The organism is Enterobacter cloacae complex sp. IR53041 (assembly GCF_049238285.1).
GTDB lineage: Bacteria > Pseudomonadota > Gammaproteobacteria > Enterobacterales > Enterobacteriaceae > Enterobacter > Enterobacter roggenkampii.
Genome location: NZ_JBMKHB010000004.1, coordinates 1 through 113,773, shown reverse-complemented (window position 1 = coordinate 113,773; position 113,773 = coordinate 1). Strand labels below are relative to the sequence as shown.

Genomic DNA, 113,773 nt, shown 5'->3' with positions numbered 1-113,773 from the left:
GCTGGAAGAGTTCGTCTTCGCCAATCTCCATCAGCAGCTCCTGCAGCTGGAGGATATCAACATTGACGCGGATCCCCGCCAGCGGAACCGCCTCTGTCGCGAAGGTTTCACATTCGAAGGGTAAAGGTACTGTCAGCAGCAGATATTCATTGGTGTCGTAGCGGAATACGCGCTCGTTGATATAGCCAATTTTATGGCCTGAAAAGAGAAAAACGATGCCCGGCTGGTACATGACCGGCGTGCGCGTTCCGGGCTGCGTGCCGTAGAGCAGGCGAATGTCCGGCAGCAGATCGCTGGCACGGTTTTCATTATCTATCAATCTCTTAATCTGCGCAGTGAGCTGCTGGCAGATAGCCTCACGGTTCATCTTGCGTTACTCCGGGTGCGGTTTTCGACGTTGACAGTGTGCGTTGTTTTCCGCGCTTTCTCCAGCGCTCTGTAGAAATGGGCAAGACATCGGCAGGAATGTGCATTGAGGGCGTAGCCCCGGACAGCCACAATGTGCAGCATCAGGTCGCCCTCTGCGCACCACGGTTTTTCACCCACTAAAGGGAACGAGCAATGAACAACTTTAATCTTCACACCCCAACCCGCATTCTGTTTGGTAAAGACGCTATCGCTGACCTGCGCGCACAGATCCCTGCTGACGCCCGCGTGCTGATCACCTACGGTGGCGGCAGCGTGAAAAAAACCGGCGTGCTGGATCAGGTTTACAGCGCGCTGGACGGTCTGGACGTGCGTGAGTTCGGCGGCATTGAGCCAAACCCGTCCTACGAAACGCTGATGAACGCGGTGAAAATCGCCCGCGAAGAAAACATCACCTTCCTGCTGGCGGTCGGCGGCGGCTCCGTGCTGGACGGCACCAAATTCATCGCGGCGGCAGCGCACTATGCTGACGGCATCGATCCGTGGCACATTCTGGAAACCCGCGGGAGCGACATCAAAAGCGCTATCCCGATGGGCTCCGTGCTGACCCTCCCGGCCACCGGTTCTGAATCCAACAAGGGCGCGGTGATCTCCCGCAAAACCACCGGCGACAAGCAGGCCTTCATGAACGAACACGTTCAGCCTGTCTTCGCCATTCTGGACCCGGTTTACACCTACACCCTGCCTGCGCGTCAGGTCGCGAACGGCGTGGTCGATGCCTTTGTTCATACCGTTGAGCAGTACGTCACGTATCCGGTGAATGCCAAAATCCAGGATCGTTTTGCGGAAGGCATTCTGCTAACGCTGATTGAAGAAGGTCCGAAAGCGCTGAAAGAGCCGGAAAACTATGACGTTCGCGCCAACGTGATGTGGGCCGCCACCCAGGCGCTGAATGGCCTGATCGGTGCTGGCGTGCCGCAGGACTGGGCGACCCACATGCTGGGCCACGAGCTGACGGCGATGCACGGTCTGGATCATGCGCAGACGCTGGCCGTTGTGCTGCCTGCGCTGTGGAATGAAAAACGTGATACCAAACGCGCCAAACTGCTGCAGTACGCTGAGCGCGTGTGGAACATCACCGAGGGTTCTGACGATGCGCGTATTGATGCCGCCATCGAAGCGACCCGCAGTTTCTTTGAAGGTCTGGGCGTGCCAACGCGTCTGTCTGGCTACGGTCTGGACGGCAGCTCTATCCCTGCCCTGCTGGCGAAACTCGAAGAGCATGGCATGACCCATCTGGGCGAGCACGGCGACATCACCCTGGACGTCAGCCGCCGTATTTACGAGGCGGCACGCTAAGCGTTTTTGTCCCCCCGACTTTCGTTTTTTGACATTTCGTCCAGACTTAATGCACACCCCATCGCCGGAGTCTCCCTCCGGCGATGCGCACCTGAAGGAGGAAAAATGGCAAACCAAACCGTAATCAAGCTGCAGGACGGCAACGTGATGCCCCAGCTGGGGCTAGGTGTATGGAAAGCCGGTAACGACGAGGTCGTCTCCGCCATTCATAAAGCCCTGGAAGTCGGCTACCGGTCGATTGACACCGCCGCCGCGTACAAAAACGAGGACGGCGTGGGGACCGCACTGGCCAGCGCCGGTGTCCCCCGCGATGAGTTATTCATCACCACGAAACTGTGGAATGACGATCAAAAACGTCCCCGCGAAGCCCTGCAGGAGAGTCTGGAGAAGCTCCAGCTCGATTTCGTCGACCTGTATCTCATGCACTGGCCGGTTCCGGCCATCGACCATTACGTTGATGCCTGGAAAGGGATGATTGAACTGCAAAAAGAGGGGCTGGTGAAAAGCATCGGCGTCTGTAACTTCCAGGTTCATCACCTGCAGCGGCTGATTGACGAGACGGGCGTCGCGCCTGTGATTAACCAGATCGAACTGCACCCGCTGTTGCAGCAGCGCCAGCTTCACGCCTGGAACGCCACGCATAAGATTCAGACCGAATCCTGGAGCCCGCTGGCTCAGGGTGGTGAAGGGGTATTCGATCAGAAAATTATCCGCGACCTGGCGGATAAATACGGCAAAACCCCGGCGCAGATCGTCATTCGCTGGCATCTGGACAACGGCCTGGTGGTGATCCCGAAATCGGTCACGCCATCGCGCATCGCCGAGAACTTCGACGTCTGGGATTTCCGTCTGGACAAAGATGAGCTGGGGGAAATTGCGAAGCTGGATAAGGGCAAGCGGCTTGGGCCAGACCCGGATCAGTTTGGCGGATAATCGCGTAAAAAAGCCGGGTGGCGGCTTCACCTTACCCGGCCTACGCGCTGACCAGTAGGCCCGGTAAGCGCTAGCGCCACCGGGCTTTGTTACAGGTTTAACCGATCTTACGTTTTACGGTCTTCTTCGTTCCCGCTCCACCGTTCGAACGCTGATGCACAATCGGCGTGTGCTTGGTCAGCGCCGGGCGCGTATTGCGATTCTGGCGACGCGCTTCGCGCATCTCCTCCAGCGTCGGGGCCGGTACCAGACAGTCGCGGCGCGAGCCGATCAGGTGCTTTTTGCCCATCTCTTCCAGCGCCTGGCGGATCAGCGGCCAGTTGGCCGGATCGTGGTAGCGCAGCAGCGCTTTGTGCAGACGACGCTGTTTATCTCCTTTCGGCACCACCACGTCTTCACTCTTATAACCAATCTTACTCAGCGGGTTCTTGCCGGTGTAGTACATGGTCGTCGAGTTGGCGAGCGGTGACGGATAGAAGTTCTGCACCTGATCCAGGCGGAAGCGGCGCTGCTTCAGCCACAGCGCCAGGTTCACCATGTCCTCATCACGCGTGCCCGGGTGGGCGGAGATGAAGTACGGGATCAGATACTGCTCTTTGCCCGCCTGCTTCGAGTAGGTGTCGAACAGCTGTTTAAAACGATCGTAGCTGCCCATGCCCGGCTTCATCATCTTCGACAGCGGGCCTTCTTCGGTGTGCTCCGGCGCAATCTTGAGATAGCCACCCACGTGGTGCGTCGCCAGCTCTTTGATGTAGCGCGGATCTTCCACGGCGATGTCATAACGCACCCCGGACGCGATGAGGATCTTCTTGATGCCTTTCAGATCGCGCGCGCGGCGGTAGAGGTTGATCGTCGGCTCGTGGTTGGTGTCCATGTGCTCACAAATGCTCGGATAGACGCAGGAGAGGCGACGACAGGTCTGCTCCGCGCGCGGTGATTTGCAGCGCAGCATATACATGTTGGCGGTTGGGCCGCCAAGATCGGAAATCACGCCGGTAAAGCCCGGCACGGAATCGCGAATGGCTTCGATCTCATTGATGATCGAATCTTCAGAGCGGCTCTGAATAATGCGCCCTTCGTGCTCGGTAATGGAGCAGAAGGAACAGCCACCGAAGCAGCCGCGCATAATGTTGATCGAGAAGCGGATCATCTCATACGCCGGGATGCGGGCGTTGCCGTACGCCGGGTGCGGCACGCGCTTGTACGGCAGCGCAAAGACGCTGTCCATCTCTTCGGTGGAGAGCGGGATCGCCGGCGGGTTGATCCAGATAAAGCGCTCGCCGTGCTTCTGCATCAGCGCGCGGGCGCAGCCCGGGTTGGTTTCATGGTGCAGAATACGGGACGCGTGCGCGTAGAGCACCTTGTCGGCTTTCACCTTCTCGTAGGACGGTAGCAGTACGTAGGTCTTTTCCCACGGCTTCGGGCGCGGCGGCTGCACGACGATCGCCTTCGCTTCCGCCTTCTTTGGCTCTACCGGTTTGTTATCGGCACACGGCAGATCGTCGCCGTACGGATGTGGGATCGGGTCGATTTTGCCCGGCATATCGATGATGCGGGAATCTACCCCGCGCCAGCCCGGCAGCGCCTCTTTCACCATAATGGCGGTATTGCGCACGTCGCGGATGCTGCTCACCGGCTCGCCCTGCGACAGGCGGTGCGCCACTTCCACCAGCGGACGCTCGCCGTTTCCGTAAATCAGCATGTCGGCCTTGGAATCCACCAGCACCGAGCGGCGCACGGTATCTGACCAGTAGTCGTAGTGTGCGGTACGGCGCAGGCTCGCCTCGATGCCGCCCAGGATCACCGGCACGTCTTTCCAGGCTTCTTTGCAGCGCTGGGTGTAGACGAGGGTTGCGCGGTCCGGACGTTTGCCCGCCACGTTATCCGGCGTGTAGGCGTCGTCATGGCGCAGCTTACGGTCGGCGGTATAGCGGTTGATCATCGAGTCCATGTTGCCTGCGGTCACGCCGAAGAACAGGTTCGGTTTACCCAGACGCATAAAGTCGTCTTTGCTGTTCCAGTCGGGCTGGGAGATGATCCCCACGCGGAAGCCCTGCGCTTCGAGCATACGGCCACAGATGGCCATGCCGAAGCTCGGGTGGTCAACGTAGGCATCGCCCGTGACCAGAATGATATCGCAGCTGTCCCAGCCCAGTTGGTCCATCTCTTCCCGGGACATTGGCAGGAACGGCGCCGGTCCAAAGCAGGCCGCCCAGTACTGGGGCCAGGAGAAGAGGTCACGATCCGGCTGGATCAGGGAAATTGCGCTCATAATGCTTCCGAAGAAAAAATAAACAAAAGGAGCGGGATTATACGCTGTTCATCTGCCAGATTTGAAGAAAAGGATGCAGGAAGCAGGCAGATATTCACGGAAGTCGTTAAAATACGCCGCCCTGATAATTTTGGATCATAATATTCACTCTATTTTCCGGTGATTTGCCCCGGAATGCGTGTTTGTGCGGAGCTCAGTTGTGAAGCCCAACGATTCGTTACATGTCTCCCAGCTGCGGGTTGTCCTGCACCTCTGCGGTTTCCTTGTGCTGCTGTACAGCCTTTCCATGCTGCCGCCGATGGTTATCGCCCTGCTGAACAAAGAGCGGACCTACTTTGCCTTCCTGACCACTTTTTTAACCTTTTTTAGTCTCGGAGGCTTAACCTGGCGGGCAACCCGCCACGCCGGCATCCAGCTGCGCACCCGCGACGGTTTCGTGATTATCGTGCTGTTCTGGCTGCTTTTTTCATTGATTAGCGCCATGCCGCTCTGGATGGATGACGGGCTTCAGCTCTCCTTTGCTGACGCGCTCTTTGAGGGGGTTTCCGGGATCACCACTACCGGAGCGACGGTGATCGGGGACGTCAGCGCCCTGCCTAAGTCGTACCTGTATTACCGCGCTCAGCTGAATTTCATTGGCGGGTTAGGCGTCATCGTGCTGGCCGTCGCGGTCCTGCCGCTGCTGGGCATTGGCGGCATGAAGCTTTATCAGTCAGAGATGCCGGGGCCGTTCAAGGAGGAGCGTCTGACGCCCCGCCTTGCCGATACCGCGCGCACGCTGTGGGTGACCTACTTCGCGCTGGGCGTGGCCTGCACTCTGGCCTACTGGCTGGCGGGAATGTCCTTTTTTGACGCCGTCTGTCACGGGCTTTCGACCGTGTCACTGGGCGGCTTCTCCACCCGCAGCGAGAGCATTGGTTTTTATGACAGCCACGCAATCGAGCTGGTTGCCGGGGCGTTTTCGCTGCTCTCCGCGTTTAACTTCACCCTCTGGTACGTCGCCATTGTCCGACGCACCCTGAAGCCGATTCGTCGCAGCCCGGAGGTTAAATTCTTCCTGAGCGCCGCTGCGGCGATTATCCTCATCACCGCCTGGCAGGTCTGGCATGCAGGCATGTACAGCCCCACGGATAGCCTGGTGCACGCCTTCTTCCTTGCCAGTTCGATGATGACCGATAACGGCCTGTCGACCGCCGACTACGCCCAATGGCCCACGCACACCATCTTCCTGTTGTTGAGCGCCAGCTTTTTTGGCGGCTGCGTAGGCTCGACCTGCGGCGGGATCAAAGCCCTGCGTTTTTTGATTATGTTCAAGCAGAGTATTCAGGAGATGAACCAGCTGGCGCATCCGCGCGCGCTGCTGAGCATTAAGGTGGGCAAAAGCGTGGTGAATGAACGCGTCCTGCGCTCGGTCTGGAGCTTCTTCTTTCTCTACGTGATGATCACGGGCTTTTTTGTCTGGGCGCTTAATCTGATGGGCTACGATCTGTTTACGTCATTCGCGACGGTCGCCGCCTGTATCAACAACATGGGGCTGGGATTTGGCGAGACGGCGTCGACGTTCGGCACGTTAACAGAAGGGGCTAAGCTGTTGATGTGCGCGGCGATGATCTTAGGGCGTCTGGAAATTTACCCGGTGCTGATTCTGTTCTCGCGCTTTTTCTGGCGGGCATAAACCATTCCCGGCGAACCGGGAATGTCAGAGATTATGGCGCGGGGTTGATCAGCATTTGCCCTACGGACCCCCTGTCCATCATCTCCAGCGTCTGGCTGTGGAACAGGAACGGGAAGTGCGGCCACGAAGGCTGGCCGTAGTAGACGAGCAGTTCAACCTGACCGTCCACCCAGACGGTGTCTTTCCAGCCGCGATCTTCCGGGAACGGCATCGCGCCGTTAACGTTGCGGATCAGGAAGCTTACCCCTTCAATATGGAAGGACTGCGGCATATCTGAACGCACCGTCCAGCGCTCCCAGGTGCCCTGCTGCGCGGTAATGTCGATGCGGTTGACGTCCCACAGCGCACCGTTGATGCCCGGATCGTCGCCAAGGCTGATATCACGGCTGCGCACCGGCGAGCCGCTCATGATCTCCTGCGGCAGCAGGCGCATGGGCAGGCTATCGGTCACCAGCGGCAGCAGGCCGGTTGGACGCAGGGTCAGCACCAGGGTCGAGACAAGAATGCTCGACGGTTCAAAGAACCCGCGAATACGGTCAACAATGCTTGCCGCTTCGCCGCAGGTCACAGAGACTTCATCCCCGTTGGTCATATCAATAAGAATTTCCCGACGCTCACCCGGCGCGAGCGCCAGCTGTTTGACGGACACCGGTGCCGGTAAAAAACCCTGATCGCCGGAGATCACGTGCAGCGGACGGCCATCGCTCATTTGCAGCTGATAGCGGCGCGAGTTAGACGCGTTGAGCAGGCGCAGGCGCACCCAGCCACGGGACACTTCGACATACGGGCTCTGCGCGCCGTTCACCAGCAGCGTATCGCCAACGAAGCCACCGCTCCCCGGTTCGCTGTATTCCGGCGTACCGAAATTATCCAGACGTTTGTCCTGGATGATAATCGGGAAGTCATCCACGCCGTAATGGTTCGGGATCGGCAGGGATTTGCTGACTTCATCTTCCACCAGCCACATGCCGGCCAGGCCGTTATAGACCTGCTGCGCCGTGCGGTTAGGGGTGTTGGCGTGATACCACAGGGTTGCCGCGCTCTGGCGAATCGGCAGAACGGGCGCCCAGTCGGCGCTGGGCGACATCATGCGCGCCGCGCCGCCAATCAGCGGGCCAGGCACCTGCAGGCCGCTGATGGTCATGGCGACATTTTCAGGGGTACGGTTACTGTAGATGAGCTTTACGTCATCGCCATTCCACACGCGTATGGTCGGCCCAAGGTAACGTCCGTTAATGCCCCAGACCGGCGCACGCGTCCCCTGGGTAAAGGACCAGTGGCTGCGCTGCAGCGTCAGGAAAAGCGGCTGGCCGCGACGGGATTCAATGAGTGGCGGAATAGGCAGCGGCTGTTGCTGCCCGGCGGCGCTGGCTGTCAGCGGCATCGCACCCGCACAAAGGGCGATCCCCGAAGCCTGAATAAACTGACGCCGACTGAGTGACATATAAGCTCCATCTGAAACGACTAACAACGCGGGAATTCGTTTTCCCTTCAACGCCGGGTTAGATCTTACCGGCGGCTTCTCTCTCTGCGACTTCTTTGTCGAGCAGCGCAATATGCTCAGCCATCAGATCACGGCAGTGCGCTGCCAGCTCGCGCACCTGATCTTTACCGTATTTGCTGGTATCGACGGGTGGCAGCATTTCGACAATCACCAGCCCGTTATTCAGGCGGTTAAGATTAATCTTATTCGAAGTATTGGAAACGCACACAGGAATAATTGGAACACCTGCCGCAATTGCGGCATGAAACGCACCGGTTTTAAACGGCAGCAGGCCGCGGCCGCGGCTGCGCGTCCCTTCCGGGAACATCCAGATTGAGATCCTGCGCTTTTTAAAATGATTCACCACTTCTGCAATGGTGCCGTGCGCTTTTGCACGGTTATTACGGTCAATCAGCAGGTTACCGGTAAGCCAGTACAGCTGACCAAAAAACGGGATCCACAGCAGGCTTTTTTTGCCCACCGTCACGGTCGGTGGAAGCACGATATTGGAGGCCGTCACCATATCGTAGTTGTTCTGATGGTTGGCGATATAGATGGCGTTACCGAAATTCTCCGCTCCTTCCGGCAGGCGTTTTTCAACTTTCAGACCAAACAGCGGCGCAAGACGCCCGAACATATGGCCAAAGGTGGCGACATGCTTCGGATTACGCGGGCTGAACAGGCAATAAATAGAGCCGAAAATACAGACCAGAATACAGTAGATAACGGTAAGAATAAGACGAACAATATATAGCATAGCGACCTCTGAAGCCCTGACAGCTGACAATTATACTTCACCTGTGGCCAGGTAAGGACTTTATTACGAGCGCGTATTGTTAATCGCAACGCACGAATTAACAACGATTTTACGGGAAATTTTATTGAAATTCCCCCTCCGGACAGAGGGGGATATCACGACATTACTCTTCGCTGTCACCCGCCGCGCTGCGTGCAGGAGAGTCAATCTCCACGCGGTCGATACGCTGCAGGCCGCGCATCAGCGAGCCGCGGCGACCGCGCTCGCCCACCACCTTCTGCAGCTCTTCCGGACGAAGCTTGATTTTGCGCTTGCCGACGTGAATGGTCAGCGTGCTCTGCGGCGGCAGCAGGAAGAGGTGCGCCAGGCCATCTTCGCCTTTCGCGGCCTCCGCCGACGGAATGTTGATGATCTTGTTGCCCTTGCCTTTTGACAGCTCCGGCAGATCGCTGACCGGGAACATCAGCATACGCCCGGCGGTGGTGATCGCCAGCAGCATGTCGCTTTCGTTCTCGATCACCAGCGGTGCCATTACGTGAGCGTTGTCCGGCAGGCTGATCAGCGCCTTACCGGCACGGTTGCGGGAAACCAGATCGTTGAAGGTACAGATAAAACCGTAGCCCGCGTCAGACGCCAGCAGCAGCTTCTGGTCATCGGCTTCCATCAGCATATGGTCAACCGTCGCGCCCGGCGGCAGCGTCAGCTTGCCGGTCAGCGGTTCACCCTGCCCGCGCGCGGAAGGCAGCGTGATAGGGTCAATGGCATAGCTGCGACCGGTGGAGTCGATAAACGCCACCGGCTGGTTGCTCTTGCCTTTCACCGCCGCTTTAAAGCTGTCGCCCGCTTTGTAGCTGAGCCCCGGCGCGTCGATATCGTGGCCTTTGGCGCTGCGCACCCAGCCGCTCTGCGACAGAACAATGGTCACCGGCTCGGACGGCTGCATGTCGTGCTCGTTCATCGCCTTCGCTTCTTCGCGCTCGTGCAGCGGAGAACGACGGTCGTCACCAAACGCGTCGGCATCAGCCTGCAGCTCTTTCTTCAGCAGGGTGTTCATCTTGCGTTCGGACGCGAGGATCGCCTGCAGCTGATCGCGCTCTTTTTCCAGCTCGTTCTGCTCGCCGCGGATCTTCATCTCTTCCAGTCTGGCGAGATGGCGCAGCTTCAGCTCGAGGATCGCTTCGGCCTGGGTTTCGCTGATGCCAAAGCGCGACATCAGGGCGGGCTTCGGCTCGTCCTCGGTACGGATGATCTCAATCACCTCGTCGATATTGAGGAACGCCACCAGCAAACCTTCGAGGATATGCAGGCGCTTAAGCACTTTCTCCAGACGATGGTTCAGACGACGGCGTACCGTATCGCGGCGGAACGTCAGCCATTCGGTGAGGATCTCCAGCAGGTTTTTCACCGCCGGGCGTCCGTCGAGGCCGATCATGTTCAGGTTAATGCGGTAGCTTTTTTCCAGATCCGTGGTGGCGAACAGGTGGTTCATCACCTGCTCCATGTCCACGCGGTTAGAACGCGGCACGATCACCAGACGGGTCGGGTTCTCGTGGTCAGATTCGTCACGCAGGTCGTCCACCATCGGCAGCTTTTTATTGCGCATCTGGGAGGCGATCTGCTCCAGCACTTTGGCACCGGAAACCTGATGCGGCAGCGCGGTGATCACCACGGCGCCGTCTTCTTTATTCCACACCGCGCGCATGCGCACGGAGCCGCGACCGTTCTGGTAGATTTTGCGGATTTCCGCACGCGAGGTAATGATTTCGGCTTCGGTCGGGAAGTCCGGGCCCTGCACGATATCCAGCAGATCGTCGAGCGAGGTTTTCGGCTGCTCAATCAGGGTGATGGCGGCTTTCGCCACTTCACGCAGGTTGTGCGGCGGAATGTCCGTCGCCATACCGACCGCAATCCCGGTGGTGCCGTTCAGCAGGATGTTCGGCAGACGCGCGGGCAGCATCTTCGGCTCCTGCAGCGTACCGTCGAAGTTCGGTACCCAGTCAACGGTCCCCTGCCCCAGCTCGCCCAGCAGCACTTCGGCATATTTAGAGAGGCGGGATTCGGTATAACGCATCGCCGCGAAGGATTTCGGATCGTCCGGCGCCCCCCAGTTCCCCTGACCATCCACCAGCGGGTAGCGGTAAGAGAACGGCTGCGCCATCAGCACCATTGCTTCATAGCAGGCGCTGTCGCCGTGCGGATGGTATTTACCCAGTACGTCACCGACGGTACGGGCGGATTTCTTGAACTTGGCGGTGGCATTCAGCCCCAGTTCGGACATCGCATACACGATGCGGCGCTGAACGGGCTTCAGGCCATCCCCGATAAACGGCAACGCCCTGTCCATGATGACGTACATGGAGTAGTTCAGATAGGCGTTTTCCGTGAATTCATGTAGCGCGAGGCGCTCTGCCATATCGCTCATTACGTGTGATTCCTCAACTCAGAAACCGAAGGGTTTCAGGCAATATTGCCGCAGATACTACCCTATCTGACGAGTTGAGTCACAAAGAAAAAGGGCCGCTTATGCGGCCCTTTTCGGGTTATTTGTTCAGCTTGATGACCTGCTTCACGTCGATTTCAAAATCGTTCCACTCTTTATCGACCTTGCCCTGGATTTCCACTTTATCCTGCGGGGTGACGGTCACGCCGTTCCAGCGCTTGTGGTCAATTTCCACGTTCACCGTGCCGGTCTCATCGCGGAAGGTGTAGCGGTCATCGGACAGGCGCTGGGTGATGTTCCCGCGCAGCTTCACCCAGCTGTCGTCCTTCATCTCTTTCACCTTCACCGCGGTGGTGAGGTTGGCGTCGTTATCGACAAAACCGCCTGCCTGCGTCTGGGTCTGGGTTTGCGTGGCGGACGGGCCGTTAAATCCGCCCTGCGCGGCAAAAACGGGGGCAGTGGTCATCATCATGATGGCGGCAATGGCAGCGAATTTTTTCATATTAACTCTCCCTTTAATCTGGTTTCGCAGTCCATTAAACAGGGTAATCCTTAACAACTTCTTAAGGGAAAAATTTATTTATTATTGCTGTACAGCAGGCGCTTACAGAGGGTTTACTGACGGCATCAAGGAGGGAACATGCGCATTTTACTGGTAGAAGACGACACGTTAATCGGCGACGGTATCAGGGCGGGTTTAAGCAAAATGGGCTTTAGCGTGGACTGGTTTACCGACGGCAAAACAGGTCAGGCCGCGCTCGCTTCTGCGCCCTATGATGCCGTGGTGCTGGATCTGACGCTGCCGGAAATCGACGGTCTGGACATCCTGCGCGCGTGGCGCGAAAGCGGACGCAGCGAGCCGGTATTGATCCTGACCGCGCGGGATGCGCTTAACCAGCGCGTGGAAGGGCTGCGTCTTGGCGCGGATGATTATCTCTGCAAGCCGTTCGCGCTGATTGAAGTGGGTGCCCGCCTCGAGGCGCTGGTCCGCCGCAGCCACGGCCAGACGCATAGCGAGCTACGCCACGGCAAGGTCACGCTCGATCCGACCCGTCTCGTCGCCACGCAGGACGGTGAACCGCTGACGCTGAAGCCGAAAGAGTTCGCGCTGCTGGAACTGCTGATGCGCAATGCAGGCCGCGTGCTCCCTCGCAAAACGATTGAGGAAAAACTGTATACCTGGGACGACGACGTCTCCAGCAACGCGGTAGAAGTCCACGTTCATCATCTGCGCCGCAAGCTTGGCAGCGAGTTTATCCGCACCGTGCACGGCATCGGCTACACCCTGGGTGACGCATGAAGCTGACGCAACGCCTGAGCCTGAAGCTGCGCCTGACGCTCCTCTTTTTAGCGCTCTCCCTGACGGCATGGTTTGCCGCCAGCCTGGTGGCCTGGCAGCAGACCACCCACAAGCTGGATAAGCTCTTCGACACGCAGCAGATGCTGTTTGCCAAACGGCTGCTGACGATGGATCTGGACGAGATCCGCGCCCCCGAGCGGATGCGCGAGATCCCAAAAAAAGTGAAGCATGGCCGTCTCGATGACGACGCGCTGGCTTTCGCCATTTACAGCGTCGACGGCAAAATGCTGCTGAACGACGGCGAGAACGGGCGCGATATTCCGTACCACTATCGCCGCGACGGGTTTGCTAACGGGCAGCTCCAGGACGACAACGACGAATGGCGTTTCCTGTGGCTGACCTCACCCGACGGGAAGTACCGCGTGGTGGTCGGTCAGGAGTGGGAGTACCGCCAGGATATGGCGCTGGACGTGGTCAGCTCGCAGCTCACGCCCTGGCTGGTGGCGCTGCCGGTGATGCTGCTTTTGCTGGTTCTCCTCCTGAGCCGGGAGCTGAGGCCGCTCAAAAAGCTGGCGCAGACCCTGCACTCCCGCTCGCCGGATGCGACCGATGCGCTTGTGCTTCAGGGTGTGCCCACGGAAGTGCGCCCCCTGCTCGACGCGCTGAATCACCTCTTCGCACGTACCCAGGAGATGATGACCCGCGAGCGCCGCTTTACGTCCGATGCCGCCCACGAGCTGCGCAGCCCGCTGGCGGCCCTGAAGGTGCAAACTGACGTGGCGCAGCTCTCGCAGGACGATCCGCAGGCGCGGGAAAAAGCGCTGGCACAGCTGCATGCGGGAATCGACCGCGCTTCGCGGCTGGTGGATCAGCTCCTCACCCTGTCGCGTCTGGACTCGCTGGATAACCTTGACGATGTCGAACCGATAACGCTTGCCGATTTACTGCAGTCGGCGGTGCTGGATATCTGGCATCCGGCGCAGCAGGCAGGGATTGATATTCGCCTCATCAACCATGCCCCGCAGGTCAAACGTCAAGGGCAGCCCCTGCTGCTCAGCCTGCTGGTGCGCAATCTGCTGGACAACGCCATCCGCTACAGTCCGCGCGGCAGCGTGGTGGACGTGACGCTGGACGCGCGTAGCTTTAGCGTGCGCGACAACGGTCCCGGCGTTGACCCCGAGGTGCTGGCGCGCATCGGCGAGCGTTTTTATCGTCCACCGGGCCAGAACGCCACGGGCAGCGGGCTGGGGCTCTCTATCGTCAGGCGCATTGCCGCGCTGCACGGGATGCGCGTCTCGCTGAGCAATGCGGCGGAAGGCGGCTTTGAGGTGAAGGTCAGCTGGTAGCGGATTATTGCATCTCCAGCAAAAGACTTTGCACATTTTGCTCATTTTTCCGCTCCGTCCTCGCGCGTAGAATACCCGGCATACTCTCATCGTCGAGGACAAATAATGAGCAACATCCTGATTATCAACGGTGCAAAAGAATTTGCGCACTCTAAAGGCCAGCTGAATGACACCCTGACCGAGGTCGCGGACGGTTTCCTGCGCGACGCCGGGCATGATGTTAAGGTCGTGCGTGCAGACAGCCACTACGACGTGAAAGCCGAAGTGCAGAACTTCCTGTGGGCTGACGTGGTGATCTGGCAGATGCCAGGCTGGTGGATGGGCGCGCCGTGGACCGTGAAAAAATACATGGACGACGTGTTCACCGAAGGTCATGGATCGCTGTATGCCAACGATGGCCGCACCCGCTCTGACGCGTCCAAAAAATACGGTTCAGGCGGCCTGATTCAGGGCAAAAAATATATGCTATCACTGACCTGGAACGCCCCGCTGGAAGCCTTCACCGAGAAAGATCAGTTCTTCGAGGGCGTGGGCGTGGACGGCGCGTACCTGCCGTTCCACAAGGCGAATCAGTTCCTGGGCATGGATCCGCTGCCGACCTTTATCGTCAACGACGTGATTAAAATGCCTGATGTCCCGCGCTATATCGCAGAATATCGCAAGCATCTCGCGGAAATTTTTGCTTAACTGGTAGCCTGGAATTAAAGGAGTAGTAAACATGCTTACCGTTATCGCAGAAATCCGTACTCGCCCAGGTCAACATCACCGCCAGGCGGTGCTGGATCAGTTCGCGAAAATCATCCCGACCGTACTGAAAGAAGAAGGCTGCCACGGCTACGCGCCGATGGTGGATGCCGCCACTGATGCCAGCTTCCAGGCGACCGCGCCGGACTCGATCATCATGGTTGAGCAGTGGGAAACCGTTGCGCATCTTGAAGCGCATCTGCAGACCGCGCACATGAAAGCGTGGAGCGACGCGGTGAAGGGCGACGTGCTGGAAACCCACATCCGCATCCTGGAGCAAGGGGTTTAAGTTCGTGGAATTTGCCGGGTGACACTGCGTTTACCCGGCCTACAAAACCTGAACCGTAGGCCCGGTAAGCGCTAGCGCCACCGGGCTTTGTTGTTTTTAGCTGCTCTTCTTCCCCGGCTTTAACCCGCGATGGAGCTCGTTGATGCGCTTCATCGACTTGATGGCGCGCTGCGGTTCGGTGGCGGCGACGGACAAAATGATCATCTCCAGACAGAGCAGCACCGTGCCGTGGAGCGGGATTTTACCCTTTTCACCGCCGCGCGGAACGTGGATCACCACGCTCGCCTCCTTACTGAAACGCGAATCGAGGGCGTTGGTCAGCAGGATGGTGGGAATGCTCAGACGTTTTGCTTCACGCAGGGTGGTTTGCCCCTCCCGGTGCGCGGATTTCTGCGCCATCATCACCAGCACGTCACCGCGCTGAAGCGCAATCAACTGCTCGGCAAGCCCTATCCCGGTACGGTTGAGCGGCGTGGCGGGTAACCCCATACGGCTGAACAGCCTGGCGGTGTACTCGGCCAGAATACCGGAGGCGCCAATGCCAAATATGGCGACCTGCCTTGCCTGCGCCAGCAGTGAGACCGCCTGCGCCATCGCGTAGCGGTTGTGGGGCTCGGATAACACCTCGCAGGTGTGCTGATGTCCCTCCAGCACGAAATCAATGCTCGCGTTGACGTCGCTGGCGAGCGTGTTCACCGTGGTGGACATCTTTTCGCTGGAGGTGACCACCGGGCCAAACCACTGCTCCAGCGTCTGCTTGAGATCGCGCAGCCCGGCGAACCCCAGCGCCTGTATGGCGCGGACCACCGTGGCATCCGAGGTTTTCAGTACGGCGGCAATCTCCATGGCGGTCTGCTCCATCACCGCCTCGCGGTTGTCATGGATATAGCGTGCGACCTGCAGCAGACGCGGCGTCAGCTGATGCGCCCGCGCGCGAAAGCGGTCGCCATAGACATCCACGCGCCCCTTCTCTTTGCGGATCACCGTGAGGCCTCCGGCAGCGGACGCCCGGCAATCTGCGACTGCACCTGCGCGGCCATCAGCCCTAAAGACGCGAACGAATTCGAGATCGCCTCTTCACGCGAGATCAGCACGTAATGCCCGCTCCGGCAGGCAGTCAGGAACTGACACCAGCCCGGCATCACCGCCTCCATCGCCGCCAGCTCGTCCTGCGGTTTACCGCCCGTATCCCCGCGCCAGGTAGCAAAGACGAAATCGGCATCCAGCTCCGGCAGGCGCTCGGCGCTGACGTCGATGCGCCCCCCTTCCGGGATGGACTCAATCAGCGGCGGGAATTTGAATCCGGCGTCGCGCAGAACGCGGCCCAGCGAGTGGTAGCTGTGCATGGCGTTGATTTTCCCCTGATTGGCCTGAATCACCGATACGGTGATTTTGCGCGTGTCGATGGTCGCCTTCAGCGCCTTGATTTGCTCCTGATATCGCCGCTCCAGAACCTTAAGCCGCGCCTGCGTTCCTGTCAGCTGAGCCAGCTTGCGGTAGATTTCCGGCGCGCCGCCGTCGAGATGATCGATGCTCACCGTCGGGGCAATTTTCGCTAATTGTTCCACCGGCGTGTTGCGGGTCGGCTCGGTAACGATCAGGTCAGGTTTGGCGGCGGCGATGGCTTCAATGTCGATATCGGCCGTGCCGATAAATTTGATATCGGAATTATCGAAGTCGACGCCGGTCAACATGCCGCTGGATCGCAGAAAATGGCTGCCGTCCGGCCGCGTGCGGCCATGGCTCGCCACCGGCGGCACGCCAAGCTCAATCAGCGGAATGGTGATGTCCAGATCGTGTAAGGAGACAATCCGTTTCGGGTGCACCGGCACCACCACCTTTCGGTTCAGATCGTCAGTAAAGGTCTGCGTCGGCTCCGCCGCGCTCACCGCGAACCCCACCAGCAACAGCATCGAAAACAGTACGCGCATCATAATCCCCTAAAATCTGTCCCGACGCTGCCAGAGCAGCAGCAGGAAAAACGGTCCGCCAATCAATGAAATGACAATTCCCGCCGGCAGCTGCAGCGGGAGGAATGCCAGACGTCCGACGTTATCCGCCAGCAGCACCAGCAGCGCGCCCAGCACGGCGCTTCCCGTCAGGAGCGCGGTCTGACCACCGCGCAGCAGCAGGCGCGCCATATGCGGGGCAATCAGCCCCACAAAGCCAATGCTGCCCACGCAGGAGACGCAGGCCGCCGTCAGCACTACCGGGGCGAGAACCCGCAGCAGCGCCAGCCGGGTTGTGCGCACGCCAAGGCCCGCGGCGGCCTGATTGCCGAGCAGCGCCACGTCCGCTGCCCGCGCGGTAAAGAGCAGCAGCGCAAACGCGGGGGCAGCCCAGAGCGCGGCCAGCCCTACCAGCGTCCAGTTTGCCGCGTGCAGGCTGCCCGCCAGCCACAGCATCGCCGTCTGCACGTCGCGCACGTCGGCGGTGGTCGTAAAGACGCCCATTGCCGCGGCAAACGCCCACGACACGCCGATGCCGATCAAAATAAACCGCGGGCGCGAGATATCGCGCGCCAGAGCTATCACCAGCAGCGCGGTGAGCAGCCCGCCGGTCATGCCAATCAGCGGACGCCAGGCCAGGCTCAGCGCCGGGAACTGAAAAATCAGCAGCAGTACCGCCGCGCTACAGCCCTCCTTCACGCCGATAAGCCCCGGGTCAGCCAGACCGTTGCGGGTGATGGACTGCATCGCCGCCCCCGCCATGCCGAGCATCGCGCCGCACAGCACCGCCATCAGCAGGCGCGGCAGGCGGATATCCATCACGACGTAGCGCGTCTCCGCCGTCAGACTTTCAGGCGAAAACAGCGCGCGCCCGATGGCAGAGGCGGGGATGGGCAGAGAACCGTGCGTCAGGCCAAAGCCCAGCAGGCCTAGCGCCATCAACGCGAAAAGCGACAGGCACGCCAGCGCCTTCGGGCGAACCAGCGCCGACAGGCGACCAACACGGATCGCGCGGAGTCCGGCCCGGTTCATTTGAACATCCTCGACGCCATAAGGATGAACACGGGCGCGCCGACAAGGGCCGTCATGATGCCGGTTGCCAGCTCCCAGGGGGTAAACAGCGTGCGGGCAGCGATATCCGCCAGCAGCAACACCAGCGCACCGCAGAGGGCCGACAGCGGCACCATCACGCGCAAATCGACCGACACCAGACGGCGAATGAGCTGCGGTACCACAAGGCCGATAAAGCCAATCGGTCCGGCGAGGGAGACGGCCGCGCCGCAGAGCAATGCAATGGCCAGCAGGGCAAGGAGGCGGGTTTTCAGCAGCGACACGCCTAGCCCCTGCGCCATTCTGTCGCCCAGCGCCAGCATGTTGAGCGAGGGCGACAACCCGATAGCAAGAATAAAACCGGCTGCTGCAGCCCACAGGGCACTCTGGAGCATCTGCGCGTTGACTCCGGCGATATCACCTGCAAGCCAGGTGCGCAGAGAGAGCAGCGTCTGTTCATCCAGGATTAACACCGCGGCGGTAATCGACGAGGCAAACGCCGACATCGCCACGCCACACAGGGTGACCTTCATCGGCGTGAGACCGATGCGACCGGTCGAGGAGAACATCAGCACCAGCAGAAACAGCGCGGCGGCACCGACGGCGGCAATCAGCGGGCGACCAAACGGCAGCGAAAGCCCAAGCGCGCTGGCGATCACCACCGCCAGCGCTGCCCCGGCGTTGAGCCCCAGAATATGCGGCTCGCCGAGCGGGTTGCGGATCACGGACTGCAGCAGCACGCCCGCCACGCCGAGCGCGGCGCCTGTCACCATTGCGGCGCAGAGGCGCAGCAGCCGTAGTCTGATGATGATGTTATGGTCGAAATTGCGCGGATCGAAGTGAACGAATGCCTCGACTACCGTTCGGGGAGAGATAAACCGCGCCCCGATGCCAAGATGCACAATCGCGCCCAGCGCCAGCAGTAATGTAAAAATCAGGAAGGCGAGAGAAGCGCGCATCATGGCTGTTCAAGACTCTGGCGAAACGGCATAAAGAACGGTTTGCCGGTCAAGGGGTTGATGGACATATGCACGTCCACATCAAACACCGCTTTGATCAACTCCGGCGTGCAGGCGTCGCCTTCATGTAACACCCCCTCGACTTTTCCCTGGCGTAAAAAGACCAGTGAATCACCGTAGTTCACGGCAAAGTTGAGATCGTGCAGCACCACCACCACGGTACGCCCGTGCTCACGCGTCAGCGTATGCAGGAGCTCGAGGATCTCCACCTGATAGCGAAGATCGAGGTACGTCGTCGGCTCGTCAAGCAGGATATACGGCGTTTGCTGCGCCAGCGCCATGGCGATCCAGCAGCGCTGACGCTGGCCGCCGGATAAGCTTTCCACTGGCATATGGGCAAACTCTGCCGTGCCGGTCAGTCGAAGGGCCTCTTCCACCGCCCGCTCGTCCTCGTCGCTCCACTGACGCATAACGTTTTGCCAGGGAAAACGCCCGCGCGAGACCAGTTCAAAAACGGTTAACCCTTCCGGCAGCAGCGGCGACTGCGGGAGAATGCCAAGCTGACGGGCGACCGCTTTGGTGGGCTGCTCATGAATGGCTTTACCGTCCAGCAGCGCGGTTCCCCCAAGCGGCTGCAGCAGCCGCGCGATAGTGCTCAACAGCGTGGATTTTCCACAGCCGTTCGCCCCGACCAGCACCGTCATTTTCTGCTGAGGGATCGCAAGGGAGATATCATCAACGATGATTTTTTTCTGATAGCCCGCAGAGAGGTTCTCCAGAACCAGACCCGGTTTGTGTGTGTTGTGAGCCACGTGAACGCCAACGTAATGAAAAACCAACAAATAAAAATAAAACTCATTCTCTTTTGAGAGTTTGACTCCGCGCCATGTAGTAGTCAAGCGAAGAAACACCCTGAAAAAACCAGGGGTAAACCAGAGAAAAAATGAGTCCATCAAGGCTTTTAAAAACATTTATTTCAATGAGTTAAATATCAAACCGCTGCGTTTACGTACGCGGTTAACTGCTGTAGTCGATTTTTTCTTTTTTCCATTTACTACTACATTCCCGCATGATTGAATGATTCTCAATTACATGTCCGATGCCACTTCCGGCTAACGGACAGACCGTAAAGGGCAATGACTCACACAGTTTGCCGCGAACGCATTCGCGGGATATTTCGGGATAACAGATGTAATGGCTACGTTCACACCTTCACTCTCAGGGATAAAAGGGCGCGCGCTCTTTTCACTGCTGTTTATGGCGCCGCTGGCGCAGGCAACAGACACCACCGCAGCTAAAGACGGCGAAACGCTTACCGTCACCGCCGATCCAAATACTTCGGCGGAAGCCACCAACGGCTACCAGCCGCTGAACACCTCCACCGCAACGCTGACCAACATGCCGATGCTGGATATCCCGCAGGTGGTCAATACCGTCAGCGATAACGTGCTGGAGGATCAGCACGCCACCACGCTGGATGAGGCGCTCTATAACGTCAGCAACGTAGTGCAGACCAATACCCTGGGCGGTACGCAGGATGCCTTTGTGCGCCGCGGGTTTGGCGCGAACCGCGACGGGTCAATCATGACCAACGGCCTGCGCACCGTCCTGCCGCGCAGCTTTAACGCCGCCACCGAGCGCGTGGAGGTGCTGAAAGGCCCGGCCTCCACGCTGTACGGCATTCTCGATCCGGGTGGCCTGATTAACGTCGTCACCAAACGCCCGGAGAAGACCTTCGGTGGTTCAATTTCTGCCACCTCTTCCAGCTTTGGCGGCGGCACCGGACAGGTCGATGTGACCGGCCCAATTGACGGCACGCGCCTGGCGTATCGCCTCACGGGTGAGTATCAGGACGAAGATTACTGGCGTAATTTTGGCAACGAACGCAGCACCTTTATCGCCCCGTCGCTCACCTGGTTCGGCGACGATGCCACCGTGACCGTGCTCTATTCGCATCGTGACTATAAAACGCCGTTCGATCGCGGTACGATCTTCGATCTCAACACTAAAAAAGCCGTTGATGTCGATCGCAAAACCCGCTTTGACGAGCCGTTTAACGTGACCGATGGTCAGTCCGATCTGGCGCAGCTGAACGCGGAATACCGTCTCAACAGCCAGTGGACTGCGAAGTTCGACTACAGCTACAGCCAGGACAAATACAGCGATAACCAGGCCCGCGTGATGGCCTACGATGCAAAAACCGGCAACCTGACCCGCCGCGTGGATGCGACCCAGGGCTCGACCCAGCGCATGCACAGCACCCGCGCGGATCTGCAGGGGAATGTCGATATTGCAGGCTTTTACAATGAGATCCTGACCGGCGTGTCGTATGAGAATTACGATTTGCTGCGTACGGACATGATGCGCTGTAAGAACGTCAAAGGTTTCAACATCTACCATCCGGTTTACGGCAAACTCAACAAGTGTACAACCGTCTCCACCGCAGACAGCGACCAGACGCTTAAGCAGGAGAGTTATTCGGCCTACGCGCAGGATGCCCTGTACCTGACGGATAAGTGGATCGCCGTCGCCGGGATGCGCTACCAGTATTACACCCAGTACGCGGGTAAAGGTCGTCCGTTCAACGTCAACACCGACAGCCGCGATGAACAGTGGACGCCAAAGCTGGGGCTGGTTTACAAGCTCACGCCATCCGTCTCGCTGTTTGCCAACTACTCGCAGACGTTTATGCCGCAGTCGTCCATTGCAAGTGACATTGGCGACCTGCCGCCGGAAACCTCAAACGCCTACGAAGTGGGCGCGAAGTTCGACCTGTTCGACGGCGTTACCGCCAATATCGCGCTGTTTGATATCCACAAACGCAACGTGCTGTACAACGAAAGCGTGGGAGGTGAAACCATTGCCAAAACGGCGGGCCGCGTGCGATCCCAGGGCGTGGAGGTGGATCTTGCCGGATCGCTGACCGAGAACACCAATATTATCGCCAGCTACGGCTACACCGACGCGAAGGTGCTGGAAGACCCGGACTACGCGGGCAAACCGCTGCCGAACGTGCCGCGCCACACCGGCTCCCTGTTCCTGACGTACGATATTCACAATGCGTTTGCCGGGAATACCCTGACGCTGGGCGGTGGCGGACACGGCGTGAGCCGTCGTTCAGCGACCAACGGCGCGGATTATTATCTGCCGGGCTATTTTGTGGCGGATGCCTTTGCGGCCTATAAGATGAAGCTGCAGTATCCGGTGACGCTGCAGGTGAACGTGAAGAACCTGTTTGATAAGACCTACTACACCTCGTCCATTGCGACCAACAACCTGGGCAACCAGATTGGCGACCCTCGCGAAGTGCAGTTTACGGTGAAGATGGAGTTTTGATGTAAAAAAGCCCGGTGGCGCTAATGCTTACCGGGCCTGCGATCCATTCCCTCTCCCTGCGGGAGAGGGTTAGGGTGAGGGCATCAAGCCTCAATATCCGCCATATCGCCTTTCTCCTGCAGCCAGTTACGACGGTCTTCCGAACGTTTCTTGGCAAGGAGCATATCCATCATGGCGTTGGTCTGCTGTTCGTCTTCATCGCTGATCGTCAGCTGCACCAGACGGCGCGTGTTCGGATCCAGCGTCGTTTCGCGCAGCTGCATCGGGTTCATCTCGCCCAGCCCTTTAAAGCGCTGCACGTTCGGTTTGCCCTTCTTGCGCTTCAGCTGTTCCAGCACGCCCGCTTTCTCTTCTTCCGTCAGTGCGTAGTAAACCTCTTTGCCGAGGTCGATACGGTACAGCGGCGGCAGCGCCACATAGACGTGACCGTTTTTCACCAGCGTGCGGAAGTGCTTCACAAACAGCGCGCACAGCAGCGTGGCGATGTGCAGACCATCGGAGTCCGCATCCGCGAGGATACAGATCTTGCCGTAGCGCAGCTGGCTCAGATCGTCGCTGTCCGGATCGATACCGATCGCAACCGAGATATCGTGGACTTCCTGCGAGGCCAGCACTTCGTCTGAAGACACTTCCCAGGTGTTCAGGATCTTACCCTTGAGCGGCATGATCGCCTGATATTCACGATCGCGCGCCTGCTTGGCCGACCCGCCCGCCGAGTCCCCTTCCACGAGGAACAGTTCGGTACGGTTGAGATCCTGCGCGGTACAGTCTGCCAGCTTGCCCGGCAGCGCAGGGCCGCTGGTCAACTTTTTACGCACCACTTTTTTCGCCGCACGCAGACGACGCTGGGCGCTGGAGATCGCCATTTCGGCCAGCATCTCCGCCGCCTGAACGTTCTGGTTCAGCCACAGGGTAAAGGCATCTTTCACCACGCCGGAAACGAACGCCGCGCACTGGCGTGACGACAGGCGTTCTTTAGTCTGACCGGCAAACTGCGGATCCTGCATCTTCACGGAGAGCACATAGGCGCAGCGGTCCCAGATATCTTCCGCCGACAGCTTCACGCCTCGCGGCAGGATATTACGGTATTCGCAGAATTCGCGCATCGCGTCCAGCAGCCCCTGACGCAGGCCGTTGACGTGGGTCCCGCCGAGCATAGTGGGGATCAGGTTAACGTAGCTTTCGGTCAGCAGCTCGCCGCCTTCCGGCAGCCACAGCAGCGCCCAGTCCACCGCTTCGGTGTCGCCGGTAAAATTGCCGACGAACGGTTTTTCCGGCAGCGTCGGCAGGCCGTTTACCGCTTCGCACAGATAGTCATTAAGGCCATCTTCGTAGCGCCAGGTCTGCTCGGTGTTGTTGACGTTATCTTTAAAGGTAATTTCTACGCCCGGGCACAGCACCGCTTTGGCTTTCAGCAGGTGCGTCAGGCGGGAAACGGAAAAGCGCGGGCTGTCGAAGAAACTTTCGTCAGGCCAGAAGTGGACGCTGGTGCCGGTGTTGCGTTTGCCGCACGTGCCGACAACCTGCAGATCCTGCACCTTCTCGCCGTTTTCAAACGCGATGTTGTAGACCTGACCATCGCGACGGACGTTCACTTCCACGCGTTTGGACAGGGCGTTGACGACGGAAATCCCCACGCCGTGCAGGCCACCGGAGAACTGGTAGTTTTTGTTGGAGAACTTACCGCCCGCATGCAGACGACAGAGGATCAGCTCAACGGCCGGGACGCCCTCTTCCGGGTGGATATCCACCGGCATGCCGCGCCCGTCGTCAATAACTTCCAGCGACTGATCGGCATGCAGGATGACGTCAACGCGTTTGGCATGGCCCGCCAGCGCTTCGTCCACACTGTTATCAATAACTTCCTGGCCCAGATGGTTTGGGCGCGTCGTATCGGTGTACATCCCCGGGCGGCGGCGAACCGGCTCTAGCCCGGTGAGGACCTCAATGGCATCAGCGTTATAGGTTTGCGTCATGATTTAAACTAGCAATTCGCATTGATTGTCAGTGGCTGTGCAGTCCAAGAAAATCGACAATCTGGGTGAAATGATTCTCAAAGCCCGTGAAAGCATGGTTTCCGCCCTCTTCTATAGTCTGGCGGCAGGAGGCGTAATACGCCACTGCCTGGCGGTAATCCAGCACTTCATCACCCGTCTGCTGCAGCAGCCAGATGAGATCCGGCGCCTCGAGCGGGTCGACCTGCATAACTTTGAGATCGTAAATATGGCGTGACTCTAGCACATATTGCTGGCCGGTGTAGGGGTTCTCGTTTTCGCCAAGAAAGTCCCGCAGCAGCTCAAATGGCCGTACCGCCGGATTAACCACCACGGCGGGCAGCATAAAGCATTGCGAGAGCCAGGTGGCGTAATATCCCCCCAGCGATGAACCGACCACACCAAAGGTTTCGCCGCCGTGCGCAAGCACGATGGATTCCAGCATTTCCGCGGCTTCTGCCGGGTAAGGCGGCAGCTGTGGGATAATCATCTCAACGTCAGGGTGATGCTCGCTCAGCCACTGGCGAAACTGTGTCGCTTTTGCGGAGCGCGGCGAACTGTTGAATCCGTGCAGATAAAGGAGCGTAGACATCAATAGCCTTCTGAAGCGGTGTCCGGGCGGAACTGTGCGCCGGTCAAACGGCAGACTTCCGTGGTCAGCGTGCCATCGGGATGCAGTTCCAGCCAGCGCCAGCCTGGCGCGATGGTATCCAGCGTAAAGTTGGCGCAGTGCGGCTTAAACTGAACGCAGGTCGACGGCGTCGCCAGCATGCGGCGTCCGTTCCAGTCGAGATCCTGTTCCTGGTGAATATGCCCACACAGCAGATTTTTCACCCGCGGGAACTTCGCCAGCACGCGATCCAGCGCCGCGGAGTTGCGCAGGCTGTGCTGATCGAGCCAGCTGCAGCCCGCTGGCAGAGGATGATGATGAAGCAACAGCAGCGTATGACGTTCAGGTTCAGCCGCCAGTTTGGTCTCCAGCCAGTCGAGCTGAAACTCACTGAGTTCACCGTGCGGGACGCCGAACACCTGGCTGTCCAGCAGGAGGATCTGCCACTGTTCACCCGCAAAAACACATTTCGCCGGAGAAATCCCCGCATCCTGGAGAGAACTGTACATGGCGGGCTGAAAATCGTGGTTACCCGGCAGCCAGACGCAGGGCGCGCTAAAGCTCGCGATGCCTTCAGCAAAATGCTGGTAGGCCGCGGAAGATTGGTCCTGCGCCAGATCGCCCGTTGCGACAATCAGATCGCATGCACGGTTTTCAGCGTGAATGGCGCTCAGTACCGCCTGATAACTCTCCCAGGTATTCACTCCCAGCAGCGTTTCATGCTTTTCGGCAAAAAGGTGGGTATCGGTGATTTGTAATATCCTGACTGGCGCCCCACCAGCAACAGTCAGGTTCAACAGGCTTTCCAAATGGTGTCCTTAGGTAGGTTTATGACGCTAACAAACCGGAATCGCCATTGCTCCATGTGCTAAACAATACCTTAGCCAGTCGGCTAAAAACTGGTTAATTTGATGCTTTTCGTCGCGTTGATGCAACTTTTTATTCGGGTAATCATACCGCGCCTTGAAGCGAAAGATCTGCTGGCTTGAACACACTTCAGCGACCATCGCGTCGTGATAGAGGCGTACCGTCATCGACGGCAGGCTCCAGTAGCTAATGCTGGGTGCCGTTTGCTCAATCTCCACCAGCGTAGTGTAGCGCGTTGATTCTGTTATCGTTAATCGATACTGCGCGTTGCTCACCTGATAGCTTACCGTTTCGCCGGGTGCGTCGTTTCTCGGCAGCAGGCGGCGCAATTGTGCAAAATTGGTTTCGCACAGGCGCATCATTTCTGGGAAGTCAGGCGTATAGCGCTTCATTTTTTCCACTCGTTTCGTAATGTCTGATAATGCAGCTGCAGCCATTGCAGGGCGATGACAGACGCTGCGTTGTCGATTTTCCCCTCTTCTACCCACTGATAAGCCTGTTCCCGGCTCACCACATGAACCCGAATATCTTCGTTTTCATCAGCCAGACCGTGAATGCCTTCTGCGGTCGTGGCGTCCACTTCGCCCACCATAATGGATAAGCGTTCGCTGGTGCCACCCGGACTCGCCAGATAGCTCAACACCGGTTTGGTGCGGCCCACCACCAGCCCCGCCTCTTCCAGCGCCTCGCGCCGGGCGACGTCTTCAACCGTCTCGCCTTCTTCGATCATCCCGGCCACCATCTCCAGCAGCCACGGGCTCTCACTGACGTCATAAGCGGCGATGCGGATCTGCTCCACCAGCACGACTTCGTCACGCACTGGGTCAAAGGGTAGCAAGACTGCCGCATGCCCGCGCTCAAAAATTTCGCGTCTGATTTCGCCGCTCATTTCACCGTTAAACAGGCGATGCCTGAAACGGTAAAGATCCATTGAAAAAAAACCGCTATAAAGCGTTTCTCGTGCAATAATTTCTACATCGTTTTTGGCGAATGTCACGGGCAACTTTTCTGGTTTTTGCATGAGTCGAGTCCTGGTAGCAATGGTGATGAAATTGTGAATTTCAAGGCTGTTTGGCTGCCGTTTGTAAGGCTATATGATAGATTGGTGCAAATTACCGCCAGATGGCACGTAACGCCAACCTTTTGGTGTGGATGATTCTGTTAGAATCGGCAATTATTTTTTAATTAGATCAGCGCTAATACTGCTTCACAACAAGGAATGCAAATGAAGAAATTGCTCCCCATCCTTATCGGCCTGAGCCTGACGGGCTTCAGTGCAATGAGCCAGGCGGAAAACCTGTTACAGGTCTACCAGCAGGCACGTCTGGGCAACCCTGATTTACGTAAATCAGCGGCCGATCGTGATGCTGCGTTTGAAAAGATTAACGAAGCGCGTAGCCCCTTGCTGCCACAGTTAGGGTTAGGTGCAGATTATACCTACAGCAACGGTTTCCGCGACGCTAACGGCGTAAACTCCAATGCTACCAGTGCCTCACTGCAATTAACACAGACGCTGTTTGATATGTCCAAATGGCGTGCCCTGACCCTGCAGGAAAAGAGCGCGGGCATCCAGGATGTGACTTATCAGACCGACCAGCAGACGCTGATCCTGAACACAGCTACGGCGTACTTCAACGTGCTGAGCGCCATTGACGCGCTCTCCTACACCGAAGCGCAGAAACAGGCCATTTACCGTCAGTTAGATCAAACCACCCAGCGCTTCAACGTGGGTCTGGTGGCGATCACCGACGTGCAGAACGCCCGTTCACAGTACGACACCGTGCTGGCCAACGAAGTGACCGCGCGTAACAACCTCGACAACGCGCTGGAATCCCTGCGCCAGGTGACCGGGAACTACTATCCTGAGCTGGCCTCCCTGAACGTCGAGAGCTTCAAAACGGATAAGCCGCAGGCCGTTAACGCCCTGCTGAAAGAGGCGGAAAACCGCAACCTGACGTTGCTGCAGGCGCGTCTGAACCAGGACCTGGCCCGCGAGCAAATTCGTCAGGCGCAGGACGGCCATCTGCCAACCCTGAGCCTGAGCGCCTCTACCGGCGTTTCTGACACCACCTACAGTGGCTCTAAAACCAATTCTGCCCAGTATGACGACAGCAATATGGGTCAGAACAAAGTGGGCCTGAGCTTCTCCCTGCCGCTGTATCAGGGCGGTCAGGTTAACTCCCAGGTGAAACAGGCGCAGTACAACTTTGTTGGCGCGAGCGAGCAGCTGGAAAGCGCCCATCGTAACGTGGTGCAGACCGTACGTTCATCCTTCAACAACGTGAACGCCTCAATCAGCAGCATCAACGCCTATAAACAGGCCGTTGTGTCTGCACAGAGCTCCCTGGACGCGATGGAAGCGGGTTACTCGGTCGGTACACGTACTATCGTTGACGTGCTCGACGCGACCACCACGCTGTACAACGCGAAGCAGCAGCTCTCCAGCGCGCGTTATCAGTACCTGATTAACCAGCTGAACATTAAGCAGGCTCTGGGTACGCTGAACGAGCAAGACCTGCAGATGCTGAACAGCGCACTGGGCAAGCCGGTCTCCACCTCTCCGGACAGCGTTGCGCCGGAGAACCCGGAGCAGGTTGCCGCGGTTGATAACTTCAACGCTAACGGCACTACCCCTGCTGCACAGCCTGCTGCCGCGCGCACCACAGCGCCTGCCAGCAAGGGCAACAATCCGTTCCGTAACTAAGCATTGCCCGATGGCGCTTCGCTTATCGGGCCTACTGAATCGTAGGCCGGGTAAGCGCAGCGCCACCCGGCGTAAAATCCCCCTCGAACGTAAGCCAACGTAAAGATCCCCCTGATTCCGCCCCTCTTCGCTTCATTTTCAACCACTCATCCTCTATCCTGAGCGTTATTACCACTGGGTCCTGGAAGACAAATATGAAACGGACAAAAACGATCAATCATGCGTCGTTCCGCAAGAGCTGGAACGCACGTCACCTCACCCCTGTTGCGCTGGCGGTTACCGCTGTCTTTATGCTGGCAGGCTGTGAGAAAAACGATGAAACGGTTTCGCTGTATCAAAACGCAGACGACTGCTCTGCCGCCACCGGTAAAGCGGCCGAATGTAAAACGGCCTACACCAACGCGCTGAAAGAAGCGGAACGCACCGCGCCGAAATATGCCTCACGCGAAGACTGCGTAGCGGAATTTGGTGAAGGTCAGTGCCAGCAGGCACCGGCTCAGGCAGGCACGGCACCTGAAAATCAGGCACAGGCGCAGTCCAGCGGCAGCTTCTGGATGCCGCTGATGGCAGGCTACATGATGGGCCGTCTGATGGGCGGCGGTGCAGGCTACCAGCAGCAGCCGCTATTTAGCTCGAAAAACCCGGCCAGCCCGGCTTACGGTCAATATACCGATGCCAGCGGTAAAGGCTACGGTGCAGCGACTCCGGGCCGCACCGTAACCGTACCGAAAACCGCGATGGCGCCGAAGCCTGCGACCACCAGCACCATCACCCGCGGCGGGTTCGGTGAGTCTGTGGCGAAACAGACCAGCATGCAGCGCAGTGCATCAGGCACCTCTACTCGCTCAATGGGCGGCTGATCATGGAACGAGTCAGTATTACCGAGCGCCCGGACTGGCGCGAAAAAGCCACCGAGTACGGCTTTAACTTCCACACCATGTACGGCGAGCCGTACTGGTGTGAAGACGCTTACTACAAGCTCACCCTGGCCCAGGTTGAGAAGCTGGAAGAGGTCACGGCTGAGCTGCACCAGATGTGCCTCAAGGTGGTGGAAAAAGTCATCGACAGCGACGAGCTGATGGCCAAGTTCCGCATTCCAAAGCACACCTGGAGCTTTGTCCGCCAGTCGTGGAAAACGAATCAGCCTTCGCTTTACTCTCGCCTGGATCTGGCGTGGGACGGCGTGGGTGAACCGAAGCTTTTAGAAAACAACGCCGATACGCCAACCTCCCTCTATGAAGCGGCATTCTTCCAGTGGATCTGGCTGGAAGATCAAATGAACGCCGGAAACCTGCCGGAAGGCAGCGACCAGTTCAACAGCCTGCAGGAGAAGCTGATTGAGCGCTTTGCCGAGCTGCGCGAGCAGTTTGGCTTCAACCTGCTGCATCTCGCCTGCTGCCGCGACACGGAAGAAGATCGTGGCACGGTTCAGTATCTGCAGGATTGCGCCGCCGAAGCGGAAGTGGCGACCGAGTTCCTCTATATCGAGGATATCGGCCTGGGTGAAAAAGGTCAGTTTACGGACATGCAGGATCAGGTCATCAGCAACCTGTTCAAGCTCTACCCGTGGGAGTACATGCTGCGCGAGATGTTCTCCACCAAGCTGGAAGATGCGGGCGTGCGCTGGCTGGAACCGGCCTGGAAGAGCATTATCTCCAACAAGGCCCTGCTGCCGATGCTGTGGGAGATGTTCCCGAATCACCCTAACCTACTGCCAGCGTACTTTGCGGAAGATGATTACCCGCAGATGGAGAAATACGTCGTTAAGCCGATCTTCTCCCGCGAAGGCGCGAACGTGTCGATCATCGAAAACGGTAAAACGCTGGAAGCGGTTGAAGGGCCTTACGGCGAGGAAGGGATGATCGTCCAGGCGTTCTATCAACTGCCGAAATTTGGCGACAGCTATACGCTAATTGGCAGCTGGCTCATTAACGATCAACCTGCCGGAATTGGCATTCGCGAAGATCGCGCGCTGATCACGCAGGATCTGTCGCGGTTCTACCCGCATATTTTTGTGGAGTAAGACTTGCCCGGTGGCGCTACGCTTACCGGGCCTACGCTCGACCTGTAGGCCGGGTAAGGCGAAGCCGCCACCCGGCATGTTTTCACCCTACCTGCACCGACAGCATACTCAGACTTCCCATCTCTAATCCATCGACCGGGATCGTAACCGGCTCCTCACCGTCCCACGCGCCAAGCACGTACAGCAGCGGCAGGAAATGCTCCGGCGTCGGGTTAGAGAGCGAACCGCCCTCGTGCTCCAGATAGTTCACCAGCGGATGCGCCTCAGCCGGGCCTTGCCAGGTCAGGTTCGCTTTAACGTAGTCGTTAAAAGCGGTCGCCCACGGATATGGCGTGTTTTCGCCATGCCAGCGCGCCGTACGCAGGTTGTGCACCACGTTGCCGCTTGCCACCAGCATGATGCCTTCATCACGAAGCGTCGCCAGCTTGCGCCCCATCTCCAGATGCCAGGCAGCCGGTTTGGTGCTGTCGATGCTCAGCTGCACCATCGGGATATCCGCATCAGGATACATTTTGATCAGCACGCCCCATGAGCCATGGTCAAAGCCCCAGGCTTCTTTATCCAGCGCAACCGGAACAGGCGCCAGCAGTTCCACCAGCCTTTGTGCCAGCTCAGGCGAGCCGGGGGCCGGATAATGCGTGTCATACAGCGCCTGCGGGAAGCCGCCAAAATCGTGAATGGTCTTTGGCGCTTCCATGGCGGTCACGCCCGTGCCGCGGGTGAACCAGTGCGCAGATACCACCACAATCGCTTTTGGACGCGGCAGCGTCTCGCCCAGATGACGCCATGCGCGGGTATAGACGTTATCTTCCAGAACGTTCATTGGGCTGCCGTGGCCTAAAAACAGAGCTGGCATACGGGAAGAAGTCATGATGATATCCTTACAGAAGGTGTCAATTTAATGGTGCTACATTACGCGCAATCGGACAAAGATGAACGCTGATAAGCGTGAAGATCATCATCAGGAATTTTGAATGTAAGGAATGTGTAAAACCGGGGGTCGCCCCTCGCTTTGCCAGAAATGAATCATTTATATTAATGATAATCATTATCATAAGGAGCAATCCATGTCAGTCCCTCTGATCCTGACCATACTGGCGGGCGCCGCGACCTTTATCGGCGCAATCCTCGGCGTGCTTGGTCAGAAGCCGTCAAACCGCGCGCTGGCCTTCTCGCTGGGCTTTGCTGCCGGGATCATGCTGCTTATCTCCCTGATGGAGATGCTCCCTGCTGCGCTGGGCACCGACGGGATGTCTCCCCTGCTGGGCTACGGCATGTTTGTCGTTGGCCTGCTGGGTTACTTTGCCCTCGACCGGATGCTACCCCACGCGCATCCCCAGGATTTAATGCAGAAAAACGTAACGCCTGTGCCGCGGAATATTAAGCGAACGGCGGTTCTGCTCACGCTGGGGATTAGCCTGCATAACTTCCCGGAAGGGGTCGCGACCTACGTGACGGCCAGCAGCAATCTGGAAATGGGCTTTGGCATCGCGCTGGCGGTGGCCTTACACAATATTCCTGAAGGACTGGCGGTCGCCGGACCGGTGTATGCCGCCACGGGCTCGAAACGTACCGCGGTATTCTGGGCAGGAATTTCCGGGATGGCTGAAATCCTCGGCGGTGTCCTGGCCTGGTTGATTCTTGGAAGCCTGGTCTCCCCTGTCGTGATGGCCGCCATTATGGCCGCTGTTGCCGGGATTATGGTGGCGCTTTCCGTCGATGAATTAATGCCGCTGGCGAAAGAGATCGATCCCAATAACAACCCCAGCTATGGCGTGCTGTGCGGAATGTCGGTCATGGGCTTAAGCCTGGTGTTATTGCAATCTGCAGGTATCGGTTAGGATTAGTCTGCCTCCGTATAATACGGAGGCAGACTTTCGAAACGTTAAGATATAGATAGAAATGATACGTTATTTTGTTACCTACAAAGCCCTTGCAAAATATATATCTCATAGAAATAGAATGATGAAACTTTATCAGTCCATTATCTGTGTTACTGCATATATTATGAATGTTAGCCGATACTTACAATCAACATTAATTATATATTAACATAATCTTAAAATAGCTTTAAGATGCAGTAATCGCATCTCCCCTTCGTCCTCCCATATACTCCATTTGCGTTTTGAAACTTATATTCAGAGTATGAATTCGTTTGAAAAAGGATATTTTCATGTATATGGGTAAAAAAATTCTATTAGCTGTAACTATCGCTGCCGCAGTATCGGGTTCCGCCTTTGCTGCCGAGCAGGGGTCGGGAAAAATCAAATTCAAAGGCGTTGTTATTGATGCGCCTTGCAGCATTGCACCAGACAGCGTTGATAAAGAAGTCGATCTCGGTGAAGTGACCACAGCCGTGATCAATGCCAACAAGAAGTCTTCCGCAGTTCCGGTTGATATCAATCTGGAAAACTGCCAGCTTGACGATCCGGCCGACGAGACTGACACACCAGTGACCAAAGTCGATGTCACGTTTACCAGCTCAGCGACAGACGCGACCGACACCAGTCTGATGACCAATACCTATGCAAGTGGTGCACAGAACGTGGGCGTTCGTCTTCTGAATAACGCCGAAGCCAACATCACGCTGGGTGCTGCTAATGAGGTTGCTCTGCTGGCAGGCTCAACGACTCAAACGCTGCACTTCAAAGCATTAATGGAAGTGGTAACGGGTAAAACGGCGACTGCTGGCCAGGTGGAAGCTACAGCCAACTATATTCTGGCGTATAAATAACTACGCCATGTTTCAAATTAAACCGGCTGGCATTTAATGTCAGCCGGCGTTGAATGTATTTATTTGAGTAACAGGGCGATGACATATAAATTACAATGCATAATTATTATGACGTCCCTGTTTATGGTGGAACTTGCCTCCGCCACCGAATTTAACATCAATGCCATCGATAAAGATCAGCGTGGCAGCGTTGATTTATCTCTTTTTAAAGATCAAATATCGATCACACCAGGCGACTATTTTGTTACCGTTTCAATTAATGATATCCCGCTGGCAAATGGCTGGCAGCTCCGCTGGCAGGAGATAGACAAGAGCGTACAAGTCTGTATTCCACCTGAACTGGCCGATACATTTGCTCTGCAGGACAATATCCGTAGCGCATTGGCGGAAAAAGACGGGTGCGTCGACTTTGCATCAAAACCGGATATTAAATTTAATTTTGAGCAATCCAGCCAGACGCTGAAGGTCACGATACCTCAGGCCTGGTTACAGTACCGTGCCGCAGACTGGATGCCCCCTTCAACCTGGGACAACGGCGTGCCGGGCGTACTACTGGATTACAATCTTTTTGCCAGTCATTACCAGCCGAACGATGGCAGCAGCACGGATAACGTCAACACTTATGGCACTGCCGGCGCGAATATGGGCGCGTGGCGACTGCGCGGTGATTATCAGTATACACAAACCCATACCGACGCAGGTTCAGAGAATGACGGGCGCTTTTCACGCCTCTATATGTTCCGTCCTCTCCCCTCGCTCGGAGCCAAACTCACACTGGGTGAAACGGATTTCCAGTCCGCTATTTTTGATGCCTTCACCTATACCGGTGCCTCCCTGATTAGCGATGAGCGCATGCTGCCATGGTCGCTGCGCGGCTACGCGCCACAAATTACCGGCCTCGCGCAAACTAACGCCACGGTAACGGTTAGCCTGGCTGACCGTGTCATTTACCAAAGCAACGTTCCGCCAGGGCCGTTTGTTATTCAGGATCTAAACCAGTCTGTACAGGGTACGCTGGACGTCAAAGTGACAGAAGAAGATGGGCGCGTAAGCACCTTCCAGGTTTCTGCGGAATCGATGCCTTTTTTAACCCGCAAAGGTCAGGTTCGCTATAAGCTGGCGGCAGGAAAAGCGCGCAAAGACGCCTCGCATGACGTTGAAGATAACGCGTTTATGAGCGGCGAATTCTCCTGGGGGATGCTGTCACAAACCTCCCTCTATGGCGGTACGCTCGCCGATGGCGATCGCTACCGGTCCGTTGCCGCCGGAATAGGTCAAAACATGGAGTACCTGGGCGCGCTCTCTTTTGACGTGACGCAGGCAACCAGCCAGTTGCCCAATCAGAATAGCCAGACAGGTTACAGCTACCGTTTCAACTACAGTAAGCGTTTCGATACCACCGGCAGCCAGCTTACGCTCGCCAGTTATCGCTATTCCGACCCGCAGTTTCTCAGCTACGCCCGTTTTCTGGATGATGACAATAACGATCGGCAGTCAGAAAAACAGACGCTCAGCGTGACGGCAAGCCAGTACATTTCGGCGCTATCGCTCAACCTCTATGTGAACATGCTGCGTCAAACCTGGTGGAACGATTCCTCCTCCACGACGGGCAGCGTGACCGCAGGCTATAACTTTGATATCGGTCGCTGGAAAAATCTGGGCGTCACCGTGTCGTGGAGTAAAACCCACTATGAAGACGAAGACGACGATACGCAGTTCTATCTCTCACTGAGCGTACCGCTCGATCCCGATCATCGTCTGAATTACGACCTGCGCAACAGCGACAGTCTGAGCCAGAACGTATCGTGGTATGACACATCAGACCGCAACAACACCTGGGGCGTTTCGGCAGGTACCGAAAGCGAGAAGTCAGATGCCGGCGCGCAGGTGAGCGGCAACTATCAACATTATTCTCCTTATGGCGACCTGAATCTCTCCGGGAGCGTTAAGGCTAACGAATACAATTCCCTGAGTGCCAGTTGGACCGGTTCATTCACCTCGACGGCTAAAGGCGCTGCGCTGCACCGCCGCAGCTACGGTAACGAGCCGCGCGTGATGGTCAGTACCGATGGCGTCGGCAACATCCCGCTGAACATGTCGCGGGATGAAACCAATCGCTTCGGGATTGGCGTTTTACCGTCCATCTCCAGCTATTCGCCTTCCAGCGTGCAGGTCAATATGAACAACCTGCCCGATGGCGTAGACGTTGACACCCGCGTCGTCACCTCAACCTGGACGGAAGGTGCCATCGGGTACCGTCAGATCGCGACGCGTGCAGGCAATGATATCGCAGGCATCTTACGAACTGCCTCTGGCACGCCGCCGCTGGGCGCCATTGTTCGCCAGCTTGAAGACGATCGGCAGATTGCCATGGTCGCCGATGACGGCCACGTCTGGCTCGGCGCCGTAGAGCCACAACAACAGTTTCGCGTGACGTGGGGAGACAATCAGCAGTGTCGCTTCACGTTACCTTCACACCTTGAAAACAGTATGCAGTTGATACTGCCATGTCAGTAAGAAATCATGATGAAATTAACCTTACTCAAAAGCCTGTGCCTGATGCTGGTCGGCACAGCATTCACCACTCACGCGGCCGTAAACCTGGACCGCACGCGCATTGTCTTTCCGGAAAGCGACAAGGCCAGCAGCCTGAAGATTGAAAACCAGAGTAAAGCGCTGCCCTATCTGGCGCTCTCCTGGATTGAAGATGAGAAAGGCCGTAAAGAAGACAGGCATTTCATGGCGCTGCCTCCGATTCAACGCATTGAAGCGGGTTCCGCATCGCAGGTCAGGATCGTTAAGCAAGCGGCCACCAGTCAGTTACCGAAAGACAGAGAATCCCTGTTTTATTTCAACCTGCGCGAAGTGCCCCCGAAAAGCACCAGCGCCAGCGATGAACGCAGCGTCATGCAGGTGGCGATGCAGAGCAGGATCAAGCTGTTCTGGCGCCCTAAAGCGATTACCAAAAAACCCGGCGAGCAGGCTGAAATGCGGATGGAAATTTCAGCTACTGCGAAAGGGCTGACCATACATAACCCGACGCCGTACTACATCACGCTGGCGTGGCTCAGTAAGAATGCCAGAACCATGCTTCCGGGCTTCGACAGCCTGATGCTTGCGCCTTTCGCGACAGCAACAACCTCTACCGGTGACTACCACGGTAACTATTACAGCATCGGTTATATCGACGATTACGGCGCGCTGAAAAAGGTCGACGTACAGTGCGCGGGAACGGCGCAGTGCTCGCTCACCGAACGGAAGATCGAAAAAGATGCGCAATCTCGCTAACGTATTGTTCATAGTGCTGCTCTCAGTGCTGCCTTTAAGAGAAGCGCTGGCGCTCGACTGCTACCTGGGCGGTTCGGGCGGCCCCGTAGAAGAAACTAAAACGATCTCGCCGTTTGCTATCCCCAGTAATGCACAGGCAGGTGAGAAAATTTGGGAATCGGATGACATCAAAATCCCGGTGACATGCAACCACAATGTCACAAGCAGCTTTCAACCGGAGGATATTTTTGGCTGGGTGAATCCTTATCCTTCAACCTCCGATCCCTATTATGAACTGGGCGTAACCTATGAAGGGATAGACTACGATGCAAAAGGCCAGCCTAACGGCGTCGATACCCGACAGTGTCTGGACAACCAAAACATCACGATTTATACCCCCGAGCAGATCCGACAAATGGGATGGGAAAATCGTATCTGTTCCGGTAACCCGGATGATATCCACACTTCACGAACCTTCATTGCTCGTCTGCGCTTATACGTAAAAATTAAAGCCATGCCGCCTCACGGCTACGTCAGCTCGCTGAGCGATTACATCGTTGTCCAGTTTGACGGAAAAGGCGGCGTGAACCAGATGTCGGATGCGAAAAACCTCAAATATCACATCAACGGGCTGCAAAATATTACCGTTCTGGACTGCGGGGCAACGTTCAGTATTTACCCTGAGAACCAGGAGATTGATTTCGGCACCTTTAGCGCACGCGATATTGTGAATCAACAGACGCGTAAACGGACCTTTTCGGTGAAGACGACGAAAGTGCAGGATGCCCAATGTTCAGATGGCTTCAAAATGGACTCGTCGTTCTATACAAATGAAGCGCTTACCGCCAACGATACCGCACTGCTGATAGGCAATGGCCTGAAGCTGAGGATCCTTAACGGAACCGAGCCCTACACCTTTAACCACTACAACGAATACGTGGATTTTACGGGCAGCACGCTTGAGCATGAGCAGCAATACACCGCAGAGCTGTCGCCGGTCGAAGGAAAAGCGATCCAGTCCGGGCCGTTCGAAACGGTGGTGCTGTTCAAAATTAACTACCACTAGAGACAAAAAAGCCGGGTTTCCCCGGCTTTTTCACATCAGCCATTTCAGCTGGCTTTGCGCTCGTGCGCCTGGCGATACTCAATCAGATCTTCAATCGTTACCACCGGCATGTTGTGCAGACGCGCGAAGGTGATGCACTCTGGTGCACGCGCCATGGTGCCGTCGTCGTTGGTCAGTTCACACAGCACGCCCGCAGGTTTGAAGCCTGCCAGCGTCACCAGGTCGATCGTCGCTTCGGTGTGACCGCCGCGGGTCAGCACGCCACCCGCCTGCGCGCGCAGTGGGAAGACGTGGCCTGGACGATGCAGATCGGATGGCTTCGCATCATCAGCAATCGCGGCACGTACGGTGGTCAGACGGTCAGCCGCAGACACACCGGTGGTCACGCCATGCGCCGCTTCAATGGTCACGGTAAATCCGGTACCAAAGGCGCTGGTGTTGTTTTCGACCATCATCGGCAGCTCGAGCTGCTTACGACGATCTTCGGTAATACACAGGCATACGATGCCGCTGCCGTGACGGATGGTCAGCGCCATCTGTTCAACGGTCATGTTTTCGGCGGCGAAAATCATGTCGCCTTCGTTTTCACGGTTTTCATCGTCAAGCACCATCACACCGCGGCCTTCGCGCAGTGCATCCAGTGCATGTTCAACACGTTGAGTTGAAGTGCCAAAAGAGGAAAGTAGCGTCTGATTCATGGTAAAAAAACCTCATTAACATTATGGTTACCAGAATCAGGGCAGTCTTAGGAGCGCCGTATAAGCGGCAAAAAGATAACGTGAGCGGGCCCATGCCCGACTGGATCGTTACTCTCTCCCATCCGGACTCTAACCGTCGGCCCCGGAATTACACCGGATCTGCTGACCTTTGAGAATTCACCCAAAGCGCTCGCGGGCTTTCAGCGTTAAGCTGATTTACCGCCGGTGGGGAATTTCGCCCCGCCCTGAGAATAAGCGAGATAACTATAACGCTATTGATTATCCTGGGCAATGCATAAGCATCAAACAATTTTGTTTACCCCGGGCATGACGCGCTACAATGGACACTAACACCTTTTCATCAAGGGAAACGACAATGATTGACCCGAAGAAAATTGAGCAAATTGCGCGTCAGGTTCACGAGTCTATGCCAAAAGGCATTCGTGAATTTGGTGATGACGTTGAGAAGAAAATCCGCCAGACGCTGCAGGCGCAGTTGGTTCGCCTTGATCTCGTCAGCCGCGAAGAGTTTGACGTGCAGACCCAGGTTCTGCTGCGCACCCGCGAGAAGCTGGCACTGCTGGAACAGCGTCTGACCGAGCTGGAAAACCGCAATGCGCCGGAAGAAGTGAAGCCAGCGCCAGCCATTCCGCCGGTGGATAACCAGGAGTAAGTGCGGCCTGTTGAGCCCGGTGGCGGCTACGCCTTACCGGGCCTGAATGAACGCGTAGGTCGGGTAAGGCGCAGCCGCCACCCGACATAAAAAAACGGGCCAATAGGCCCGTTTTTTACTGACTGTCTTTCTGGATCTTCTTGATGATGTTGGTGGTGGAACACCCATCCTCGAAGTTGAGCACCATCACCTCGCCGCCGTTGGCCCAGACCTCTTCGCTACCCGCGATTTGCTCCGGCTTGTAATCCCCGCCCTTCACCAGCAGGTCCGGCAGAATACCGGCAATCAGGCGCTGCGGCGTGTCTTCTTCAAACGACACCACCCAGTCCACGGCTTCCAGCGCGCCGAGCACGATCATACGCTGCTCAAGCGGGTTCACCGGACGCGTTTCACCCTTCAGGCGCTTCGTGGACGCATCGCTGTTCACCGCCACAATCAGGCGATCGCCCAGCTTACGCGCATTCGCCAGATACGACACGTGGCCCGCGTGCAGGATGTCGAACACGCCGTTAGTCATCACCACTTTTTCACCGCGCTTGCGCGCGGCAGCAACGGCCACTTTCAGCTCCTCTTCGGTCATGACGCCAAAGCCGGTATCCGCACGGCCGCGCACCGCGTTTTCCAGCTCGATTGGGGAAACGGTTGAGGTACCGAGTTTACCGACGACCACACCTGCCGCGGCGTTGGCGAAGTAGCACGCTTCTTCCAGAGAGTTCCCCGCCGCCAGCGTCGCCGCCAGCACGCCGATCACCGTGTCGCCGGCACCGGTCACGTCGTACACTTCCTGCGCCTGGGTTGGCATATGCAGCGGCGCCTTGCCCGGCTGCAGCAGCGTCATCCCCTGCTCGGAGCGGGTCACCAGCAGCGCAGATAATTCGAAGTCAGTAATGATCTTCATGCCGCGCTCAACCAGCTCTTCCTCGGTTTTGCATTTGCCCGCCACCGCTTCAAACTCGGAGAGGTTTGGCGTCAGCAGGGTTGCGCCGCGATAGCGCTCAAAGTCGGTGCCTTTCGGGTCGATCAGCACCGGTACGCTGGCCTTACGCGCCAGCTGGATCATCGTCTGCACGCTGGCCAGCGCGCCTTTCGCGTAGTCGGACAGCACCAGCGCGCCGATATTGCCTAACGCCTGGTTAATGCGCTCGTGCAGCGGCTCGGGATCAACGCCTTCGAACCCTTCTTCAAAGTCAAGGCGGATCAGCTGCTGGTTACGTGACAGCACGCGCAGCTTGGTGATGGTCGGGTGGGTCGGAACAGAAACGAAGTCACACTTCACGTTCACGTCCGCCAGCGACTTGCTCAGCGCGCGCGCCGCATCGTCGATACCGGTCAGGCCAACCAGACGCGAGTGCGCGCCCAGAGAGGCTATGTTCATCGCCACGTTTGCCGCGCCGCCGGGACGCTCTTCAATGGTGTCGACCTTAACCACCGGTACCGGTGCTTCCGGAGAGATGCGGCTGGTCGGCCCATACCAGTAGCGATCCAGCATCACATCCCCAACAACCATTACTCCAGCACGTTCAAACTCTGGCAGTGTTACTTTCATTCCTGACTCCAGAAAGATTCACAATTTGCGCGCGATAATATCACACTTGATTTGTTACGCACGGTTCCACCAGCCACTTCTGCCAGCTGGCCGTTACCTGAGCGCGCTCTGCGACAAAACAGTCCAGCGCCACGTGCCCCGGCTGCTCCTGTAGCGCCAGGTGATGCAGCTCGTCGCGCAGCGTGGTGTAGGCGCGGGTTAAGGCCTGCGCCTCCTGCTCGTCCATGATGTCGTTTTGCGCCAGCAGCTCCAGAATGCGCACGTTATCCGACCAGCGGGTCAGCTTCGGCTTGTCGTGCGCGTGGAGCAGCACCAGATACTGAGTAATGAACTCAATATCGGTAATCCCGCCCTCGTCGGCTTTGATATCAAAGCGATCGCGGTGTTTATTACCCAGGTGCGCGCGCATTTTCTCGCGCATCTCGCGCACTTCGGTCTGCAGCGTACTGCCCTCGCGCGGGGTGGTCATCACATCCTTACGGACGGCATCGAACTGCGTTTTGAGCTGCGGATCGCCATACACCACGCGGGCGCGCACCAGCGCCTGATGCTCCCAGGTCCAGGCTTCATTCTTCTGGTAATCGGCGAAGGACTCCGTTGAGGTGACCAGCATACCCGCCGCGCCGGACGGACGCAGGCGCGCATCGACTTCATACAAAATGCCCGACGAAGTGCGGGTGCTGAACAGGTGCATGATGCGCTGGGCCAGGCGCAGATAGAACTGACGCCCGTCAATCTCACGCTCGCCGTCGGTCATCACGTCAACCGGGCAGTCGTGCAGGAAAATTAAATCCAGATCGGAGCTGTATCCCAGCTCCCAGCCGCCGAGCTTGCCGTAACCGACCACGGCAAAGCCTCGCCCCTCCCGGTCAGCAAGGTGCTTCGGCTGGCCGTAGCGGGCCACCATCTGCACCCACGCCTGCTGCACGACCGCGTCGATGATCGCTTCCGCGAGCCAGGTTAAGTGATCGCTCACTTTCATTACCGGCAGCGTTCCGGCGATATCCGCCGCCGCCACGCGCAGCATCTGGGCCTGCTTAAACTGTCGCAGCGCCTCCAGCTGCTGCTCTTCGTCCTCTTCCGGCACGCGCAGCAGATACTGACGCAGCTCGTCACGGTAGGCATCCGTCGCCGTGGGTTGATACAGGGTGTTCGGGTCGAGCAGCTCATCCAGCAGCAGCGGATAACGCGCCAGCTTGTTGGCCACCATCGGGGAGGCGGCGCAGAGCGTAATCAGGTGCTTGAGTGCCCCCGGAAACTCGCTCAAAAGTTCAAGGTACGTGGTACGCGTGATGATCCCGCTCAGCAGCGGCATCATGCGCGACAGCGGCACCGGCGCATCTGCCCGCGAGCAGACCTCGCTCAGCAGATGCGGCATCAGGTGATCCAGCACCTGACGGCCGCGCGGGCCAATGGCGCGCTTGTTCAGCTCAAGACGGAAATCGGCAATCAGCGCCACCACGCGATGGCGCGCGTCGTCGGTTAAATGCGTCAGCACCGGCGTGGTGTCATCTTCCTGGAGCGCGTCCTGCCACAGCTCGCGCCAGTGCTCGGAAAGGGCATCGTCCTGCGATTCGCTTTCGTCATCACCGATCAGCTCGTTGAAGATGCGGCGCACGCCTGCCATATGGGCATCGAGCCGTTCGGTCAGCGTTGACCAGTCATCCACGCGCATCCCCCAGGCCAGACGCGCCCGGTTAAGGTCATCCCCCGGCAGGGTCTGGGTCTGTTCGTCGTTGATGCTTTGCAGCAGGTTTTCCAGACGGCGCAGGAAAAGATAGGCCTCGCGCAGGGTTTGCGCGTCGCCGTCCGGCAGCAGGTGAAGCTGCTCAATGGCGCTCAGCGTCGGCAGCAGCGAGCGGGACTGTAGCGACGGCTCGCGCCCACCGCGAATCAGCTGGAAGACCTGGACGATAAATTCGATTTCGCGAATGCCGCCCGCGCCGAGCTTGATGTTGTCCTTCAGCCCGCGACGGCGAACCTCACGGGCGATCATCCCTTTCATATTGCGCAGGGACTGGATGACGCTGAAGTCGATATAGCGACGGAACACGAACGGGCGCAGCATGGCGCGCAGCTCGTTGGCGTAGGCGTCGTCGCTGTCGCCCATGATCCGTGCCTTGACCATCGCGTAACGCTCCCAGTCGCGCCCCTGCTCCTGGTAGTAATCCTCCAGCGCGGCAAAGCTCAGCACCAGCGGCCCGCTGTCGCCAAACGGACGCAGGCGCATGTCCACGCGGTAGACAAAGCCGTCCTGCGTCGGCTGATCCAGCGCCTTAATCAGACGCTGGCCGAGGCGGGTAAAGAACTGGGCGTTGTCCAGCTCGCGACGGCCGCCGCGCGTGGAGCCGTTCTCAGGCCAGGCGAAAATCAGGTCGATATCGGAGGAAAAGTTCAGCTCGCAGCCGCCCAGCTTGCCCATCCCCAGAATCAACAGCGGCTGAGGAACCCCTTCCTCGCTGCACGGCGTGCCCCACTCTTTACAGCAGGCGGCGTAGAGCCAGTCGCGCGCGGCGACAATCAGCGTCTGCGCCAGCTCGCTTAACTGCTGCAACGTACTCTCTTCACTCACCAGTTCCAGCGCCTGCACCCAGGCAATGCGCACCATCACACGACGGCGGAACTGACGCAGGACGCGCATCAGCGTCGCCTCATCCGCGACGTCTTCAAGCGCGGCCTGCAGCCAGGCGGCATAGTGCCGCCACTCGTCCGCCTGCGGCGGTGCGTTCTCAAGCTCCGTCAGCCAGTCCGGGTAGACGGCAATGCTTTCCTGCACAAAATCACTGAAGACGAGCACGCTTTTCGCCTGCTCGCTTAACGATGACGCCGGTAATGACTCAGGCAGACGTTCGCAAACGGTCTGCCACTGCTGCTGTAACGGTGAAGAAAGCGGCATTCTAAGGGTTCCTTGCCAGAGTTAACGTTTTCCGCTGTGCAGCCAGTACGGCTCCTGCGAAATGGCCTCGTTACGGAAATGCTCTATCTCAATATGCTGACGGGTTTCGATGGCATGCTTCAGCCCCTGCCAGTTTTCCAGCCACGCCTGCGCCTGTGGCCCGTCGTAGGCACCGGAAAGGAGCAGCATGCTGTCGATGTTGCGCGAAAGACGGGGAAGCTGATCGCCATACTTATCGCCGAGCGGATACGCAAAGGTGCTCTTCAGTTCGGCCGCATGACGGGAAAGATGAATATCTGCGAAACGCTTAAAGTTTTCCGCGATTTTGGCCTCGGCTTTCGCATCCAGGAAGGCGCGCCAGCCGCGCGTCACCAGAAACTCGGTCAGCGCCAGTTTTGCCGAAGCGGCTTGCGGACTGTAGATCGCCGTTTGCGCAGATACATCCGAGAGCATCAGCGTTTCGGTTTGCGTCAGCAGATCACGTAAGTGAGCGCTCGCTTTGCGAGGAACAATACCGCCGAAGAGCGTCAGGGTATGGCGCACCAGGGCAATGGCCGCCAGCACGTGGGATTTGGCGTTTTTCACATTTCGTACCCACAGCTCTTCATGGTACTGCCACTGAGAAAGCGCCAGCTCCAGCGCGGCTTCCAGCCCCTGCTCAACGCTGGCTTTCGGCGCAACGCGCAAAATGGTCGTCACTTTCAGCACGCGCGGCGCATTTCCGGCGGCCAGATGGTAACCCCGCGCGGCTTTGCTCAGGCTCCCCTGGCGCAATCCGGACTGGTTCACCAGCCTGCGCGCCAGCTTCAGCACGTCATTTGCATCCCCTTCCAGCAGCTCAAGCTCCAGTTCGCAGATCGGCTCCTGGTACTCACCCGCCTTCACCTCACCCAGATCGAGGGCGATTTCGATGCGGCTTTTACCTTCCGTCACCAGCCATTTCTCGCGCCAGAAATCGGTGCTGAACAGCGGCTGCACCTGCTCCGCCAGCGTGGCAGGCAGCTCGCCTTCCGGCCAGACTTCCGCCGGAAAACGTTCCAGCTCAAGTTCTGGCTGACTGATGTCGATATTGTATTCCGGACGCTGATGTAACCCGCCGACCACGCGGCCGGCAATTTTCATCGTCATCTCGTAGCGCCCACTCGCGCCACGGATGCGCAGCCCCATATCGTGGCGGCGTAGCCAGTTATCCGGCGTTTCGTAATAAATATTAAGCAGTTGTACCGGTGCATGGTGTTCGCCGGAGAGCGTATGCAGATGCTGGCGGAGTGCGTCAACGCTGTCTTTTTCGACGATAAATTTTAATTCGATTTCCTGAGCCATAGCCTTGTACTTTTGCGGGCGTCACAGACGCGTCAATGAGGGCGAACTTCCTCGCCATTTGTTTGTCAGTACATAGTATTTTGCGCCAAATTGCCATGCAATGAGCAATTTGACGGGCGTAAATGTGTAGAGTCGTGACACAGATGATTCTGATTGCTGATGAATGCTTTGCGTAGAGACACTGTTGCCACTACTATCGTTCCACTATTTATGAAAATAACGACTAATGATGCTTAAATTACGCCTGATTGGACTTACTTTACTCGCTTTTAGCGCCGCAACCGCAGTGCACGCTGAAGAGAAGCGTTACGTTTCTGACGAACTGAACACCTGGGTACGCAGTGGCCCCGGAGATAATTATCGCCTCGTGGGTACGGTAAATGCCGGCGAGGAAGTCACCCTGTTACAGACCAACGCGGACACCAACTACGGTCAGGTTCGCGACAGTTCTGGCCGCACGTCCTGGATCCCACTGAAAGAGCTGAGCACCGTGCCAAGCCTGCGCACCCGCGTACCGGATCTGGAAAATCAGGTGAAAACCCTGACCGACAAGCTGAACAATATCGACGGAACCTGGAACCAGCGTACCGCCGAGATGCAGCAGAAAGTGGCGCAGAGCGACGGGGTGATTAACGGCCTGAAAGAAGAGAACCAGAAGCTGAAAAACGAGCTGATTGTCGCGCAGAAGAAAGTGAATGCCGCCAACCTGCAGCTCGATGACAAACAGCGCACCATCATCATGCAGTGGTTTATGTATGGCGGCGGCGTGCTGGGCGTAGGTCTGGTGCTGGGTCTGGTTCTGCCGCACCTGATCCCAAGCCGTAAACGTAAAGATCGCTGGATGAACTAATTCGTCTTCTCTGCCAGACTTACGTATCATTCTGGAAAAGAGAAAACGGGAGTGTCAGGCGTGAAGAGTTATCTGGTCGGTGGTGCGGTACGTGATGCGTTGTTAGGTCTGCCGGTCAAAGATAAAGACTGGGTGGTGGTTGGCGCCACCCCGGAAGAGATGCTCGACGCGGGCTACCAGCAGGTAGGCCGCGATTTTCCCGTCTTTTTACACCCGAAAAGCCGCGAAGAGTACGCCCTGGCGCGTACCGAGCGGAAATCAGGTTCGGGCTATACGGGCTTTACCTGCTACGCCGCGCCGGACGTCACGCTGGAGGACGATCTCCTGCGTCGCGATCTGACCATTAACGCGCTGGCGCAGGACGAGCACGGCCAGATTATTGACGCTTATGGCGGCCAGGACGATCTGCGCAACCGTCTCTTACGTCACGTCTCCCCTGCGTTTTCTGAAGATCCGCTCCGCGTGCTGCGCGTGGCGCGTTTTGCCGCGCGTTACGCCCATCTCAGCTTCCGCATTGCCGATGAGACCATGGCGCTGATGACCGCCATGACCGAGGCGGGCGAGCTTGAACACCTGACGCCAGAGCGCGTCTGGAAAGAGACCGAGAATGCGCTCACCACGCGTAACCCGCAGGTCTTTTTCCAGGTGCTGCGCGACTGCGGCGCCCTGAAGGTGCTGTTCCCGGAAATAGACGCGCTGTTTGGCGTACCGGCTCCGGCGAAATGGCATCCGGAGATTGACACCGGCGTGCACACGCTGATGACCCTGAGCATGGCGGCCATGCTCAGCCCTGACGTGGACGTGCGCTTTTCCACCCTGTGCCACGATCTCGGCAAAGGCTTAACGCCAAAAGAGCTCTGGCCTCGGCACCACGGGCACGGTCCGGCAGGGGTGAAGCTGGTCGAAGGGCTGTGCCAGCGCCTGCGCGTGCCGAACGAAATCCGCGATCTGGCGAAACTGGTGGCCGAATTCCACGACCTGATCCACACCTTCCCGATCCTGAAACCGGCCACCATCGTTAAGCTGTTCGATAACATCGACGCCTGGCGCAAACCCCAGCGCGTGGAGCAGATCGCGCTCACCAGCGAGGCTGACGTGCGCGGGCGTACCGGGTTTGAAGCCTGTGACTACCCGCAGGGACGTTTACTGCGTAAAGCCTGGGAGGTAGCCAAAGCGGTGCCGACGAAGGACGTTGTCGAGGCGGGATTCAAAGGCCCGGACATTCGCGAAGAACTGACGAAACGGCGGATTCAGGCGGTATCAGAGTGGAAGGAAAAGCATTGCCCTCAGCCAAAAGACTGAGGGCAGTCGGTCAGAAGAAGACCACGTACACCGCAGCGGCAACGATAAAGCGGTAGATCGCGAACGGAATGAACGAGATACGCTTAATCAGCTGCAGGAAGGTTTTGATGGCAATCAGCGCCACGATAAACGCGGTGATGAAGCCGACGGCGAACATCGGAATGTCGCCGGTGGTCAGGAAACCGATGCTTTTATAGAGGTCAAGCGCGGTGGCGCCCATCATCATCGGCACCGCCAGCAGGAACGAGAACTCTGACGCGGCGTAACGGCTTACGCCCATCAGCATCCCACCGGAAATGGTGGCACCTGAACGCGAGAAGCCCGGCCACAGCGCCAGACACTGGAAGCAGCCAATGATAAACGCCTGACGATACGTCATATCGTCCAGCCCTTCCGCGCGCGGCGTTTTTGGCTTCAGCACTTCCGCGGCGATCAGCAGGAAGCCGCCCACCACCAGCGCGTACATCACGTTAATCGGGTTAAACAGCGATTTGATGGCGTCGTGGAAAACCAGGCCCAGCACCACCGCCGGGATCATCCCGAGCAGAATATGGATCAGCGACAGGCGGCCTTTACTCATCCCTTCGTGCTGCGGCGGGCGGCCAAAATGGATACCGATCAGGCCAAACAGACGGCGCCAGAACATCACCACCACCGCAAGAATAGACCCCAGTTGGATCACCACTTCAAACGTTTTTGCAGTATCGCCTTCAAAGCCCAGCAGATGGCCAACAATAATCATATGGCCGGTACTGGAAACCGGTAAAAACTCCGTCAATCCTTCGACCACACCCAGTATTGCCGCCACCAGCAGCGAGTGCATATCGCTCATCTATAAACCCCTAAAAAGATATAAAAAAACGGTGTCCCGTACGGACAGCCGATAAAGATACAGTCTTGAGACCGGTATAACCTAAAATGGTTTAGCTATTATGACGTTAAATCTTCCCTTTCAGATTTGTGCCACGCTCGATAATGACGCCCACGTTGGCCGCGCGCGCCACCGCGCCCGGTTTGCTCAGCTTGATGCGCACCCACGGTGAGTTGAATTTTTTCAGCAGCAATTCTGCGACTTCTTCCGCCACCCGTTCGACCAGCGCAAAACGTTGCCCTTCCACGTGGCCGATGACCGTTTCACTGATGTCGGCATAGCTAAGACAGTCGTTCACGTCATCGCTTTTTGCCGACTTGCGGTTATCCCAGCCCATTTCGATATCGAACACCAGCTTCTGCTCGATGGTCTGTTCCCAGTCGTAAACACCAATAGTGGTGATTACCGAAAGTTGCTCTATAAATACAATATCCATCACGACCTGCCTGCTTTTTGGCTAAACCGGATACCACTTCCGGCGAATTATGCGTATTATCCACAGATGCTGAGAATACAGATACATTTTCAAAACGGAACAGCGTTATGAGTGCAATCGCGCCTGGAATGATCCTCCTCGCCTATCTTTGCGGCTCAATCTCCAGCGCCATTCTGGTCTGCCGCATCGCCGGGTTACCTGACCCGCGTGAAAGTGGTTCCGGGAATCCGGGAGCGACCAACGTACTACGAATTGGCGGCAAGGGAGCAGCCGTAGCGGTTTTGATTTTTGATGTTCTGAAAGGGATGCTACCCGTCTGGGGCGCGTATGCGCTGGGCGTCACGCCGTTCTGGCTGGGGCTCATTGCGATTGCTGCCTGTGTCGGCCACATCTGGCCCGTATTCTTCGGTTTTAAAGGTGGTAAAGGTGTGGCAACCGCTTTTGGTGCCATTGCGCCTATCGGCTGGGATTTAACCGGCGTGATGGCTGGCACCTGGCTGCTCACCATTCTGCTGAGCGGCTATTCGTCGCTGGGCGCGATCGTCAGCGCGCTGATTGCCCCGTTCTACGTCTGGTGGTTCAAACCTCAGTTCACCTTCCCGGTATCGATGCTCTCCTGCCTTATCCTGCTGCGTCATCACGACAATATTCAGCGCCTGTGGCGTCGTCAGGAGACCAAAATCTGGACGAAGCTCAAGAGGAAGAAAAAAGACGCTCCGTAAGGTTAGTTATGCCTTATAGCCAAATGTGATTTTGGTCACCTTCTGCCTGTGGTAACTGTTAATGACACAATACAACCACATAAGAAGAAAATGGCAGAAATCACAGAAACAACTCCCCTTTCAACGGCAGGAAAACGTTCCGATGGCGACATCCAGTGGGTGCGCAGCGCATCGGATGTTTCACGCCTCGTTAATGATGGTTCTCAGGGCCGGGCCAATGCTCGCATCGTGATCGGTATCGCGCTGGGCGGGATTTTCCTCGATGCCTACGATCTGGGCGCGCTGGCCTTCGGCATAAAAGATATCACCCGCGAATTTAACCTGACGCCCGCCGGTACCGGCATGGTGGCGTCCGCCATTACGTTTGGCGCGATTGTCGGGGCGCTGCTCGGCGGTTATCTCACGGATAAAATCGGGCGCTATCGCGTCTTTATGGCCGACATGCTCTTCTTCGTGGTGGCCGCCATCGCCTGTGCGCTGGCCCCGAACGAATATGTGCTGGCCGGTGCCCGCTTTGTCATGGGGCTTGGCGTCGGGATCGACCTTCCCGTGGCGATGGCATTTTTAAGCGAGTTCGCCAGGCTAAAAGGCCCCGGCAATAAGGCCTCCAGCGTCGCCATGTGGTGCCCCACCTGGTATGCCGCCATCAGTATCTCCTACCTGCTGGTGCTGTTCTTCTACGCCGTGCTGCCGGAAAGCCACAGCGACTGGCTGTGGCGCCTGATCCTTGGCTTCGGCGCGGTACCCGCGCTGGTGATTATCGCCATCCGCAGCCGCTACATGAGCGAATCGCCGGTCTGGGCGGCAAATCAGGGCAACCTGAAGGAGGCGGCGTCTATTTTGCGTCAGTCGTATAACATCAATGCCCACGTGCCGCAGGATGCGCTCAGCCAGCCAGCTCCCGTCGTGAATAAAGCGAAATGGTCCAACTATCTGAACTTGTTCCGCGGCGTCTACTTACGCCGCACAACGCTCGCCACGCTGCTGTCAGTCGTCTCTTCGTTCGCCTATAACGCGGTGGCGTTTGGTCTGCCGGTGATCATCTCCAGCTTCTTCGTCCAGTCGATGCTGACCACCATCCTGATTTCTCTGGTGCTTAACCTGCTGTTTGCCTTCGTTGGCGGACTGCTGGCGGTACGCTACGTGCCGCGCTTCGGCGCCTGGCGGATGTCGCTGGCGGGTTACGCCTGCCAGCTGGTCGCGCTGCTGGGCCTGGGGCTAATTGGTCGTCCGGAAGGCGCCACCGAAGGCGTGCTTGCCGTGGCGATGCTGGCGCTCTTCCTGTTCGGCCAGGGCTTCGGCCCGGGCGCGCATACCATGACGTTTGCCTCACTGAGCTACCCGACCTCGCTGCGCGGCGTCGGCGTTGGCCTTAACCAGACGCTGATGCGCAGCAGCTCGACGCTGTCGCTGTTCCTGTTCCCGCTGCTGGTCGCCTCGCTGGATACCGCCGTGTTCTGGGTGATTGCGCTGGCGCCATTTATCGGCCTGGCCTCGCTGCTGGCGATCCGCTGGGAGCCGTCGGGGTATGATGTGGATGCGGAGGATTACCGCTAGCCTTTCCTGCCGGGTGGCGCTGCGCTTACCCAGCCTACATTGCGCATTCTCTTGTAGGCCCGTGCAAGCGTAGCGCCGCCGGGCGATTATAAAAGTTAGAAACCGGCTCATATGAGCCGTTTTTTATCCATAAGCGACTCATATGACAGCCTTCAATTCTGCCAGGGCATACTGAAACGACCCCGATGATGAGCAGATGGATGCAGCATGTTAGCAGCTCAGGTCACTGATAATTCGTACAAAGGCTGGCAGGCGTCGCTTGCCCTGCAGTTTTGTCACACCCCTGAGAAAACCCTCCTGCACTCCGCTCATCACGTCGGGCCGCTTACCGTTCAGCGTCCATTTTATCCCGAAGGCGAAACCTGCCACCTTTACCTGCTGCACCCGCCGGGCGGGGTTGTGGGCGGCGATACGCTGGACATTTCCGTTCGGCTGGACGCCAAAAGCCACACGCTTATCACCATGCCCGGCGCCAGCAAGTTTTATCGCAGCAGCGGCCCGCAGGCGCGTCTGAGCCAGCATTTTTATCTCGATGAGGGATCAACGCTGGAGTGGCTGCCGCAGGACACCATTATCTTCCCCGGGGCGAATGCCGCGCTGCGCTCCGTCTTCCACCTGAAGGCCTCCAGCACGCTGCTGGCGTGGGAGCTGTACTGTCTGGGACGACCGGTAATCAATGAGACCTTCAGCCACGGCACGCTGGAGAGCCGCCTTGAAGTCTGGGTTGAGGACGAACCGCGCCTGATTGAGCGTCAGCACCTCGGCGACGGCGATCTCACGCCCGTTGCCGGACACCCGTGGATCGGCACACTGCTGTTCTATCCGGCCAATGAAGAACATCTCGACACGGTGCGCGCGCTGCTCGCGCCTCTGGGCCATTTTGCGGGGGCAACGCTCACCGACGAGCTGCTGTCGGTGCGTTTTCTCTCCCACGACAACCTGATTTGCCAGCGGGTGATGCGCGATATCTGGCAGTCGCTTCGCCCGCTTCTCACCACCAAAACCGCCTGTTCGCCGCGTATCTGGCAGACATAAGAGAAACGTTATGGAACTGACCCCCAGAGAAAAAGACAAGCTGTTGCTGTTTACCGCCGCGCTGGTTGCCGAACGCCGCCTTGCGCGCGGGGTAAAGCTCAATTACCCGGAATCGGTCGCGCTGATCAGCGCCTTCATCATGGAAGGCGCGCGCGATGGCGAAACCGTCGCCTCGCTGATGGAGGCGGGCCGCCACGTCCTGACGCGCGACCAGGTGATGGAGGGCGTGCCGGAGATGATCCCGGACATTCAGGTGGAAGCCACCTTCCCGGACGGATCCAAGCTCGTCACCGTCCACAACCCGATCGTCTAAGGAGCGCGTGATGATCCCAGGCGAATACCAGATCCAGCCCGGCACGATTGCGATCAACGTCGGGCGCGAAACCCAAACCGTGATTGTCGAAAATCACGGCGACAGGCCGATCCAGGTCGGATCGCACTATCACTTTTACGAGGTCAACCCGGCGCTGAAGTTTGACCGTGAGGCGACCCGAGGCTACCGGTTAAACATCCCGGCCGGCACCGCCGTGCGCTTTGAGCCCGGCCAGAAGCGGGAAGTGACGCTGGTTCAGGTCTCGGGTGCGCAGCGCATTGTCGGCTTTCGCGGCGAGGTAATGGGCGAGGTGAAACATGGCTGAGATTTCGCGCCAGGCTTACGCCGATATGTTCGGCCCCACCACCGGGGATAAAGTGCGGCTGGCCGACAGCGAGCTGTGGATTGAAGTAGAAGACGATCTCACGATCTACGGCGAAGAGGTCAAGTTCGGCGGCGGGAAGGTGATCCGCGACGGCATGGGTCAGGGGCAGATGACCGCAGACGACTGCGTGGATCTGGTGCTGACCAACGCGCTGATCGTCGATCACTGGGGGATCGTGAAAGCCGATATTGGCGTCAAGAACGGGCGGATCTTTGCTGTCGGTAAAGCCGGGAACCCGGACATCCAGCCCGGCGTGACGATCCCGATTGGCGCGGCGACGGAAGTGATTGCCGCCGAAGGGAAGATCGTCACCGCAGGCGGGATCGACACCCACATCCACTGGATCTGCCCGCAGCAGGCGGAAGAGGCGCTGGTCTCCGGCGTCACCACCATGATCGGCGGCGGCACCGGTCCGGCGGCGGGCACCAACGCCACCACCTGTACGCCGGGGCCGTGGTATATCGCCCGCATGCTGCAGGCTGCCGATACGCTGCCGGTGAATATCGGCCTGCTCGGCAAGGGTAACGGTTCCAACCCGGCGGCCCTGCGCGAGCAGATCGCCGCGGGCGCAATCGGGCTGAAGATCCACGAAGACTGGGGCGCCACGCCTGCGGCGATCAACTGCTCGCTGGAGGTGGCCGAAGAGATGGACATTCAGGTGGCGCTGCACAGCGACACGCTGAACGAGTCCGGGTTTGTCGAAGATACGCTGGCCGCCATTGGCGGGCGCACCATCCACACCTTCCACACCGAAGGGGCGGGCGGTGGCCACGCGCCGGATATCATCACCGCCTGCGCGCACCCGAATATTCTGCCCTCCTCCACCAACCCGACGCTGCCCTACACGGTCAATACCATCGACGAGCATCTCGACATGCTGATGGTTTGTCATCACCTCGACCCGGATATTGCCGAGGACGTGGCGTTTGCCGAATCCCGCATTCGTCGTGAAACCATCGCCGCGGAAGACGTGCTGCACGACATCGGCGCGTTTTCGCTCACGTCGTCAGACTCGCAGGCCATGGGCCGCGTTGGGGAAGTGATTATCCGCACCTGGCAGGTCGCGCACCGCATGAAGGTTCAGCGCGGCGCGCTGCCGGAAGAGACCGGCGATAACGACAACTTCCGCGTGAAGCGCTATGTCGCCAAGTACACCATTAACCCGGCGCTGACCCACGGTATCGCCCACGAAGTGGGCTCGATTGAGGCGGGCAAGCTGGCAGATCTGGTGGTCTGGTCCCCGGCGTTCTTCGGCGTCAAGCCCACCACCATCGTCAAAGGTGGGATGATCGCCTGCGCGCCGATGGGCGACATCAACGCTTCAATCCCCACGCCGCAGCCGGTCCATTACCGCCCGATGTTTGGATCGCTGGGCGCCGCGCGCCACGCCACACGGCTGACGTTTATCTCGCAGGCCGCCAGTGCGAACGGTATCCCCCAGCAGCTCAACCTGCAGAGCGCCACGGCGGTGGTGAAAGGCTGCCGGACGGTGAAAAAGGCCGACATGATCCATAACGCTCTGCAACCGAACATCACCGTCGACTCGCAAACCTACGAGGTGCGCGTCGACGGCGAACTGATTACCAGCGAACCGGCTGACGTTCTGCCGATGGCGCAACGCTATTTCCTGTTTTGAGGAGTGATGATGATTTATCTGACCCAACGCCTGGACCACGCGCACCCGACTACCGCCAGCGTCACGCTGCCGATTGACGTGCGGGTGAAAAGCCGCGCCCGCGTAGCGCTGAACGACGGCCGCGAAGCCGGGCTGATGCTGCCGCGCGGCCTGCTGCTGCGCGGGGGGGACCTGCTGACCACCGACGACGGCAGCGAAGTGATCGAAGTGATCGCCGCCCCGGAGTCGGTCTCCGTGGTGCGCTGTGCCGATCCTTTCCTGCTCGCCCGCGCCTGCTACCACCTGGGCAACCGCCACGTGCCGCTGCAGGTGATGCCCGGCGAGCTGCGCTATCACCACGATCACGTTCTCGACGACATGCTGCGCCAGTTTGGGCTGGAGGTGACCTACGCCAGCCTGCCGTTTGAACCGGAAGCGGGCGCTTACGCCAGCGATGCCCATAGCCATTCTCACGCCCATTCACATTAAGGATCCATCATGCGCAAGTTACTCCCCCTGTTACTGCTGGCTTTTTCCGTTCCCGCGCTCGCGCATCCCGGCCACGGTGCCGACAGCTTTCAGGCTGGTTTTTTCCATCCGCTGACCGGGCTCGATCATCTCCTGATGCTCACCGGTGCAGGCGTGCTCTCGGCACTGAGCGGCCGCAAGCTCCTGCTGCCGTTTGCCACCCTCGGGATGATGCTTGTCGGCGCCATCGCAGGCAGCCTGCTCGGCGGCTTTAGCGGCATGGAGATGCTGATTATTGCCTCGCTGGCGGTCAGCGGCGTGATGATGTTTAAGACTGAAAACCGTCTGCTGCTCGCGGTGCCTGCCCTGGCGATGTTCCACGGCTGGGCGCACGGCGTGGAGATGTCCGGCCATAGCTTCTGGCTGTTCACCAGCGGGTTTATGTTCGCCAGCGCCACGGTGCTGTGCGCCAGCTTTGCCGCTGGGCTGCTGCTGCGCCGTCACGACGGTCTGCGTAAAACCTTCGGCGGCGGGCTGATCGTCTCCGCCCTGCTGGCGCTGATGAGCTGATGGAGCACGCCCGCCAGTGGCTGCGCCTGATGCAGCTCTCCAGCAGCAGCCTGCCGGTCGGGTCGTTTACCTGGTCGCAGGGGCTGGAGTGGGCCGTGGAGGCGGGCTGGGTCACGGACGCCGACGCCTTTAAACGCTGGCAGATCCAGCAGATGGAGCAGAGTTTTTTCTGCGTCGATCTGCCGCTGTTTCACCGTCTCTGCCAGGCCTGCAATCGGAACGACCTGGCGACGGCCAGACGCTGGACGGCATACCTGCTCGCCTGTCGGGAAACGCGCGAGCTGCGCGAAGAAGAACGCAACCGCGGAGCGGCCTTTACGCGTCTCATCAAAAGCTGGGAGCCGGACTGCCCGGCAGAATGGCTGGCGCTGTGCAGGCAAAGCCAGCTCTGCGGCATGGCGTGGCTCGGCGTGCGCTGGGGCATTGACGTGCGCGAGCTGGCGCTGAGCCTCGGTTACAGCTGGATTGAGAGCGCGGTCATGGCAGGCGTCAAGCTGGTGCCGTTTGGGCAGCAGGCCGCGCAGCAGCTGATTATCGAACTGAGCGACCATTTTGCCGCCGGGCTTGAACAGGCCTTTTTACGTCGCGACGACGCGCTGGGAGCAGCTACGCCGCTGTCCGCCATCGCCTCCGCGCGCCACGAAACCCAATATTCACGACTATTCCGTTCCTGAGGAGTCAACATGGCTGATTACAAACATCCCCTGCGCGTGGGCGTGGGTGGCCCGGTAGGGTCGGGCAAAACCGCGCTGCTGGAAGCGCTCTGCAAGGCAATGCGCGACACGTATCACCTGGCGGTGGTGACCAACGATATCTACACCAAAGAGGATCAGCGCATCCTGACCGAGGCGGGCGCGCTGGCACCGGAGCGCATCGTGGGCGTGGAGACCGGCGGCTGCCCGCATACCGCCATCCGCGAAGACGCCTCGATGAACCTGGCGGCGGTGGAAGCGCTCAGCGAGAAGTTCGGCAATCTGGATCTGATCTTCGTGGAAAGCGGCGGGGACAACCTGAGCGCGACCTTCAGCCCGGAGCTGGCGGATCTGACCATCTACGTGATTGACGTGGCCGAAGGGGAAAAAATTCCGCGCAAGGGCGGGCCGGGGATCACCAAGTCCGATTTTCTGGTGATTAACAAAACCGATCTCGCGCCGTACGTCGGCGCCTCGTTGGAGGTGATGGAGCGCGACACCAACCGCATGCGCGGCGAGCGTCCGTGGACCTTTACCAACCTGAAAGCGGGAGACGGTCTGGGGACGATTATTGCGTTTCTGGAAGAGAAAGGGATGCTGCGGGTGTAGTGCGGGTTATTGCCGGGTGGCGGCTTCGCCTGACCCGGCCTACGGTTTTGTAGGCCCGGTAAGCGCAGCGCCACCGGGCAAAAAAACTCACGCCTCAGGCAGTTCCGCCAGCGGCCAGCGCGGACGCACGGACACGCTCAGGTCAGACGTTGCGCCCGCATTCAGGCGCACCATACCGGCGTAGGCAATCATCGCACCGTTATCGGTACAGAATTCGGGACGGGCGTAGAACACTTCCCCACGACGCTTTTGCATCATCTCGGCGAGCTTCGCGCGCAGCGTGCGGTTGGCGCTGACGCCGCCCGCCATCACCAGACGCTTGAAGCCGGTCTGATCCAGCGCGCGCTTGCACTTGATCATCAGCGTATCCACCACCGCATCTTCAAACGCGCGGGCGATATCGGCGCGGGTCTGCTCGCTGTCGTCGTTATTGCGGATCGTGTTGGCCGCGAAGGTTTTCAGCCCGGAGAAGCTGAAGTCCAGCCCCGGACGGTCGGTCATCGGACGCGGGAAGACAAAGCGCCCTTCCGTTCCCTGCGCCGCCATTTTGGACAGCATCGGGCCGCCTGGGTAATCCAGCCCCAGCAGCTTGGCGGTTTTGTCGAACGCTTCACCGGCAGCGTCGTCGATTGACTCGCCCAGCAGCTCGTACTTGCCAATGCCCGTGACGCTAATCAGCTGCGTATGGCCGCCGGAGACCAGCAGCGCCACAAACGGGAATTCAGGCGGATTCTCTTCCAGCATCGGTGCCAGAAGGTGCCCTTCCATATGGTGAACCGGGATGGCCGGCACATCCCACGCGAAGGCCAGCGAACGGCCAACGGTCGCACCGACCAGCAGCGCGCCGACCAGACCCGGACCCGCAGTGTAGGCTACGGCATCAATATCGGTTGAACTTAACCCGGCCTCTTTCAGCGCCGCCTGAATCAGGGGAACCGTTTTACGCACGTGGTCACGAGAGGCCAGTTCAGGCACGACGCCTCCGTAGTCAGCGTGCAATTTCACCTGACTATACAGTTGGTTGGCCAGAAGCCCTTTTTCGTCGTCGTAAATGGCGATGCCGGTTTCATCGCAGGATGTTTCAATACCCAGTACACGCATGACTTGTTTTACCTCGTTTCAATACCGCGCAGTGTAGAGCCTGGGCGGGTTGATGTAAAACTTTGTTCGCCCCAGGAAGAAGGCTCGTGTATACTCCTCACCCTTATTAAAGTCCCTTTCAAAATCGCATCGGTGCTTTACAAAGCAGCAGCATTTGCAGTAAAATTCCGCACCATTTTGAAATAAGCTGGCGTTGATGCCAGCGGCAAACCGAATTTATTAAAGGTGAGAGTTACATGCCGGTAATTAAAGTACGTGAAAACGAGCCGTTCGACGTAGCACTGCGTCGCTTCAAACGTTCATGCGAGAAAGCAGGTGTTCTGGCTGAAGTTCGTCGTCGTGAGTTTTATGAAAAACCAACGACCGAACGTAAGCGCGCTAAAGCTTCCGCTGTGAAACGTCACGCGAAGAAACTGGCTCGCGAAAACGCACGCCGTACTCGTCTGTACTAATTGGTTGAGGGCCTCAGCCCTCAATTGACAGACAGAGTAGTAGTCGTAAGGCCGTGCTTCCGGAAGGAATGCGCGGCTTGTTTTCGTTTATAAGTCGCTTAAATTTTGGGGCATATGGCCGGAAGAATCCCACGCGTTTTCATCAATGACCTGCTCGCCAGAACCGACATCGTCGATCTCATCGACGCGCGGGTAAAGCTGAAGAAGCAGGGCAAGAATTACCATGCGTGCTGTCCGTTCCATAACGAAAAAACCCCCTCCTTCACCGTAAACGGTGAAAAGCAGTTTTACCATTGCTTCGGCTGTGGTGCTCACGGTAATGCCGTCGATTTTTTAATGAACTACGACAAGCTCGAGTTCGTTGAAACCGTCGAAGAGCTGGCGGCAATGCATAACCTTGAAGTGCCGTATGAAGCTGGCAGTGGGCCAAGTCAGATCGAGCGCCATCAACGGCAAACGCTGTATCAACTGATTGATGGCCTGAATTCGTTTTACCAACAGTCTCTTAAGCACTCTGCGGCTGAGCCTGCGCGTCAGTATCTGAACAAGCGCGGACTGAGCGACGATGTTATTGCGCGTTTCGCTATTGGCTACGCCCCGCCCGGCTGGGACAACGTGTTAAAGCGTTTTGGTGGCAATAGCGAAGATCGTAAGTCTCTCATCGATGCAGGCATGCTGGTCACCAACGACCAGGGACGAAGCTACGACCGCTTCCGCGAACGGGTAATGTTCCCAATCCGCGACAAGCGAGGCCGGGTAATTGGTTTTGGTGGTCGCGTGCTGGGTGATGCCCTGCCGAAGTACCTCAACTCCCCGGAAACCGATATTTTCCATAAGGGCCGCCAGCTTTACGGCCTTTATGAGGCGCAGCAGGATAACGCGGAACCACCGCGTCTTCTGGTCGTCGAAGGCTATATGGACGTCGTTGCGCTGGCGCAGTACGACATTAACTACGCGGTTGCGTCGTTAGGAACGTCCACGACGGCGGATCACATCCAGCTGCTGTTCCGCGTGACCAACAACGTGATTTGTTGTTACGACGGAGACCGCGCCGGACGCGATGCCGCCTGGCGCGCGCTGGAAACCGCGCTACCCTATATGACCGACGGGCGTCAGTTGCGCTTTATGTTCCTGCCCGACGGTGAAGACCCGGATACGCTGGTGCGTAAAGAGGGCAAAGCGGCGTTTGAAGCGCGGATGGAGCAGGCACAGCCGCTCTCCACGTTTTTGTTTAACAGCCTGATGCCGCAGGTCGATTTGAGTACTCCTGACGGGCGCGCGCAGCTCAGCACGCTGGCGCTGCCGTTAATCAGTCAGGTGCCCGGCGAAACGCTGCGCATCTACCTGCGTCAGGAGTTAGGCAACAAGCTCGGCATTCTGGATGACAGCCAGCTTGAACGTTTAATGCCTAAACAGGCTGAAAACGGTGCGGTTCGCCCCGCGCCTCAGCTAAAACGCACAACCATGCGTATACTGATAGGGTTACTGGTACAAAACCCCGAGCTGGCGCCACAGGTGCCGTCGCTGGCGGGTTTGAACCACGAAAAATTGCCCGGACTTGGCTTATTTTCAGAACTGGTCAACACCTGTTTGTCTCAGCCAGGTCTGACCACCGGACAACTTTTAGAGCATTATCGCGGCACAAAAGAGGCCGCTACCCTTGAAAAATTGTCGATGTGGGACGATATAGCAGATAAGGACATTGCAGAAAAAACGTTCACCGACTCACTCAACCATATGTTTGATTCGATGCTTGAGCTGCGCCAGGAAGAGTTGATAGCTCGCGAGCGCACACACGGTTTGAGCAGCGAAGAACGCCGGGAGCTCTGGATGATTAACCAGGAACTGGCGAAGAAATAAAGAAATTTAACGGCTTAAGTGCCGAATATCGATCGGGAAGCCCCCGGCAGCCGCACTGAGAGGCAGCGGCAAAAATATAAGTACGCCCTCGCTTTAAAGGTTGGCAGCCCCATCGCCGACACCAATCAAACGAATTAAGTGTGGATACCGTCTTATGGAGCAAAACCCGCAGTCACAGCTGAAACTTCTTGTCCAACGTGGTAAGGAGCAAGGCTATCTGACCTATGCCGAGGTCAATGACCATCTGCCGGAAGATATCGTCGATTCAGATCAAATCGAAGACATCATCCAAATGATCAATGACATGGGCATTCAGGTGATGGAAGAAGCACCGGATGCCGATGATCTGTTGCTGGCTGAAACCTCCAACAACACTGACGAAGATGCGGAAGAAGCTGCTGCACAGGTACTGTCCAGCGTGGAATCTGAAATCGGGCGTACCACTGACCCGGTCCGCATGTACATGCGCGAAATGGGTACCGTTGAACTGTTGACCCGCGAAGGCGAAATTGACATCGCAAAACGCATCGAAGATGGGATCAACCAGGTTCAGTGCTCTGTTGCCGAGTACCCGGAAGCGATCACCTATCTGCTGGAGCAGTACGATCGCGTTGAAGCGGAAGAAGCGCGCCTGTCTGACCTGATCACCGGTTTTGTCGACCCGAACGCTGAAGAAGATATGGCACCTACCGCCACTCACGTCGGTTCTGAACTGTCTCAGGAAGAGATGGATGATGACGAAGACGAAGATGAGGAAGAGAGCGACGACGACAGCGCCGATGATGACAACAGCATCGACCCGGAACTGGCGCGCGAGAAGTTTGCCGAGCTGCGTACTCAGTACGAAGTGACGCGTGACACCATCAAAGCGAAAGGCCGCAGCCACGCAGCCGCTCAGGAAGAGATCCTGAAACTGTCTGAAGTGTTCAAACAGTTCCGCCTGGTGCCAAAACAGTTCGACTACCTGGTGAACAGCATGCGCGTGATGATGGATCGCGTACGTACCCAGGAACGCATCATCATGAAGCTGTGCGTTGAGCAGTGCAAAATGCCGAAGAAGAACTTCATCACCCTCTTCACCGGCAACGAAACCAGCGAAACCTGGTTCAACGCGGCTATTGCGATGAACAAGCCGTGGTCTGAAAAACTACACGACGTGAAAGAAGACGTGTATCGCGGCCTGCAGAAGCTGCAGCAGATTGAAGAAGAGACCGGCCTGACCATCGAGCAGGTTAAAGATATCAACCGTCGCATGTCCATCGGTGAAGCGAAAGCCCGCCGTGCGAAGAAAGAGATGGTTGAAGCGAACTTGCGTCTGGTTATCTCTATCGCCAAGAAATACACCAACCGCGGTCTGCAGTTCCTGGATCTGATTCAGGAAGGCAACATCGGTCTGATGAAAGCGGTAGATAAGTTTGAATACCGTCGTGGTTACAAGTTCTCCACCTACGCAACCTGGTGGATCCGTCAGGCTATCACCCGCTCTATCGCGGATCAGGCGCGCACCATCCGTATTCCGGTGCATATGATTGAGACCATCAACAAGCTCAACCGTATTTCCCGCCAGATGCTGCAGGAGATGGGTCGCGAGCCGACGCCGGAAGAGCTGGCCGAGCGCATGCTGATGCCGGAAGACAAGATCCGTAAAGTGCTGAAGATCGCCAAAGAACCAATCTCCATGGAAACACCAATTGGTGATGATGAAGATTCGCATCTGGGTGATTTCATCGAGGATACCACCCTCGAGCTGCCGCTGGACTCTGCCACCACCGAAAGCCTGCGTGCCGCAACGCACGATGTTCTGGCTGGCCTGACCGCCCGTGAAGCGAAAGTGCTGCGTATGCGTTTCGGTATCGATATGAACACCGACCACACGCTGGAAGAAGTGGGTAAACAGTTCGACGTTACCCGCGAACGTATCCGTCAGATCGAAGCGAAGGCGCTGCGTAAGCTGCGTCACCCAAGCCGCTCTGAAGTGCTGCGTAGCTTCCTGGACGACTAATCTGTTCTGACAGTGAAAAAGCTCCCAATCGGGAGCTTTTTTTGTTTATTCCCTCGACCTGTGGGTGAGGGCATCAGACCGCAAAGGAGCTAAAGCCCCCGCACCATCAGCGCCTCATCCAGCTCCCTGTAGGCCTCCACCAGCTTATCCAGCGTCGCCCTGTTGAGCCCGCTCGGGTTCGGCAACACCCACACCTGCGTAACGCCAATCATGATGCTCTGCTTACCCCACTTAGCCCCACGCTGGCTGAATGCCTGCTCGTAGGCCTGCTTGCCGAGGATCGCCAGCGCGGCCGGCTGGTAGTCTTCAATCTTCTTCACCAGCTCCCGCCCGCCGCTGCGCAGTTCATGCAGGTTGACCTCGCTTGCCTGTACCGTCGGCCGCTCGACCAGCATTGTAATTCCGCAGCGCGTGTCCAGCAGATGCTGCTCCTCTTCGGGCTTGAGTAACCTGTCGGTAAACCCGGCCTGGTAGATCACCTTCCAGAAGCGATTGCCCGGATGGGCAAAGTGAAAACCGGTGTGCGCCGAGGACTTGCCCGGGTTGATTCCGCAGAACACCACCCGCAGGCCAGGGGCCAGAATGTCGTTGATCATCTTTACTCCCGCTGATACATCGTTATGGAAGTATAAAGGATTGATAATGCGTTGTTTATAAAAACAGCAGGCAGGTGTGAATGGCTGGATTGCTGCGGGGAGTTACTTTATAATTCACCGCCACGGCCCCTTAGCTCAGTGGTTAGAGCAGGCGACTCATAATCGCTTGGTCGCTGGTTCAAGTCCAGCAGGGGCCACCAAATTTTAGCTTTAAAATCATATGATTAAGCCACTCGATTGAGTGGCTTTTTTGTTGTCTAACATATGACTGTCGCAAAAGTGTCGCAAGACTTTTCGGTATCATGTCTTTCCAGACCCACTCCATACAAGTACATTGATTTAGCAGAGTTCTTCTTAAAGAAAATTTTGTCGCTGTTCTGTCTTTCTTAGACCGGTTGGCAACAAACGTCGACTAATCCGAGGAAACGCAATATGACTGAAAGTGCTGCATGTACGAGCAGGAACATACCAAGACCTATTCAGAGGGAAGTCCGGCAACGCTGTGGGTTTGGATGTGTAATTTGTGGGACCCCCCTATATGAATATGAACATATGGAGGAATGGGCGGAAGTGAAAAGACACGTTGCAGAGGAGATCACCCTGCTATGTGATAAACATCATAAAGAAAAAACTAATGGGTGGCTGCCAAAAGAAGATGTACGCAAAGCCAATCTAGACCCTTTCAACCTTCGTGCAGGGGTATCTCCGCCATACACGCTTCATTTTTCAGGCTCCGAGATGAGCGTAAAAATTGGGACTGATGAGTTTTTCACTCCGATCACAGAAGAACAATCCTTTGTTTGGGGCGCTCCAGTGATGGTGGATGGAATTCCACTTATAGGTTTTGTTATTCAAGACAATCATATCTTGCTCAACGTTAACTTATTCGACCGTGAAAATAACCCTTTGCTATCAATCATAAACAACCAGTTGATTTACAACATTAATGCTTGGGACATACAACTTGTCGGCACAAAATTGACTATAAGAGAAAAAGAGAGAGTAATTTTGCTCGAGATTGATTTTAAACCTCCTAATAAAGTTGTGATAACAAGAGGGAGCCTATATTGCAACGGGGTAGAAGTTAAGATAAATGGTGATGAACTAAGAATAAATGAGTCTGGCTTCACTTCAGGAAATAAATTTTGGTGTAATGTCGGTATTGGGATCGGCAGCCGAAGCCACAATCAAGGCACTTGTGGGCTAGCCATGCAAATTAATCGTAGATGAAGAATTCCAATTGAGCCAAATCCCGGACGGTTCGGCTCAACCACTGAGCCAAAAAGTTATATTTCCTTATAAAATTGCTTACAACTCTTGTTATTAAGCTAAATCGCATCGGTGAGCGTCGGTTGCTCTGTTTTGTATGCTACGCCACGCGGCTTAATCCATGACCAGTGCTTTCGATTGTTGCATCCCAAGTTTCCGCAGATTCCCATATGAAGTACAGTTTGCCCACTCGCAAAAAATGATCTAGGTCGTTCAATTTTTTCACTCCAGTCCCATTGTAAATTTCACTGTCAACCCGCCCCCCATTTGACTTCTGCTAATTTTTCAAAGTTATGTTTCTGTATATGACTCGCTCCTCCAGCTTCACATAAAACAATAAATATCCTTATTTATCTGTTGGTTGAGAATTCACAAAATCCTCATCGGATCCATTTCACTGAAAAATACTGAAATTCTTTTCAATCTTTTTCAGTTTCGGTTTTCCACAAAGCCGCCAGCACTGGCGCGGTCTGGCGGTCTGGTTTGAAGAAAAATAAAACTGAAAAATTTTTATGATCCAAAAACCGCAGGCGGGTGCGGTAATGTTTGGGGCGCACTCACGCCGGTTGCAGCTAGTGGAGCAAACTGCATAAACCACAACAATTAAAATGATATTATGTTCTGCGCCCGGCGTGTCCATCATCACATTTTAGAGATTCATGCTGTGAACTGTTATTTGTGACGAGCGCCAGAACCTTAGCAAAACTTAACATTTCAAATTGCGAATTCGTAATTTTGACGGATCCGCGTGTCGGTTTCGTTTTTTAACGGTAATTTTCTGCGAATTCGCAGATCGTATGTGGGGGATTCTGGCTGTAATTTTTGCAGGGAAGTTCTTCCCTGACAATATCAACCGGATCTCCCCCTCGCCCCAGCCATTAACCTGCATGGGTAATACCCGGCGGGCAATCACAATGTACTTTTGATCCATGAACCGCTACGGGTACGCCGTGAAACGTACACGCGGCTCATCGAGTCATTGACACGACCGCAGGGGATTTTTAAATAAATAATTATCTATCGACTAAATTTCCCCTTGCCCCAGCCCTCGCCCTCGCCACGGGCCGTTAAGTCGATTGACGGCGCGGCAGCTATTCCCTCAGCATCATAAAAAAATGCGGACGTTGTAAAGCTGTACACGGTGCCATAAACAGTAAATGAGATATTGTTGCCTATGCCGTCAACTTTCGCACGGGCGGTGTTCGCGGTAAGCGTTGGGGCGATATGTTGTTTTTCGAGAGCCGCCAGCGGATCGCCGTCAATCTTGCTTGCTAAAAAATAACGATATACTTCCCCTGTGGTCATGTTCGAGCCGTCATATTCAGTTATATATAACCACGTACGGGGCGTGAGTTGGCGAACCTCATAAAGTTTGTCACTCACCGTTAAGCGCTGGATATGCTGAAAATAACAGTATCCCGCAATCACGATAGCCATGGTGAATGTAGCCACCCAATGCAACATCTTAAACGCCTTAATAGTGGTGCTGCTTAACATAGTCTATGCCTTGCTTTATCCAAAATTGGTCCATCGGATCATCACCAAACGGCGGGGCCCCCGTAAAATTGCCCCATTCCGGCCTTGATGTGCCGGCCTTCCACTGCGCCGCGCCAGCGGCAATAAGCAAAATCTTTTCAGGGATGCACGCTGCATAACCCACAGCGCCGTAATGAAAATTTCCGAAGTCAGCGTAAGCCCGTTTTTGTTGTTTGTAATCCCACGTCCCACCGTTCCTTACTCGCTCATAAAACCACGTATACGTAAGCGGGGTGGCCATGTCCTGAACTCCGTGACGCGCCCGCGCAAGCCTGATGTGTTCGCGCAATATCTCCAGCCCGCGGGGCGGGTAAATCGGTATACATGCCATCGTTATTCCCTTTTGCCTGGCAAAACCAGCAACATAAGAGCAACAGCACGGCGCGATACTGTTTGAGATCAATCTATTAATTTTATTTGCAACATCAATAAGTAACCCGATTAAATAACACGAATCTATAACAAAATTTGTATCACCTGCGATCGGTTTTTAGCCGTTAATGAGGGTTTATTCTCTTTACATAAAATGGAGTTTTAAAAATGGCTATTCCTGCTTATCTGTGGCTTAGAGACGATGGCGGCAACCCGATTTATGGATCTGTGGATGTTCAAAACCGCGAGGGAAGCATTGAGGTGCTTTCTTTTAGTCACGGCCTGTTAGTTCCTACCGATAACAACACGGGCAAAATCACCGGTACACGCGTACATGCGCCGCTCGTAATAGAAAAGGAGTTTGATAGCTCCAGCCCATATCTTTATAAGGCCGTAGCTACCGGGCAGACGCTGAAAAGCGCGGAAATTAAGTGGTATAAAATCAACGATGCGGGGCAAGAGGTAGAGTATTTCAACATGCTGTTGGAAAACGTCCGGATAGTCAGCATTAACCCAGTTATGCATAACTGCAAAGAGCCAGGTTTACAGATGCATAATCATAATGAGGGCGTACAGCTGCGCTATGAGCGGATCACCTGGAAGTATTGCGATGGGAACGTCCAATATTCAGACGCGTGGAACGAGCGTGTAACAGCGTAAAAAAAAGGGCGGTTAATCCGCCCTATATTGTTTTTAGTGCCAATTCTTTCGCACCTTGGGTTTGCCAGCACGTAGCCTCCCTCGATGGCAATACCTCGCGCGACCACCCGGTGCCGGCTCTCCGCACTTCTTACACGTTTGGGGTATTTTAATCATGCTTAATGCTGTTAAGCATTCTCTGGCAGTTACCGCCTCTGATTTTTGCTGCACCCTATGCAAGCACATACGGAATCAATCACACGTAGTCCGGCCTGCCGCTCACCCTCACAAACCCTAAAAACTAAAGAAATCCCCCATCGCGCCGATCATCATCCGTGTGTATTATTTCCTGTAGCTTTTACAACAACTAACCTTAACTCAAATACTTAAGCGCCAAAGCGAAAGGCATCATGAGCACACCGATCAAACGGCTAGAAATCATTAAAAATGCCATTGAACTGGAAGATGACGACATCATCCAGAGCCAGCTGACACGCCTGAAAAATGAAGCGTTTGACGATGATCTACAGGCAATCGTCGTGGCGCTTGAGGAGAAGAACTACACCGCGGCCATGGCGGCCATAACCGCCTGGCTGCAGGGCCAGCGCGCCGTGACGCCGTGGCGCGATCCGCAGGTGGCGGCCAGCAAGCTGGAGCTGAAGGCGCTGGAAGAGCGTCTGCGCGATCTGATTGACCGCCGCAACGCGCGGGTGCAGCAGCTTGATGAGTTCAACGATCTCTATTTCTCCCGCCTGGGGCCGCTGATGCAGCAGATCCTCGCCCTGCGTAAAACGCTGGCGGAGCTGAACCTGCGTCGTCAGCAGGCGGAAGCGCGTCGGCGCGAGGAAGATTACCGTCGCTGTCAGCACTATATGGCACAGGCGGTAGAGGTGCTGGCGACGCTCACCCAGCGCTGGCGCGATCTCCCGGCCGACTCCGTCCAGGCCGCCGAGGCGCGTAAGCATCTGGAGCAGCAAAGCAATCTGATTGCCAACCTGCTGGCCGAAGCGCTGGAGCTGGAGAGCGGCTTAACGCGCGAAGAGGAGCCTGCGCGTCAGGCGCGCGACGAGGCGAACGAAGAGTACGAGAAGTATCGCGAACAGCATCACGATGCCGAAGTGCGGCTGCGCAAAGGTAAGCATCTTTCACAAGAGGACCAGAACGAGCTCAAGCGTCTCTGGCGGCAGGCGAGCAAGCTCTGCCACCCGGATCTGGTGGCGGACGATTTGAAAGAAGAAGCCAACAGCATGATGGTACAGCTTAACCAGGCGAAGCAGCGCGGCGATGTGAAAGCCATTCGTTCGCTGGTGGCCCGCCTGCAGCAGGGCTTCGAGCCATTGATGGCAAGCGACAGGCTGAACGATCTGGAACGTATCCGCAAAAAAATGGCGCAGGTTCGCGAGCAAATCGACATTTTAGTGAACGAGCTGGCGGAGCTGGAGAAAGAGGAGTCCTGGCTGCTGGTCTCCTCGCTGAGCAATATGGAAGCGTACTTTGCTCAGCAGGAGAAAGCGCTGCACGAGGTCCGCGCCTCGCTCGAACATCAGGTGAACGAAGCGCAGCTGGATTCCGCCGCCTGATTATTTGGCGTGCCAGTATGCGCTGGCACGCACCAGCTGTGGGTCAATCGCGTCGGTTTCAAACTGACGGCTCAAGCGTTTCACCATCTTCCCTTCCCCGGTCAGCCAGATAAAGTAATCGTCCCCCGGAACGGTCAGCGCCGCCAGATGGTCAGCGACTGCCTGCTCACTGTGGCCCACCACCCACGTGATATTGAACGCGCTCAGGTCCGCCAGATAGTCCTGGTACGATTCATCCCCAACCGTCACGACCGCGTGTATGTCCGGGCGAACCGGCAGTTGAGCAATGCTCTCTAAGCGTCGGCGCAGCGCGGGCATGCCGGATTCATCGCACACGTACAGCTGCCAGGCGTAATCCTCCGGCACCACCAGCGAACCGCGCGGGCCGCCAATGGTCAGCTTGTCTCCCGCTTTCGCCTCAACCGCCCAGCTGCTGGCAATGCCGCCGTCATGAATGAAGAAATCGAGCATCAGCTCATGACGGACCTCATCATAGAGCGGCGTATAGTCGCGCGCCTGCGGACGCACGCCGTCACCCCAGTCGATGCCTTCATCGGTGACCACCGGCGGCGTAAACGTTGTCCCGGGTGCCGGGAAAAAAACTTTGGTATGGTCGTCGAAACCGCGGGAGCTAAAGCCCTCCAGCGCCTCGCCGCCTAGCACAATGCGCTGAAAACCCGCGCTGACGCGCTCAACGCGGAGCACCGTCAGCTCGCGAAAACGCAGGTCATTACGAACACGCTGTGGATAACGAGTAGATGCCATTTTTAGACCCTTTTCTGGTGAATACGATATATCTAAATCAATTTTCAAATGATAATGATTACTAATAAGGAAAAATGCAAGATCTTTTAGATTGCATCTGAATATATCTTAGATATAGTTTAGATATATCAAAACAAAGGGAATACTATGCGACACGAACACGAGGGCGGCGGACGTCGGCCGCGCTTTTTCGGCCACGGCGATTTGCGGCTGGTGATTCTGGATATCCTGACCCGCAACGCGAGCCACGGCTATGAGCTGATTAAAGAGATCGAGAACCTGACCCAGGGGAACTACACCCCGAGCCCGGGCGTCATCTATCCAACCCTGGATTATTTGCAGGATCAGGCGTTTATCACCATTACAGAAGAAGAGAACGGGCGTAAGCGCATTGCGATTACCGCTGAAGGACAACGCTGGCTGGACGAAAATCGGGAACAGCTGGAAAAGATCCAGGTGCGTATCAAAGCGCGCAGCGTCGGCTTTCAGCTACGCAAAAACCCGCAGATGAAGCGGGCGCTGGATAACTTCAAGGCGGTATTAGACCTGAAGGTGAATCAGGGAGAGCTCAGCGACGCGCAGCTTAAGCAGATTATCGGCGTAATCGACCGCGCGGCGCTGGAGATCTCCCAGCTGGATTAAGCCGGTGCGTGCTCGCTCACGCGGAAGACGCGTACCAGCTCTTTCAGGTGCATCGCCTGTTCGTTAAGCGATGCCGCCGCCGCGACGGATTCCTCCACCAGCGCGGAGTTTTGCTGGGTAGTGGCATCAATCAGGCCAATCGCGCTGTTGATCTGCGAGATCCCCTCCGTCTGCTCATGGCTGGCCTGACGGATCTCGCGCAGGATCGCATCCATCTCCTCCACGTTGTCAACCATGCCGTTGATCAGCCCACTCGCTTTTTCGACCAGGTTCATCCCGTCCTGGGTCTGGCTGGTGGAGCTCTCAATCAGCTCGCGGATTTCGCTGGCAGACGACGCGCTCTTCTGAGCAAGCTGGCGCACCTCTCCTGCCACCACCGCAAAGCCGCGGCCGTGCTCACCGGCGCGCGCCGCTTCCACCGCCGCGTTCAGCGCCAGAATGTTGGTCTGGAACGCAATAGCGTCGATCAGGTCGATAATGTCGGACATCCGGTTGGAGGTCTCGTTAATCAGGCGCATTTTGCTGGTCACCTGCTTCATCATCTCACCGTTGTTTTTGACCACCGTGGCGGCATCGGCAGAAAGGTTGGTCGCTTCACCGGTATGCGAGGCGGTATTTTTCACCGTCGCGGTGATCTGCTCCATCGAGGCGGCAGTCTGTTCAACGGAGCTGGCCTGCTCTTCCGTGCGTGCGGCCAGATCCTGGTTCCCGGCGACAATCTGCGCGGCAGCGCTGGAGATATTCTCCGAGCCGGTTTGCACCTGCTGCACAATGTCCAGCAGTCGCGTCTTCATCTCCATCAGGGCATGCAGCAGCAGGCCCGTTTCGTCTTTGCCGTGCGGCGTAATGCTGCCCGTCAGATCGCCCTCTGCAATGGCCTTTGCAAAATTCACCGCCTCACCGAGCGGGCGGGTGATGGCGCGCACGATAAACCAGCCAATCAGGCTGCCTGCCCCAACGCTAAAGAGGGTGAGGAGGATCAGCAGCAGTCGGTTAGACCTGAAATCTCCTTCCACCTGCGTGCCCGCACGCTGCATTTCGCTGTTCTGAATGGCGATCAGCTCCTTCACCTTCGCTTTATAAGCCTGCTGTACGGCGAGGGTGGTAGTCATCATCTCCTGTATGGCGCCCGCACGGTTGTTGTTCTGCACCGCCTGCAGAATACGGTAGCGTGAATCCAGGTACTGCTGGCGCACGCTGCGGATATCCGCCAGCACCTGCTGAGACTGTTGATCCTGCAAGGCGTTGTTCAGCTCGCCCAGGATCACCGTGATATGCTCGCTGATCTCTTTCAGGCGCTGCTGAGATTGCCCCGTGTAGGTACCCTGCTCGTCCAGCAGCATCAGCTGTTGAGTGCTAATAAATTCCTGGAAGTTATCAATTAACTGGTTCGCTTTTACCGTGGTCGGATAGTCATGGGTAACAATGGACTGCATCCCATTATTTGCCCGGTTCAGACTCAGCAGAGACAGGCTCGCGCTGATCGCCATCAGGACAATAAAGAACCCAAACGCCAGAAATAATTTCGTGCCGATCTTTACGTCATGAAAGAACATATTTTCTCCATCGATGTGATTATTTCTCAGACGATCGCTGTTATCGGTAACGATTTCGCTAACTTTATGAGTTTGATCGTTTTTTTATTTCATAATCCTCACAATACATAGGTGCAGGCTATTAATATGGCCTCATCGATCGTTACCAGACCGCCAAACGGGGTATTTTCGAAATAGCATTCTGAAGAACTGACTTAGGCAGGAATAAATAACTGAGGCACTTTCTTTAGTTATTTAATATTAAATTAACAACAAACCCCATTAATAGTCACAATCAGAAAAATAAAAAGCCGTTTATTCCCTACGGTATAAACGGCTTTTTTGGAACATGACTGACTCAATGGAGCACGGTCACCGCATCCTTAAGGCGTCCGGCGCGGTGCTTCACCATGGCCGAAATGTGCGCGCTCTCCTCGACCAGATCGGCGTTTTTCTGCGTGATGCTGTCGAGTTCAGCTACCGCACGGGTTAGCTCTGATAAGCCGGTTGCCTGCTCGGAGGTCGCGTGGCTGATCTGGGCGATAAGCTGGGTCACGTTTTTCACCTGCACAACGATATCATCCATCGTACGGCCCGCGGCGTGAACCTGCTCAGAGCCGGACTGCACCTTGCTGGCACTGGCATCAATGAGTTTACGAATATCGTTAGCCGCACTGGCACTGCGGCTGGCGAGATGACGGACTTCGCCCGCGACCACGGCAAACCCTTTGCCCTGCTCCCCTGCCCTTGCCGCTTCAACCGCCGCGTTCAGCGCCAGAATATTGGTCTGGAACGCGATATCGTTAATCAGGGAGGTGATCGAGCCAATGCGCTGCGTGCTGTCGGCAATGTCATCCATCGTTTTAACGACGGTTTGCATCGCGTTGCCCCCTTTCGTCGCCGCGCTGCTGGCGGCCACGGAGAGTTTGTCCACCTCGGCAGCGGTCTCGGAGTTACTCTGAACGGACGCGGCCATCTGGTTCATTGTCGCGACGGTCTGCTGCACGTTCGCGACGGTCTGACGGGTCCGATCGTTCAGATCTTCATTCCCCTGCGCCAGCCTGTCGCTCCCGTCACGGACGCTCACCACCTGGCTCGACACGTCATTGATCAACCAGCGGCACATCAGGCCAAGCTGTCCTACCGCGCGCAGCGTCAGGCCCAGCTCATCGCTGCGGTTAAGATGCTGCACGCTGTTGCGCTCGCCGGTGGCGACCTTCAGCGCCTGTCGCGCCACATTCTCTATCGGGCGGACAATCTGTTGCTCAAACAGCAGCGTTCCCATCAGCATCACCACCGCAGCGGCGGCTAGCGGTAACCAGCCTGCGGAGATGGCGGCCAGCGTGGCGGCGAGTCCGGCAAAGAGCACCGCCATCACGCTGCGCACGCGCCAGCGCAGCGGCATGGCCGGCAGCTTGCCCAGCCAGCCCTTTCCCACCACCAGCCCTTTGTGAATACGTTTTTTACAGCGCCCGTCGTTCAGCGCCCGGTAGAGCGGCTCCACGGCGGCGATCTCTTCCGCTGTGGCTCTGGTGCGAATCGACATATAGCCCGTCACCTGCCCGCGGCGCACCATCGGCACCGCGTTAGCACGCACCCAGTAGTGGTCACCGTTTTTGCGCCGGTTTTTGACAATCCCGCTCCACGGCTCGCCCTGCTGCAGCGTGTACCACATATCGGCAAACGCAGCTTTTGGCATATCGGGATGGCGCACCATATTGTGCGGCTGGCCCGTCAGCTCATCGAGCTGATAGCCGCTCACCTGAACAAAGGTGTCGTTGGCGTGGGTGATGTAGCTGTGGACGTCTGTGGTAGACATTAAGGTGGTGTCATCGTCCAGAGGATATTCATTCTGGGTGACATAGGTTGGAGAGGACATCGTGAGCATCCCTTGCAGGTTATTTGAATGTTAATTTTGTGGGTCAATGTTTTTTCGGCGGTAAACAATTTATCTTTAGTTGTTAAACTTGATGAAGATCGCAGATTTGACTTAAACCATACTTTTTGTACGATATTTTAATTCATTGATTTCAAATACTTTCGCAAAGAAATTACCGACAAAGCATGACCTGTTAATGCCCGCTTAAGTTGCAGCGTATGCACCTCTTTAGTGCAGCGATGCTCTTCCCCCCTTTCTTTATACTTGCTGCCCCGTACCGCTAAATCCCGTTTGGCTTCTATCGGCATGATTAAATATTGTGCAACATTATTTTAACCTGGCGTTTATCCCGATTTTCGTTAAGGCCTCTGAAGTGGCGTAATCCCTGCAATACTTAAACCAGTATCATGTGATACGCGATCCCCGGGAGCACATTTTGAACAGGTTACCTTCCAGCGCCTCGGCTCTTGCCTGTACCGCGCACGCACTGAATCTCATTGAGAAGCGAACGCTTGATCATGAGGAGATGAAACAACTTAACCGTGAGGTCATCGATTACTTTAAAGAGCACGTCAATCCAGGGTTTCTGGAGTATCGCAAATCTGTTACCGCCGGCGGGGATTACGGAGCCGTAGAGTGGCAAGCGGGAAGTCTCAACACGCTTGTCGACACCCAGGGACAGGAGTTTATCGATTGCCTGGGAGGTTTTGGAATTTTCAACGTGGGGCACCGTAATCCAGTTGTGGTTTCCGCCGTACAGAATCAACTTGCGAAACAACCTCTCCATAGCCAGGAACTGCTCGACCCGCTTCGCGCCATGCTCGCGAAAACGCTGGCGGCCTTAACGCCCGGCAAACTGAAATACAGCTTCTTCAGCAACAGCGGCACAGAATCGGTCGAAGCGGCGATTAAGCTCGCCAAAGCGTACCAGTCGCCGCGCGGGAAATTCACCTTTATCGCCACCAGCGGCGCGTTCCACGGTAAATCCCTCGGCGCACTGTCGGCGACCGCGAAATCCACTTTCCGTAAACCGTTTATGCCGCTGCTGCCGGGCTTCCGCCACGTGCCGTTCGGCGACATTAACGCCATGCGCACCGTGCTGAGCGAATGCCGTAAAACCGGCGATGACGTGGCGGCGGTGATCCTGGAGCCCATTCAGGGTGAAGGCGGCGTCATCCTCCCTCCGCAGGGCTATCTGCCTGCCGTGCGTCAGCTGTGCGACGAGTTTGGCGCGCTGCTGATCCTCGACGAAGTCCAGACCGGCATGGGGCGTACCGGCAAGATGTTCGCCTGCGAGCACGAAAACGTGCAGCCGGACATTCTGTGCCTGGCGAAAGCGCTCGGCGGCGGCGTGATGCCGATTGGCGCGACGGTCGCCACCGAAGAAGTCTTCTCGGTGCTGTTCGACAATCCGTTCCTGCATACCACCACCTTTGGCGGTAACCCGCTGGCCTGTGCGGCGGCGTTGGCGACCATCAACGTGCTGCTGGAGCAAAACCTGCCTGCGCAGGCGGAGCAAAAAGGCGACATGCTGCTGGACGGCTTCCGCCAGCTGGGCCGGGAATACCCTGACCTTGTGCAGGAAGCGCGCGGCAAAGGGATGCTGATGGCGATTGAGTTCGTTGATAACGAAATCGGCTACAGCTTCGCGAGCGAGATGTTCAGGCAGCGAGTGCTGGTGGCCGGAACGCTTAATAACGCAAAAACTATTCGTATTGAACCGCCGCTTACGCTGACCATTGAGCAGTGTGAGCAGGTGCTAAAAGCGGCACGTAAAGCGCTGGCAGCACTCAGAGTGCGCGTAGAAGAGATCTGATCAATCCCCCCTCTTAACCGAGGGGGATTTCATTTTTCTGGTATAAATATTACAAATTGAAATAATAGTATTATATTTCAGACAAACATTTATACTTTTAAAATTATAAAGTTCCTTTTCTCTTACATGATTTTTTTTGCAACCAAACCGATATCCATACACCACCTTTATCTATTTGACCGCAAACAGGGTGCCCATTGTTAAAATCCGGTAAAAACACCACCACTCACATCATTCAAAAATATTAATTAATTCTAATATTATACCTAAAAAAAACTAACGGCAGATTATACCACCATACATTGAAATAATATTTCACGACTCCTAGAATACCTGCCGCGGAACATCATAAACATGATGAAAAGAGCTTTTCAATAAGCCCGTCCATTATGCGAAATGCATATTCTAAATAACGGAACTTGTTAAACGTTATTCAAGTTCACGCTGTGAAAGCATATAGCTTTTACTCAATTTCAATTTGACAGAAAGATGTTTATTTAAAAGGATTTGTATGAAAAAGCACGTTTTAGCAATGGTCATTGCAACGGCAATGGTAAGTGGCGTAGCGATGAACGCACAGGCAGACACCGTCACGGTTTCTGGCGGTACGGTTAACTTCGTTGGCCAGGTTGTTAATGCTGCATGTTCGGTCGCAGCTGACTCCGTAGATCAGACTGTAACGCTGAGCCAGGTTCGTACTGTGAAATTGACGACAAAAGGAATGCAGGCGAACCAGAAAGAAGATTTCAAAATCGTTCTGGAAGATTGTGACACCACGGTAAGCCAGAACGCCGCTGTGATTTTCAACGGTCAGCAAGACGCAGCACTGGCAGGTTCACTGGCTAACACAGCGGGAGCTGGCTCAGCAACTAACGTCGCACTGCAACTGTTCGGACCGGATGGTAACGTACTCAATATCGGTGATACCTCCTCCAACGTGAAGCTGATCAATGGCGAGAACACCATCCCGCTGAGCGTTGACTACATCGCTACCGGTGCGGCCACGCCGGGTAACGTATCCTCGACTGCAACATTCCAGATGGTTTACTCCTGATTCGTTAGCTGCAGTAACACCCCCGGAATCTGATTCGGGGGTGTTTTGCCGATCCATCGAAACGGAGTCACTATGCGACAGGTCACCAGGCAATCAGTGCTGTTTTTCAGCGTATTGCTGTGCGTTGCACTGCCCGCCTCGGCAATTGACGACGGAAGCGTGCATTTTCAGGGGCAAGTCGTCAACACCGGCTGTTCCGTCAGTGCAGAAAGTCAGGACCAGATTGTGCGTATGGGCCAAATACACAATAACGAATTTGCCGCAACGGGCGATTGGGCAGCACCAACAGCCTTTCAGATAACGCTAGAAGACTGCGATACCAGCGTCAGTCAACGTGCGGGCGTACTGTTCAGCGGCGAGTCCGATGCAAAAGACCCGCAAATTTTTCGCGCAGGTTATGGCGCAGGCGCAGCGCAGGGGATTGGTGTGGGAATATTTGACGCAACCGGCCATCTACTTATTCCGGATACAGCCCCGCCCTGGTACGCCCCCTTGCAGAACGGCGCCAATGTTCTGCGTTTTATGGCGAAATACCGCTCCACACAACCGCACGTTCAGGCTGGTACGGCCGACGCCCAGGTATGGTTTAACGTCGTCTACCAGTAAAACACTCAGAGGCCCGAGTGCCTCGTCATGAGAATTGAGGGAACAATGCAAATGAACACATCACCTACGTCTTTGTCTCGCCTGATGATGGCTGGTACGTTGCTGCTGACAATGGGTCTGGCAACGAATGCCTCTGCAGGTGGAATTGGTTTAGGGGCTACCCGCGTCATTTATCCGCAAGGGGATAAACAGGTTTCATTACCGGTGATCAATTCGTCGGCAGACAATACGTTCTTAATACAATCATGGGTAGCCAACGTTGAGGGTATCAAGTCACCAGACTTTATCCTTACGCCACCGTTGTTTGTTATCCACCCTAAGAAAGAGAACACGCTGCGTATTATGTATATCGGCCCCGACCTTCCTGCCGATCGCGAAACTGTTTTCTATCTGAACAGCAAGGCTATTCCGTCTGTCGATAAAAATAAGCTTCAGGGCAATACGCTGCAAATAGCAACACAGAGTGTGATTAAGTTATTCATTCGCCCTAAGAAATTAACATCCCTTTCCGTGGATGCGCCCAAAACGCTGACGTGTCGGACAGAAAATGGAAAAGTCATCATAACGAATCCATCACCGTATTACGTATCGTTGGTGCAGTTCTTTGTTGGGGGAACCCGTCTTCCCAATTCAATGGTCGCACCTAAAAACACGTTGACGGTGGATATCCCCGGCGGCGGTTCCGGCAGTGTGAAATTCCAGACAGTGAATGATTTCGGCGCAAATACCCCTACGCAGATTTGTTCCCATTAACAACCTGAAATGAAATAGCAGACCTGCATTTTGTCTTCAAGGAAGGAAGTACTTAGCATTTACTGCAGGGAAAAGAGATGAAACGTAATACTTCACTGATTTTTAGCACATTTTCTTTAACATCCCTTACGCCAGTGGCGATGGCGATAGCAGGATTGCTATCGCCATCAGATGCAAGTGCAGAATATTTTTTCAACCCGGCATTTTTGTCTAGCGATCCCTCTGCCGTTGCTGACCTGTCGCGGTTTTCCACCAATGGCCAGGCACCAGGCGTCTATCGTGTCGATCTCTGGCTTAACGGGGCGTTTGTGGCGACTCGCGATATCACCTTTACGGCAAGAAATACGGCGTCGACGGCACAACCGCAGGCGGATGATACCGGTCTGACCGCTTGTTTATCAGCAAAAGCGCTGGAAAACCTGGGCGTTAACCTTCAGGCGTTTCCTGCGCTGACGGCGGAAAAAACGGACAGCTGTATTGATATTGCGTCAATCATTCCCGCCTCATCAACCACCTTTGATTTTGAGCATCAGCGGCTGGATATCAGTATCCCGCAAGCCGCCCTGAGGAATAGCGCACGCGGATACATTCCGCCTGCACAATGGGATGAAGGCATTAATGCCCTCCTGCTGAATTATAACTTCACCGGCTCTCGTAGCCGCGATCGGGGGGAGAGCAACTCAACCAGTAAAAGCTATTTCCTCGGGCTTAACAGCGGGTTGAACCTTGGCCCGTGGCGGTTAAGGGATTACTCAAGCTGGAATTATCACAACAGCGATGACTCACGCAGCGACAACTGGCAGCACATTAATACCTATGTTGAACGCGCGGTCATTCCGCTGAAAGGAAGACTGACGCTGGGTGACAGCTACACCCCATCAGACGTGTTTGACAGCCTCCCTTTTCGCGGTGCGCAAATCGCCTCTGATGACAATATGCTGCCCGATAGCCTGAAGGGTTTCGCGCCCACGATCCGGGGTATCGCAAAAAGCAATGCTCAGGTAACCATTAAGCAAAATGGCTACACCATTTATCAAAGCTATGTTCCACCGGGTGCATTTGCGATTAGCGACCTGTTTCCCACGTCCTCAAGCGGTGACCTCAGCGTTGAGGTAAAAGAATCTGACGGTAGCATCAACAGCTATTCCGTGCCTTATTCCACCGTTCCCGTACTCCAGCGTGAAGGCCGCGTAAAGTACGCATTAACTGCGGCCGAATACCGCAGCAGCAGCGATCAACAGGACGAGGTTAATTTCGTTCAGGGGTCTCTAATCTGGGGGCTTTCGCATGGCTTCACGCTGTATAGCGGATCGCAGATAACCAACAATTACCACTCGCTGGCATTCGGCACCGGCCTGAATATGGGTGAACTGGGCGCTATCTCTGCGGATGTGACTCACGCGAAGAGCACGCTGGCGGATGACAGCACGCATTCAGGGCAATCGATCCGTTTTCTGTATGCAAAATCCCTTAACGGCCTCGGCACTAACTTTCAGCTGCTGGGCTACCGTTACTCGACATCGGGATTCTATTCCCTGGATGAAACAGCCTATAAGCAAATGCGCGGCTACACAGGTGACCACGAGGACAACGATACCGAACAGCAAAATCCCTGGATGGATTATTACAATCTGTACTACACCAAGCGAGGAAAGGTTCAGTTCAACATCTCTCAGCAGCTTGGTCATGCAGGTTCGCTCTTTGTCACGGGCAGCCAACAGACCTACTGGCATACCGATGAAAAAAATACGCTACTCCAGGTAGGCTTTAGTGGAACCATTAAAGATGTGTCCTACAGCCTGTCCTACAACTACAACAAATCACCGGGCATGTCGAAAAGCGACGAGATTTACGCGCTGAATTTGTCGCTGCCATTGAGCCTGTGGCTGCGTCCACAAAACGATGTCAGCCAGAAGCATAACTATGCTTATGCCACCTACAACATCAGCACCGACAAAAAGGGTGAAACCTCGCAAAATGCCGGGATCAACGGCACATTGCTTGAGGATAACAACCTGAGCTACAGCGTTCAGGAAGGGTTTTCAAGCCAGGGGACAAAATCACAAGGCTCCAGCAGCCTTGAATACGATAGCGCCTATGGCAATGCGAACGTGGGCTATAACTACAGCGGAAACGGCGACTACCAGCAGGTGAACTACGGTTTGAGCGGCGGCGTCATAGCTCACCGGAATGGCATCACCCTTAGCCAGCCACTGGGTGATACCAACGTGCTGATTGCCGCTCCGGGCGCGAGTAACGTCAAGGTCGAGAACGAGCCGGGTATTCATACCGACTGGAGAGGCTATGCCGTGGTTCCCTACGCATCCTCGTATCATCTCAACCGCATGGCACTGGACATCAACTCACTGGCTGACGATATGGATATCGATGATGCCGTAACCAATGTGGTCCCAACCCGTGGCGCGGTTGTGCGTGCAACCTTCAAAGCCCGGCCTGGTACGCGTGCGTTAATGACCTTAACCCATCGGGGCAAACCCGTTCCTTTCGGTGCCATGGTGTCACGTGATGACAATGGCAGCGATACGATTGTGGGTGAAGACGGAGAGGTCTATCTCTCTGGCCTGAGCCCGGCGGGAACGCTGAAAATTCAGTGGGGTGAAGGGCCAGACAAGCAATGTAGCGTGAAGTATCAATTACCTGAAAGTAAACAGCCGCTGCTGCGGTTGAAAACGGAGTGTATATAAATGAAATTATGGATGATTTTATTTTATGTGGTCGGGCTGGCATTCTCACCTGAGGGAATAGCCGATATTTGTAAAAATGCTAACGGTGGCATCTCGATTGTTAACTATGATTTGACCACCACGCTGAACACCAATCAGAACATTAAAGGTGGCTCCACAGAGCTGGAAAAAAATCAGGATGTGCAGGTTAACGCCACCTGTCCACCGGGTGAGTGGGAAAAACGCACCTATCGCTCCTATTTGAGCCCTTTTCCGGTCGTCAAAACGGATGGTGAATGGAAATATCTCCAGCTTGACCCGGATTATATTATTGGCGCCATGAAAATAAATGACGCAACCATTGGTGAGTTTTATCCCCCCATTGAGTACGTTCACATGGGCGGCCACGATGAGGTGGATACCGGCGGCGTTTTCCCGGTCAACGATAATGACCTGATCTTTAAATTACAAATTGTCAGGCCTTTTATCGGCACCGTGGTTATCCCGCCAAAATTGATGTTCAATGTGTACGTCACCACGACGAATAACGATCGCCTGACCAATATTGTCTACCAGATTACCTACAGTGGCGTTATTACCGTGCCGCAAAACTGCGTCATTAATGCCGGGCAAACCGTAACGGTGGATCTGGGTTCTCTTTATCACGGTGATTTTACGCGCGCCGGGCAGATGCCGGACAACGCTCAACCCAAAACCTTCAATGTGCCCATTGAATGTAATGCTGACGTGAACTCGCCGGCACAATTAACCTTGCGCGTTATGGGCACATCGGACCCTCGCTACCCGGAAGCGCTGGCATCGGATAATCCTGATGTTGCCGTCGTGGTTACCAGTGAGCAAGACAACATACTGAAACCGAATGTCTTTTCAAGTAGCGCACCTTTTACGACTGATGAGGCGGGCAAGGCCAACGTGACGCTGAAAGCATATCCTATCAGCACAACGGGCAATTCCCCGGAACTGGGCGTGTTCACCGCTCTGGCCTTGTTACGCGTTGATTTCGCATAAGGATTGGGTGATGAAAAAGCGCAATTTTCTCCTGTTTCTGCTGGCAAATCTGGCGTTGTCCTTACAGACCGCCAGAGCAGATAATGACAGTTTCAATGTTCAGTTTATCGGCACCATCGTGGGGGAGTCCTGCAACGTCGACACAGGCAGCGTTGAGCAGACGGTCGAACTCGGTGACTTTACCGCGGATGATTTCCCGTCGGTTGGCACCACAACGCCGGATACAAAGTTTGATATCACGTTGAAAGGTTGCACCCGCGCCATTACCGGCACCAAAGTTTGGTTTACCGGGAATGTGGATGCGAACAACCCGACATTGCTGGCACTTTCAGATAACGGAAAGGGAACGCCTGGCAGGATGGCAACGGGCCTCGGCGTTGAGCTACTGGATTCCAATCGCACCCCAATACCGATCAATAATACGGAGTCCTCGCTTTATCCGCTGCTGCCGGGGGATAACACGCTCACGTTTTATTTGCACTATAAATCCACGCTGCCCGTTGTGACGTCAGGAAATGCGACTGCCGTTATGTATTTTGACCTGCTTTATCAGTAAGGAATATGAATGAAACCGTTTCTCCGGTTATTTTTCTTCTGCATTATTCTGATGCACCTGGGCAGTGCGAGTACAATGGCGCACGACGGGACCGTTTATATTGTAGGCACCGTAAAAAGCAAAACCTGCATCATATCGCCTGATTCGGAAAATCTTATCGTTCGTATGAGCGACGTCGCCACAGGGCAATTTACGAACCAGAAAAATAATACGCCATGGGAACATTTTGCTATCAATCTTGAAAACTGCGGCGCAGGGTTGAATAACATCAGAACCCATTTTGAAGGCACACCCAATCAGGGCAACGCAGATTTGCTTTCGCTGACAGGCGGTCCGGGTTATGCCAGCGGCGTGGCTATCGGTATTTATAATCCGGACAAAACGCTTATACCGCTGGGCGATGAAAGCCAGCTGTTTACGCTGTCAAATAACCAGCTTACTGCCACCCTTGATTTTTATGCCCGTTATCTTGCTGACGGAGGCGCTGTATCGCCCGGAACAGCCAATGCTGCAGCAACCTTTATTTTGACTTATGCCTGATAACACCGTGATGAAACTGCGCATCCTGATCCCTGTTTTAGCCATCTTAACGTTCATCTCTTTTGCGCATGCAGGCGTCGTGATAGGGGGGACACGCTTCGTCTATCCTGAAAAACAGCACTCCATTACCGTTTCAGTGCGCAATAAATCCACGCTTCCCTGGCTGGTCAGCGCAAAAATTTATGCTGGCGGAAACTGGCCAGGGGCAACCTCTGCCCCCCAGGCGACCTCGGCGCTTGTTGCAACGCCCGCGCTTTTTGCACTACAGGGCGGACGCGAAAATAGCATCAGGATTTTTCGTGCCGATGAGGGTTTGCCTGCTGACCGTGAAACGCTTTTCACCCTCAGCATCTCAACCATTCCAGCCAGTAAGACCAGCAGCGACAACGTGCAAATGGCCGTACGTTCGAGCTTTAAAGTGTTCTATCGCCCTGAGGGATTAAACGGCAATCCAGAAAACGCGTATCGGGAAATCCTCTGGTCATATTCAGCAAACCAGCTCGTGGTGAAGAACCCGACCCCCTACTACGTGACGCTCTTCCAGACGCGTATTAACAACAAATCCATTGATAACGCGGGCATCATTGCCCCTTTTAGCCAGCGAACAATGGACGAGTGCCAGAAGGCGCCTCGCTGCGAAATACGCTGGCAAACCATAAACGACTATGGCCGGGTTATGCCGCCCGTGGTTAACATCCTTAATCTGAAATGAGTACCCATCATGTTTTTCATAAAGCACCCCTTCCTCGTTCTGACCGTTTTCGTCACTCTGACCGCACCGGCGCTGAGCCAGGCCGCTGAGTTTACCGCTGAGCAGAAGACGGAAATCGGCAAAATCGCCGAGGATTACTTTATCGCCCATCCGGAAAAAATGGGTGAAGCGATATCTATCTACCTGGCTAATCATCCTGAGTTTCTGGTTGCCGCGAGCGAAAACCTACGCCAAAGCCAGCAAGCGGCCGCGCAAAAAATGAAAGAGATGCAGGACGCAGCCAAAAAAGCGCAGTAAAGCAAAATCTAAAGCCGGGCGGACTACGCTCATCCGGCCTACAAAACCATTCCACCTTTTCCCCAAAAGCCCGGTAAGCGCAGCGCCACCGGGCAAGACCATTACTCCGGCAATAACCCGACAAAGCTGCGTTTTTTGCGTGGCTCCGACATCAGTTCCTCCAGCTTATCCACGCACGCGAGATAGTGCGGGGTTTGCTTATGCGCCAGCACCGCCTCTTCGTCTTTATAGGCTTCGTAGATAAAGAACCGGGTTTTCACCCTCGGGTCCTGCAATACGTCAAAACGCAGGTTCCCCGGCTCCTGGATTGCGCCCTCGTGGTTGGCGCGAAACACCTCCAGAAACTCGTCCACCCGCTCGGGCTTAATGTTGATCTCTACCAGCGTCACGTTCATTGTGCTTCTCCCTGTTTATCTTCCTGCCAGAACTGGAACGCATCACGGGCATTCCAGTTATCGTGCACCACTTTCTTCACCGCCTTCAGCATGGCGAGCGGCGCGCTGGACTGGAAGATGTTGCGCCCCATGTCCACGCCGGACGCGCCCTGGTCTATCGCGCGCCAGCACATCTCCAGCGCCTCGTGCTCCGGCAGCTTTTTGCCCCCCGCGATAACGATCGGCACCGGGCAGCTGGCGGTCACTTTTTCAAAACCCTGATCCACGTAGTAGGTTTTGACGAACTGCGCCCCCATTTCGGCGGCAATGCGGCTTGCCAGCGAGAAATACCGAGCGTCACGCGCCATCTCTTTCCCCACGCCCGTTACCGCCAGCGTCGGCATGCCGTAGCGCGCCCCTGCATCGACAAGCTTGATGATGTTGTTGATCGACTGATGCTCAAACTCGCTTCCGATGTACACCTGCGCCGCCACCGCGCAGACGTTCAGGCGCAGGGCGTCTTCCATCGCCACCGCCACGCACTCGTTGGAAAGTTCGCCCAGAATCGAGTTACCGCCGGAGGCGCGCAGCACCACCGGTTTGTTCGTCGCGGCGGGCACCTGGCTCCTGAGGATGCCGCGGGTACACATCAGCACGTCGGTTTCACCAAACAGCGGCGCGATAGAGAGGTCGATACGCTCAAGGCCGGTAGTCGGCCCCTGAAAGTAGCCGTGGTCAAAGGCCAGCATCACCGTACGGTTGCTCTGCGGATTGAAGATGCGCGCCAGCCGCGACTGCATGCCCCAGTCCAGCGAGCCGCAGCCCTTCAGGGTGAACGGCACATTTTGCTGCGGCGTGCCGATGCCAAAATCCTTGCCGTCTTTGATGTCGTCTAAATCAGCCATTTGCTCCCCCGTCAGAAATCGTATTTGCTGATGTTCTCTTTGGTGAACACCACGCGTTCCGGCAGCAGCACGATGCCGTTGCCCTTCGCCTCATACTGGTAGCCCTGCACGCTGTTCGGCTCGACCTTCAGCGCCCCGATATCTTTTACGTCCACGCTGTCGCCAACGTTAAGATCGCCTTTTTTCAGCAAACGATCGGCGACATTGACCGCAATTTTGCCCTGTTGCACCACGTCCCACAGGCCGAAGGCCTTCACCGTGCCGCGCTCAACGTACGGGCGCATCACGTTCGGCGTGCTGAACCCGACAATCGCCCCCCCTTCCCGCTTCAGGTTTTCTGCCGCCTGCGCGGCAGCAGGAAGCGCGTTGGCGTCCGGGGCGATGACCGCATCCAGATCCGGATAGGCTTTTAAGATCCCTTCGGCGGTCTGCAACGATTTGGTGGCGTCGTTATAGCCAAACTGGGTGGTGACGATCTGCCACTGGGGATGGTCTTTCTCGATTTTGGCCTTCGCCTCTTTCACCCACTGGTTCTGATCGGTAACGGTCGGGCTGGAGTAGAAGAACGCCACTTTCGCGTTCGGTTTGGTGACCTGCTTGCCCGCCATCTCCACCAGCAGGCCGCCCAGCTGTTCCGGCGTCCCCTGATTGATGTAGATGCTGCGGCACTCCGGTTTGGTGTCGGAATCCCAGGTCAGGACCTTGACGCCGCGCTGCATCGCGCGCTTCAGCGCCGGACACAACCCATCCGGCGACACGGCGGAGACGATAATGGCGTTATAGCCCTGGTTGACGAAGTTATTGATGAGCTGCACCTGGCCGGAGACGCTCGGCTCGGTCGGGCCGTCGTAGGTCACGTCCACGCCAAGATCTTTCCCCGCCTCTTTCGCACCGTTGCCGCCGCTGGTGAAGAAGCCGACGCCCACCAGCTTCGGGATAAAGGCAATGCGGTCCGCCGCCTGCGCCGAAGCGAAGCTGAGGGCCATTGCCAGGACGAGCAGTTTTGTTTTCATCTTACGCTCCGGATAGTTTTCTAAAGAGAGATCGCACCCATTCGCGGTGCAGACTCAGCGAACGCCCCATCACCACCACAACCAGCAGCGCCCCCGACAGCGCGCTCGACACCTGGTTGGGGATGCCGACCATCTGTAAACCCTGTTGCAGGTACCCCACCAGCAGCGCCGCCAGCGCCGTACCGACAACCGAACCTGACCCGCCGTAGATATTGGCTCCGCCGAGCACGGCGGCGGTGAGCGCAGGCATTAATAGATCGCGCCCCAGATCCGAACGCGCGGAGCCGAAATAGGAGACCATCACCAGCGCGGCAATCGCCGAGGCCACGCCCACCAGGCCGTACAGCACGTAGGGCATGCCGTTCACCGGCAGCGCCGCATAGCGCGCCGCGCGCGGGTTCTGCCCAATCAGGAACAGATGACGGCCAAAGCGCCCGCGGTGGGTAATGAGCCAGAAGAAGACGGTGATTACCGCGAACAAGACCAATGGGATCGGCAGACCCAACACCGTGAGGTTAGCGAACGCCGTGAAGCTGTCTGGGAAACCGCCGATGCCCTCGTAGCCCGTCGCGCCCGCCATGCCGGAGAGCAGCAGCGCGCCGCCGCCGTAGAGGTAGAGCGTGCCGAGGGTAATGACCAGCGGGCTGATGCCGGTGTAGTGGATCAGCGCCGCATTCACCAGCCCGCACAGCAGACCCAGCAGCAGCGTCAGCGGAACGGCGACCGCCATCGGCCACCCGGCCTGCATCATCACCCCCAGCGCAATCGCGCACAGGCCGATGGTCGAGCCGAGGGAGATGTCGATCCCGCCGCTGACGATCACCAGCGTCAGCGGCAGCGCCACGATACCGATGCAGATGAAGTCGCTGGTGCTGAACAGCAGCATGTTGACGTCGAGCATGCGCGGGTTGATGGCGCCAAAGAGCAGGATCTCCAGCACCAGCAAAATGAGCAGCGCGCTTTCCCAGTTAAGCCTCATTTACGCCACCTCTTTTTTGCGTTTGGGGAAGGGGGTGACGTGCTTTCCCCCTTTGTTACCCGGCTGGAAGCGACCGTACTTCAGCGCCCGCTGATGGCGCGCCAGCGCCTGACGCAGACGCCCGTCGAGCACCAGCACGCCCAGCAGCACCAGCCCGGCGATAAAGTCGTTCCACCAGGCCGGAAGCCTGAACAGCACCAGCACGGTGTCGATTTGGGTGAGGAAGAACGCACCGAGCAGCGCGCCGATCAGCGTGCCCGTGCCGCCCAGCAGTGAAATGCCCCCCCAGTACGCAGGCGGCGATGGCCTTCATCTCCAGCCCGCTGCCGGTCTGGTTGGGCACGAAGCCAATCTGTGCGGCAAAGACAATCCCGGCGCAGGCCGCCAGCATGCCGTTGAGGGTAAAGGCGATCATGCGGGTGCGATTCACCGCCACGCCCAGCTGGCGCGCGGCGGCGAGGTTATCCCCCACCGCGTAGAAATCACGCCCGAACGCGGTGCGCGACAGCGTCCACGCGCCGGTGACCACGATAATCAACACCACCATGCCAAGGGGCGACACGCCGATGGCCGCAGGCTCAGAGAGGGATTTCAACCCCGGCGGCAGCCCTTCAATCCACTTTCCGCCCGTCCAGAGCAGCATCGCTCCACGGTACAGCCCCAGCGTGCCGAGGGTGGCGACAATCGCCGGGATGCGTAATCCCACCACCAGAAAACCATTGAATGCCCCCGCCAGCGCGCCAACTGACAGCGCGAAGAGAATGGAAACGGGCAGGCTGTAGCCACTGTTCAGCGCCACGCCGACGGCGATGGCGGACAGCCCAACGGTCGACCCCACGGAGACGTCGATATTGCGGGTCAGCATCACCAGCGCCGCGCCGATCGCCAGCAGGATCAGGATCTGCGAGCTGGCGAAGATCATCCCCAGCGTCTGCAAACTCAGGTACGACGGATTGAGCGCCACCAGCACGGCGAACAGCGCCAGAATGGCGAGAAACGCGCTCAGCTCGCGGTTTTTCAGTAAGATCTTCATGATTGCCCTCCAAACGCCAGCGCCATCATGCGATCGAGGCTGACCGCATGGCGCGGCAGTTCGCCGCTGAGTACGCCCTGATGCATCACCAGCACGCGATCGGCAAGGCCCGGAAACTCATCGAGATCGCTTGAGATCATCAGCACCGCCACGTTCTGCGCCGCCACGCTTTTGATAAGCTGGTAGATATCGGCGCGCGCCGAGACGTCCACCCCGCGCGTCGGTTCATCGACGATCAGCAATAACGGGTTGGCTTCCAGACAGCGTGCCAGCAGCACCTTCTGCTGGTTGCCGCCGGAGAGCGTGCGCACGGATTGATCCGCATGGTTGAGCTTGATCCCCAGCGCCCGGTGATAGCGCTCCACCACCGCGGACTCTCTTTTCCGCTGCTGCCAGAGCGACGGCTCGTTCAGCGCCACGGTGTTCCAGCGGATCGGCGCGTCGAGGAACAGGCCGGACACCTGCCTGTCTTCCGGCAGGTAGACCAGGCCTTTGTCCAGACGTGAACTTACCGGTGCGGCGGTGATGTCCTGGTTCTCCAGCCAGACGCGCCCCCCGCGCACAGGCCGCAGGCCATAGAGCGTTTCGGCAAACTCGGTGCGCCCGGAGCCTACCAACCCGGCCAGGCCGACGATCTCCCCGGCGTAGATCTCAAGGCTGAGATCGATAAACCCCTCCCCGGTAAGATCCTCCACCCGCAGCACCGGAAAGTCCTGCGGCTGGGTGCGACGATTGCCCGGCAGCGCCAGCCACAGCTTTTGCGTATCGCTGAGGGATTTCTCGCGGCTTACCGGCGTCATGGCGGCGATCAGGGCGTTATCGTCGAACTGCGCGGTTTCACCGCTGAGCACCACCGCGCCGTCGCGCATCACCGAGACGTGGCTCGACAGCATGCGAATTTCCGGCAGCTTATGCGAGATAAACACGATCCCGACGCCGAGCGCCTGCAGGGCGCGGATCTGACGAAACAGCCGTTCGGTTTCACCCGGCGTGAGGGAGGCCGTGGGCTCGTCGAGGATCAGGATCCGGGCGTTGCGCATTAATCCGCGCAGAATCTCCACCATCTGCTGATCCGCCACTTCCAGGGTGCTGGCGGCGGCGTCGAGGTTCAGCCGGCACTGCAGCTGCTCAAGTTTCTCCGCCAGCCGCTTTTCCCGATCGCGCTCGCGCGGCAGGCGGAACAGGATGTTTTCCCGCACCGTCAGGTTGGGGAACAGCAGCGGCTCCTGCGGCACGAGGTAAATGCCGAGCCTGTGCGCCTGCACGGGCGTCAGCCGCGCATATGACTGCCCCTCGACGGAAAGTTCACCCTCATCCGGCGTCTCGACTCCGGCGATGATCTTCATCAGCGTCGATTTTCCCGCGCCGTTCCCGCCCATCAGCGCGTGCACCTGGCCCGCAAGCAGCGTGAAATCAATGCCTTTTAGAACCGGCACGCCTGAGAACTGCTTGCTGATACTTCGCGCGTCGAGAAGTGGGATCATCATCGCTCCGCTATTGAACAAATGATTTTTAGATTTAATAATGTTCAAAAGCGTAGACGGTGAACTATATTTACAACCGTGCAGGGATCACAGTTTTATCGATTGAGATTCAGATAAACCAGAAACGATCGAAATGATCCGTTTTGTCGCGTGGCTCACAATTTCCCTCCGCGTCATCACGAACATATGATCTAAATTTTTATAAGAGTTCAATTATGAGCGATAAACGCACTGCGGAAGAAGGACGGTTTGCCGGGCTGGCGCTGGCGGAAGAGGAGCTGGTGGCGCGCGTGGCCTGGTGCTACTACCACGACGGGCTGACCCAGAACGATATCGGCGAACGCCTCGGGCTGCCGCGATTAAAAATCTCCCGCCTGCTGGAGAAAGGCCGCCAGTCCGGGGTGATCCGCGTGCAGATTAACTCCCGCTACGAGGGCTGCCTGTCGCTGGAAACCGAGCTACAGCAGCGCTTTGGCCTGAAGCTGGTGCGCGTGATGCCTGCCCTAAATACGCCGCCGATGAACGTGCGGTTAGGCATTGGCGCGGCGCAGTCGCTGATGGGCGTGCTGGAGCCCGGCCAGCTGCTGGCGGTGGGGTTCGGTGAAACCACCATGAGCAGCCTGCAGCACCTGAGCGGCTTTATCAGCTCGCAGCAGATCCGCCTCGTGACGCTCTCCGGCGGCGTCGGGCCGTATATGACCGGTATCGGCCAGCTGGACGCGGCCTGCAGCGTCAGCATGATCCCCGCCCCGCTTCGCGTGTCTTCCGCCGAAGTGGCCGGGATCTTAAAACGCGAGACCAGCGTGCGGGACGTGATCCTCGCCGCCACCGCCGCCGACGTGGCGGTGGTCGGGATCGGTTCGGTAAACCAGCGCCGTGACGCCACGATCCTGCGCTCCGGCTATATCAGCGAAGGTGAACAGCTGATGTACGCCCGCAAAGGGGCGGTCGGCGACATTCTCGGCTATTTCCTCAATGCCGAAGGGGAGTGCGTTGAGGAGCTGGAGATCCACAAAGAATTACTCGGCGTCTCGCTTGATGAGCTGGCGCAGCTGCCCACCATCGTTGGCGTGGCCGGCGGGGAAGAGAAAGCCGATGCGATTTATGCCGCACTGAAGGGTCGCCGTATCAATGGCCTGGTGACGGAAGAGACGACAGCCCGCGCGGTGCTGGCTCTGGCCAAATAAGAGCCCGCCCTGCGCTAACAGCGAGGCAAGCTCATGAGTTACCTTTTAGCGTTAGATGCAGGGACCGGCAGCGTTCGCGCCGTGATTTTCGATTTGCAGGGCAACCAGATTGCCGTCGGCCAGGCCGAGTGGAAGCACCTGAGCGTGGAAAACGTGCCGGGGTCAATGGAGTTTGACCTCGAGACCAACTGGCAGCTGGCCTGCCGGTGCATTCATCAGGCGCTGGAGCGTGCGCACCTGAGCGCGGCAGATATCCAGTCCGTCGCCTGCTGTTCAATGCGCGAAGGGATCGTGCTGTACGACCGTAACGGCGAGGCCATCTGGGCCTGCGCCAACGTCGACGCCCGCGCCAGCCGCGAGGTGGCCGAACTCAAAGAGATCCACGACAACCGTTTTGAATCCGAAGTGTATGACGTCTCCGGCCAGACGCTGGCGCTGAGCGCCATGCCGCGCCTGCTGTGGCTGGCGCACCACCGTCCGGATATTTACCGCAGGGCCGCGACTATCACCATGATCAGCGACTGGCTGGCGGCGAAGCTCTCCGGCGAGCTGGCGGTCGACCCGTCGAACGCGGGCACCACCGGCATGCTGGAGCTCTTCTCCCGCGACTGGCGTCCGGCGCTTCTCGACATGGCCGGGCTGCGCGCCGATATTCTCTCTCCGGTAAAAGAGACCGGCACCGTACTGGGTGCTATAACCCGGGAGGCCGCGCAGCAGAGCGGCCTGCGCGAAGGCACGCCGGTAGTGATGGGCGGCGGCGACGTGCAGCTGGGCTGTCTGGGGCTGGGCGTGGTCCGCGCTGGACAAACGGCGGTGCTGGGCGGCACCTTCTGGCAGCAGGTGGTCAATCTGCCGCAGGTACGCACCGACCCCGACATGAACATCCGCGTGAATCCGCACGTCATCCCCGGCATGGTGCAGGCGGAGTCGATCAGCTTCTTTACCGGGCTGACCATGCGCTGGTTCCGCGACGCCTTCTGCGCGGAGGAAAAGCTGATTGCCGAGCGGATGGGGATGGACACCTATTCCCTGCTGGAAGAGATGGCCAGCCGGGTGCCAGCGGGCTCCCACGGGGTAATGCCAATCTTCTCCGACGCAATGCATTTCAAGCAGTGGTACCACGCCGCGCCGTCGTTTATTAACCTCTCCATCGACCCGGAAAAATGCAATAAAGCGACGCTGTTCCGCGCCCTGGAAGAGAACGCGGCGATTGTTTCGGCCTGCAACCTGGCGCAGATTTCACGCTTTTCCGGCGTGACGTTTGAGAGCCTGGTGTTTGCGGGCGGCGGGTCAAAAGGTGCCCTGTGGAGCCAGATTTTAAGCGACGTCACGGGCCTGCCGGTGCGCGTGCCGGAAGTGAAAGAAGCCACGGCGCTGGGCTGCGCGATTGCCGCGGGTACGGGCGCGGGGCTGTTTGCGGATATGGCCTCGACGGGCGAGCGGCTGGTGAAATGGAGCCGCGAGTTCACGCCAAACCCGGCGCACCGCGAGCTGTACGACGGCATGATGCAGAAATGGCAGGCGGTATACGCGGACCAGCTCGGGCTGGTGGACAGCGGACTGACCACGTCGATGTGGCAGGCGCCGGGGCTGGTGCGGGCAGCGGCGCCGTAAATAACGCCGGATGGCGCTACGCTTATCTGTCCTGGGGATTTGTAGACCCGGTAAGCGCAGCGCCACCGGGGAAGTTCTTTGAGATCTATCACAATCATTCGATCCCGCTTTTACCTTTCCGCTGCCGCTGGCTAAATTAGTAACTCATCCGACCACATAACAATAATTTTACACTGGAAGAGACTATGAGCCGCTACCCGTCGTTATTCGCCCCTCTCGATCTGGGGTTCACCACACTCAAAAACCGCGTGTTGATGGGCTCGATGCACACCGGGCTCGAGGAACATCCGGACGGGGCCGAGCGTCTGGCAGCTTTCTATGCCGAGCGCGCGCGCCACGGGGTGGCGCTGATTGTCACCGGCGGCGTGGCCCCTTCCCCTTCCGGCGTCGGCATGGAGGGCGGTGCGGTGCTGAACGATGCAGCACAGCTGCCGCATCACCGCATTGTGACCGACGCGGTACACAACGAGGGCGGTAAAATTGCCCTGCAAATTCTGCACACCGGACGCTACAGCTACCAGCCGAATCTGGTTGCGCCATCGGCCATTCAGGCGCCGATTAACCGCTTCACTCCGCATGCTCTGAGCCACGACGAGATCCTGGCGCTGATTGACGACTTCGCCCGCTGCGCCGCGCTGGCGCGTGAAGCGGGCTATGACGGCGTTGAGGTGATGGGGTCTGAAGGCTATCTGATTAACGAGTTTCTCGCCGCCCGCACTAACCACCGCGATGACGAATGGGGCGGCGACTATGCCCGCCGGATGCGCTTTGCTGTAGAAGTCGTGCGCGCCGTGCGCGAACGCGCGGGCGCGGATTTTATTATCATCTTCCGCCTGTCGATGCTCGATCTGGTGGAGGGCGGCGGCACGTTCGACGATACCGTGCAGCTGGCGCAGGCGATAGAAGCCGCGGGCGCCACGATTATCAACACCGGCATCGGCTGGCACGAGGCGCGCATTCCCACTATTGCCACGCCGGTGCCGCGCGCGGCGTTCAGCTGGGTGACGCGCAGGCTGAAAGGCAAAGTGTCCGTTCCGCTGGTCACCACCAACCGCATTAACGATCCGCAGGTGGCGGACGATGTGATTTCGCGCGGCGACGCCGACATGGTCTCGATGGCGCGCCCGTTCCTGGCCGATGCCGAGCTGCTCTCCAAAGCGCAAAGCGGCCGCGCGGATGAGATCAACACCTGCATCGGCTGTAATCAGGCCTGTCTGGATCAGATCTTCGTCGGGAAGGTCACCTCCTGCCTGGTTAACCCCCGCGCCTGCCATGAAACCAAAATGCCGATCGTTCCGGCGGTCAATAAAAAACGCCTGGCCGTCGTGGGTGCTGGCCCGGCAGGCCTGGCGTTTGCGGTCAATGCCGCCTCGCGCGGGCACGGCGTGACGCTGTTTGATGCGTTGGGAGAGATTGGCGGGCAGTTTAATATCGCCAAACAGATCCCCGGCAAAGAGGAGTTCTACGAAACGCTGCGCTACTACCGCCGGATGATCGAGCTGACGGGCGTCGAGCTGCGGCTTAACCAGTTTGTCCACGCGGCGGATCTGACTGATTTTGATGAGGTGATCCTGGCGAGCGGGATCGTACCGCGCACGCCTGCGATCGATGGTATCGATCATCCAAAAGTGCTGAGCTATCTCGACGTGCTGCGTGACAAAGTACCGGTTGGCGAGAAGGTGGCGATTATCGGCTGCGGCGGGATCGGCTTTGATACCGCGATGTATTTGAGCCAGCCGGGCGAGGCGACCAGCCAGAACATTGCTGAGTTTTGCGTCGAATGGGGCATTGATACCAGCCTCAGCCAGTCCGGCGGCCTGCGCCCCGAAGGGCCACAGCTGCCGAAAAGCCCGCGCCAGATCGTGATGCTGCAGCGTAAAGCCAGCAAACCGGGCGAAGGGCTGGGGAAAACCACCGGCTGGATCCACCGCGCCACCCTGCTCTCGCGCGGGGTGAAGATGATCCCGGCGGTGAGCTACCAGAAGATCGACGACGACGGGCTGCACGTCACGATTGGCGGCGAGCCGCAGCTGCTGCGCGTGGATCATGTGATTTTGTGTGCCGGGCAGGAGCCGAAGCGGGATCTGGCGGATCCGCTGCGCGGGGCCGGTAAAACGGTGCATCTGATCGGCGGGTGCGACGTGGCGATGGAGCTGGATGCGCGGCGGGCAATTGCGCAGGGGACGAAGTTAGCTCTGGCGATCTAGGGCATTGCCGGGCGGCGCTGCGCTTGCCCGGCCTACGGGTCCGAGGCCATTGTAGGCCCGGTAAGCGAAGCGCCACCGGGCAAAACCATCTTAACGACGACGTCCCAGCTTCACCGACTTAAGCACCACAAACTTATTGTTCGTCGCAATGGTCACGCAGTTACCGAAAATCTTCTTCAGCTTGTGGAAGTAGTCCAGGTGGCGGTTCGCCACGATATACAGCTCGCCGTTAATCTTCAGGCAGCGGCGCGCGTGGTGGAACATCTCCCACGCGACGTTATCCGTCAGGGCGTGCTTCTGGTGGAACGGCGGGTTACAGAACACAGCGTTGAAGCGGAACGGCTCTACCCCCGACAGCGCGTTGTTGATCATAAACTCGCAGCGGTCCAGCGCGTCCGGCATGTTCGTTTCAACGTTCAGACGGCTGGAGGCCACCGCCATCGGCGATTCGTCGCTGAACACCACGCTGGCCTCCGGGTTCTTCGCCAGCAGCGTCAGGCCAATCACGCCGTTGCCGCAGCCCAGATCGACAATTTCCCCTTCCAGATTTTCCGGCAGGTGTTCCATAAAGAAACGCGCCCCGATATCCAGACCGGTACGGGAGAAGACGTTCGCATGGTTGTGGATGGTCCAGTCGGTCCCTTCCAGTTTCCAGCTCAGCGTGTCCGGCGCGTCGGCCAGCTCGGGTGCGGCGAACGTACAGTTGATCAGGCGCGCTTTTTTCCAGGCCAGCGTCGTGGTGGTTGGGCCAAGTACCTTCTCAAACAGCTCCAGCGTCGAAGTGTGAATATCACGCGCTTTGGCACCCGCGATGATGCGGGTTTCTGGCGTGACGACCTTACGCAGCGCGCGCAGCTGCTGCTCCAGCAGCGCCATGGTTTTTGGCACTTTGATCAGCACCACGCCGGGCGCCTGCGGGTAGTCCGCGGTGCTGTCGAGAAACTTCACGCTGGACTCTTCGATGTCGTTATGGCGCAGGTTTTCACGCGTCGCCAGCTCGCTCAGGTAGGAATCGCCGATGCTGTATGGCGTGTGCTCCGCCAGGGCGCATCCCAGCGCGCCAAACGCGTCATTCAGGATCAAAACCGGGCCGCGGATTTCAGTCTCATCCAACTGCTGCAGCAGATATTCATCCGCCGCTTCCCACGCCTGAAGCGGGTTAACGTCGTCCGTTTCCGGGAAACGTTTAAGGTTGAGTGAACGGAAACCGTTGTCTAAGTGGCTCATCGGCCCTCCTGAATGGTAAAATTTGGCGTATCCCTGAAAAGGGTGCGTGAGTATACCCGTTTTATTGTCGATTTGGGGCGTTGATGAACCAACTTACTTATCTCCAGGGCTACCCGGAGCATTTACTTTCTCAGGTTCGCAGCCTGATTGCCGAGCAGAAGCTCGGCGCGGTGCTGGAAAAACGCTACCCCGGCACCCACGATTTCGCGACCGATAAAGCCCTCTGGCAGTATACGCAGGATCTGAAAAACCGGTATCTGAAGAGCGCCCCGCCGATCAACAAGGTGATGTACGACAACAAGATCCACGTGCTGAAAAACGCGCTCGGCCTGCACACCGCCGTCTCCCGCGTGCAGGGCGGCAAGCTGAAGGCCAAGGCGGAGATCCGCGTCGCGACGGTTTTTCGCAACGCGCCGGAAGCCTTTCTGCGGATGATTGTGGTGCACGAACTCGCACACCTGAAAGAGAAAGAGCACGACAAAGCGTTCTATTCTCTGTGCTGCCATATGGAGCCGCAGTACCACCAGCTGGAGTTTGATACCCGGCTGTGGCTTACGCATTTATCGTTAAAAGGTAATGCGGAATAGCGCACGCGAATTGTCATGATGACGTGCTACAGTGGCTAAAGGTTCCCCGCTACGGAGTACGTAAACGTTTATGATACGTTTCGCAGTCATTGGAACGAACTGGATCACGCGCCAGTTCGTCGACGCCGCCCACGAAACCGGCAAACTGAAACTTACCGCAGTCTATTCCCGCAGCCTTGAGCAGGCGCAGAGTTTTGCCAACGATTACCTCGTCGAGCATCTCTTCACCTCGCTTGATGACATGGCGCAAAGCGACGCCATTGACGCGGTCTATATCGCCAGCCCGAACGCCCTGCACTTCCCGCAAACGAAGCTGTTCCTCAGCCATAAAAAGCATGTGATTTGCGAGAAGCCGCTGGCGTCGAACATCGAAGAAGTGGAAGCGGCCATCGCGCTTGCCCGCGAAAACCAGGTGGTGCTGTTCGAAGCGTTCAAAACCGCCAGCCTGCCGAACTTCCTGCTGCTGCAGCAGTCCCTGCCGAAGGTGGGCAAAGTGCACAAAGCGTTTATCAACTACTGCCAGTACTCGTCGCGCTACCAGCGCTATCTCGATGGCGAGAACCCGAACACCTTTAACCCGGCCTTCTCGAACGGCTCGATTATGGATATCGGTTTCTACTGCCTGGCCTCTGCCGTGGCCCTGTGGGGCGAGCCGCACGGCGTCACGGCCACCGCCAGCCTGCTGGAGAGCGGCGTGGATGCGCACGGTGTCGCGGTGCTGGATTACGGTGATTTCAGCGTGACGCTGCAGCACTCCAAGGTGAGCGATTCTGTCCTGCCGAGCGAAATTCAGGGCGAAGCGGGCTCGCTGGTTATCGAGAAGATCTCCGAGTGCCAGAAGGTGAGCTTTGTCCCGCGCGGCGGCAAAGCGCAGGAGCTGACGCAGCCTCAGCATATTAACACTATGCTCTATGAGGCAGAGGTCTTCGCCCGTCTGGTGGAAGACAACGAAGTGAATCACCCAGGCCTTGCGGTGAGCCGCACCACGGCGAAGCTGCAAACGGAGATCCGCCGTCAGACCGGCGTGGTATTCCCGGCAGACGGCGTGAGCGCGGAAGTTATCGCGTAAAGCTGTGTAATGAAACGGCGCAGACCATTGACGAAACCGATGGTCTGACATATTTTGTTACCTGCAAAGGGGAGTAACTTCTTCGCCGGTGGATCGTCATTACGATGCGTGCAATACCGCATCCGGTCGCCGGGCAACCCTCGTGGTTGTAAGTGAGACCTTGCCGGAAGGCGAGGTCTATGCATAAAAAGCTAACGGCTATCGTCTTCTGACCATGGCCGTTTTTGTTTTTTATGTGTAAGGAAAATAGTATGCATTCTGTCGGCACTCCAATGTTGTGGGGCGGATTCGCGGTTGTCGTGCTCATCATGCTGGCGATCGACCTCTTTTTGCAGGGCCGTCGCGGCGCGCACGGTATGACCATGAAACAGGCCGCCGCCTGGTCGCTGGTCTGGGTTACTCTCTCCCTGCTCTTCTGCGCCGCCTTCTGGTGGTATCTGGCCTCGACCGAAGGCCGCGCGGTGGCCGATCCTCAGGCGCTCGCCTTCCTCACCGGCTATCTGATTGAAAAAGCCCTGGCGGTTGATAACGTCTTCGTCTGGCTGATGCTGTTCAGCTACTTCGCCGTGCCTGCGGCTCTGCAGCGTCGCGTGCTGGTGTACGGCGTGCTGGGCGCAATTATCCTGCGTACCATCATGATCTTCGCTGGCAGCTGGCTGATTACCCAGTTCGAGTGGCTGCTGTACGTCTTCGGCGCGTTCCTGCTGTTCACCGGGGTCAAAATGGCGCTGGCGAAAGAGGACGGCTCCGCGATTGGCGATCGCCCGCTGGTGAAGTGGATCCGCGGCCATCTGCGCATGACCGACAAGATCGAGAGCGAGCACTTCTTCGTGCGCAAGAACGGCCTGCTGTTTGCCACCCCGCTGCTGCTGGTGCTGATTCTGGTTGAGCTGAGCGACGTGATTTTCGCCGTGGACAGCATTCCGGCCATTTTCGCGGTGACCACCGACCCGTTCATCGTGCTGACCTCTAACCTGTTCGCCATCCTCGGCCTGCGCGCGATGTACTTCCTGCTGGCGGGCGCGGCGGAGCGCTTCTCCATGCTGAAGTACGGCCTGTCGGTGATCCTGGTGTTTATCGGTATCAAGATGCTGATCGTCGATTTCTACCATATCCCGATCGCCATTTCGCTCGGCGTGGTGTTTGGCATTCTGATCGTGACGCTGATTATCAATACCTGGGTTAACCGCCAGCACGATAAGAAGCAGCAGGCTTAATGCGTTTTGCCCGGTGGCGCTGCGCTTACCGGGCCTACAACGTCACCCCGTAGGCCGGGTAAGCGCAGCGCCACCCGGCACTTTCGTTAATCAATAGTTAAAAAACATGACGCAACACGTAAAATCCAGCATTTTACGCTTCCCTCCTTTCGCGCATTCCCTATACTCGACCAGGCAAACATTTACTTACATCCGGACATAAATGTGACTAAGAGCACATTCGGAATGGAACGCAATTTCACTCAGGAATAATGTATGAGCACACAATCGACGGGTCTTTTTGCGCGCCTGGCGCAGGGAAGTCTGGTTAAACAAATTCTGGTAGGACTGGTGCTGGGTATTCTGCTGGCCATGGTGTCAAAACCTGCTGCGGAAGCCACGGGGCTGCTCGGGACGCTGTTTGTGGGCGCCCTGAAAGCCGTCGCGCCGGTACTGGTTCTGATGCTGGTCATGGCATCGATTGCCAACCACCAGCACGGACAAAAAACCAACATTCGCCCTATTCTGTTCCTGTATCTTCTGGGAACCTTCTCTGCAGCCTTAACGGCCGTGGTGTTTAGCTTCCTGTTCCCGTCCACGCTGCACCTGACCAGCGCGGCCGGTGATATCACGCCGCCGTCCGGGATTGTGGAAGTCCTTCGCGGTCTGCTGATGAGCATGGTCTCTAACCCCATCACCGCGCTGATGAGCGGAAACTACATTGGCATCCTGGTCTGGGCGATTGGTCTGGGCTTCGCGCTGCGTCACGGCAACGAGACCACGAAAAACCTGGTCAACGATTTGTCCAACGCTGTCACCTTTATGGTGAAGCTGGTGATTCGCTTTGCGCCAATCGGTATTTTCGGCCTGGTCTCCTCTACGCTTGCAACCACCGGTTTTGACGCGCTGTGGGGCTACGCACAACTGCTGGTTGTGCTGGTCGGCTGTATGCTGCTGGTGGCGCTGGTGATCAACCCGCTGCTGGTGTTCTGGCAGATCCGCCGCAATCCGTATCCGCTGGTGCTGACCTGCCTGCGCGAGAGCGGCGTGTATGCCTTCTTCACCCGCAGCTCTGCGGCGAACATACCGGTGAACATGGCGCTGGCGGAGAAGCTGAACCTGGATCGCGATACCTATTCCGTGTCGATCCCACTGGGTGCGACCGTGAACATGGCGGGCGCAGCGATTACGATCACTGTACTGACCCTGGCGGCGGTGCATACGCTGGGTATTCCGGTGGATCTGCCAACCGCGCTGCTGCTGAGCGTGGTGGCATCGCTGTGTGCCTGCGGCGCATCCGGCGTGGCGGGCGGTTCGCTGCTGCTGATCCCGCTGGCGTGTAATATGTTCGGAATCCCGAACGAAATCGCCATGCAGGTGGTTGCCGTCGGCTTTATCATCGGCGTGCTGCAGGACTCCTGCGAAACCGCGCTGAACTCCTCTACCGACGTGCTGTTTACCGCGGCGGCCTGTCAGGCGGAAGACGCGCGTTTAGCGAAGAACGCCCTCCGCAGTTAAAAAGAAAAGCCCGGTGGCGGCTACGCCTTACCGGGCCTACAGGGTTTAGTAGGCCGGGTAAGCGCTAGCGCCACCCGACAAAGTACTTACAGCGTCACACCGCTCTTAAAGATTGCCAGCTCGCGGAAATCGTTCTTCTCGTTGCAGGTCTGCTTGCCGCTGGCAATTTCCACAATCGCGTCCACGAATTCCGTCAGCAGCTGCGGCATCGCCTTGCCGTGGATAAGCTGCCCGGCATCAAAGTCAATCCAGTGTTTTTTCTTCGCCGCCAGCTCGCTGTTGGTGGCGATTTTCACCGTCGGCACAAAACCGCCGTACGGCGTGCCGCGACCGGTGCTGAACAGCACCATATGGCAGCCGGCTCCCGCCAGCGCGCTGGTGGCGACCGCATCGTTACCGGGCGCGCTCAGCAGGTTCAGACCGTGCGTTTTCAGGCGCTCGCCATAGCGCAGAACGTCAACCACCTGGCTGGCGCCCGCTTTCTGGGTGCAGCCGAGGGATTTCTCCTCCAGCGTGGTGATCCCACCCGCTTTGTTACCCGGCGACGGGTTCTCATAAATGGGCTGATTGTGGGCAATGAAGTACTGCTTGAAGTCGTTCACCATGGTGACGGTTTTTTCAAACGTCTCCTCGTCGCGGCAGTGGCTCATCAGAATACGTTCCGCACCGAACATCTCCGGCACCTCGGTCAACACCGTCGTGCCGCCGTTGGCGATCACATAGTCCGAGAAGCGCCCCAGCATCGGGTTGGCGGTGATACCGGACAGGCCATCAGACCCGCCGCACTCCAGACCAAACTTCAGCTCGCTCAGCTTGCCCGGCTCGCGCTTGTCGTGGCGCATCACCTCATACAGCTGATGAAGCTGTTCGACGCCCGCTTCCACTTCGTCGTCCTGATGCTGGCACACCATAAAATGCACGCGCTCAGGATCGAACTCGCCCAGCGTGTCGCGGAAGGCGTCCACCTGATTGTTCTCGCAGCCCAGGCCAATCACCAGCACCGCGCCCGCGTTCGGGTGGCGCACCATGTTTTGCAGCATGGTTCGGGTGTTGATGTGGTCGTCACCCAGCTGGGAGCAGCCGTAGGTGTGGCTGAACAGATGCACGCCGTCAGTGCCTTCGGCATCGTTGGTCTCTTTCAGGAAGCGCGTCTGGATCTGACGCGCAATCCCGTTCACGCAGCCGACGGTCGGGAGGATCCACAGCTCGTTGCGGATCCCCACGTCGCCGTTTGCGCGGCGGTAGATCTGTACCTCACGATCCGCCGCCTGCTCTTGTGCCGCAGGTAAATCAGGTTGATAGCTGTACTCGTCCAGATCGCTCAGATTTGTGCGGGCGTTGTGGGAATGGATGTATTCACCCGGCGCAATATCCGCCAGCGCATGACCGATGGGCAGACCGTACTTCACCACGTTCTCCCCTTTGGCGATGGGGATCAGGGCAAACTTATGTCCACGTCCAACGGACTGGCGTAACGTCACCGACTGGTTGTCGAAGGTGACTTCCGTCCCTTCGGTTAAATCTGCCAGCGCGACGGCCACGTTATCCAGCGAATGGATTTTGATGTATTGCATATCAACCTCAAACGGCCCTAGTTCAGTTCAATGGCGAAGTAGTCACGCGCATTGTTAAAGCAGATGTTTTTCACCATGTCGCCCAGCAGCTGGATATCCGCCGGCGCTTCGCCTGCGTGCACCCAGCGGCCAATCATCTGGCACAGAATGCGGCGGAAGTATTCATGACGGGTATAGGACAGGAAGCTGCGGCTGTCGGTCAGCATGCCGACAAAGCGGCTCAGCAGGCCAAGCTGCGCCAGCTGCGTCATCTGACGCTCCATGCCGTCTTTCTGATCGTTGAACCACCAGCCGGAGCCGAACTGCATCTTGCCCGGCATCCCTTCGCCCTGGAAGTTGCCGATCATCGTGCCCAGCACTTCGTTATCGCGCGGGTTCAGGCAGTAGAGAATGGTTTTCGGCAGCAGGTTTTGTTCGTTCTGTTTGCTCAGCAGTTTTGACAGCTCTTCCGCCAGCGGACGGTCGTTGATGGAGTCAAAGCCCACGTCCGCACCCAGCAGTTTAAACTGGCGCTGGTTGTTATTGCGCAGCGCACCGATGTGGTACTGCTGTACCCAGCCGCGACGCGCGTATTCGGCACCGAGGAACACCAGTACCGCCGTTTTGAACTGCGCCACTTCGTGCTCGCTAAGCGATTCACCGGAGAGGCGACGCGCCAGAATACTGTCCAGCTCGGCCTCGTTTGATTCCGCAAACAGCACCACGTCCAGCGCGTGGTCAGAGACTTTACAGCCGTGCGCCGCGAAGTGATCCAGACGTTTGGTCAGCGCGGTTTGCAGATCGGCGAAACGACGGATGTCGGTATCGGACACTTCCGCCAGCTTCGCCATGTAGTCGTTGAACGTGGCCTGCTCAATGTTGAAGGCTTTGTCCGGGCGCCAGCTTGGCAGCACTTTGATATCAAAAGAGGTGTCTTTGGCGACAACGGCATGATGCTCCAGGGAGTCAATCGGATCGTCGGTGGTGCCGACCATCCTCACGTTCATCTGCTTCATGATGCCGCGCGCGGAGAAGTTATCCTGCGCCAGGAGCGCATTGCACTGGTCCCAGATTTCATCGGCGGTCGCTGGAGAGAGCAGTTTGCCGGTGATGCCAAACGGGCGACGCAGCTCAAGGTGCGTCCAGTGATAGAGCGGGTTACCGATGGTGTGCGGGACGGTCGCCGCCCAGGCGTCAAACTTCTCGCGATCGGTCGCATCGCCGGTGCACAGGCGCTCAGCCACGCCGTTGGTGCGCATCGCACGCCATTTGTAATGGTCACCCTTCAGCCAGATGTCATACAGGTTTTTGAAACGGTAATTTTCGGCAACCTGCTGCGGCGGCAGATGGCAGTGGTAGTCGAAAATCGGCTGATCTTTTGCATAGTCGTGGTACAGGCGGCGAGCAAATTCGGTATCTAACAGAAAATCGTCGGTCATAAACGGCGTCATTATCGTCTTCCTCATTACGGGAGCGTCAGAAAGCGTATGTTCATATGCTGCAAAGTTATCACACCAATTTCCATCATCCGACGTTTTTTTCGTGAGTGAGATCAATAAACGCAGACAAATACATTACCCAAATTGGGATAAATCCTTCTACAAGCCGCGCCAGTACTGGCTTGAAGCGACACGAATAATATCCCCACAAAGAATCATACATTTGTGATGTCACTCACCTTTTAAAGCTGTATGACAAGTTATCTTTTCGCCGTCGCAAACTATAAGCCGACGGAATGCATTCCTGGTGTCAGTTACACCAGATTTGACGGTACGGAAACCGACTTATGCAGATGACTTTTGGCAAGGTTCGGGCCGTTCCGGGACATTTCCCGGTTACGCCCCTCCCGTTACTGAACGGCTCCCGGCAACGGTCGAGCGGTTACCGTGTCCCGGCACGGCAATACTATAACGATGAGGTTTTACATGCGTAAAATTAAAGGGTTACGTTGGTACATGATCGCACTGGTGACGTTAGGCACCGTGCTGGGCTACCTGACGCGTAACACCGTCGCAGCCGCAGCGCCGACGTTAATGGAAGAGCTGCATATCTCCACGCAGCAATACTCCTACATCATTGCTGCCTATTCCGCGGCGTACACCATCATGCAGCCTGTTGCAGGCTACGTGCTGGATATCCTCGGTACCAAAATCGGCTATGCCTTCTTCGCCATCGCCTGGGCGGTGTTCTGCGGAGCCACCGCGCTGGCGGGCAGCTGGGGCGGCCTGGCGCTGGCGCGCGGCGCGGTCGGTGCGGCAGAAGCCGCGATGATCCCGGCGGGACTGAAGGCCAGTTCCGAGTGGTTCCCGGCAAAAGAGCGCTCTATTGCTGTCGGCTACTTCAACGTGGGTTCGTCCATCGGGGCGATGATTGCGCCGCCGCTGGTGGTGTGGGCTATCGTGATGCACAGCTGGCAGATGGCTTTCATCATTTCCGGCGTGCTGAGCTTCGCCTGGGCAATCGCGTGGCTGGTTTTCTATAAGCACCCGCGCGATCAGAAAAAACTCTCCGAAGAAGAACGCGAGTACATCATTGGTGGTCAGGAAGCGCAGCATCAGACCAACAACGGCAAAAAAATGACCGTCTGGCAGATCCTGGGCACCCGTCAGTTCTGGGGTATCGCCCTGCCGCGTTTCCTGGCGGAACCGGCCTGGGGGACCTTCAACGCGTGGATCCCACTGTTCATGTTTAAAGTCTACGGCTTTAACCTGAAAGAGATCGCGATGTTCGCCTGGATGCCGATGCTGTTCGCTGACCTGGGCTGTATCGTGGGCGGCTACCTGCCACCGCTGTTCCAGCGCTGGTTTGGCGTGAACCTGATCGTTTCCCGTAAGATGGTGGTCACCATGGGCGCACTGCTGATGATTGGCCCGGGCATGATCGGCCTGTTCACCAGCCCGTACGTGGCCATCGCCCTGCTGTGCATCGGTGGTTTTGCGCACCAGTCCCTGTCCGGCGCGCTGATTACGCTCTCGTCTGACGTCTTCGGTCGCAACGAAGTGGCCACCGCCAACGGCCTGACCGGGATGGCCGCCTGGACCGCGAGTACGATGTTCGCGCTGGTCGTCGGCGCGCTGGCGGATACCATCGGCTTCAGCCCGCTGTTTGCGGTACTGGCGGTCTTCGACCTGCTGGGCGCGGTGGTGATCTGGACGGTGCTGAAAAGCAAATCGGCAGAGGAGCTGGCAAAAGAGTCCCTCGGGAAACCGGCCACGCAGAGTTAGCCTTGCTGTGCCGGGTGGCGCTACGCTTACCCGGCCTACAAACCCGTAGGCCCGTGCAAGCGAAGCGCCGCCGGGCATTTAAAGGCCGCTCAGTAGCGGCTTTTTTAATGGCAAAATCTGGAGAGTGGCACGCAAAAGTGGTATAACAAATCATCTGCCGTACCCTGTCTGGAGCGCATATGGAAATCACCGAACCACGTCGTTTATATCAACAACTTGCTGCGGAGCTGAAAGATCGCATCGAGCAAGGTGTCTATCTTGTCGGTGATAAACTGCCCGCCGAGCGCTTTATCGCGGATGAAAAAAGCGTCAGCCGCACCGTGGTGCGTGAAGCGATCATCATGCTGGAAGTCGAAGGCTACGTTGAGGTACGCAAAGGCTCCGGCATTCACGTCATTTCCAATCTGCCGAAACACTCTCCCGTCGCGGACGAAAGTCTGGAATTCGCCAGCTATGGCCCGTTTGAGCTGCTCCAGGCTCGCCAGCTGATTGAAAGCAACATTGCCGAATTTGCGGCGACGCAGGTGACCAAGCAGGACATCATGAAGCTGATGGAAATCCAGGAGAATGCCCGCAAGGAAAAATGTTTCCGCGATTCAGAGTGGGATCTGCAGTTCCACGTTCAGGTCGCCCTGGCAACCCAAAACACGGCGCTGGCGGCAATCGTTGAGAAAATGTGGACTCAGCGCGTTCACAACCCGTACTGGAAAAAACTGCACGACCATATCGATTCCCGTACCGTCGACAACTGGTGTGACGATCACGATCAAATCCTTAAAGCGCTGATTCGTAAAGATCCGCACGCCGCTAAGCTGGCGATGTGGCAGCACCTGGAAAACACTAAGCAGATGCTGTTCAATGAAACCAGCGACGACTTCGAATTTAACGCTGACCGCTATCTTTTTGCCGATAATCCCGTTGTTCATCTCGATACGGCGTCCAGTGCCGCAAAATAGATGACCTTTCTGCCGGCAGGCGCTTCGCTGCGCCTTCCGGCGAACGTGGGTAAGCAAAACATATATAGTGTCAGCCTTTGTAAATCCCCTCGCTCACTTTCTGGGCTTACGCCAAAATCAACTCACGCCTGCAAATTCTGTGACGCAGAACGTTGGGCTTTGTTACAATTGGATTCACTTCGTTATTTTGTAAGTTAGTGCTTGCTAACCAGCCAATTAACAGGGAACAGTGTTGGCCACACCGCAATGTGTCCGCGAGCGACCATAATGAAATCACAACCATGTCGCCGTGCTGTTTGTCCCGGATAACAGGCATGACGTTAACCGATTTCCAGGAACACTGAATGGAACTTTTGACCCAACTACTGCATGCCCTCTGGGCGCAGGATTTTGAAACGCTGGCCAACCCTTCCATGATTGGCATGCTCTATTTTGTCTTGTTTATGATCCTGTTCCTTGAGAACGGCTTGCTGCCTGCTGCTTTCCTGCCCGGTGACAGTTTACTGGTGCTTGTCGGCGTGCTGTGCGCCAAAGGGGCGATGGCATTCCCGCAAACTATTTTGTTACTGACCGTCGCCGCGAGTCTCGGCTGCTGGGTCAGCTACATCCAGGGAAGATGGCTGGGCAATACCCGGATCGTCCAGAACTGGCTCTCGCACCTGCCTGCACATTATCACCAGCGGGCGCACCACCTTTTCCATAAGCACGGGCTTTCTGCGCTGCTGATTGGCCGCTTTATCGCCTTTGTACGCACCCTGTTGCCGACCATTGCCGGTCTGTCGGGGCTGAGCAGCGCGCGCTTCCAGTTCTTTAACTGGATGAGCGGCCTGCTGTGGGTACTGATTCTGACGACGCTCGGCTATGCGTTGGGGAAAACGCCAGTCTTTATGAAATATGAAGACCAGCTGATGTCCTGCCTGATGCTGCTGCCTGTGGTGCTGCTGGTCTTCGGTCTGATCGGCTCGCTGGTCGTCCTGTGGAAAAAGAAATACGGAGCCAGAGGCTAACGATGGCTATCTCACCGCTCGCCCTGCGCCGTTTTGCCTGCGCCGTGATAACACTGGTGGTGCTCAGCGCCATGCTGCTGGCATGGAGCGCGCTTTCGCACCAGGAATCCACGCTGGCCATTCGCCCGGTGAACCAGGGTGCCAGCGTGCCTGACGGTTTTTCTGTCTGGCACCATCTGGACGCGAACGGGATCCGCTTTAAAAGCATCACCCCGCAGGACGATGTTTTACTGATCAAGTTTGATTACCGTGCGCAAAGTGCCGCCGCAAAAGTGGTTCTCGACCGTACGCTGCCGCACGGGTATATCATCGCTCAGCAGGAAGATGACAGCCAGCCTGCTGCCTGGCTGTCGCTGATTCGCGATACGTCGCATCGGTTTGGATAATTACCAGGATTCCGAATCTTTTCACTCACTTTGGTGAATCCCCCGTTTACTTACTATGCTTAAGTACGCGGAGCACCCCTCGAATGTACTCCGCATAACTTTGGATAGCGGCTTACGCCGCAACACAATGGAAGGTTTCGATAATGAAATTCCGCATGACTCTGGCTCTGGCCCTTTTTTCTTTAAGCACAGCATCCTTCGCAAATTCTCTCTGTCAGGAGAAAGAACAGGATATTCAGCGTGAGATCGGTTATGCCGAAAAGCATAACAATCAGCACCGTGTTGATGGTCTTAAAAAAGCGCTGAGCGAAGTGAAAGCGAACTGTTCAGACAGCAAGCTGCGTGCCGACCATCAGAAGAAAATCGCTGAACAGAAGGACGAGATAGCCGAGCGCCGTCGCGACCTGCAGGAAGCGAAAGAGAAAGGGGATGCGGAAAAAATTGCTAAGCGCGAGAAGAAGTTGAAAGAAGCGCAGGATGACCTGAAAGCGCTGGAAGCTCGCGATTATTGAGTTAACGGAAATCTCAACAGGAGAGAATCATGTCAAAAGATACGACGTCTGAACATCTGCGCGCTGAACTGAAATCCCTGGCCGATACCCTGGAAGAGGTGCTGAACTCCTCTGCTGACAAGTCAAAAGAAGAGGTCAGCAAGCTGCGCAGCAAGGCGGAGCAGGCGCTGAAAGAGAGCCGCTATCGCCTGGGTGAAACCGGCGATGCGCTGGCAAAACAGACCCGCGAAGCGGCCGCGCGTGCGGACGAATACGTGCGTGATAATCCATGGACGGGTGTCGGAATTGGTGCCGCAGTCGGTGTGGTACTGGGTGTCCTGCTGACGCGTCGTTGATATGGAAGATCCTCGTCACGCACAAGGGCCTGCTAACAACGTCCTCGGCATCGGCCAGCGTATTTTGACGACGCTGGTCGGGATTGCCGAAACGCGCGTCCGGCTGGCAGTGGTCGAACTGGAGGAGGAGAAAGCGAACCTCTTCCAGATGCTGCTGATGCTTGGACTGACCATGCTCTTCGCCGCGTTTGGTCTGATGAGCCTGATGGTGTTAATCATCTGGGCCATTGACCCGCAGTATCGTCTTAACGCCATGATTGCCACGACCGTCGTTCTGCTGGTCGCGGCGCTGATTGGCGGCATATGGACGCTGCGTAAAGCGCGTAAGTCCACGTTCCTGCGCCATACGCGTCAGGAGCTGGCTAACGATCGCGCCCTGCTGGAGGATGACAAGCCGTGAGCGGTAAAGCCGAACGTCAAAAGCGAAAAGCGTACCTGCTAAGCCAGATCCAGCAGCAACGGCTGGATCTGTCGGCCAGCCGTCGCGACTGGATTGACGCGACGCGACGGTTTGACCGGGGCTGGAACACCTTCCTGAGCCTGCGTTCATGGGCGCTGGTCGGCAGCAGCGTGATGGCTATCTGGACGGTTCGTCATCCAAATATGCTCATCCGCTGGGCGCGCCGGGGTTTTGGTGCCTGGAGCGCCTGGCGTCTGGTGAAAGCCACGATCCGTCAGCAGCAATTACGCTAGCCTTCTCGCCGGGTGGCGGCTACGCCTTACCCGGCCTACTTACACGCGTAGGCCGGGTAAGCGCAGCGCCACCCGACAAAATCCTCCCCCTCCCTTACTCAATATCTTTGAAGAAGATTGACAGTTTTCCTTGCTAACAATCGCCCACCGTCACGTTTATGATGCTCTCCATCGACAGCAACGACGCGGTATCTACCCGGAATTGCAGACAAATAACGTTCAGCCGCTGATGTGGTTTCCTGGAGAGTAAAATGAAAAAATTAGAAGATGTTGGTGTACTGGTCGCGCGTATTCTGATGCCAATTCTGTTCATCGTGGCAGGTTGGGGAAAAATCACCGGTTATGCGGGTACCCAGCAGTATATGGAAGCCATGGGCGTTCCGGGGTTCCTGTTGCCACTGACCATTCTTCTTGAGTTCGGCGGCGGCCTGGCAGTGCTGTTCGGCTTCCTGACCCGCACCACCGCGCTGTTTACCGCAGGCTTCACCCTGCTGACCGCGCTCATCTTCCACAGCAACTTTGCGGAAGGCGTGAACTCACTGATGTTCATGAAAAACCTGACCATCGCGGGTGGCTTCCTGCTGCTGGCCGTCACTGGCCCGGGCGCATACAGCATCGACCGCGTTCTGAATAAGAAATGGTAAGCACGCTATACTGAATAAACACAAAGCGAGGAGACATCTCCTCGCTTTTGCTATCTGACGGAGGAGAAAAAATGGGACAACTCGTAGACGGCGTCTGGCAGGATGTCTGGTATGACACCAAATCCACCGGAGGTCGCTTTAAGCGCTCTGTTTCGGCCTTCCGTAACTGGCTGACCGCCGACGGCGCACCAGGCCCGAGCGGCGAAGGCGGCTTCGCGGCTGAGAAAGATCGTTATCATCTTTATGTTTCCCTCGCCTGCCCGTGGGCCCACCGCACGCTGATCGTGCGCAAGCTTAAAGGTCTCGAATCCTTCATTCCGGTTTCCGTGGTCAACCCGCTGATGCTGGAAAACGGCTGGACGTTTGACAGTGATTTCCCAGCGGCAACCGGCGACGATCTTTATCACCATGATTTCCTGTACCAGCTCTATCTGCGCGCCGATCCGCACTACACCGGGCGCGTGACCGTGCCGGTGCTGTGGGACAAGAAAAACCAGACGATTGTCAGCAATGAGTCTGCGGAAATCATCCGCATGTTCAATACCGCGTTTGACGCGCACGGCGCCCGTGCCGGAGATTACTATCCGGTTGAGCTGCGCGAGAAAATTGATGAGCTCAACGGCTGGATTTACGACAACGTCAATAACGGTGTCTATAAGGCCGGTTTCGCCACCAGCCAGGAAGCGTATGACGAAGCGGTCGGAAAGGTGTTTGAATCGCTGGAACGCCTGGAACAGATCCTGGGCCAGCATCGCTACCTGACGGGCGATCGCCTGACGGAAGCGGACATTCGCCTGTGGACCACGCTGGTTCGCTTTGATCCGGTCTATGTCACCCACTTTAAGTGCGACAAGCACCGCATCAGCGACTACCTGAACCTGCATGGTTTCCTGCGCGACATCTACCAGATGCCGGGCATCGCGGAGACGGTCGACTTCGACCATATTCGCACCCACTATTTCCGCAGCCACAAGACCATCAACCCGACGGGTATTATCTCCATTGGGCCGTGGCAGGATCTGGATGAACCGCACGGGCGCGACGTCCATTTTGGATAAATATTAAGGGCATCACCAGATGCCCTTTTTTAATTCACAATCTCCATCTATTCTTACCTCGATCGCTTAGAAAACAAGTGATTGACTGACTAATGAGGCAAGGAAAATGGACTGGTATTTAAAAGTACTGCGCAACTACATTGGATTTGGTGGCCGCGCCCGCCGCAAAGAGTACTGGATGTTCGTTCTGGTGAACTTCATCCTCATCATGGTGCTGGGTATTGTGGATAAAATTCTTGGCTGGGAGCGGGCTGGCGGTGAAGGCGTGCTGACCACCATTTATGGCCTGTTAGTCCTGCTGCCATCGTGGGCGGTATTGTTCCGTCGGCTGCACGACACCGATCGTTCAGCATGGTGGTTATTGCTGCTGTTGATCCCGATCGTGGGCTGGATCGTGATTCTTATCTTCAACTGCCAGAGCGGCACCCCAGGTGAAAACCGCTTTGGTCCGGATCCTAGGATCGTCGCGTAAATTACTGCCCGGTGGCGCTTACGCTTACCGGGCCTACTCGTTTATTTATTGTGGTGGGCGAAGAGTTTGGGTATTTCGCGCAGGCACCATGATTTGGCTTCGCCCATGCTGTCGCGACGCCACGCCATAATGATATCCACTTCGCTGGTGTACTCCGGACTCACGACCCGCAGCCGCCCTTCCGCAATATCTTTCTCCACAAACGGGTACGGCATCGTCGCCACGCCCAGACCGGCCAGCAGCGCCTGCCGTTTGTCTTCCAGGGAGGTCACCGTCAGACGTGGCTGTTTATCCAGCAGCTGCACCGTCAGCACCGGACGCGCGCGCGCGGTATCCGCGACCGCCACGCCGCGATATTTCACGCGCGTCACTTCAGAGAGCGGCTCCGGCTCCTGGTGAATCGGATGGTTGGGGGCGGCAACGTAGACGTTCATGACGCTGTAGAGTTTGCGCGAGTTGATTTCTGACGATGAGCGGAAGTGCATGTCCGGCGCAATAACGATATCTGCCCTGCCCGTCTCCAGACGTTCCCACGCCCCTGCCAGCACCTCGGTGATGATCGACAGCTGCGTATTGGCCTTCGCCGCCAGGCGGTCCACCAGTGGAAACAGCGCTTCGGTCGGCACCAGCGCTTCGGTCACGAGCGTCAGATGGGTTTCCCAACCGCGCGCCAGCGCTTCGGCGTCGGTCGTCAGCTTATCCGCCGCTTCCAGCAGCACGCGGCCGCGCTCCAGCAGCATTCGGCCGACATTGGTGAATTTTGTTCGATGACCGGAGCGGTCAAAAAGCACCACGTCCAGCTCTTCCTCCAGCTTCTGCATGGTGTAGCTCAGCGCAGACGGAACGCGCCCCAGTTCATCGGCCGCCGCCGCAAAACTGCCGCGTCGGTCAATCGCGTCCATGACGCGAAGCGCCTCAAGCGTCAATGCTCTCTCTTTAGCCATCTCGTTCTCATTCAGGAAATTTGAACATACCAGGCAGAATATCTGGCTAACAATGAAGCGTCCATACCTTTACCATTGTTTTAGTGTAAAGAGAGGTCAAGTTTATGATTACGACAAGAACAGCTAAACAGTGCGGACAAGCCGATTTCGGTTGGCTGCAGGCCCGCTACACCTTTTCCTTTGGACACTACTTTGACCCTAAACTCCTCGGTTACGCTTCACTGCGCGTGTTGAACCAGGAAGTGCTCGCCCCGGGCGCCTCCTTCCAGCCGCGTACGTACCCGAAAGTCGATATCCTGAACCTGATCCTGGAAGGCGAGGCAGAATACCGCGATAGCGAGGGCAATCATGTCCAGGCAAAGGCTGGCGAAGCGCTGTTAATTTCCACGCAGCCGGGCATCAGCTACAGCGAGCATAACCTCAGCAAAGACAAAACGCTGACCCGCATGCAGCTGTGGCTCGACGCCTGCCCTGAGCGGGAAAATCCGCTGGTACAGAAGTTAGATTTAACGGGCGATAAGCAACAGCTGATTGCATCCCCTGATGGCAGTAAAGAGAGCCTGCAGCTGCGTCAGCAGGTGTGGCTGCACCATATCGAGCTGAAGAAAGGTGAGCAGGCAAGCTTCCAGCTTCACGGCCCGCGCGCCTATCTGCAGTCGATTCACGGTACGGTGCATGCGGTGACGCACACGGAAGAGAAAGAGGCGCTCACCTGCGGCGACGGCGCGTTTATTCGTGATGAAGCGAATATTACCCTGGTGGCGGATACGCCGCTGCGCGCGCTGCTGATTGATTTGCCGGTTTAAAGAACGCCCTCACCCTAACCCTCTCCCACTGGGAGAGGGAACCGATAGAGCCCTGAACTCGCTACACCTTACTCGCCATGATCTCAATAATCTGCCGGTCCGTTGCCTGCATCGAGCGGCACGCCAGTGCGCACAGGTTCGCGATCGACTGCTCCACATCGTGCGCGACAATCCCCTCGTTGCCCGTCACGCCCGACTCATCCAGCGCCATCATCACCGCTTTCCAGGCGCTGCTGACGCTGGTGGAAACCTTCATGGCGCAGCTGTTTGACGCCCCGTCGCAAATCATCCCGCTGACGTCACCGATCATACTGCCGATCGCCATTGCGATGGTCCGATAACGGCCCCCCATCAGCCACGCCATGCCCGCCGCAGCGCCCATCGCCGCCGTTGTCGCCGCACACAGTGCGGACAGGCGCGGAAGCTGATAATGGATATAGATCGCCGACAGATGCGACAGCATCAGCGCCCGCGCCAGCCGTTCGTCACCGGCCTGAAGGTGCTCAGCCACAACAACGACGGGCATGGTGGCGGTGATCCCCTGGTTACCGGAGCCCGAATTGCTCATCGCCGGCAGCGTTGCGCCCCCCATCCGGGCATCCGAGGCGGCGCTGGTGCGAATAACAATGTCTGAACCCAGATCCTGCGCCAGCCATCCGCGCGAGCGCTGCTTCTCAAGCGTTGCGCCAATATGCAGCCCCCACTTCCCGCGGAGCCCTTCGCGGGAGAGCGCATCGTTCAGTTGCCCTGCTTCCAGAATGAAGCGAATGGCCTCATACGGCACCTGCTCGACAAATTCCAGGATCTGCGACAGCGTAGCGTGCGACAGTACCGCCAGCGGGTCGTCATCCACCTCGGTCACGGGCTTATCCAGCGTAAAGCGCGTTTCCCCCTGGCAAACCACTTCCACCACCCGGGTATGCCCGCCCGCGATGGTCACCATTGCCGAGAGTTCCCCGGCATAAACGCAGGCGCGGGAATAGAGGATCTCATCGCAGGGCTCCTGCAGTTTTACCTGCACTTGCCCTGCCTCAAGCAGGGCTTTGGCGCGGACCAGTGCATCAGCTGTGGCATCTTTCAACACCTCCAGTCCGGCGTGCGCATTACCGCCAATTGCGCCCAGCGCCGCCGCAATCGGTAATCCGACCATGCCGGTACCCGGTACCGTCACGCCCAGCCCGTTTTTCATCAGGTTCGGCGAGACCCACGCCTCAATCCGTGTGACCTCCCCCGGCAGAAGGTCTGCGGCAGTCGCACAGGCCAGTGCCAGAGAGACGGGTTCGGTGCACCCAAGGGCAGGCTTCACTTCTTCCTGCACCGCGCGAATAAATTGATTCCATAAAGGATGAATTTGCTCAGACATCGTTACGACCTTAATTACCCTCAGGAGAATGCGAGGAAAGGAGAAACACAAAGCAGCAGTCCGGTAATAACAATAATCACCAGCGATACGCCTTTATATTTATGCAGCGCCGGTACCTTGTAGACCAGCCATGCCGGGATCAGACAGCCCACCATGCCGAAGATGGGGCTGCAAATGGAGGTGAAGCTCAACACCGGCGCGTTCAGGACTATCGCGCTCCAGGCCAGCAGAATGGCGAACAGCATAATCCCGCGCTGGACGGCGTTTTCATTGATTCTTTCTGCCGGCATTTTGCGGCGCAGGATGTTCATGACGATACCCTGCGTGGCCTCGCGGAAGCCGAGGTAGACGCCGAAGAATGCGGTCATCACGGCGAAGATATTGAGGATCACGCTGACGATTTTGACCCAGCCCGCGCCGTCGCCGCTGATAAACTGCGCCGCAATCGCCAGGGCAGAGATATTCTGCTCGTAGGCTTTGACCGCCTCATCGTGCCCCATCGCCAGGGTGAAAGAGACGGCATAGAAGAAGACCGTCACAAACAGGACGCCAAAAGCAATGTTCATTGCCCGGAGCGCCTTATGACGCGCCACCTCCACCGATTTTTCACGTGAACGGTACGAGATCACCATCGGGCTCAGGGTCTGAATAAAGAGAATGGAGGTTAAGGTAAAGGGCAGCGTAATGATGGCGTTTTTAATCAGCAGCCCCAGCGGCGGCAGCATGCCCACGTTGGCTAAATGCCAGAGGCCGATCATCGACAGGCCCAGCGCGGCAACTACGAATAATTTGGTCAGCACCATCAGGCTGGACACTTTAAACAGCAGCTTTTCACCGCGTGAAGAAATCGCGACCAGAATGCAAATCAGGAATAAACCGTAGAACGGATTTTCCGAGAGCAAACCGTCGGTCACGCCGAAGGTGTGCAAATACGAGGCGCTGTCGTTGGTAATGGCCGTGGAATAGACAAACAGGTAATGGTGCCAACTTACTGATTTAGTGTATGATGGTGTTTTTGAGGTGCTCCAGTGGCTTCTGTTTCTATCAGTTGTCCCTCCTGCTCAGCTA

At 57.1% G+C, this 113,773-nt stretch carries 105 protein-coding genes, 1 tRNA gene, 2 pseudogenes and 1 riboswitch (1 of these 109 cut by a window edge); of the genes and pseudogenes, 66 read left to right on the top strand and 42 right to left on the bottom strand.

The window, feature by feature from the left end; translation table 11 throughout:
• Nucleotides 1–367: the start of an AraC family transcriptional regulator gene (locus ACOTXF_RS04540; RefSeq protein WP_008502996.1), read on the bottom strand. Its footprint begins 533 nt before the window's first position; only the first 367 of its 900 coding nucleotides appear in the window; the start codon lies at nt 365–367; the stop codon falls past the left edge of the window.
• A 194-nt stretch (nt 368–561) separates the two neighbouring features.
• On the opposite strand from ACOTXF_RS04540, the gene yqhD reads away from it, so the two are divergent.
• Together yqhD and dkgA are read left to right on the top strand one after the other, a co-directional pair.
• Nucleotides 562–1,725, top strand: coding sequence for an alcohol dehydrogenase (gene yqhD, locus ACOTXF_RS04535; protein WP_008502995.1), 1,164 nt, complete (start codon nt 562–564; stop codon nt 1,723–1,725).
• A 105-nt stretch (nt 1,726–1,830) separates the two neighbouring features.
• Entirely contained in the window at nt 1,831–2,658 is an 828-nt protein-coding gene (gene dkgA, locus ACOTXF_RS04530) for a 2,5-didehydrogluconate reductase DkgA (RefSeq protein ID WP_021242117.1), read from the top strand.
• A gap of 97 nt (nt 2,659–2,755) precedes the next feature.
• Here the strand turns inward: dkgA and ACOTXF_RS04525 are convergent, their stop codons facing one another.
• Nucleotides 2,756–4,930 carry a YgiQ family radical SAM protein gene (locus ACOTXF_RS04525; protein WP_023344923.1) on the bottom strand — a complete coding sequence of 725 codons (2,175 nt, stop codon included), beginning with the start codon at nt 4,928–4,930 and terminating at the stop codon, nt 2,756–2,758.
• Between the two features lie 199 nt (nt 4,931–5,129).
• Here ACOTXF_RS04525 and ACOTXF_RS04520 point away from each other — a divergent pair, with 199 nt between their 5' ends.
• Nucleotides 5,130–6,605 carry a TrkH family potassium uptake protein gene (locus ACOTXF_RS04520; RefSeq protein WP_008502992.1) on the top strand — a complete coding sequence of 492 codons (1,476 nt, stop codon included), beginning with the start codon at nt 5,130–5,132 and terminating at the stop codon, nt 6,603–6,605.
• A gap of 31 nt (nt 6,606–6,636) precedes the next feature.
• Here the strand turns inward: ACOTXF_RS04520 and ftsP are convergent, their stop codons facing one another.
• The 4 genes from ftsP to ACOTXF_RS04500 form a co-directional block, all read right to left on the bottom strand.
• Complete coding sequence (gene ftsP, locus ACOTXF_RS04515) at nt 6,637–8,049, bottom strand: cell division protein FtsP (RefSeq protein ID WP_008502991.1); 1,413 nt, start codon at nt 8,047–8,049, stop codon at nt 6,637–6,639.
• A gap of 58 nt (nt 8,050–8,107) precedes the next feature.
• The gene (plsC, locus tag ACOTXF_RS04510; protein WP_008502990.1) at nt 8,108–8,845 is read right to left on the bottom strand and encodes a 1-acylglycerol-3-phosphate O-acyltransferase; all 738 of its coding nucleotides are present in this window, start codon (nt 8,843–8,845) and stop codon (nt 8,108–8,110) included.
• Between the two features lie 163 nt (nt 8,846–9,008).
• On the bottom strand, nt 9,009–11,267 hold the full coding sequence (gene parC, locus ACOTXF_RS04505) for a DNA topoisomerase IV subunit A (protein WP_023326076.1): 2,259 nt from the start codon (nt 11,265–11,267) through the stop codon (nt 9,009–9,011).
• Between the two features lie 118 nt (nt 11,268–11,385).
• Nucleotides 11,386–11,787, bottom strand: a complete 402-nt coding sequence (locus ACOTXF_RS04500) for a YgiW/YdeI family stress tolerance OB fold protein (RefSeq protein WP_021242300.1) — start codon at nt 11,785–11,787, stop codon at nt 11,386–11,388.
• A 138-nt stretch (nt 11,788–11,925) separates the two neighbouring features.
• Here ACOTXF_RS04500 and qseB point away from each other — a divergent pair, with 138 nt between their 5' ends.
• The 4 genes from qseB (at nt 11,926) to ACOTXF_RS04480 (ending at nt 14,964) form a co-directional block, all read left to right on the top strand.
• Nucleotides 11,926–12,585, top strand: coding sequence for a quorum sensing response regulator transcription factor QseB (gene qseB, locus ACOTXF_RS04495; RefSeq protein ID WP_025912496.1), 660 nt, complete (start codon nt 11,926–11,928; stop codon nt 12,583–12,585).
• Complete coding sequence (gene qseC, locus ACOTXF_RS04490) at nt 12,582–13,931, top strand: quorum sensing histidine kinase QseC (RefSeq protein WP_048961886.1); 1,350 nt, start codon at nt 12,582–12,584, stop codon at nt 13,929–13,931. Before qseB ends, qseC begins: the two co-directional genes overlap by 4 nt.
• Nucleotides 13,932–14,036: 105 nt before the next feature.
• Entirely contained in the window at nt 14,037–14,618 is a 582-nt protein-coding gene (locus ACOTXF_RS04485; protein ID WP_232926838.1) for an NAD(P)H-dependent oxidoreductase, read from the top strand.
• Between the two features lie 31 nt (nt 14,619–14,649).
• A complete protein-coding gene (locus ACOTXF_RS04480) occupies nt 14,650–14,964 on the top strand; it encodes a putative quinol monooxygenase (protein ID WP_008502984.1) in 315 nt (104 codons plus the stop codon).
• A gap of 96 nt (nt 14,965–15,060) precedes the next feature.
• Here ACOTXF_RS04480 and ACOTXF_RS04475 read toward each other — a convergent pair whose 3' ends face one another.
• The 5 genes from ACOTXF_RS04475 to ACOTXF_RS04455 are packed head-to-tail and all read right to left on the bottom strand — an operon-like array spanning nt 15,061 to nt 19,734.
• On the bottom strand, nt 15,061–15,948 hold the full coding sequence (locus ACOTXF_RS04475) for a MurR/RpiR family transcriptional regulator (protein ID WP_048961889.1): 888 nt from the start codon (nt 15,946–15,948) through the stop codon (nt 15,061–15,063).
• Nucleotides 15,945–16,895 (bottom strand): iron-siderophore ABC transporter substrate-binding protein, encoded by a 951-nt coding sequence (locus ACOTXF_RS04470; protein WP_032623074.1) that lies wholly within the window; start codon nt 16,893–16,895, stop codon nt 15,945–15,947. Before ACOTXF_RS04470 ends, ACOTXF_RS04475 begins: the two co-directional genes overlap by 4 nt.
• A gap of 9 nt (nt 16,896–16,904) precedes the next feature.
• A complete protein-coding gene (locus ACOTXF_RS04465) occupies nt 16,905–17,945 on the bottom strand; it encodes a FecCD family ABC transporter permease (protein WP_048961890.1) in 1,041 nt (346 codons plus the stop codon).
• Nucleotides 17,942–18,925 carry a FecCD family ABC transporter permease gene (locus tag ACOTXF_RS04460; RefSeq protein ID WP_047747203.1) on the bottom strand — a complete coding sequence of 328 codons (984 nt, stop codon included), beginning with the start codon at nt 18,923–18,925 and terminating at the stop codon, nt 17,942–17,944. Before ACOTXF_RS04460 ends, ACOTXF_RS04465 begins: the two co-directional genes overlap by 4 nt.
• A complete protein-coding gene (locus ACOTXF_RS04455; protein WP_047747212.1) occupies nt 18,922–19,734 on the bottom strand; it encodes an ABC transporter ATP-binding protein in 813 nt (270 codons plus the stop codon). The genes ACOTXF_RS04460 and ACOTXF_RS04455 overlap by 4 nt, the downstream gene beginning before the upstream one ends.
• A gap of 382 nt (nt 19,735–20,116) precedes the next feature.
• Here ACOTXF_RS04455 and ACOTXF_RS04450 point away from each other — a divergent pair, with 382 nt between their 5' ends.
• Nucleotides 20,117–22,258 (top strand): TonB-dependent siderophore receptor, encoded by a 2,142-nt coding sequence (locus ACOTXF_RS04450; protein ID WP_047747205.1) that lies wholly within the window; start codon nt 20,117–20,119, stop codon nt 22,256–22,258.
• 83 nt (nt 22,259–22,341) lie between these two features.
• Here ACOTXF_RS04450 and parE read toward each other — a convergent pair whose 3' ends face one another.
• The 5 genes from parE to nudF are packed head-to-tail and all read right to left on the bottom strand — an operon-like array spanning nt 22,342 to nt 26,750.
• Nucleotides 22,342–24,234, bottom strand: a complete 1,893-nt coding sequence (gene parE / locus ACOTXF_RS04445; protein ID WP_014833290.1) for a DNA topoisomerase IV subunit B — start codon at nt 24,232–24,234, stop codon at nt 22,342–22,344.
• Between the two features lie 28 nt (nt 24,235–24,262).
• Complete coding sequence (gene yqiA, locus ACOTXF_RS04440; RefSeq protein ID WP_008502976.1) at nt 24,263–24,844, bottom strand: esterase YqiA; 582 nt, start codon at nt 24,842–24,844, stop codon at nt 24,263–24,265.
• Nucleotides 24,844–25,671, bottom strand: a complete 828-nt coding sequence (cpdA, locus tag ACOTXF_RS04435; protein WP_008502975.1) for a 3',5'-cyclic-AMP phosphodiesterase — start codon at nt 25,669–25,671, stop codon at nt 24,844–24,846. Before cpdA ends, yqiA begins: the two co-directional genes overlap by 1 nt.
• A gap of 27 nt (nt 25,672–25,698) precedes the next feature.
• Nucleotides 25,699–26,121 (bottom strand): DUF1249 family protein, encoded by a 423-nt coding sequence (locus ACOTXF_RS04430; RefSeq protein ID WP_003862516.1) that lies wholly within the window; start codon nt 26,119–26,121, stop codon nt 25,699–25,701.
• Nucleotides 26,118–26,750: an ADP-ribose diphosphatase gene (nudF, locus tag ACOTXF_RS04425; RefSeq protein ID WP_008502974.1), complete on the bottom strand. Its 633-nt coding sequence runs from the start codon at nt 26,748–26,750 to the stop codon at nt 26,118–26,120. Before nudF ends, ACOTXF_RS04430 begins: the two co-directional genes overlap by 4 nt.
• Before the next feature lie 204 nt (nt 26,751–26,954).
• Between nudF and tolC the strand changes: the two genes are divergently transcribed.
• From tolC to ACOTXF_RS04410, 3 genes are all read left to right on the top strand, one after another.
• Nucleotides 26,955–28,433 (top strand): outer membrane channel protein TolC, encoded by a 1,479-nt coding sequence (tolC, locus tag ACOTXF_RS04420; protein ID WP_232926837.1) that lies wholly within the window; start codon nt 26,955–26,957, stop codon nt 28,431–28,433.
• A gap of 194 nt (nt 28,434–28,627) precedes the next feature.
• Nucleotides 28,628–29,293: a DUF1190 family protein gene (locus ACOTXF_RS04415; RefSeq protein WP_008502972.1), complete on the top strand. Its 666-nt coding sequence runs from the start codon at nt 28,628–28,630 to the stop codon at nt 29,291–29,293.
• A gap of 2 nt (nt 29,294–29,295) precedes the next feature.
• Nucleotides 29,296–30,456, top strand: a complete 1,161-nt coding sequence (locus tag ACOTXF_RS04410; RefSeq protein WP_021242309.1) for a glutathionylspermidine synthase family protein — start codon at nt 29,296–29,298, stop codon at nt 30,454–30,456.
• A gap of 82 nt (nt 30,457–30,538) precedes the next feature.
• Here ACOTXF_RS04410 and ygiD read toward each other — a convergent pair whose 3' ends face one another.
• On the bottom strand, nt 30,539–31,327 hold the full coding sequence (gene ygiD / locus ACOTXF_RS04405; protein WP_023294571.1) for a 4,5-DOPA dioxygenase extradiol: 789 nt from the start codon (nt 31,325–31,327) through the stop codon (nt 30,539–30,541).
• Between the two features lie 196 nt (nt 31,328–31,523).
• Here ygiD and zupT point away from each other — a divergent pair, with 196 nt between their 5' ends.
• From zupT to ACOTXF_RS04380, 5 genes are all read left to right on the top strand, one after another.
• Entirely contained in the window at nt 31,524–32,297 is a 774-nt protein-coding gene (gene zupT / locus ACOTXF_RS04400) for a zinc transporter ZupT (protein ID WP_047747208.1), read from the top strand.
• Nucleotides 32,298–32,629: 332 nt separating this feature from the next.
• On the top strand, nt 32,630–33,190 hold the full coding sequence (locus ACOTXF_RS04395; RefSeq protein ID WP_021242311.1) for a fimbrial protein: 561 nt from the start codon (nt 32,630–32,632) through the stop codon (nt 33,188–33,190).
• A 78-nt stretch (nt 33,191–33,268) separates the two neighbouring features.
• A complete protein-coding gene (locus ACOTXF_RS04390; RefSeq protein WP_047746776.1) occupies nt 33,269–35,707 on the top strand; it encodes a fimbria/pilus outer membrane usher protein in 2,439 nt (812 codons plus the stop codon).
• A 9-nt stretch (nt 35,708–35,716) separates the two neighbouring features.
• Nucleotides 35,717–36,478, top strand: coding sequence for a fimbrial biogenesis chaperone (locus ACOTXF_RS04385; RefSeq protein WP_032635379.1), 762 nt, complete (start codon nt 35,717–35,719; stop codon nt 36,476–36,478).
• Nucleotides 36,462–37,523: a type 1 fimbrial protein gene (locus ACOTXF_RS04380; RefSeq protein WP_021242314.1), complete on the top strand. Its 1,062-nt coding sequence runs from the start codon at nt 36,462–36,464 to the stop codon at nt 37,521–37,523. The genes ACOTXF_RS04385 and ACOTXF_RS04380 overlap by 17 nt, the downstream gene beginning before the upstream one ends.
• Nucleotides 37,524–37,567: 44 nt before the next feature.
• Here the strand turns inward: ACOTXF_RS04380 and ribB are convergent, their stop codons facing one another.
• Nucleotides 37,568–38,221, bottom strand: coding sequence for a 3,4-dihydroxy-2-butanone-4-phosphate synthase (gene ribB, locus ACOTXF_RS04375; protein WP_008502964.1), 654 nt, complete (start codon nt 38,219–38,221; stop codon nt 37,568–37,570).
• Nucleotides 38,222–38,327: 106 nt separating this feature from the next.
• Nucleotides 38,328–38,478, bottom strand: a riboswitch (FMN riboswitch).
• A 119-nt stretch (nt 38,479–38,597) separates the two neighbouring features.
• On the opposite strand from ribB, the gene ubiK reads away from it, so the two are divergent.
• Nucleotides 38,598–38,894, top strand: a complete 297-nt coding sequence (gene ubiK, locus ACOTXF_RS04370) for a ubiquinone biosynthesis accessory factor UbiK (protein WP_008502963.1) — start codon at nt 38,598–38,600, stop codon at nt 38,892–38,894.
• A gap of 115 nt (nt 38,895–39,009) precedes the next feature.
• On the opposite strand, the gene hldE is transcribed toward ubiK, so the two are convergent.
• The 3 genes from hldE to ACOTXF_RS04355 are packed head-to-tail and all read right to left on the bottom strand — an operon-like array spanning nt 39,010 to nt 44,659.
• Nucleotides 39,010–40,440, bottom strand: a complete 1,431-nt coding sequence (gene hldE, locus ACOTXF_RS04365) for a bifunctional D-glycero-beta-D-manno-heptose-7-phosphate kinase/D-glycero-beta-D-manno-heptose 1-phosphate adenylyltransferase HldE (protein WP_047746781.1) — start codon at nt 40,438–40,440, stop codon at nt 39,010–39,012.
• A gap of 40 nt (nt 40,441–40,480) precedes the next feature.
• A complete protein-coding gene (gene glnE, locus ACOTXF_RS04360; RefSeq protein WP_048961893.1) occupies nt 40,481–43,336 on the bottom strand; it encodes a bifunctional [glutamate--ammonia ligase]-adenylyl-L-tyrosine phosphorylase/[glutamate--ammonia-ligase] adenylyltransferase in 2,856 nt (951 codons plus the stop codon).
• Between the two features lie 21 nt (nt 43,337–43,357).
• Nucleotides 43,358–44,659, bottom strand: a complete 1,302-nt coding sequence (locus ACOTXF_RS04355; protein WP_232926836.1) for an inorganic triphosphatase — start codon at nt 44,657–44,659, stop codon at nt 43,358–43,360.
• Nucleotides 44,660–44,888: 229 nt separating this feature from the next.
• On the opposite strand from ACOTXF_RS04355, the gene ACOTXF_RS04350 reads away from it, so the two are divergent.
• Both ACOTXF_RS04350 and ACOTXF_RS04345 read left to right on the top strand, forming a co-directional pair.
• Nucleotides 44,889–45,509, top strand: a complete 621-nt coding sequence (locus ACOTXF_RS04350) for a TIGR04211 family SH3 domain-containing protein (RefSeq protein ID WP_025912514.1) — start codon at nt 44,889–44,891, stop codon at nt 45,507–45,509.
• Between the two features lie 60 nt (nt 45,510–45,569).
• Nucleotides 45,570–46,811: a multifunctional CCA addition/repair protein gene (locus tag ACOTXF_RS04345; RefSeq protein ID WP_008502958.1), complete on the top strand. Its 1,242-nt coding sequence runs from the start codon at nt 45,570–45,572 to the stop codon at nt 46,809–46,811.
• A gap of 10 nt (nt 46,812–46,821) precedes the next feature.
• Here the strand turns inward: ACOTXF_RS04345 and bacA are convergent, their stop codons facing one another.
• Complete coding sequence (gene bacA, locus ACOTXF_RS04340; protein WP_008502957.1) at nt 46,822–47,643, bottom strand: undecaprenyl-diphosphate phosphatase; 822 nt, start codon at nt 47,641–47,643, stop codon at nt 46,822–46,824.
• Between the two features lie 106 nt (nt 47,644–47,749).
• The gene (gene folB / locus ACOTXF_RS04335) at nt 47,750–48,118 is read right to left on the bottom strand and encodes a bifunctional dihydroneopterin aldolase/7,8-dihydroneopterin epimerase (RefSeq protein ID WP_008502956.1); all 369 of its coding nucleotides are present in this window, start codon (nt 48,116–48,118) and stop codon (nt 47,750–47,752) included.
• Between the two features lie 107 nt (nt 48,119–48,225).
• On the opposite strand from folB, the gene plsY reads away from it, so the two are divergent.
• The 10 genes from plsY (at nt 48,226) to ureG (ending at nt 56,084) form a co-directional block, all read left to right on the top strand.
• Nucleotides 48,226–48,840 (top strand): glycerol-3-phosphate 1-O-acyltransferase PlsY, encoded by a 615-nt coding sequence (gene plsY / locus ACOTXF_RS04330; protein ID WP_008502955.1) that lies wholly within the window; start codon nt 48,226–48,228, stop codon nt 48,838–48,840.
• A 90-nt stretch (nt 48,841–48,930) separates the two neighbouring features.
• A complete protein-coding gene (locus tag ACOTXF_RS04325) occupies nt 48,931–50,397 on the top strand; it encodes an MFS transporter (protein ID WP_032653467.1) in 1,467 nt (488 codons plus the stop codon).
• A 207-nt stretch (nt 50,398–50,604) separates the two neighbouring features.
• Nucleotides 50,605–51,432, top strand: a complete 828-nt coding sequence (locus ACOTXF_RS04320) for an urease accessory protein UreD (protein ID WP_047746784.1) — start codon at nt 50,605–50,607, stop codon at nt 51,430–51,432.
• 10 nt (nt 51,433–51,442) lie between these two features.
• Nucleotides 51,443–51,745: an urease subunit gamma gene (locus tag ACOTXF_RS04315; RefSeq protein ID WP_003862556.1), complete on the top strand. Its 303-nt coding sequence runs from the start codon at nt 51,443–51,445 to the stop codon at nt 51,743–51,745.
• A 10-nt stretch (nt 51,746–51,755) separates the two neighbouring features.
• A complete protein-coding gene (locus ACOTXF_RS04310; RefSeq protein ID WP_023294581.1) occupies nt 51,756–52,070 on the top strand; it encodes an urease subunit beta in 315 nt (104 codons plus the stop codon).
• Entirely contained in the window at nt 52,063–53,766 is a 1,704-nt protein-coding gene (gene ureC, locus ACOTXF_RS04305; RefSeq protein ID WP_047746786.1) for an urease subunit alpha, read from the top strand. Before ACOTXF_RS04310 ends, ureC begins: the two co-directional genes overlap by 8 nt.
• 9 nt (nt 53,767–53,775) lie before the next feature.
• Nucleotides 53,776–54,234, top strand: a complete 459-nt coding sequence (ureE, locus tag ACOTXF_RS04300; protein WP_032675515.1) for an urease accessory protein UreE — start codon at nt 53,776–53,778, stop codon at nt 54,232–54,234.
• Between the two features lie 9 nt (nt 54,235–54,243).
• The gene (locus ACOTXF_RS04295) at nt 54,244–54,783 is read left to right on the top strand and encodes a HupE/UreJ family protein (RefSeq protein WP_032653478.1); all 540 of its coding nucleotides are present in this window, start codon (nt 54,244–54,246) and stop codon (nt 54,781–54,783) included.
• Nucleotides 54,783–55,457, top strand: a complete 675-nt coding sequence (locus ACOTXF_RS04290) for an urease accessory protein UreF (RefSeq protein ID WP_023344944.1) — start codon at nt 54,783–54,785, stop codon at nt 55,455–55,457. Before ACOTXF_RS04295 ends, ACOTXF_RS04290 begins: the two co-directional genes overlap by 1 nt.
• 9 nt (nt 55,458–55,466) lie before the next feature.
• On the top strand, nt 55,467–56,084 hold the full coding sequence (gene ureG, locus ACOTXF_RS04285; protein ID WP_008503187.1) for an urease accessory protein UreG: 618 nt from the start codon (nt 55,467–55,469) through the stop codon (nt 56,082–56,084).
• An 87-nt stretch (nt 56,085–56,171) separates the two neighbouring features.
• On the opposite strand, the gene tsaD is transcribed toward ureG, so the two are convergent.
• Nucleotides 56,172–57,185: a tRNA (adenosine(37)-N6)-threonylcarbamoyltransferase complex transferase subunit TsaD gene (gene tsaD, locus ACOTXF_RS04280; RefSeq protein WP_008503186.1), complete on the bottom strand. Its 1,014-nt coding sequence runs from the start codon at nt 57,183–57,185 to the stop codon at nt 56,172–56,174.
• 236 nt (nt 57,186–57,421) lie between these two features.
• On the opposite strand from tsaD, the gene rpsU reads away from it, so the two are divergent.
• From rpsU to rpoD, 3 genes are all read left to right on the top strand, one after another.
• A complete protein-coding gene (gene rpsU, locus ACOTXF_RS04275) occupies nt 57,422–57,637 on the top strand; it encodes a 30S ribosomal protein S21 (protein WP_001144069.1) in 216 nt (71 codons plus the stop codon).
• 114 nt (nt 57,638–57,751) lie between these two features.
• Nucleotides 57,752–59,497 (top strand): DNA primase, encoded by a 1,746-nt coding sequence (gene dnaG, locus ACOTXF_RS04270; RefSeq protein ID WP_394815762.1) that lies wholly within the window; start codon nt 57,752–57,754, stop codon nt 59,495–59,497.
• Nucleotides 59,498–59,651: 154 nt separating this feature from the next.
• On the top strand, nt 59,652–61,499 hold the full coding sequence (gene rpoD, locus ACOTXF_RS04265) for an RNA polymerase sigma factor RpoD (RefSeq protein WP_008503184.1): 1,848 nt from the start codon (nt 59,652–59,654) through the stop codon (nt 61,497–61,499).
• Between the two features lie 89 nt (nt 61,500–61,588).
• Here rpoD and mug read toward each other — a convergent pair whose 3' ends face one another.
• Nucleotides 61,589–62,095: a G/U mismatch-specific DNA glycosylase gene (gene mug / locus ACOTXF_RS04260; RefSeq protein ID WP_008503183.1), complete on the bottom strand. Its 507-nt coding sequence runs from the start codon at nt 62,093–62,095 to the stop codon at nt 61,589–61,591.
• A gap of 124 nt (nt 62,096–62,219) precedes the next feature.
• Here mug and ACOTXF_RS04255 point away from each other — a divergent pair.
• Both ACOTXF_RS04255 and ACOTXF_RS04250 read left to right on the top strand, forming a co-directional pair.
• Nucleotides 62,220–62,295, top strand: a tRNA-Ile gene (locus tag ACOTXF_RS04255).
• Between the two features lie 232 nt (nt 62,296–62,527).
• Nucleotides 62,528–63,325, top strand: coding sequence for a hypothetical protein (locus tag ACOTXF_RS04250; RefSeq protein ID WP_047746819.1), 798 nt, complete (start codon nt 62,528–62,530; stop codon nt 63,323–63,325).
• A gap of 1,056 nt (nt 63,326–64,381) precedes the next feature.
• Here ACOTXF_RS04250 and ACOTXF_RS04245 read toward each other — a convergent pair.
• Both ACOTXF_RS04245 and ACOTXF_RS04240 read right to left on the bottom strand, forming a co-directional pair.
• The gene (locus ACOTXF_RS04245) at nt 64,382–64,861 is read right to left on the bottom strand and encodes a hypothetical protein (protein WP_047746822.1); all 480 of its coding nucleotides are present in this window, start codon (nt 64,859–64,861) and stop codon (nt 64,382–64,384) included.
• A complete protein-coding gene (locus ACOTXF_RS04240) occupies nt 64,839–65,141 on the bottom strand; it encodes a polymorphic toxin type 44 domain-containing protein (RefSeq protein WP_223861868.1) in 303 nt (100 codons plus the stop codon). Before ACOTXF_RS04240 ends, ACOTXF_RS04245 begins: the two co-directional genes overlap by 23 nt.
• Nucleotides 65,142–65,440: 299 nt before the next feature.
• Here ACOTXF_RS04240 and ACOTXF_RS04235 point away from each other — a divergent pair, with 299 nt between their 5' ends.
• A complete protein-coding gene (locus tag ACOTXF_RS04235) occupies nt 65,441–65,932 on the top strand; it encodes an Hcp family type VI secretion system effector (RefSeq protein ID WP_047746824.1) in 492 nt (163 codons plus the stop codon).
• A 389-nt stretch (nt 65,933–66,321) separates the two neighbouring features.
• Entirely contained in the window at nt 66,322–67,491 is a 1,170-nt protein-coding gene (locus tag ACOTXF_RS04230; RefSeq protein ID WP_048961895.1) for a DNA repair protein, read from the top strand.
• Here the strand turns inward: ACOTXF_RS04230 and ACOTXF_RS04225 are convergent, their stop codons facing one another.
• On the bottom strand, nt 67,492–68,256 hold the full coding sequence (locus tag ACOTXF_RS04225; protein WP_048961896.1) for a siderophore-interacting protein: 765 nt from the start codon (nt 68,254–68,256) through the stop codon (nt 67,492–67,494). It lies immediately after the preceding gene.
• Nucleotides 68,257–68,403: 147 nt separating this feature from the next.
• Between ACOTXF_RS04225 and ACOTXF_RS04220 the strand changes: the two genes are divergently transcribed.
• Entirely contained in the window at nt 68,404–68,898 is a 495-nt protein-coding gene (locus ACOTXF_RS04220; protein WP_048961897.1) for a PadR family transcriptional regulator, read from the top strand.
• Here ACOTXF_RS04220 and ACOTXF_RS04215 read toward each other — a convergent pair.
• Both ACOTXF_RS04215 and ACOTXF_RS04210 read right to left on the bottom strand, forming a co-directional pair.
• On the bottom strand, nt 68,895–70,454 hold the full coding sequence (locus ACOTXF_RS04215) for a methyl-accepting chemotaxis protein (protein ID WP_232927223.1): 1,560 nt from the start codon (nt 70,452–70,454) through the stop codon (nt 68,895–68,897). The genes ACOTXF_RS04220 and ACOTXF_RS04215 overlap by 4 nt on opposite strands.
• 337 nt (nt 70,455–70,791) lie before the next feature.
• Nucleotides 70,792–72,312, bottom strand: a complete 1,521-nt coding sequence (locus ACOTXF_RS04210; protein WP_048961898.1) for a methyl-accepting chemotaxis protein — start codon at nt 72,310–72,312, stop codon at nt 70,792–70,794.
• A 436-nt stretch (nt 72,313–72,748) separates the two neighbouring features.
• Here ACOTXF_RS04210 and ygjG point away from each other — a divergent pair, with 436 nt between their 5' ends.
• The 10 genes from ygjG to ACOTXF_RS04160 all read left to right on the top strand — a co-directional run bounded on the left by ygjG (nt 72,749) and on the right by ACOTXF_RS04160 (nt 82,359).
• Complete coding sequence (ygjG, locus tag ACOTXF_RS04205) at nt 72,749–74,128, top strand: putrescine aminotransferase (RefSeq protein WP_008503172.1); 1,380 nt, start codon at nt 72,749–72,751, stop codon at nt 74,126–74,128.
• 511 nt (nt 74,129–74,639) lie between these two features.
• Nucleotides 74,640–75,182, top strand: a complete 543-nt coding sequence (locus ACOTXF_RS04200) for a fimbrial protein BcfA (protein WP_008503171.1) — start codon at nt 74,640–74,642, stop codon at nt 75,180–75,182.
• Nucleotides 75,183–75,254: 72 nt separating this feature from the next.
• Nucleotides 75,255–75,788, top strand: coding sequence for a fimbrial protein (locus ACOTXF_RS04195; RefSeq protein ID WP_047746832.1), 534 nt, complete (start codon nt 75,255–75,257; stop codon nt 75,786–75,788).
• Between the two features lie 45 nt (nt 75,789–75,833).
• Nucleotides 75,834–76,541 (top strand): fimbria/pilus periplasmic chaperone, encoded by a 708-nt coding sequence (locus ACOTXF_RS04190; RefSeq protein WP_232927229.1) that lies wholly within the window; start codon nt 75,834–75,836, stop codon nt 76,539–76,541.
• A 77-nt stretch (nt 76,542–76,618) separates the two neighbouring features.
• The gene (locus ACOTXF_RS04185) at nt 76,619–79,246 is read left to right on the top strand and encodes a fimbrial biogenesis usher protein (RefSeq protein ID WP_316937189.1); all 2,628 of its coding nucleotides are present in this window, start codon (nt 76,619–76,621) and stop codon (nt 79,244–79,246) included.
• Nucleotides 79,247–80,254 (top strand): fimbrial protein, encoded by a 1,008-nt coding sequence (locus ACOTXF_RS04180; protein WP_039265434.1) that lies wholly within the window; start codon nt 79,247–79,249, stop codon nt 80,252–80,254.
• Between the two features lie 10 nt (nt 80,255–80,264).
• A complete protein-coding gene (locus ACOTXF_RS04175) occupies nt 80,265–80,810 on the top strand; it encodes a fimbrial protein (protein ID WP_008503166.1) in 546 nt (181 codons plus the stop codon).
• A gap of 9 nt (nt 80,811–80,819) precedes the next feature.
• Nucleotides 80,820–81,350 carry a fimbrial protein gene (locus tag ACOTXF_RS04170; protein WP_047746834.1) on the top strand — a complete coding sequence of 177 codons (531 nt, stop codon included), beginning with the start codon at nt 80,820–80,822 and terminating at the stop codon, nt 81,348–81,350.
• Nucleotides 81,351–81,360: 10 nt separating this feature from the next.
• On the top strand, nt 81,361–82,062 hold the full coding sequence (locus tag ACOTXF_RS04165) for a fimbria/pilus periplasmic chaperone (RefSeq protein ID WP_032635836.1): 702 nt from the start codon (nt 81,361–81,363) through the stop codon (nt 82,060–82,062).
• A 9-nt stretch (nt 82,063–82,071) separates the two neighbouring features.
• Entirely contained in the window at nt 82,072–82,359 is a 288-nt protein-coding gene (locus tag ACOTXF_RS04160) for a hypothetical protein (protein ID WP_047746836.1), read from the top strand.
• 101 nt (nt 82,360–82,460) lie between these two features.
• On the opposite strand, the gene lsrG is transcribed toward ACOTXF_RS04160, so the two are convergent.
• The 6 genes and pseudogenes from lsrG to lsrA form a co-directional block, all read right to left on the bottom strand.
• A complete protein-coding gene (lsrG, locus tag ACOTXF_RS04155) occupies nt 82,461–82,754 on the bottom strand; it encodes a (4S)-4-hydroxy-5-phosphonooxypentane-2,3-dione isomerase (RefSeq protein ID WP_008503162.1) in 294 nt (97 codons plus the stop codon).
• Nucleotides 82,751–83,638, bottom strand: a complete 888-nt coding sequence (gene lsrF / locus ACOTXF_RS04150; protein ID WP_047746838.1) for a 3-hydroxy-5-phosphonooxypentane-2,4-dione thiolase — start codon at nt 83,636–83,638, stop codon at nt 82,751–82,753. Before lsrF ends, lsrG begins: the two co-directional genes overlap by 4 nt.
• 11 nt (nt 83,639–83,649) lie before the next feature.
• Nucleotides 83,650–84,651, bottom strand: a complete 1,002-nt coding sequence (gene lsrB, locus ACOTXF_RS04145; RefSeq protein WP_232927258.1) for an autoinducer 2 ABC transporter substrate-binding protein LsrB — start codon at nt 84,649–84,651, stop codon at nt 83,650–83,652.
• Between the two features lies 1 nt (nt 84,652).
• Complete coding sequence (lsrD, locus tag ACOTXF_RS04140; protein WP_021242360.1) at nt 84,653–85,630, bottom strand: autoinducer 2 ABC transporter permease LsrD; 978 nt, start codon at nt 85,628–85,630, stop codon at nt 84,653–84,655.
• A pseudogene (gene lsrC, locus ACOTXF_RS04135) lies at nt 85,631–86,663 on the bottom strand (autoinducer 2 ABC transporter permease LsrC).
• A complete protein-coding gene (gene lsrA / locus ACOTXF_RS04130; RefSeq protein ID WP_048961900.1) occupies nt 86,660–88,147 on the bottom strand; it encodes an autoinducer 2 ABC transporter ATP-binding protein LsrA in 1,488 nt (495 codons plus the stop codon). The pseudogene lsrC and the gene lsrA overlap by 4 nt, the downstream one beginning before the upstream one ends.
• Before the next feature lie 215 nt (nt 88,148–88,362).
• Between lsrA and lsrR the strand changes: the two genes are divergently transcribed.
• The 3 genes from lsrR (at nt 88,363) to ACOTXF_RS04115 (ending at nt 93,155) form a co-directional block, all read left to right on the top strand.
• The gene (lsrR, locus tag ACOTXF_RS04125; RefSeq protein WP_008503156.1) at nt 88,363–89,334 is read left to right on the top strand and encodes a transcriptional regulator LsrR; all 972 of its coding nucleotides are present in this window, start codon (nt 88,363–88,365) and stop codon (nt 89,332–89,334) included.
• 33 nt (nt 89,335–89,367) lie between these two features.
• Nucleotides 89,368–90,948, top strand: a complete 1,581-nt coding sequence (gene lsrK, locus ACOTXF_RS04120; RefSeq protein WP_047746842.1) for an autoinducer-2 kinase — start codon at nt 89,368–89,370, stop codon at nt 90,946–90,948.
• A gap of 185 nt (nt 90,949–91,133) precedes the next feature.
• Nucleotides 91,134–93,155 carry an NADPH-dependent 2,4-dienoyl-CoA reductase gene (locus ACOTXF_RS04115; protein WP_048961901.1) on the top strand — a complete coding sequence of 674 codons (2,022 nt, stop codon included), beginning with the start codon at nt 91,134–91,136 and terminating at the stop codon, nt 93,153–93,155.
• A 90-nt stretch (nt 93,156–93,245) separates the two neighbouring features.
• On the opposite strand, the gene rlmG is transcribed toward ACOTXF_RS04115, so the two are convergent.
• Nucleotides 93,246–94,382: a 23S rRNA (guanine(1835)-N(2))-methyltransferase RlmG gene (gene rlmG / locus ACOTXF_RS04110; protein WP_047746846.1), complete on the bottom strand. Its 1,137-nt coding sequence runs from the start codon at nt 94,380–94,382 to the stop codon at nt 93,246–93,248.
• 83 nt (nt 94,383–94,465) lie between these two features.
• Here rlmG and ACOTXF_RS04105 point away from each other — a divergent pair, with 83 nt between their 5' ends.
• The 4 genes from ACOTXF_RS04105 to sstT all read left to right on the top strand — a co-directional run bounded on the left by ACOTXF_RS04105 (nt 94,466) and on the right by sstT (nt 98,752).
• Nucleotides 94,466–94,969: a YgjP-like metallopeptidase domain-containing protein gene (locus ACOTXF_RS04105; protein WP_008503152.1), complete on the top strand. Its 504-nt coding sequence runs from the start codon at nt 94,466–94,468 to the stop codon at nt 94,967–94,969.
• A gap of 70 nt (nt 94,970–95,039) precedes the next feature.
• Nucleotides 95,040–96,038 carry a Gfo/Idh/MocA family protein gene (locus ACOTXF_RS04100; protein ID WP_234115156.1) on the top strand — a complete coding sequence of 333 codons (999 nt, stop codon included), beginning with the start codon at nt 95,040–95,042 and terminating at the stop codon, nt 96,036–96,038.
• A 251-nt stretch (nt 96,039–96,289) separates the two neighbouring features.
• Nucleotides 96,290–97,255 carry a TerC family protein gene (locus ACOTXF_RS04095; RefSeq protein WP_021242367.1) on the top strand — a complete coding sequence of 322 codons (966 nt, stop codon included), beginning with the start codon at nt 96,290–96,292 and terminating at the stop codon, nt 97,253–97,255.
• Nucleotides 97,256–97,510: 255 nt separating this feature from the next.
• Nucleotides 97,511–98,752 carry a serine/threonine transporter SstT gene (gene sstT / locus ACOTXF_RS04090; protein ID WP_008503149.1) on the top strand — a complete coding sequence of 414 codons (1,242 nt, stop codon included), beginning with the start codon at nt 97,511–97,513 and terminating at the stop codon, nt 98,750–98,752.
• A gap of 86 nt (nt 98,753–98,838) precedes the next feature.
• Here the strand turns inward: sstT and ACOTXF_RS04085 are convergent, their stop codons facing one another.
• Together ACOTXF_RS04085 and uxaC are read right to left on the bottom strand one after the other, a co-directional pair.
• The gene (locus tag ACOTXF_RS04085) at nt 98,839–100,326 is read right to left on the bottom strand and encodes a UxaA family hydrolase (protein ID WP_048961903.1); all 1,488 of its coding nucleotides are present in this window, start codon (nt 100,324–100,326) and stop codon (nt 98,839–98,841) included.
• A 17-nt stretch (nt 100,327–100,343) separates the two neighbouring features.
• On the bottom strand, nt 100,344–101,756 hold the full coding sequence (uxaC, locus tag ACOTXF_RS04080; RefSeq protein WP_047746852.1) for a glucuronate isomerase: 1,413 nt from the start codon (nt 101,754–101,756) through the stop codon (nt 100,344–100,346).
• Nucleotides 101,757–102,230: 474 nt separating this feature from the next.
• Here uxaC and ACOTXF_RS04075 point away from each other — a divergent pair, with 474 nt between their 5' ends.
• From ACOTXF_RS04075 to ACOTXF_RS04025, 11 genes are all read left to right on the top strand, one after another.
• A complete protein-coding gene (locus ACOTXF_RS04075) occupies nt 102,231–103,529 on the top strand; it encodes an MFS transporter (RefSeq protein ID WP_008503146.1) in 1,299 nt (432 codons plus the stop codon).
• Nucleotides 103,530–103,708: 179 nt separating this feature from the next.
• Nucleotides 103,709–104,485: a transcriptional regulator ExuR gene (gene exuR / locus ACOTXF_RS04070; protein ID WP_023309288.1), complete on the top strand. Its 777-nt coding sequence runs from the start codon at nt 103,709–103,711 to the stop codon at nt 104,483–104,485.
• A gap of 344 nt (nt 104,486–104,829) precedes the next feature.
• Nucleotides 104,830–105,492, top strand: coding sequence for a DedA family general envelope maintenance protein YqjA (gene yqjA, locus ACOTXF_RS04065; RefSeq protein ID WP_008503144.1), 663 nt, complete (start codon nt 104,830–104,832; stop codon nt 105,490–105,492).
• A gap of 2 nt (nt 105,493–105,494) precedes the next feature.
• Nucleotides 105,495–105,878: an EnvZ/OmpR regulon moderator MzrA gene (gene mzrA, locus ACOTXF_RS04060; protein ID WP_048962252.1), complete on the top strand. Its 384-nt coding sequence runs from the start codon at nt 105,495–105,497 to the stop codon at nt 105,876–105,878.
• Nucleotides 105,879–106,021: 143 nt separating this feature from the next.
• Nucleotides 106,022–106,390, top strand: coding sequence for a DUF1090 domain-containing protein (locus ACOTXF_RS04055; protein WP_008503142.1), 369 nt, complete (start codon nt 106,022–106,024; stop codon nt 106,388–106,390).
• Nucleotides 106,391–106,419: 29 nt separating this feature from the next.
• Complete coding sequence (locus ACOTXF_RS04050) at nt 106,420–106,725, top strand: DUF883 family protein (RefSeq protein WP_008503141.1); 306 nt, start codon at nt 106,420–106,422, stop codon at nt 106,723–106,725.
• A gap of 1 nt (nt 106,726) precedes the next feature.
• Nucleotides 106,727–107,125 (top strand): phage holin family protein, encoded by a 399-nt coding sequence (locus ACOTXF_RS04045; protein ID WP_014885329.1) that lies wholly within the window; start codon nt 106,727–106,729, stop codon nt 107,123–107,125.
• Complete coding sequence (locus ACOTXF_RS04040) at nt 107,122–107,418, top strand: YqjK-like family protein (RefSeq protein WP_008503139.1); 297 nt, start codon at nt 107,122–107,124, stop codon at nt 107,416–107,418. Before ACOTXF_RS04045 ends, ACOTXF_RS04040 begins: the two co-directional genes overlap by 4 nt.
• Nucleotides 107,419–107,669: 251 nt before the next feature.
• On the top strand, nt 107,670–108,062 hold the full coding sequence (locus tag ACOTXF_RS04035; protein WP_232927262.1) for a DoxX family protein: 393 nt from the start codon (nt 107,670–107,672) through the stop codon (nt 108,060–108,062).
• Nucleotides 108,063–108,133: 71 nt separating this feature from the next.
• Nucleotides 108,134–109,120, top strand: a complete 987-nt coding sequence (locus tag ACOTXF_RS04030) for a glutathione S-transferase family protein (RefSeq protein ID WP_232927264.1) — start codon at nt 108,134–108,136, stop codon at nt 109,118–109,120.
• Between the two features lie 106 nt (nt 109,121–109,226).
• Entirely contained in the window at nt 109,227–109,592 is a 366-nt protein-coding gene (locus ACOTXF_RS04025) for a DUF805 domain-containing protein (RefSeq protein WP_045334567.1), read from the top strand.
• A gap of 41 nt (nt 109,593–109,633) precedes the next feature.
• Here ACOTXF_RS04025 and ACOTXF_RS04020 read toward each other — a convergent pair whose 3' ends face one another.
• Nucleotides 109,634–110,536, bottom strand: a complete 903-nt coding sequence (locus ACOTXF_RS04020; RefSeq protein ID WP_234115155.1) for a LysR family transcriptional regulator — start codon at nt 110,534–110,536, stop codon at nt 109,634–109,636.
• A gap of 104 nt (nt 110,537–110,640) precedes the next feature.
• Between ACOTXF_RS04020 and ACOTXF_RS04015 the strand changes: the two genes are divergently transcribed.
• The gene (locus ACOTXF_RS04015; RefSeq protein ID WP_023333544.1) at nt 110,641–111,342 is read left to right on the top strand and encodes a pirin family protein; all 702 of its coding nucleotides are present in this window, start codon (nt 110,641–110,643) and stop codon (nt 111,340–111,342) included.
• Between the two features lie 61 nt (nt 111,343–111,403).
• On the opposite strand, the gene ACOTXF_RS04010 is transcribed toward ACOTXF_RS04015, so the two are convergent.
• Both ACOTXF_RS04010 and ACOTXF_RS04005 read right to left on the bottom strand, forming a co-directional pair.
• Entirely contained in the window at nt 111,404–112,705 is a 1,302-nt protein-coding gene (locus tag ACOTXF_RS04010; RefSeq protein ID WP_044597600.1) for a serine dehydratase subunit alpha family protein, read from the bottom strand.
• 20 nt (nt 112,706–112,725) lie between these two features.
• Nucleotides 112,726–113,682: pseudogene (locus tag ACOTXF_RS04005) on the bottom strand (hypothetical protein); the annotation flags it as partial.
• Nucleotides 113,683–113,773: the final 91 nt, after the last annotated feature.

Coding starts and splice junctions, on each gene's coding strand:
- yqhD (WP_008502995.1), top strand. CDS start 562: ATGAACAACTTTAATCTTCACACCCCAACCCGCATTCTGTTTGGTAAA.
- dkgA (WP_021242117.1), top strand. CDS start 1,831: ATGGCAAACCAAACCGTAATCAAGCTGCAGGACGGCAACGTGATGCCC.
- ACOTXF_RS04525 (WP_023344923.1), bottom strand. CDS start 4,930: ATGAGCGCAATTTCCCTGATCCAGCCGGATCGTGACCTCTTCTCCTGG.
- ftsP (WP_008502991.1), bottom strand. CDS start 8,049: ATGTCACTCAGTCGGCGTCAGTTTATTCAGGCTTCGGGGATCGCCCTT.
- plsC (WP_008502990.1), bottom strand. CDS start 8,845: ATGCTATATATTGTTCGTCTTATTCTTACCGTTATCTACTGTATTCTG.
- parC (WP_023326076.1), bottom strand. CDS start 11,267: ATGAGCGATATGGCAGAGCGCCTCGCGCTACATGAATTCACGGAAAAC.
- ACOTXF_RS04500 (WP_021242300.1), bottom strand. CDS start 11,787: ATGAAAAAATTCGCTGCCATTGCCGCCATCATGATGATGACCACTGCC.
- qseB (WP_025912496.1), top strand. CDS start 11,926: ATGCGCATTTTACTGGTAGAAGACGACACGTTAATCGGCGACGGTATC.
- qseC (WP_048961886.1), top strand. CDS start 12,582: ATGAAGCTGACGCAACGCCTGAGCCTGAAGCTGCGCCTGACGCTCCTC.
- ACOTXF_RS04485 (WP_232926838.1), top strand. CDS start 14,037: ATGAGCAACATCCTGATTATCAACGGTGCAAAAGAATTTGCGCACTCT.
- ACOTXF_RS04480 (WP_008502984.1), top strand. CDS start 14,650: ATGCTTACCGTTATCGCAGAAATCCGTACTCGCCCAGGTCAACATCAC.
- ACOTXF_RS04470 (WP_032623074.1), bottom strand. CDS start 16,895: ATGCGCGTACTGTTTTCGATGCTGTTGCTGGTGGGGTTCGCGGTGAGC.
- ACOTXF_RS04465 (WP_048961890.1), bottom strand. CDS start 17,945: ATGAACCGGGCCGGACTCCGCGCGATCCGTGTTGGTCGCCTGTCGGCG.
- ACOTXF_RS04460 (WP_047747203.1), bottom strand. CDS start 18,925: ATGATGCGCGCTTCTCTCGCCTTCCTGATTTTTACATTACTGCTGGCG.
- ACOTXF_RS04450 (WP_047747205.1), top strand. CDS start 20,117: ATGGCTACGTTCACACCTTCACTCTCAGGGATAAAAGGGCGCGCGCTC.
- parE (WP_014833290.1), bottom strand. CDS start 24,234: ATGACGCAAACCTATAACGCTGATGCCATTGAGGTCCTCACCGGGCTA.
- yqiA (WP_008502976.1), bottom strand. CDS start 24,844: ATGTCTACGCTCCTTTATCTGCACGGATTCAACAGTTCGCCGCGCTCC.
- ACOTXF_RS04430 (WP_003862516.1), bottom strand. CDS start 26,121: ATGAAGCGCTATACGCCTGACTTCCCAGAAATGATGCGCCTGTGCGAA.
- nudF (WP_008502974.1), bottom strand. CDS start 26,750: ATGCAAAAACCAGAAAAGTTGCCCGTGACATTCGCCAAAAACGATGTA.
- tolC (WP_232926837.1), top strand. CDS start 26,955: ATGAAGAAATTGCTCCCCATCCTTATCGGCCTGAGCCTGACGGGCTTC.
- ACOTXF_RS04415 (WP_008502972.1), top strand. CDS start 28,628: ATGAAACGGACAAAAACGATCAATCATGCGTCGTTCCGCAAGAGCTGG.
- ACOTXF_RS04410 (WP_021242309.1), top strand. CDS start 29,296: ATGGAACGAGTCAGTATTACCGAGCGCCCGGACTGGCGCGAAAAAGCC.
- ygiD (WP_023294571.1), bottom strand. CDS start 31,327: ATGACTTCTTCCCGTATGCCAGCTCTGTTTTTAGGCCACGGCAGCCCA.
- zupT (WP_047747208.1), top strand. CDS start 31,524: ATGTCAGTCCCTCTGATCCTGACCATACTGGCGGGCGCCGCGACCTTT.
- ACOTXF_RS04395 (WP_021242311.1), top strand. CDS start 32,630: ATGTATATGGGTAAAAAAATTCTATTAGCTGTAACTATCGCTGCCGCA.
- ACOTXF_RS04390 (WP_047746776.1), top strand. CDS start 33,269: ATGACATATAAATTACAATGCATAATTATTATGACGTCCCTGTTTATG.
- ACOTXF_RS04385 (WP_032635379.1), top strand. CDS start 35,717: ATGAAATTAACCTTACTCAAAAGCCTGTGCCTGATGCTGGTCGGCACA.
- ACOTXF_RS04380 (WP_021242314.1), top strand. CDS start 36,462: ATGCGCAATCTCGCTAACGTATTGTTCATAGTGCTGCTCTCAGTGCTG.
- ribB (WP_008502964.1), bottom strand. CDS start 38,221: ATGAATCAGACGCTACTTTCCTCTTTTGGCACTTCAACTCAACGTGTT.
- ubiK (WP_008502963.1), top strand. CDS start 38,598: ATGATTGACCCGAAGAAAATTGAGCAAATTGCGCGTCAGGTTCACGAG.
- hldE (WP_047746781.1), bottom strand. CDS start 40,440: ATGAAAGTAACACTGCCAGAGTTTGAACGTGCTGGAGTAATGGTTGTT.
- glnE (WP_048961893.1), bottom strand. CDS start 43,336: ATGCCGCTTTCTTCACCGTTACAGCAGCAGTGGCAGACCGTTTGCGAA.
- ACOTXF_RS04355 (WP_232926836.1), bottom strand. CDS start 44,659: ATGGCTCAGGAAATCGAATTAAAATTTATCGTCGAAAAAGACAGCGTT.
- ACOTXF_RS04350 (WP_025912514.1), top strand. CDS start 44,889: ATGCTTAAATTACGCCTGATTGGACTTACTTTACTCGCTTTTAGCGCC.
- bacA (WP_008502957.1), bottom strand. CDS start 47,643: ATGAGCGATATGCACTCGCTGCTGGTGGCGGCAATACTGGGTGTGGTC.
- folB (WP_008502956.1), bottom strand. CDS start 48,118: ATGGATATTGTATTTATAGAGCAACTTTCGGTAATCACCACTATTGGT.
- plsY (WP_008502955.1), top strand. CDS start 48,226: ATGAGTGCAATCGCGCCTGGAATGATCCTCCTCGCCTATCTTTGCGGC.
- ACOTXF_RS04325 (WP_032653467.1), top strand. CDS start 48,931: ATGGCAGAAATCACAGAAACAACTCCCCTTTCAACGGCAGGAAAACGT.
- ACOTXF_RS04320 (WP_047746784.1), top strand. CDS start 50,605: ATGTTAGCAGCTCAGGTCACTGATAATTCGTACAAAGGCTGGCAGGCG.
- ACOTXF_RS04315 (WP_003862556.1), top strand. CDS start 51,443: ATGGAACTGACCCCCAGAGAAAAAGACAAGCTGTTGCTGTTTACCGCC.
- ACOTXF_RS04310 (WP_023294581.1), top strand. CDS start 51,756: ATGATCCCAGGCGAATACCAGATCCAGCCCGGCACGATTGCGATCAAC.
- ureC (WP_047746786.1), top strand. CDS start 52,063: ATGGCTGAGATTTCGCGCCAGGCTTACGCCGATATGTTCGGCCCCACC.
- ureE (WP_032675515.1), top strand. CDS start 53,776: ATGATTTATCTGACCCAACGCCTGGACCACGCGCACCCGACTACCGCC.
- ACOTXF_RS04295 (WP_032653478.1), top strand. CDS start 54,244: ATGCGCAAGTTACTCCCCCTGTTACTGCTGGCTTTTTCCGTTCCCGCG.
- ACOTXF_RS04290 (WP_023344944.1), top strand. CDS start 54,783: ATGGAGCACGCCCGCCAGTGGCTGCGCCTGATGCAGCTCTCCAGCAGC.
- ureG (WP_008503187.1), top strand. CDS start 55,467: ATGGCTGATTACAAACATCCCCTGCGCGTGGGCGTGGGTGGCCCGGTA.
- tsaD (WP_008503186.1), bottom strand. CDS start 57,185: ATGCGTGTACTGGGTATTGAAACATCCTGCGATGAAACCGGCATCGCC.
- rpsU (WP_001144069.1), top strand. CDS start 57,422: ATGCCGGTAATTAAAGTACGTGAAAACGAGCCGTTCGACGTAGCACTG.
- dnaG (WP_394815762.1), top strand. CDS start 57,752: ATGGCCGGAAGAATCCCACGCGTTTTCATCAATGACCTGCTCGCCAGA.
- rpoD (WP_008503184.1), top strand. CDS start 59,652: ATGGAGCAAAACCCGCAGTCACAGCTGAAACTTCTTGTCCAACGTGGT.
- mug (WP_008503183.1), bottom strand. CDS start 62,095: ATGATCAACGACATTCTGGCCCCTGGCCTGCGGGTGGTGTTCTGCGGA.
- ACOTXF_RS04250 (WP_047746819.1), top strand. CDS start 62,528: ATGACTGAAAGTGCTGCATGTACGAGCAGGAACATACCAAGACCTATT.
- ACOTXF_RS04245 (WP_047746822.1), bottom strand. CDS start 64,861: ATGTTAAGCAGCACCACTATTAAGGCGTTTAAGATGTTGCATTGGGTG.
- ACOTXF_RS04240 (WP_223861868.1), bottom strand. CDS start 65,141: ATGGCCACCCCGCTTACGTATACGTGGTTTTATGAGCGAGTAAGGAAC.
- ACOTXF_RS04235 (WP_047746824.1), top strand. CDS start 65,441: ATGGCTATTCCTGCTTATCTGTGGCTTAGAGACGATGGCGGCAACCCG.
- ACOTXF_RS04230 (WP_048961895.1), top strand. CDS start 66,322: ATGAGCACACCGATCAAACGGCTAGAAATCATTAAAAATGCCATTGAA.
- ACOTXF_RS04225 (WP_048961896.1), bottom strand. CDS start 68,256: ATGGCATCTACTCGTTATCCACAGCGTGTTCGTAATGACCTGCGTTTT.
- ACOTXF_RS04220 (WP_048961897.1), top strand. CDS start 68,404: ATGCGACACGAACACGAGGGCGGCGGACGTCGGCCGCGCTTTTTCGGC.
- ACOTXF_RS04215 (WP_232927223.1), bottom strand. CDS start 70,454: ATGTTCTTTCATGACGTAAAGATCGGCACGAAATTATTTCTGGCGTTT.
- ACOTXF_RS04210 (WP_048961898.1), bottom strand. CDS start 72,312: ATGTCCTCTCCAACCTATGTCACCCAGAATGAATATCCTCTGGACGAT.
- ACOTXF_RS04200 (WP_008503171.1), top strand. CDS start 74,640: ATGAAAAAGCACGTTTTAGCAATGGTCATTGCAACGGCAATGGTAAGT.
- ACOTXF_RS04195 (WP_047746832.1), top strand. CDS start 75,255: ATGCGACAGGTCACCAGGCAATCAGTGCTGTTTTTCAGCGTATTGCTG.
- ACOTXF_RS04190 (WP_232927229.1), top strand. CDS start 75,834: ATGCAAATGAACACATCACCTACGTCTTTGTCTCGCCTGATGATGGCT.
- ACOTXF_RS04185 (WP_316937189.1), top strand. CDS start 76,619: ATGAAACGTAATACTTCACTGATTTTTAGCACATTTTCTTTAACATCC.
- ACOTXF_RS04180 (WP_039265434.1), top strand. CDS start 79,247: ATGAAATTATGGATGATTTTATTTTATGTGGTCGGGCTGGCATTCTCA.
- ACOTXF_RS04175 (WP_008503166.1), top strand. CDS start 80,265: ATGAAAAAGCGCAATTTTCTCCTGTTTCTGCTGGCAAATCTGGCGTTG.
- ACOTXF_RS04170 (WP_047746834.1), top strand. CDS start 80,820: ATGAAACCGTTTCTCCGGTTATTTTTCTTCTGCATTATTCTGATGCAC.
- ACOTXF_RS04165 (WP_032635836.1), top strand. CDS start 81,361: ATGAAACTGCGCATCCTGATCCCTGTTTTAGCCATCTTAACGTTCATC.
- ACOTXF_RS04160 (WP_047746836.1), top strand. CDS start 82,072: ATGTTTTTCATAAAGCACCCCTTCCTCGTTCTGACCGTTTTCGTCACT.
- lsrG (WP_008503162.1), bottom strand. CDS start 82,754: ATGAACGTGACGCTGGTAGAGATCAACATTAAGCCCGAGCGGGTGGAC.
- lsrF (WP_047746838.1), bottom strand. CDS start 83,638: ATGGCTGATTTAGACGACATCAAAGACGGCAAGGATTTTGGCATCGGC.
- lsrB (WP_232927258.1), bottom strand. CDS start 84,651: ATGAAAACAAAACTGCTCGTCCTGGCAATGGCCCTCAGCTTCGCTTCG.
- lsrD (WP_021242360.1), bottom strand. CDS start 85,630: ATGAGGCTTAACTGGGAAAGCGCGCTGCTCATTTTGCTGGTGCTGGAG.
- lsrA (WP_048961900.1), bottom strand. CDS start 88,147: ATGATCCCACTTCTCGACGCGCGAAGTATCAGCAAGCAGTTCTCAGGC.
- lsrR (WP_008503156.1), top strand. CDS start 88,363: ATGAGCGATAAACGCACTGCGGAAGAAGGACGGTTTGCCGGGCTGGCG.
- lsrK (WP_047746842.1), top strand. CDS start 89,368: ATGAGTTACCTTTTAGCGTTAGATGCAGGGACCGGCAGCGTTCGCGCC.
- ACOTXF_RS04115 (WP_048961901.1), top strand. CDS start 91,134: ATGAGCCGCTACCCGTCGTTATTCGCCCCTCTCGATCTGGGGTTCACC.
- rlmG (WP_047746846.1), bottom strand. CDS start 94,382: ATGAGCCACTTAGACAACGGTTTCCGTTCACTCAACCTTAAACGTTTC.
- ACOTXF_RS04105 (WP_008503152.1), top strand. CDS start 94,466: ATGAACCAACTTACTTATCTCCAGGGCTACCCGGAGCATTTACTTTCT.
- ACOTXF_RS04100 (WP_234115156.1), top strand. CDS start 95,040: ATGATACGTTTCGCAGTCATTGGAACGAACTGGATCACGCGCCAGTTC.
- ACOTXF_RS04095 (WP_021242367.1), top strand. CDS start 96,290: ATGCATTCTGTCGGCACTCCAATGTTGTGGGGCGGATTCGCGGTTGTC.
- sstT (WP_008503149.1), top strand. CDS start 97,511: ATGAGCACACAATCGACGGGTCTTTTTGCGCGCCTGGCGCAGGGAAGT.
- ACOTXF_RS04085 (WP_048961903.1), bottom strand. CDS start 100,326: ATGCAATACATCAAAATCCATTCGCTGGATAACGTGGCCGTCGCGCTG.
- uxaC (WP_047746852.1), bottom strand. CDS start 101,756: ATGACGCCGTTTATGACCGACGATTTTCTGTTAGATACCGAATTTGCT.
- ACOTXF_RS04075 (WP_008503146.1), top strand. CDS start 102,231: ATGCGTAAAATTAAAGGGTTACGTTGGTACATGATCGCACTGGTGACG.
- exuR (WP_023309288.1), top strand. CDS start 103,709: ATGGAAATCACCGAACCACGTCGTTTATATCAACAACTTGCTGCGGAG.
- yqjA (WP_008503144.1), top strand. CDS start 104,830: ATGGAACTTTTGACCCAACTACTGCATGCCCTCTGGGCGCAGGATTTT.
- mzrA (WP_048962252.1), top strand. CDS start 105,495: ATGGCTATCTCACCGCTCGCCCTGCGCCGTTTTGCCTGCGCCGTGATA.
- ACOTXF_RS04055 (WP_008503142.1), top strand. CDS start 106,022: ATGAAATTCCGCATGACTCTGGCTCTGGCCCTTTTTTCTTTAAGCACA.
- ACOTXF_RS04050 (WP_008503141.1), top strand. CDS start 106,420: ATGTCAAAAGATACGACGTCTGAACATCTGCGCGCTGAACTGAAATCC.
- ACOTXF_RS04045 (WP_014885329.1), top strand. CDS start 106,727: ATGGAAGATCCTCGTCACGCACAAGGGCCTGCTAACAACGTCCTCGGC.
- ACOTXF_RS04035 (WP_232927262.1), top strand. CDS start 107,670: ATGAAAAAATTAGAAGATGTTGGTGTACTGGTCGCGCGTATTCTGATG.
- ACOTXF_RS04030 (WP_232927264.1), top strand. CDS start 108,134: ATGGGACAACTCGTAGACGGCGTCTGGCAGGATGTCTGGTATGACACC.
- ACOTXF_RS04025 (WP_045334567.1), top strand. CDS start 109,227: ATGGACTGGTATTTAAAAGTACTGCGCAACTACATTGGATTTGGTGGC.
- ACOTXF_RS04020 (WP_234115155.1), bottom strand. CDS start 110,536: ATGGCTAAAGAGAGAGCATTGACGCTTGAGGCGCTTCGCGTCATGGAC.
- ACOTXF_RS04015 (WP_023333544.1), top strand. CDS start 110,641: ATGATTACGACAAGAACAGCTAAACAGTGCGGACAAGCCGATTTCGGT.
- ACOTXF_RS04010 (WP_044597600.1), bottom strand. CDS start 112,705: ATGTCTGAGCAAATTCATCCTTTATGGAATCAATTTATTCGCGCGGTG.